Genomic DNA, 115343 nt, shown 5'->3' with positions numbered 1-115343 from the left:
GCGACTGCTTGGACGCGCCCTCAACTCATTCGAACTGCCCGACGAGATCCTGTCTCGGCTCGACTCCGCACTCGCCCACGACACCTCCCTGCACTCGGCGCACCACAGCGCCACGCTGCACCAGGAGACCTACCGCCACTGCTGGTTGCTGCCCGACGGCAGTGATCTCACCCTGTGGGAGATCACACGGCGCGGCGCTCCCGGCGACGAGACGCTCCACGAGGTCTACGCGGACCCCGAGGAAGCCAGGGTGGCCGCTTCGCGCGACCCCTTCGGGCCGACGGAGTGGCACACGTGGTCGTCCGACGACGAGCCGTCCGCCGCCGACCTGATCGCCGAGGAGACCGTCCCGCACCGCGAGTACGTCCCGGACAACTCGGCCGACCACGCCCGCCGGCTGCTGCGCCGGGCCGAGAACGAGGACTGCCCGCGCGAGGACATCGCCGACCTTCTGCGGAACGCCTTCGCGCACGAGATCACCCAGGCGTTCACGCGTCCGGGACTGCGGGCCACCGCCGGTATCGGCTTCGCGCTCTACGAGCACGCCTTCCTCCTCCTGGACGGGACCGAGGGTGTCCCTGTGGGAGGTCGAGCACACGGCGACGCCCGACCGGCGCCACATGTGCGAGGTCTACGAGACGGAAGGGGAGGCGCACGAGGCGATGGAACGCCGCGCTCGCGTGCTCTGAGGCGCGTCCGGAGGGCGGGTTCGGGTCGGTCGTCCATGGCCGGACCCATCCGGACCCGTACCCCCCCCCCCCCCCCCGACGCAGCCCCGCCCTCCAGCCGCCCGGCCCCCACGGTCCCGGACCCACCGGGACGCGTGAAGCAGAGACCAGGACGGCCAGCTGCGACGGGAAGGCCACGCGTCCCCCGCCTGAGCCCTCAGCGCGGGATTGCGCACGAGAGCGCGGGATTGCGCACAAGCGGGACGACCGGCACGGACCACAACCGGGCGGCCGGCACAGGGGACGGAAACGGGTCGGGGGTGGCCTATCGGCACCACCGGCCACGGTTGCCGCCGGCCTCCTCACCCCGCCCGTGAACGCTCACCCCGCCCGTGTACGTCCTCAGCCGCGCTCTTCGAGGCGTCGGACGAGGCCCGCGAAGGCGGCGCGTTCGGCTGGGGTGAGTTCGACGCTCTCCGACGTGGGGACGGACTGGCGCGGTATCCGGGGGCGCCGCGTACCGGCGGAAGCCGGAATCGTGGCGGCACGCGGGACAGCGGGCTCGGCGCCGCGTACCCCACGGACGCCGCGCACCCCGCGGGCGAGCCCAACGGCCCAGGCGACCGCCGCCGTTACCAGGGCGGCCACCCCGACCTGCTGCATGACCGATACGTGCTGAGGCATGGCTTCAGTAGACCTCACTCCACTGGACCAATGAGAGGAAAAAGTAGGATTCTTACTCCCGAAGTGACGCATCTCCTATGCCACTTCTGCCCAGGTTCGCCCCGATGCACGCGTCCGCGCGTCTCCTCGCACGTTCACGTCCACCTGCCCCCGAAGCGCACCGCACACCCCATGGCACGCCGAAGGGCCCGTGCCTCGCGGCTCGGGCCCTTCCGGTACGCCCCGGGGTGTGCGGGGGCGGGGGCTCGCGGCGGTCCCGTCCGTTACGCCGCCGCGTCGAAGCCGGTGTCGTGCGCCAGCTTCTTCAGTTCGAGCAGGGCGTGCTTCTCGATCTGGCGGATGCGCTCCCGGGTGAGGCCGTGCTGCTTGCCGACCTCGGTCAGGGTGCGCTCGCGGCCGTCATCGATGCCGTAACGCATCTTGATGATCGAAGCGGTGCGCTCGTCGAGCCGGCCGATCAGCTCGTCCAGCTCCTCGCTGCGCAGCAGGGTCATGACGGACTGCTCGGGCGAGACGGCGGAGGTGTCCTCCAGGAGGTCACCGAACTGGGTGTCGCCCTCGTCGTCCACGGACATGTTGAGCGAGACGGGGTCGCGCGCCCAGTCGAGGACGTCGGAGACGCGCTCGGGTGTCGAGCCCAGCTCGGCGGCGATCTCGGCGTGCTCCGGGTCGCGGCCGTGCTCGCGGTTGAACTCGCGCTGGACCCGGCGGATGCGGCCCAGCTCCTCCACGAGGTGGACGGGCAGCCGGATGGTGCGCGACTGGTCGGCGATGGACCGGGTGATGGCCTGCCGAATCCACCAGGTCGCGTACGTGGAGAACTTGAAGCCCTTGCGGTAGTCGAACTTCTCGACCGCGCGCACCAGGCCCGCGTTCCCCTCCTGGATCAGGTCGAGGAGCGGCAGTCCGGCGCGCGGGTAGCGCCGGGCCACGGCGACGACGAGTCGCAGGTTGGAACGGATGAAGACGTCCTTGGCGCGCTCGCTCGCTTCCCAGAGCGCTTCGAGTTCCTCGCGGGACGTCTCGTTCTTGGTGTCGGTCTCGCCGTCGAGGATCTGGCGCGCGAAGACACCCGCCTCGATGGTCTGCGAGAGCTCGACCTCCTTGGCGGCGTCCAGCAGCGGCGTACGGGCTATCTCGTCGAGGTACATGCCGACCAGGTCGCGGTCGGCTATCTCTCCGCTCATGGAACGGGCACCCCTGGAACCCCGGGTCTCCCCGGAGCCCGAAGCCTGGGAGGCGCCGCTCCCTGTGGCGGACTGACGACGGGCGACGGCACGGGTTGCCATGCGTGCTCCCTTGCGATGGTGGGTGGACGTGCTCCCTGTCGGATGCCGCACTCGACACGCTCTCGCGCGGGAGTGCTTCACCCTCGCGGGTGCCCGGCATCTGTGGGAAACAACGACCGGAAACAGGACAGAATTCCCCGGGGGCACATCAATCTTCGGGATCATGCAGTACCCTGTCGCGCCACAGGGGGAGGGAACATGCCAGAATCCACCGAAAAGGTGCAGGTCAGGGCGGGGCGTGAGGGAGATCTTCCGCAGCTCACAGAGATCTACAACCACTACGTGACAGAGACGCCGATCACGTTCGACACGGTTCCGTTCACTGCCGATCAGCGCATGGAGTGGTTCCGCGCTCACCCGACCGGCGGTCCGCACCGGCTCCTCGTCGCCCACGCGTCCGGCAGGCCGGCGGGGGCGGACGTGCTCGGTTACGCGACGAGCGGCGCCTTCCGGAGCAAACCGGCGTATGCGACGTCCGTGGAGGTCAGCGTCTACTGCCGGCCCGGGGAAGGTGGTCACGGGCTGGGTACGCTGTTGTACACGGCGTTGTTCGCGAGTCTCGCGGGCGAGGACGTCCACCGCGCCTACGCCGGGATCGCCCTGCCGAACCCGGCCTCGCTCGCGCTGCACGGCCGCTTCGGTTTCCGTCACCTGGGCACGTACGCGGAGGTGGGGAGGAAGTTCGGGCGGTACTGGGACGTGGCGTGGTACGAGAAGGATCTCGCGCCGTAGGACGTGCCGCGGGCGGGGGCGGTGCGCGGTCGGCCGTGGCGGCCGGCGCCTCGCGCCCCCGTCCGGGCGGGGGCGCGGTCAGAGCGAGCCGAGGTCCGCGGAGAACCAGTGCTCGGGGCGCATGCGGTAGGTGACGAGACCGGCGGTCGGGTCGCCGGTGGCGCCGGTGCGCTCGACGTAGGCGTCGACCTTGTCGGGGGCGAGGTAGCGGGCGGCGTCGGTGTAGGACTCGTCCGGGGTCGTGGGCGTCGCGGAGACGACCGGACCCTCGGCGGAGACGTAGCGGTACGTGGGTTCGGTGCGCTGCACGAGCAGGCTGAAACGCCCCGCGGCCTCGACGAGGCGGGACTTCAGCGAGTCGGCCTCGGTGAAGAAGAGCAGGTCGCCGTTGTCCTCCTGCCAGAACCAGACGGGCACGGCGAGCGGCGCGCGCTCGCCCTCCCTGGCGACGGCGAGGGTCGCGACGAGCGGCTCGTCGAGAAAGGCGCGGCGCTCCTCCGGGCTGAGTGTCATGGAGACTCCTTCGGTTGGTCCGGCTGCTGGTTCCCCGTCGGTCTCGGGCTGCTGACCAGGGGTTTCGGTACGGGTCCTGGCGGGCCCCCCGCCTTTGGCCCCAGTCCCTCCGGTCTACCCGAAAAAAGTCACTGAACGTGGGAACTAGGACTACGGTCCGTTACGTTCCTCTACTGAACGGCCTAGCGTGCGGCGTCATGACTCCCGATGACACCCCACGCGGGGCCCTTCGCCCACACCAGCAGGACACCGACGAGCGGCAGATCCGTGAGCGACCGGGGGCGGTACCGGTCGGCGCGCGGACGGAAGGAGGCGTACCGGACACAGCACACGGCCCCCGCGGGGGAGACGGCGGAGGGGTGCTCGACGAGGCCCTGGAGCGCTTGCATTCCACGGGACCGGAGCGGAACGGCTGGCTCAGCAACCACGCGCCGATGGCGGTCGAGGCGCTGGTGCGCGGCGGGCACGGCGGCACGGTGCACCGCTGGGTCGATCGCTACCGGGACAAGCTGGAGCAGGCTCCGTCCTCGTACGCGCGCGTCACCGAGGAGAACTGGCGCGAGGCGATGGGCGATCCGCGCCGGATCGCCGACTGGACGACGTACTTCGGCGTACGGCTCGCCGAGGCGCCGTGGCGCACGGTGCTCGCCACGTGGTGGCCGCGCCTGCTGCCGGGGATCGCGGCCGGTGCGACGCACCCCGTGATCCGGACCGGTCACGCCGTACGGACGTTGCTCGCGACGGAGGCGGATTCCTCGGGTGGGCGCGCGGCGGCCGAGGCGGTACGGGACCCGGCCGGGCCACGGCTCGCGGAGCTGGCGCACGCGCTCGGGTACTGGGCGGCGCGGAGTCAGCCGCTGCCTCCGGTGCGCGCTTTGGCGTCGTACGCGAGCGCGGGCGAGGCGCTGGACGCGGTGCCGGCGGTCGCGAGCCAGAGCGGGGGCATCAGGGAGCGGCTGGCGCGGCTTGACGCCTTCCCAGTGTGGCCGGCCGCCGGGCTCCGTGGTCCCGAGGAGGCGGCGGAGCGGCTCCGCGAGCTGGTCGCGGCTGCCGTACGCCGGTACGCGACGCACGCGCACGGGGAGCCGGTGATGCTCGTGCACGCCGCGACGGCGCCCAACGCGGTGCTGCGCGTGCTGCCCGCACTCCCCTCCGGGCTCTGGGCGCCGAGTGTGTCGGCGGCCTGGGCGGCGAGTGCGGCGGTGACGGCTGCCTACGGCCCGGGGCGGGCCGCGTCCTGGCAGGCGCTGGGGCGGGAGGCCGAAGTCCTCGACAGGGACGAGGTGTTCGCACGGGCGGCGGCCCACGGGGACGAGCACGCGGTGAAGTTCGCCGACACCGCACTCGACCCCGCCCTGCACCTCACCGACCCACAGGCCCGAGCGGCGGCGCTCCGCGCGGTGGAGCTCATCGAGCCGGTGTGGTGAGGGGCGGGGGTAGGGGTAGCTTCGCGAGGCGGGGGCGGCAGTGGGAGGGGGACCGTCCCTGACAGGAGCCGGGTGCAGTGGCGGGCGGGCGGGGGCTGGGCCGGTCCGCGCCCACCGGCTCGTGGGGCTGTGAGGCGTTGACATGGAGTCGGCGCCGCGGGAGGCCAGACGACGGCCCTCCCGGGCGGAACCCGGAACGCGGAACGCGGGCTGGGCCGGTCCGCGCCCGGCACGGCACGGCACGGCACGGCACGGCACGGCACGGCACGGCACGGCACTAACGGCGAACCTCCTGTGCCCGGTCACGTGCTCCGCGATCCCGTACGCCCAAGCCCCGAGTCCGGCTCCCCCGATCCGCCCCCAGTCCACGCCCGCGCCGAGACCGCAAGCCACGCACAGGCCCCGTCCCCCGGGTACAACTCCGGGACCGGCTCCCCGCCCCACCCCGCCCTGTCCCCCGGGTACGACTCCGAGCCCAGCTCCCCCGCCCCGTCCCCCAGGTACGGCCCGGTTCCAGCTCCCCGCCCCGCCCCCGTCCCCTCCCCAGCCGCACCGGGGCACCCGGTCTCCACGCCCCCCGGCTCCGCCCCGGATTCCACCCCACCCCCACCGCCGCTCACCCGCCCCTCTCGCAAGCCCCCGCCCACGGCGGCAGACGTGCGAGATGCGGAGGTCAGCCGAACTGGATGGAGCGTTTGGCGAGGCCGAGCCAGAAGCCGTCGATGACGCTGCGGCGGGTGTCGAGTTCGCCGGTGGCGTCGGCGGCGCCGAGGGTGACGAAGAGGGGGGCGAAGTGCTCGGTCCTGGGGTGGGCGAGCTGTCCGGCGGGGGAGGTGTGGCGGAAGTCGAGGAGGGAGTCGATGTCGCCGCCCTCCAGGGCCCGCCTGCCCCAGTCGTCGAACTCCGTCGACCAGCTCGGCACGCCTCCCGCGTGGCGGAGCGCCGCGAGGTTGTGGGTGAAGAAGCCGCTGCCCACGATGAGGACCCCCTCGTCCCGCAGCGGGGCGAGCTTGCGGCCGAGGTCCATCAGGCGCTCGGGGTCGAGGGTGGGCAGGGAGATCTGGAGCACGGGGATGTCGGCGTCCGGGTACATCTCGACGAGCGGGACGTAGGCGCCGTGGTCGAGGCCACGGTCCTCGACGTCCTGGACCGGGGTGCCGGCGCCGCCGAGGAGCTTGCGGACCGAGTCGGCGAGCCACGGGGCGCCGGGGGCCGCGTACTGGACCGTGTAGTAGTGCTCGGGGAAGCCCCAGAAGTCGTAGACGAGGGGCAGGGTGCGGGTGGCGCCGAGGGCGAGCGGGGCGTCCTCCCAGTGCGCGGAGATCATCAGGATCGCGCGGGGGCGCGGCAGCTCGGCCGACCAGGCGGCGAGCTGGCCGGGCCAGACCGGGTCGTCGGCGAGCGGCGGGGCGCCGTGGCTCAGGTAGAGCGTGGGCATACGGCTTGCGGCGGGGGCCGGAGTCGGCATCCGTGGACCTGCTTCCTTCTCGTGTCCTCGGCCCGGGGTCGGCGCGACCCGCGCGAGGCAACTCATGATGCTTGAAACATCAAGCGCTTCTCACTGGACGAGAGTACGACAACATTGTTTAAGCTTCAATAAGGTTGTCGGGTCGCCAGGGCCCACCGTGAGGAGGAGGCAAGGATGAGCGAGGGGAAGACGCCCGCTCCCGCCCCCGTCCCCGGGCCCGTGTGGCTGGGGGACGCCGAGCAGGAGGTCTGGCAGGCGTTCCGGCAGGCGACGACGTTGCTGGACGACCATCTCGACCGGCAGTTGCAGCGCGACGCCGGGATGCCGCACGTGTACTACGGGCTGCTCGTCACGCTCTCCGAGGCACCCGGCGGGCGCCTGCGGATGACGGAGCTGGCCTGCCGCGCGAAGATCACGCGCTCACGGCTCTCGCACGCGACGGCGCGCCTGGAACGGAGCGGGTGGGTACGGCGCGAGAACTGCCCCGCCGACAAGCGGGGGCAGTTCGCCGTGCTCACCGAGGAGGGGGCGGAGATGCTGCGGCGCAGCGCGCCCGGCCACGTCGCCGCCGTGCGCAGGGCGCTCTTCGACCGGCTCGACGGGGACCAGCAGCGAGCCCTGGGCGAGATCATGCGGACGATCGCCGACGGCCTCCAGCCCACGGCCCCGGACAGCGACCTGCCCTGGCTCCGCTGAGCCGGCCGGGGCGGGGAGCGGTCCGCCGGGCGGCGGAGACGAGCGGGCGGCGGGCGTACGGGCGTACGGGCGTACGGGCGTACGGGCGTACGGGCGTACGGGCGTACGGGCGTACGGGCGTACGGGCGAGCTTTCGCGGCCGGCGCTCGGCCCTGTCCGTAGGCGCCACCCCGCACCCGCAAGCGCGAACTCGTCCCCAGAACGCGAACGGCCCGGCGGCCGAGGGCTCGAAGCCCCCGGCCGCCGGGCCGTTCGTATCGCGTTGTGTCACCTCGGGCGTTCCGGCTCGACAAGCCCGGCCCACCAAAGGCCCCGCCCGGCCGAGCCGTCCCACCACAGGCCCCGCCCGGCCGAGCCGGCCCGCGGCAGGCCCCGTACGGAAACCCCGCACAGGGACTCCGTACCGGAACCCGCCCCGGACCGTGCCCGGCCGCCCGTGGCCCCGCTCAGTGAGCGATGACGGGGATGTCCGCGATCTCGGTGTCCGCCGACTTGGCGTCCGCCGTTTCGCCGTCGCCGCTCGTCGCCGCCGGGCCGGTCTTGCGGTTGCCCGTGGTGACGAGGGTGAAGGCGAGGGTCGCGGCGACCAGGAGGATGCCGACGGCCCACCAGATGGCGTTGCTGTAGCCGTGCACGAGGGCCTGTGCCTGGAGGAGGCGGGCGTCGCCGCCCTTGCCCGCGTGCGAGGTGAGGTACGCGGTCGTGGCCGAGGCCGCGATCGTGTTGAGGAGCGCCGTGCCGATCGCGCCGCCGACCTGCTGCGAGGTGTTGACCATCGCGGAGGCGACACCGGCGTCACGCGGCTGGATGCCGTGCGTGGCGAGCGACATGGCCGGCATGAACGCCGTACCCATGCCGAGGCCCAGCATCAGCTCGGCCGGGAGCACGAGGCTCGCGTAGCCGGAGCCGACCTCCATCTGCGTCAGGAAGAGCATGCCGACCGCGGCGAGCAGGAAGCCGGGGCCCATGAGGAACCGCGCGGGGACCCTCGTCATGAGCCGGGCACCGATCTGCGTCGAGCCGGTGATCATGCCCGCCATCATCGGCAGGAAGGCGAAACCGGTCTTGACCGGTGAGTAACCCTTCACGACCTGGAGGTAGAAGGTCAGGAAGAGGAAGAGACCGAACATCGCGATGATCGCGAGGCCCAGCGAGAGGTAGATCCCGCCCCGGGTGCGGTCGGTGACGACGCGCAGCGGGAGCAGCGGGGCCTTGACGCGCCCCTCGACCAGGAGGAACGAGCCGATGAGCACGACGGCGGCGACGAAGCTGCCGATCGTCACGGAGTCGCTCCAGCCGTCCGACTCGGCGCGCGTGAAGCCGTAGACGAGCGAGACGAGACCGAGGGTCGAGAGCAGGACACCGGGGATGTCGAGGGAGGCGCGGTTGCGCTGCCCCTTCGGCTCGGTGACGACGAAGATGGCGCCGAGCGCGGCGACGACGGCGAACGGCACGTTGACGAAGAAGGTCCAGCGCCAGTTCAGGTACTCGGTGAGGAAGCCGCCGAGGATGAGCCCGACGGCACCGCCGCCACCGGCGATGGCGCCGTAGATGCCGAACGCCTTCGCGCGCTCCTTCGCCTGCGTGAAGGTGACCGCGAGCAGCGAGAGCGCCGCGGGGGCGAGCAGGGCGCCGAAGACGCCCTGGAGGGCGCGGGAGCCGAGCAGCATGGCCTGGCCGTTGGCGGCGCCGCCGAGCGCGGAGGCCGCGGCGAAGCCGATGAGGCCGGTGATGAAGGTGCGCTTGCGGCCCCACATGTCGGCTATGCGACCGCCGAAGAGGAGCAGTCCGCCGAAGGCGAGGGCGTAGGCCGTGATGACCCACTGGCGGTTGCCGTCGGAGATGCCGAGGTCGCGCTGGGCGCTCGGCAGCGCGATGTTCACGATCGTCCCGTCGAGCACGACCATCAGCTGGGCGAGCGCGATGAAGACGAGGGCCCTCCAGCGGCGCGGATCGGGCGCCGCCGGATCGGCGTGCGAAGCGGCCGTGGGGCCGGTACGGAGGGTTTCTGACATGGGGAGATCCACCTCGGGACGCGGGCGCGCGCCGTTCGTCGGGCGCGAGCCGTGGAGGGTGACGGAAAGGACGGAGGAGCCGGTGGGCGACATCGTCGTACGCCGCACCGTGCGGGGGGTTGCGACCGGGTTAAGACGAGAAGTCGGCAGATATCGGCCCGGAGGGGACCGACACCTTGACCGGTCGGGTGTGCAAGGTGTTCAGGGAGCTGGGGGTGGTACGGGTCCTCGGGCCGTGCGGCGCGCGGTCGTACGGGCCCGGCGCGCGAGGTCTCGCGCGGTGGTACGGGCCTCGCGCGCACGCGAGGTCTCGCGCGGTGCGGCGCCGCGCCGTCCGGCCCGTACCGGCGGTACGGGGTGCGGCCGGCGGTCGCCCGCCCTCGCGAGGGGCCGTCAGGAAGGAGCCGTCAGGGGGTGCGGAGAGCCTCCAGGGTGGCGGCGCTGCCCGGCAGGGGTGAGCGGGCCGGGGCCCGCAGTCCCTCCAGGAAGAGCTGAAGATGGCGGTGGACATAGCGGTCGTTGAGGGCCGCGGTGCAGCCCGGGAGTGGCCGGGCGAGCTGGGAGAGGACGAACATCAGGTCGCCCGCGCCGACGTCGGGGCGCAGTTCCCCGGCCTCGCGGGCCCGGTCGAGCAGCGTCGCCACGCCCGCCTCCAGGCGGGTGCGGGCGGCCCGCAGGTCCGGGTGCTCGCGCTCGGCCTCGTCGGCGTTCGCGCTGAGCATCCCGCACATGGCCCCGGCACGGTCCTCGACGGCACCGTGCGCGAAGACGCACAGCGCGTCGAAGGGCCCGGAGAGGGTGAGCGCCTCCTCGGCCCGTTCGGCGGTCCGGTCCATGACGGACCTGATCGCCTCGCGGATGAGGGCGGGGCGGTCGTGGAAGTGCCGGTAGACCGTGGCGTTGCCGACTCCGGCACGGCGGGCGACCTCGTCGATCGAGACCTCCGCGCCGTGCTCCGCGGCCATCTCGCGCGCGGCGTCGATGATCCGCTCGCGATTGCGCACCGCGTCGGCGCGTGGCCGCCCGGCCTTCTTCCCCGCGCACCCCGCATCGCACGAGGCCCCCGCGCCACCGGTACGGGAGCGGGCCGCGCCATCGGCCGTGGCACCGGTCGTGCCCTCGGCCACGCCGCCTGTCGTGCCGTCCGGCACGCCGCCGGGCGCACCATCGGTCCGGCCACCGGTCATGCCGTCGGCCGTTCCGCCGGTCACGCCGCCGGTCCTGCCGTTGGTCACGCCCTCGGTCATGGCGAGCATCGCCACCTCCCTTCCGGCCCCCGCGGGGCCCTCGCGCGCGGGCCGCTGCCCGCTCGTCCGTACGTGTCGTGCGGGGCGTCCGCCGAAGCGGTGCCCCGAGTCCTGCGCGCCCGAAACGGGGACCCACTCCCCGCCTCGCGACGACACCTTCCTAAACGGGGACGGCCTCCCCGGAAATTTCCCTCACGGTGTGTGACCTGAGTCACACAAAAACCTCCGATCGGCCGCACCCGGCGCGCGCGCCGCCCGCCGCGCCCGGAGGCTGGCCGGGAAGGGGGCAGCCTCGCAGGTCAGGACGGTGGCTGCCGCGAACGGAAGGCCGGTACGCATGGAGCAGCCGACCAACGGGGCGCCTTCCCCCTCGGGCCCGATACCCGGCCGGGGCGGCCGGGCGGGCGGAAAGCCCGCACCGGACGGCCGCGCCCACGCACCGGGTACGGCCCGGCCCCGTACCGGCCGACGTGACGCGGCGGGCGCCGCCACACCCCGTACCCCCGCCGACGGCGCCTCCTCCACGTCCGCCCCCGCTCCCGCCGCCCGCCTCCGCCGCGCCGCCCGCCTCCGGCGCGGCATCGCGGTCGCCTCGCTCGCCCCGCTCGCCGTCGCCGTCACGCTCAGCACGACGGGCTCGGGCTCCCCCGACGCCGCCGGGCACTCGGCCGCGGGGCCCGTCGCCGCCGGGGGCGGGGACGGCATCGACGCGTGCCGGATATCCGGGCCGCTCGGCACGCAGATGTCGGAGGGGCTGCCGACCACCGCCGGGTACGCGCGTTCCACCGGGCGCGTGCGCGCGCTCAACCTCCTCGTCGACTTCTCCGACGCGGAGGGCGAGGGCACGGTCGACGACCGGCTCAAGGAGTTCTTCCCGCAGACGACGCGGTGGTTCGAGCGCAGTTCGTACGGGCGCATCGACTACCGGCCCGAGACGCCCGTCAAGCGCTGGCTGCGGATGCCGAAGCCGTTCTCCGCGTACGGGATAGAGCGCGGCGCGCCCTTCGAGCCGGGCTACCGCAAGCTCGTGCGCGACCTCGTGAAGATCTCCGACCCGCTCGTGGACTTCGCCTCGTACGACCTCGTGAACGTGCTCGTCACACCGAACGCCGGGCCGTCCGCGCTCGACACCGTCCTCTCGGTGACCTTCGCGGGCAACCGCGAGGCGCCGGTCGCGGACGGCGTCCCGCTCGCCAACACGAGCTTCCTCTACAGCCGCCAGGACGACGGCTCGGGCTCGTACGCGCGCACGGGCTACCGCGTGCTCCCGCACGAGAACGGCCACGTCTTCGGCCTCCCCGACCTCTACACGCAGGACGGCGGCGGCGCCGTGGGGCACTGGGACATCATGAGCGAGGACTGGGGGGCCGACAACGACCTCCTCGGCTGGCACAAGTGGAAGCTGGGCTGGCTCGACGACGAACAGGTGGGCTGCGTGGCCTCGCCGGGCACCCACGACTTCACCGTGGCGCCGCTCGCGGCGGCGGGCCACGACAGGAAGCTCCTCTTCATCCCCCTCTCGCACACGTCCGGCATCGCCGCCGAGGTCCGCACCCGGGGCGGCAACGACGACAGTGTCTGCAAGCCGGGCCTCCTCGTCTACCGCGTCGACGCGGACGTGGACACGGGCCAGGGCCCGATCACGGTCGCCGACTCGAAGAAGGAGAGCGGAGGCTGCACCCGCAGCCCCAACGTCCACGCGGAACTCTCCGACGCCCCCTTCGGCGTCGGCGAGACCTACCGCGACGACGGCTCCCGGACCCGGGTGGAGGTGCTGGGGAGGACGGAGGACGGGGAGTACCGGGTACGGGTGCACAGGGACTGAGCCGCCGAGCGCCCCCGGGCCGGGAAGCCGCCACCGACCCCGGCGGCCGAGAGGCCGGACCCCGCGACGCCCACGCGGGCCCGTCCCCCGCCCTCGTCGGCGCCCCACCCCCACTCCCCACCCGCTACACTGACGGCGGCCACCGGCACCCCGCCGACGGCCACCGGCGTCCTGGCCCAGTCCGCCTGACCCCAGGACCCCGCCTTCGTAGCTCAGGGGATAGAGCACCGCTCTCCTAAAGCGGGTGTCGCAGGTTCGAATCCTGCCGGGGGCACTAAGTCAGAGGCCCCTCATCTACGGATATCCGTAGATGAGGGGCTTCTGACATCAACGGTCACGGTCACCGACGACCGGGACGCCTCTTGAGCAGTCGATCCGTGTGGCTGATCGCTTCTCGCTGCGTGTCCTGCACGACGTGCGTGTACACCTCCATCGTGATGCTGATCTGATTGTGGCCGAGGATTTACATCACCACCTGCGGCGCCACTCCGGTCGCCGTGAGGAGCGTGGCCACATACCGTGGCGGGCGTCGTGCAGGCGGACCACCCGCAGCCCGGCGGACTGGGCGACGCGGGTGAAAGAGCGGTAGACGTTCCACGGCTCGACCTGATGACCGGTGCGAGTCGTGAAGACGTAGTCCGAGTCCTGCCACCGCTCCCCCGCTTTGGCCCGCGCGACCGCCTGACGCATCCGGTGCAGCGCAGCGGGGCGACACAGAGCGCGGGCAGCGGAACGGTTCGACGACGGCGGCTCTTGGGGTTGTCGTCGTACAGCACCCCGCGACGACACTGGGTCTGCTGACGGAGGTAGAGGACGCGGCCGTCGAGGTCGATGTCCGACCAACGCGGCCCGACCAGTTCACCTCGGCGGAGCCCATCGCGATGGCGAGGACGAACGCCGCGTACAGCGGCGTCGGCGAGCACGTGGTCCGCCGGGCTCAGGAGCTCCTCATCTCCCAGGGCGTGCTGGAAGGCCGCGCCGGTTCGGGCACGTACGTCGCCGAGCCACGTCAGCGCATGCGGATGGTCCGCTCCTCGGCACGGGAGCAGCGCGCCGACTCCCCGTTCCGTGCGGACATGAAGGCCGTCGGCAAGTACGGGGACTGAGAGAGCCGGACCGAGGCCAAGGTGCCGGCCCCGGCAGCCATCGCGGCCCGACTCGGCATCGCCGAAGACGACCTGTGCGTCCGGACGGTGTACGAGTTCCTGGCCGACGGCAGGCCGGTGCAGTTGTCGACGAGCTGGGAACCGTACGACCTCACCGCCGGAACGCTCGTCGTCCTGCCCGAGGGCGGCCCTCATACCGGGGCGGGCGTCGTGAACCGCATGGCCGAGATCGGCATCACCGTCAGCCACGCCGTCGAGCAGCCGGAGCCGCGGCACGCGAGCAACGAGGAGGCATCGCTCCTCGGCATCCAGAAGGCCGCAGTCGTCACCCACATCCGGCGCACGTACTACAGCGACGAGGGGCGACCCGTGGAGACGGCGGACATCATCGTGCCCGCCGCCCACTGCGAGATCGTCTACGAGATCCCGATCAACCACTAAGAGACCTGCCGAGATCACCTGCCTAACGACGCCTTCCACCCAAGGCGCCATCTGGATCATCCAGGGCAGATCGTGCCAGTTCACGGAAAGGCCTCAAGCTCGGCCAATGGGCACGCACGGAGGATGGCGGATCGCTCCGCCTGGCTGACTCCAGCCCGTGCCTCACGAGCGCGCCCCTCAGGACGGACCCGTAAGCCCGTACCACCGACAGAGCCTCTGCGGCCACGGCGCCAGGCCCGGCCAGAGACACGGCACTCTCGGCTTTCGAGAGCGCCGACATGAGTCGGCGCGCCTCGGTGGACCGCTCCAGCAGGTCTGCCGGTGCTGAGCCCTCCGCCGAAGCAAAGGCGGAGAGCACGGGAGCAAGTTCGTCTGCTGCATTCGCGAACCGGGCGTAGGCATCAGCGCGAGCCTGTCGCTGCCAGTGTTCGTGCTGGGAGCGGCGCTGAGAGTTCCCTGTGTTCTTGGCCGCGCGTATGGCTCCGAATGCGCCGAGGCCTGCCCCAATTACCGCTGCAGCGGCGGCGATTGTAGCCGTACCCCCTAGATCCATGGGCCCATTATGCCAAGCAACTAGACGGGATCAGAGATGGTTTTAGGTCCACTCAAGTCGCCCCACAGTTGGCAACTCTTGACATCCAAAGTTGCCATCAACGGGCCCGGACAGCGGCGCACCCAGGCGCCCCAGAGCGAGCGTCGGACCAGCCGACGAAGGCCCCAGGAGCAGACGTAGACCGAACTCCTAAAGCGGGTGTCGCAGGTTCGAATCCTGCCGGGGGCACAGCATCCAGCAGGGGCGCGGCCCTTCCTTCGCAGGTCGGAACAGGTGCGGCGCCTTTTGCCGTTTCCCCCGCCCTTCCTGGCTGCGTTCGTGCCACGCCCTCACTGAGCCCCCGGTTCGGCGCCCCACCGGCTGAATTTCCCCTCAACGATCTTGCTGTTTGTGCAGATCGCCCGTGGACGTGCGCGCGTCTCCCCCTCCGGGGAGGCTCCGCCGTGCCGGGGCTGCCGTCTGAGGGCCACCTACGAATTTTCGGAGGTGGCCCCTTTTTGGTGTGCGCGTCCGGGCCTGGGAGCGACCGTTGTCGGTGTGCGCCCGCGCGCCCCCGGTGTGCCGCGTGAGCGCCTTCCCGAGGGGGCGGTGGGCGGGCCACGGTGGGGGGACGTGACGGTCCGGAGGGGGAGGTCGGCGTGGCGAAGTGTGGTGCTCCCACCAAGGCAGGGGGACGGTGTCAGCGGAAGGTCGTGAGCGGGACCTCCAGGTGTCCGCTGCATCAAGGGCCCTGGTCCGCCTACGGCGTGGCCCAGCGCAAGGAGAAGGAAGCCCGGGAGAAGAAGCGCGGCATCCGCAAGAAGCGGTAGCCCTGGCGGGGCGGTAAGCCCATCCGGGCGGTGGGGCCGGGCCGGGAACCCGTTCTTTCGGGCCCGGCCCTCCGTCGTACGCGTGCGCGCCCCGCACGACCGGACGCCCGCACTTCAGCAGGCCCCGCGCGCCCAGCGCGCCCAGCGCGTCCCGCTCACTCCGCACGCCCGCGCGCCCGTCGCGTCCCGCCTACTCCGCGCGCCCAACCCGCCCTACGCGCTCAGCACACCCCGGACGCCCACGCACCCAACGCCCCCCGCGTCCCGCATCCCCCTCAGTTCGCCGGTTCCGGTTCCGGGGGGCGGAGTTCTTGCGGGCAGGGGGTGCCGCGGGGGATCTGGTAGGGGCCGGCGATGTGGTAGGTGCCGGGGTGGGGGGCGAGGAGTTCGGTCCACTTGTCGCCGGACTTGTCCTCGGGGGTCTCGTAGAGGCAGCCGTAGAGGTTGCGGAAGGTCTTGGGGGTCGAGTCGTCCTCGCGGTTCTTGGACTCCTCGGTCTCCTTGGGGGCGTGGTGGGCCTTGCCGTCCTTGTCCACGACGCTCAGCCACGGCGAGTACGGGATGCGGATCAGGACGCGGCCCGGGGTCGTGACCTTGATGACCAGCTCGGACTGGCCCGTGCTCGTGACCGTCGCCGGGGGTTCGGCGAGCTGGACGGGGTGCTCGACCTCGTACACCTGCCAGTTGGCGTCGGCCCACAGCAGGTCGAGGTAGGGCTGGCCCGCGGAGATGAGGGCGCGTTCGCGGGTCGCGCCGTCGCCGTCGGGCTTGTCGTCGCTCGTGGGGAGGACGACGAAGTGGACGGCCCAGCGCTTGAGCCACTCGTGGTAGTTGGCCGAGTTGAGCGTCGAGTCGTAGAAGAGCGGGTTGCGCTCCATGTCGGCCTGGCGGGTCCAGCCGCGGGCCAGGTTGAAGTACGGGGCGAGCGCCGACGCCTCGCGGTGGCCGCCGGTCGGGACGACCTCGACGCGGCCCTTCTCGGCGTCGTGGTGCTGGAGCTGGTGGATCAGCGGGGCGAGTTCGCGGCCCCAGGAGGCGGCGGGCGTCGTGTGGACGATGTCGTCGGCCGTCTTGAACCCGATCCAGAAGGTGAAGCCGCAGATCCCGATGACCGCCGTCCACCAGCGCCAGCCGCGCGTCCGCAGGTGCGGCAGCGCCGCGACGAGCACGACGCCCACGAAGAGCATCGCGAGCCGCGTGATGTTGCTGCCGATCTGCGAGCTGATGATCCACACGCCGAGCACCACGACGAAGTAGACCGCCGACGTGATCCGTACCGTGTGCCAGCCCTTGGGGACCAGGAAGAAGCAGAAGAGCGCGAAGGCCAGGGGCAGCGAGGACGAGCCGAAGGACATCGGCTGCGTGCCGGAGAAGGGGAAGAGGAGCGTCGAGGCGCCGACGACGAGGATCGGCGTGATGCCGAGGACGTACGCGCCTTTGCGGCGTTTGCACAAGAACATCGCGACGGCCACGAGTCCCACGTACAGCCCCGCGACCGGGGAGCCCGCCGTCGCGAGCGCCGCGCACAGCGCCGCCGTGACCGCGCGTGTCCTGCGCGCCCCGCGCCACGCCTCGGGCCACGTGAAGACGGCGGCCACCGCGGCGATCCCGAACATCAGGCCCAGGCCGAAGGTGACGCGCCCCGAACCGGTGTTGCACAGCAGCGCGTAGACGCCCGCGAGGCCCACCAGGTGCGGGTTGCGGACGGCGCGGATACGGCTCGCGCAGTAGGCGATGAGCCCGGCGGAGACCGTGCTCGCGAGCATCAGCGTGGTCCGGACGCCGAGCACGTGCATCAGGTACGGCGACACGATGCTGTACGAGACGGGGTGCATGCCCCCGTACCAGGCGAGGTTGTACGCCGAGTCGGGGTGGCGCCCGACGAACTCCGCCCAGGCGTCCTGCGCCGCGAGGTCGCCCCCGCTGTTCGCGAACGTGAAGAACCAGACGAGCTGGAGGACGGCGGAGAGCGTCGTGGCGACGGTGACGGGGTGGAAGGCGAAGCGGCGCCAGCGGGAACGGGGTGCGGGAGGCGGGGGCGGAGGGGGTGGCGGTGCCGGAGGGGAGGACGCCGCCTCGGGGGCGCCGCCCTGGCGCGGGACGGCCGCCTTCTCGCGTACCGGCGCCTCCCCCCGCCCGGCGGGCCTCTCCGGCACGGACGCCTTCCTCGGCCCGGCGGCCTTCCCGCGAACGGCCGCCTTCTCGCCTACGGACGCCTCTTCCCGTACCGGCGTCTCCTCCCGCACGGGGGGCTCTTCCCGTGCGGCGGCCTTCTCTCGTACGGGCGCGGGGGAACGCTCCGGGGCAGGCTCCCGCTCCGCTCCCGCGTCCCGGGGTGCGCGCACGCGGCGCGTCCCGTCCACGCCGTCGGCTCGCGTCGGCTCCGCAGTGGCCACCGAAGGCCCTCCCAACCCCGTGCCGGCCGCTCCCGGTCCTGCCGGGTGGACTTCGCGACCGCCTGTCCGTTCTGCCCCGATCCGGTGACGCTAGCACGCGCCCTGTGACCGGGGGCGAGGAGGCCCTCACCCCCGGTCGACCACGCGTCACGCCCGGTCGGTCGACCGGCTGAGGCGCCGCAGGCCGGGATACCGGAGGGGTCCGCCACTCGGCGGGGCGAAGCGACTCCCCCGGTCCCCGCTCACCCCAGCCGGGTGAGCTTCGTACCGAGGCCCGGCTCGCTCAGCGCGGACCGGAGCACGACCGGGACCTCGACGGCGCTGCTCGTGCCGTCCCCGGCCCGCAGCACGCCGACCTTCGTCCCGGCCGCCGCCTCGTGCGGCAGCGCCGTGCCGTCGTCGACGAGCTTGAGCCGCACGGTCAGGCCCGGCCAGCCGACCGCCGTGAGGTCCTTGGCCGCGACGACGGGCGTGGTGCCGCCGAGACCGTCGTCGACACTACCGACGACGTCACCCTTCTTCACGACCTTTTCGGCGACGAGGGTGCCCTGCGCGGCCTCGATGAGCGCCTTGCCCGCGTTGAGCGCGCCGGTGAGGATCGAGTTGTCCTCGGGCGCGGGCGGCTGGGCGAGCACGGCGCCGACGATGGTGCGGGTCGTGCCGCCGACCTCCTTCGTCGCGGCGTAGAGCAGGTTGCCGCCGGCCGCCGTCGTCGTCCCCGTCTTGATGCCGACGGTGTTGTTCATCGGGACGAGGCGGTTCCAGTTCGTCTGCGTCTTGCCGTTGCTGTCCACGTACGCGGGCATCCGCACGACCTCGCGGAAGAGCGGGTCCTTCATCGCGACCTTGCCGAGCTTCACCTGGTCCTCGGCGGTCGAGACCGTCGTCTTGTTGAGGCCCGAGGGGTCGGTGTACGTCGTGTTCTTCATGCCCAGCTCGTCGGCGGCCTTGTTCATCTTCGCGACGAAGTCCTTCTCGGACCCGGCGTCCCAGCGGGCGAGCTGGCGGGCGATGTTGTTCGCCGAGGCGAGCATGATCGCCTCGATCGCCTCCTTCTGCGAGAGCTTCTGGCCCGCGCGCACGTCGACCGTGGACTCGTTCTGCGCGGACAGGCCGGCGTCGTCCTCGGCCTTCTGGTCCATCGTGATGCTCGCCCCGTCGCCACCCTTCTTGACGGGGTGGTCGCGCAGCACGAGGTACGCGGTCATGACCTTCGCGACGCTCGCGATCGGCACCGGCTTCTGCGCGCCCGAACTGCCGAAGCTGCCGAGCCCGTCGACGTCCATCGCGGCCTGCCCGCTCTTCGGCCACGGCATGGGGGCCGCCTTGCCGGAGAACTGGTACGTGGTCGCGGCGGTGAGCGCGAGCGTGGGCTGCGGGAGCGGGCGCACCGCCTGCACGACGCCGAGGACGACGACCAGGAGCAGGACGAGCGGCGTCCAGATCTTGAAGCGCCGCACGACCGTGCGCATCGGGGTCTCGGGCGGGGGCGGCGTGTTGGTCAGCTCGGCGAGCAGGTCGAGCGGTGCCTTGGGCGGCAGCGGCTGCTGCCGGGTCTCCTCGGCTCCGACGGCCGTCCCGGCCGGGATCTCGGCGGTGATCGAGGCGGGGGTCGTGGGGCTCGTGGAGGACGGCGTGGAGCCGGTGGTGGCGTTGTCGGGCTGGGACGCGGTGTAACCGGCACCGAAAGGGGACGAGGACTTGGCGGCGGAGTCGTCCGCGGGCGCGGCGCTCTTCCCGGCGGCGGCCCCGGAGGGCTGGGCGGACTTCCCGGCGGCGGCTCCGGAGGGCTTGGCGGCCGGGGCGTCCGTCCTCGGCTTCTTCTTCGCCTTGGCGGGGGCCGCGTCCGTGGCCTTGCCGGTGGTACGGGGCTCGGCGGGCGTCCCCGCTGCGGCGCGGGGGTCCTTCGGGCGCAGCGCGGCGGGGCGGGCGTCGTCGAGGGGGCGCAGCGGGACGAACGTGCTCGTGCGCTCGGCGGGGGGCTCCTCGTCGGGGAGCGGCCCGGCGGGCTTGAGGCCGGCGGGCTTGGGGGGCTCGGGGGCGTCGGCCGGCTTCGGCTCGGCGGCCTTGGGGGCCTTGGCGGCTTTGGGGGCCTCGGCGGGCTTGGGGGCGGCGGCCTTCGGGGCGTCGCTGAGCTTCGAGCTGGGGGCTTCGGCTTCGGGGAGCTTCAGGACGGTCGTGGTGTGGTCGGCCGCGGGGCGCACGACGCCGAAGACGGAGAGGGACGTGGTGGGGGTGTCGACCTTGTGGAACGAGAGCCCACGGGTCGCGGGGGCGGGCTTCGGCTCGGGGCCCGCCTTCCGCCCGGGAGCGGACTCCGGGGAGGACTTCGGCTCCGCCTCGGGCTCGTGGGGCTCCCCCGGCTCCTCGGCGGGCTCCTTCGCCGCCTCCGGTTCCGGCGACTCCTCCGGTACGCGGGGCTCCTCGGCCTGCGCGGGTACGGCCTCGGCCTCGCGCTCGGGCGCCGCTCCGGTGCCCGTACCGCCCGGCTCCGTACCGTCGTCCTCCGGAGCCTCCCGCGCCTCACGCGCCTCACGCGCCCACGAGGGGCCCGCGGGCTTCGCGGCGGGCTCGTCGGCCCGTGCGGCGGGCTCCTCGGCCCCTGCCGCCGGTTCCCCGGCCCGTGCCCCGGGTTCCGCTGCCCGTGCCTCCGGTTCCTCCGTCTCGTCGGCCGACCGCACCCACTGCGCGACCGCCGCGCGCAGCCGGTCGTCGGGGCGCGAGACGGGGATGCCTCCCCCCGTTCCCGTCGTACGTGTCCGGGCACTCCCCTCCGGTGAGTTGTGCTCCTGTGCCCTGTCGGGGGACTCGCCCGCCACCGATGCCTCCTCCGTAAGCCGTGCGCGCACGCACGCGAACCGGTCGTGCTGCCGAACCTCTACCAGTGTCCTTGGCACGGCCGCGACTCGGGCTCGGGACAAGAACGACATGTGTGCGCATTCCCTTTCATAAAGGTCAGGCACCCTCGACAGACCAATGTGAGAGGGGTCACCCTGTCAGACATCCACGCGGGGAGGCATGGATGGGCAAGAGCCGCAGAACACTTCCGGAGGAGCTTCTGCTGCTCGCTCTGGACCCGGCCACGGGTACCACAGCGCAGCCGCAGTCGCTCGACCTCGGTCTGGCCGGAGCACAGCTAGTGGAGCTGGCGCTGGCCGGACGGATAGCCCCGGACGGGGACCGGATCGCCGTGGTCGTACCGCGGCCGACCGGTGATCCGACCCTGGACCACGCGCTTGAGCTGTTGCGCAGGCGTGGCGCCCCGGTGCGCGCGGTCCACTGGATCGGTGGGCCACGTCTCGGGCTGCGTCAGACGTATCTCTCGCACTTGGAGCGCATCGGCATGGTCACCGCCGTCGCGGGCCAGATGTGCGGGGTGCTGCCGACGACGCGCTACCAGGCCGCGGAGACGTCGACGAGCAGGGAGATCAGGTCCCGGCTCGACACGGCGATCCGCACCGGCGTGCCACCGGACCCGCGTACGGCCGCGCTCGCGGCCCTCGCGCACGCGGTGGGCCTCGGCAAGCACCTCTATCCCGGCAACGAGGGGCGCTCCTCGCGCTCCCGGCTGCGGGACCTGATCCGGCACGACCCGATGGGCGGACTCGTGGCGCACGCCGTCATGGACGTGCAGAACGGGGTCGCCGCGCCCGCCCGGCGTGGGCAGGGGCAGGCACCGGGACGCGTCCCGTCCCAGCCGCAGCGGGCCGCGACGGTGACCACGGCGGTGCGCTGACGCCTTCGGCGGGCCGCCTCGGCGGATCGCTTCGGCGAGCCGGTAGTTCTCGATGTACGTGTACAGCGCGACGTACACGTACGGCTTCACGTGTACGGGGCGACCCGGCCGGGCGGCAGACGGCGCGGGGCGCCCCGTACGCGTACCGGAGAACGTCCCGCACGCGTAACCGGCGAACGCCCCGCACTCGTACGGGAGGTCACCCCGTACCACCCCCAGCGCCCCTTTACACCACCGGGCGCCGCTCCGTCGTGCCGTTCCGCGTATTTGGCTCAACTCGACTGTTTCGCGCCCGGGTACGGCGTGTCGGTGGCACCCTGCTGAGCAGCAGACACGCGCCGCCTCGTGCGGGGCGGTGAAGAACGCGAGCCGGAGGTGCCCGCCCGTGGCGTCCAATGTCAACCCCACCGTCAGGCGTCGGCGACTGGGTCAGGAGCTGCGCAAACTGCGCGAGGCGCGGAACATGACGGCCGAGGAGGTCGCCGAGCGCCTGCTCGTCTCGCAGTCGAAGATCAGCCGCCTGGAGAACGGGCGGCGCAGCATCAGCCAGCGCGATGTCCGCGACCTGTGCGGGGTCTACGAGGTCGAGGACCTGCGCATCGTCGACTCGCTCATGCAGATGGCCAAGGACTCGCGCCAGCAGGGCTGGTGGCACACCTTCGGCGACATCCCCTACTCCATCTACATCGGTCTGGAGACGGACGCGGCGAGTCTGCGGATCTACGACCCGCAGGTGGTGCCGGGGCTGCTCCAGACGCCCGAGTACGCGCACGCGCTCGTCACCGGGGCGCTGCCGGAGACGGCCGCCGCCGACATCGAGAAGCGGGTACGGGTGCGGATGGCCCGCCAGGACCGCGTCAGGGACGTCAACGCCGAGAAGCCGCTGCGACTTTGGGCCGTCATCGACGAGGCGACGCTGCGCCGCAGGGTCGGCGACGAGGACGTCATGCGGGGGCAGTTGGAGCACCTCGTCAAGATGTCCCACCTGCCGCACATCACGGTGCAGGTGATCCCCTTCGAGGTGGGCGCGCACCCGGGGCTCAACGGGCAGTACGCGGTACTGGAGTTCCCCGACACGGCGGACTCCAGCGTCGTCTACATCGAGGGCGTCGTGAGCGACCTGTACCTGGAGAAGGCGGCGGAGGTCGAGCAGTACAGCGTCATGTACGAGCACCTGCGCGCGATGGCGCTCAACCCGGATGTGAGCCGCGACTTCATCACGCGTGTGGCGCAGGAGCTGTACGGGGCGAGCGGGGAATGAGGCGACTCACGAGGTGAGTTGACCGCGTGGCGCGGGACGGTACACCCTTTCCCGCACTCACGGTAGGGACCTCTGGAATATGCCATCCGGTCGGGTGAACGATCGCTTTCGGCGCGGCGGGGGGCGGGTAGCGTCGTTCACGCCACCTGATGCGGCCCGAAGCGGCACGTCAGGGGGCGTATCGGCGCCCGTCGGCCGTTCCGGCGGGGGCGTCGCCACCACCTCGTACAACCGGAGCAATTCTCATGTCTCTTCAGCACGGTCGCACCAACGAATGGGTCAAGTCCTCGTACTCGACGGGCAATGGAGCCTGTGTCGAGGTCAAGTCCCCCGTCTCCGCGTCGATCTCGGTGCGTGACTCGAAGGTCTCCGAGGGGCCCGAGCTGGGTTTCCCGGCCGCCTCGTGGGGCACTTTCGTCACCGCCGTCACCCGCGTCCCCGGCGTCTGATCCGCCCGCGGCGCCCCGCGGCGCCCAGGCGCCCGCACCCCCCGTACAGCCGCTTCCCGCCGCTTCCCAGGGTGGGGCGTGGTGGCACGAGCCCTCTCGACCGGTCCGCCGTCCTGGCCGAGGGGGCTCACGCGTGTCCGCGACCGTCCGGCCCCGCCTCAGAGTTCGCGCGGGTAGCGCTCCAGCCAGGCGAAGGCGGCGCGGTCGGGGCCGTGCAGCGCGGGGCCCTGGGTCATCTCCAGGGCGAAGTCCTCGGCGAGGGCGAGGAGGCTCGCGCGGCCTTCGAGGGCGGGGAGCCAGTCGGGAGGCAGGGCGGTGTCGCCGTGCGCGGCGCCGAGCAGCGCGCCGCACAGGGCACCGCGCGCGGCCGAGTGGGGGCCGTGGCCGACGGCGAGGAGCAGGCCGGTACGGAGGTCGGGGGCGACGGCGGCGGCCCAGACGGCGAGCGCGAGGCCGCGCGCGGGCGAGCCGTCGCCGTGCAGCGCGGCGGCGCGGGGGCGGTCGGGGGCCCCGGCGCGTACGGCGTCGAGCGCGGCGGTGAGGGCCTCGGTGACGGGCTCGTGCCCGGGGTGGCGGCCGAGGAGCGGGAGCGCGGCCCGTACGGCGTCCTCGGGGCCCGCGCCGCGGGTCAGGGCGTGGACGAGGAGGGCGTGGGCGCCGGCGGTGAGCCGCGAGACGGGGTGGCCGTGGGTCTGCACGGCGCATTCCAGGGCGAGTTGGAGGACGAGCGCGGGGTCCCAGCCGCTCAGCAGACCGAGCGGCGTGGAGCGGGTCGCGGGGGCGAGGCTCAGGGCGCGCGGGTTGCGGGGGCGGTCGAGGGTGCCCGCGCTCGCGTCGCCGAGCGCGGTGAGGCAGTCGCGGTCGGGGGAGCGGCGGGCGTAGAGCCACTCCTCGCGGGCGAGCCAGCCATCGGTCGTACGGCGCTCGTCGGGCCCCCACTCGTGCTGCGTCGCGTACCAGCGGCGGTAGGCGGCGTGCAGATCGGTGGGCGGGTGCCAGGCGCCCGTGTCGCGCCGCACCTGCGCGCGGATGAGGCCCTCGGTGGTGAAGAGCGCGAGCTGGGTGTGCGCCGTGACGGTCCCGGCGCGCCCACCGCCCGGCACGGCGAGCAGATCCCCGGGCCCGTTCGCCCAGAACGCCTCACCCCCGGCCACGTCGAGCGGCGCCCCGAGCGCGTCCCCGAGCGCGGCACCGAGCAGCGCCCCGCGAATACGGGCCCGGTAGTCCTGCTGCTCGGGACGGCCCCAGACGGGCTGCGACGCGGAGGGCGCGGGATCGGCCGCGGGCCGGGACCGCGCCCCTGGCGGGGCTTCCGTCGCGGGCGTCGGCGCTCCCGGGGGGATGGCGTGCGCGCGGTCCGCTGTCCCGGGTGTCGCGCTGCCCATTGGCTGCCGCCTCCTTCGCCGCTGTGGGGATCTCGCACGCTAGCGGGTGCGAGGAGGGGGTGTCACGGGGAACGCGGGGACGGGGCGGGGGGCGACAGGTGTACGGGTACGGGGCGCCGACTCGCGCGGGCGGCGCCCCGTACCCGTGGAACCCGGCCGGTGAAGCGCTCCGGCCGGTCAGTCCAGGACCGGGAGGAGGTCGGGGAGGTGGCCGTCGGAGGCGCGGGCGGTGGTCATGCGGTCGGGGGGGACCTCGCCGTAGGTCGTGGTGCGGGGGCGGTGGGGGCGGCCCGCTGACTCGGCGATGGCTTCGAGGTCGCGGAGCGAGCGGTAGGAGCCGTAACGCGAGCCCGCCATGCGGGAGATGGTCTCCTCCATCAGCGTGCCGCCGAGGTCGTTGGCGCCGGAGCGGAGCATCTCCGCCGCGCCCTCCGCGCCGAGCTTCACCCAACTCGTCTGGATGTTGGGGATGTAGGGGTGCAGAAGGATGCGTGCCATCGCGGTGACCGCGCGGTTGTCGCGGGCGGTCGGGCCCGGACGGGCGATGCCCGCGAGATAGACGGGGGCGTTGGTGTGGATGAAGGGGAGGGTCACGAACTCCGTGAAGCCGCCCGTGCGTTGCTGGATCGCGGCGAGGGTGCGGAAGTGGCCGAGCCAGTGACGGGGCTGGTCGACGTGCCCGTACATCATCGTGGAGCTGGAGCGGATGCCGAGTTCGTGCGCCGTCGTGACGACGTCGATCCAGTCCGCCGCCGGGAGTTTGCCCTTGGTGAGGACCCAGCGGACCTCGTCGTCGAGGATCTCGGCGGCCGTGCCGGGGATGGTGTCCAGGCCCGCCTCCTTGGCGGCGGTCAGCCACTCCCGTACCGAAAGCCCGGTGCGCGAGGCGCCGTTGACGACCTCCATCGGCGAGAAGGCGTGCACGTGCATTCCCGGGACGCGCTCCTTGACCGCGCGCGCGATGTCGAAGTACGCCGTACCGGGCAGGTCGGGGTGGATGCCGCCCTGCATGCAGACCTCGACGGCCCCGACGTCCCACGCCTGCTGGGCGCGGTCGGCGACCTGGTCGAGGGAGAGCGTGTAGGCGTCGGCGTCGGTGCGGCGCTGCGCGAAGGCGCAGAAACGGCAGCCGGTGTAGCAGACGTTGGTGAAGTTGATGTTCCGCGTGACGATGTAGGTGACGTCCTCGCCGACGACGCTCTTGCGGATGTCGTCCGCGATCCGGCACACGGCGTCGAGCGCGGGCCCGTCCGCGTGCAGGAGGGCCAGCGCCTCGTCGTCGGTCAGCCGGGTCGGGTCGTCGGCGGCGACGGCGAGCGCCTGCCGTACGTCGGTGTCGATGCGCTGCGGCACCATGCCGGGCGCCGCCTGCTCGCGCAGGGCCGCCCAGTCCCCGTACACCGCGTCGAAGTCGCCGCGCCTGTCGCTCGTACGGCCCTCCGTGTCGATCGCCGTGTGCAGGTCCGTACGGCCGCTCGCCGTGAAGCCCTCGTCGGGCTCCTGCCAGGGAAGGCCCTCGGGTCGCGCGCCGGGGCGTGCGAGGCCGGTCTCCGGGTCGGCGAGGGCGCGGACGTGCGGGAGGAGGCGCGGGTCGAGCCAGGGCTCGCCGCGCTTCAGGAACTCCGGGTAGATCGTGAGGCGTTCGCGCAGCTCGAACCCCGACTCGGCGGTGCGCGTGGCGAGTTCGTCGATGTGCGGCCAGGGGCGCTCGGGGTTGACGTGGTCGGGCGTGAGCGGCGAGACGCCGCCCCAGTCGTCGATGCCCGCGCCGATGATGAGCGCGTACTCCCGGTCGACGAGGTTCGGCGGCGCCTGGATGCGCGCCTCGGGGCCGAGGAGGTGGCGGGCGACCGCGATGCACGCGGCGAGTTCCTCCAGCTCCGCGTCCGGCATCGCGCGCATCGCCGTATCGGGCTTCGCGCGGAAGTTCTGGACGATGACTTCCTGGAGGCCGTGGTGGGCGCGCTGGATACGGCGGAGCTGGAAGAGGGAGTCGGCGCGCTCCTCGTACGACTCGCCGATGCCGATGAGGACCCCGCTCGTGAAGGGCACGTTGCTGCGGCCCGCGTCCTCCAGCACGCGCAGGCGCACGGCCGGTTCCTTGTCCGGGGAGCCGTAGTGGGGACCGCCCTTCTCCGACCACAGCCGCGTCGCCGTCGTCTCCAGCATCATGCCGAGCGAGGGCGCGACGGGCTTGAGCCGCTGGAGGTCGGACCAGGACATGACGCCCGGGTTGAGGTGCGGGAGGAGACCGGTCTCCTCCAGGACGCGGATCGCCATGGCCCGTACGTACGCGAGCGTGTCGTCGTAGCCGTGCGCGTCGAGCCACTCGCGGGCCTCGGGCCAGCGGTCCTCGGGCTTGTCGCCGAGCGTGAAGAGCGCTTCCTTGCAGCCGAGCGCGGCGCCCTCGCGGGCGACGTCGAGGATCTCGTCCGGCGACATGAACATGCCGTGGCCGTCGCGGCGGAGCTTGCCGGGGACGGTGACGAAGGTGCAGTAGTGGCACGTGTCCCGGCACAGGCGGGTGAGCGGGATGAAGACCTTCTTCGAGAACGTGAGCACGCCGGGCCTGCCCGCCGCTTCGAGCCCCGCGTCGCGGACGCGCGCCGCCGAGGCCGAGAGGTCCTTCAGGTCGTCACCACGGGCCTGGAGCAGGACGGCGGCCTCTGTCACATCGAGCGCGACCCCGTCCCTCGCCCGCCGCAGCGCGCGGCGCATGGCTGATTCGGTGGGCCGGGAGGGGTGCGGAGCAGTCATGACGTCGAGCATAGGACGGGGGCGGGGCGGGCGGAGGGGGGCCTGCCGGTGGGGGGCTGCCGGGTGGGGGGCCGCCGGGGAGGGGCTGCTGGTGGCGGGTCTGCCGGTGACGGGTCTGCCGGTGAGGGTGGGGCCGGGGGCGTGCGGGCGGGGAGGGGCGCGGGGGTGCGGCCGGGGAGGAAGGCCCGAGCTGCCGACCCGGGGCCGGTCGGGGTGGGTTTTGCCGGTGAACGGGACGGCGGACCGCAGCCGGGGGGCTGGTCGCCGTTCCCTCGCTGCGGTCCGCCGCCTCGCTCGTACGCGTCACGCCACCGACGCCGCCAGGACCGCCAGAGAGGCGATGAGGACCGCGACCCGCGCGTAGTGGTAGCGGTCCCAGGCGCCCAGCTGGGTACGCCAGTCCTCGGGGACGCCCGTCTCGTCCCACTTCGCCACCCGCGAGTTGATGGGGACGAGGAAGACGATCGACATCACGACGCTCGCCGCGAGCAGCAGCACGCCGACGAGGACGAGCACGCCGCCGCCGAGCCCGGCCCACACGGCGCCGAGCACCGTCGTCCCGATGTACCAGAACGGCATCACCCGGCCGAGCAGCTTCGCGCCGCCCATCCGGCCGCGCAGACCCATGTCGCCGGGGAGGGCGTTGAGGATCGCGTTGACGAAGAACGCCACCGAGAACTCGACCCCGACGAGCATCCCGGCCGCGACGATCGTGACGACGGCGAGCACCTGAGTGGTCATGTCTGTCTCCCCCAAGAGATATAGCAGCGCTAGAGATTGGAGCGACGCTAGTTGACGTCTTTGGGAAGCGTAGGGCTAGCAGCGCTCGGATGTCTAGCGGTGACTGCGGATTGGTGGTGGGGGGCGGTCGTGGGGGTGGGGGTGGGGACGTGGTGGGGCGGGTGGGGGCGGGCGACTGGGGGCCGAGGTGCGCACGTGCGGGGGTGGGGTGGCCGGGGGGAGACGAGGGCGTACGCACCAGGAGGGGCGGCCAGGGTGCTGGTGCGGGGGGGGCGCGCCGGGAGAGGTGGCCGGGGGTGCGGGTGCGGGGGGGGCGAACGTGCTGGGCCGCGCGGGGGCGTTGAGTGTGCCGGTGTGCCAACGCGCCGAGGCGGGCCGCCCGGGGGCGCGGGGGGCCACCGCCCGTGGGGTCTCTGCGGACGACACCGCCCGTGAGGCGCGAGCGCCGGCTGCGCGGGTGTCGCCGCCGGGGCCGTTCGCTCGCCGGGGAGGCGACGCGGCGGGGGCGTGACGGGTCGTCGTCTCGTGGTGCACATGGCTTGGCGCGGGACCGCTCCCTTGTCCACAGGGGCGGGCGATTGTCGGACTTTCAGTCCGGGGGTGCCGACGGTCCTCACTCCAAAGTGTGGGCCGTTGCGCGGGTTTGGGGAGGTTGTCCACAGATGCGGGCGGATGTGGGCCGGGCGGTTGCGGGAGCTGGAAGACTGGTATTGGGGTCGCCCCCCGGGAGGGAGGGGGCTGTCCCGGGGTGCCCGATTGACAGCCCCTCACCCCCCTCCCGAGGCTGACGTTTCCGCCCTCGGCAGGCAAACTGGCCTCTGTGACCGCCGACGGCCGGCCGGGGCGGCCGGCGAAGGGGAGACGAGAATGAACGACGGACCCGGGATACCGGGGCGGGGCGCCCCGGACACGGGACCCGCCACCACCGCAGCGCACCCCGCCACCACCGCAGCGCACCCAGCCACCGCGCCGCACCCCACCCCAGCGGACGCCACGGTCCCCACCGCCACCACACCGGACGCCACCGTGCCCCACGCCACCGCACCGGCCGCCGCCACACCGCACGCCGCCACACCGCACCCCACCACCCCGGCCCCCGCCACATCCGACCCCACCGCACCGCTCGCGCCCACCCCGCACCCCACGGCAACGACCACCCCACCCCCACACCAGCCCCCACCCCCGCAACACCCCCCACCCCACTCCCCACAACACCCCCCTCCCCCACCGCACCTCCCACCACCCCACCCACCCCCCACCCCCACGACACCCCCCTCCGCTTCGCCGTCCTCGGCCCCGTCCGGGCGTGGCGCGGGGCCGAGCAGTTGTCCACCGGGTCCCCGCAGCAGCGCGCCCTTCTCGCCGTGCTCCTTCTCCGCGCGGGCCGGACCGCCACCGCCCCCGAGCTGATCGACGCCGTGTGGGGCGAGGAACCGCCCGCGCAGGCGCTCGCCGCGCTCCGTACGTACGCCTCGCGGTTGCGCAAGGCGTTCGGCGGGAGCGTGCTGCGCAGTGAGGCGGGCGGCTACGCGCTGCACCCCGACGCGCTCGGTGCCGACGCGCTCGACCTCAGCCGTGCCGAGGAGCTGGTCGCCGCCGCCGACGCCGCCCGCGAGGACGGGGACCTGTGCCGGGCAAGAACCCTGAGCGACGAGGCCCTCGCGCTGTGGGAGGGCGAGCCGCTCGCGCAGGTTCCCGGGCCGCACGCCGCCAACCAGCGGGCCCGGCTCACCGAGTGGCGGCTGCAGGTCCTGGAGTCCCGCTTCGCGATGGACCTGGAGCAGGGCTGCCACGCCGAGGCCGTCTCCGAGCTGACCGCGCTCACCACCGCCCACCCGCTCCGCGAGCGCCCCCGCGAGCTGCTCATGCTCGCCCTCTACCGCTCCGGCCGCCAGGCCGAGGCCCTCGCCGTCTACACCGACACCCGGCGCCTGCTCGCCGAGGAGCTGGGCGTCGACCCGGGCCCCGCGCTCGCCCGTCTCCAGCAGCGCGTCCTCGCGGGCGACGAGGAGCTGGCCCGTTCCCCGCAGCCCGCCCCGCGCGGCGGTCCGCCCCCGCTCAAGCCCGCGCAGCTCCCCGCCTCCGTACCGGACTTCACGGGCCGCGAAAGCCTCGTCAAGGAGCTGAGCGACACGCTCGCGGGCGCGGGCTCGCAGGTCATGGCCGTGTCCGCCGTCGCGGGCATCGGCGGTGTCGGCAAGACCACGCTCGCCGTGCACGTCGCGCACAGCTCCCGCACCACGTTCCCCGACGGCCAGCTCTACGCCGACCTGCAGGGCGCCGGCGCACACCCTGTCGACCCCGAGACCGTGCTCGGCGGCTTCCTGCGCGCGCTCGGCGTGCGCGACACCGCGCTGCCCGCCTCGCTCGACGAACGCGCGGCGCTCTACCGCTCCGCGCTCGACGGCCGTCGCGTCCTCATCCTGCTCGACAACGCGAAGGACCCCGCGCAGGTCCGTCCGCTGCTGCCCGGCACGGAGGGCTGCGCGACGCTCGTGACGAGTCGCCAGCGCATGGTCGGCCTCGCCGGGGCGCACCTCGTCGACCTCGACGTCATGTCCCCCGAGGAAGCCCTCACGCTCTTCACGCGCATCGTCGGCGCCGAGCGCGTGCACGCGGAGCGCGAGGCGGCGCTCGACGTCGTCGCCTCCTGCGGCTTCCTGCCGCTCGCGATCCGCGTCGCCGCGTCCCGGCTCGCCGCCCGCCGCACCTGGACCGTCTCCGTGCTCGCCGCGAAGCTCGCCGACGAGCGGCGCAGGCTCGACGAGTTGCAGGCCGGGGACCTCGCCGTCGCCGCGACCTTCGAGCTGGGGTACGGGCAGCTCGAAGCCCATCAGGCGCGCGCCTTCCGGCTGCTCGGGCTCGTGGAGGGCCCGGACATCTCCCTCGCCGCCGCCGCCGCGCTGCTCGGCCTGGACCGGTACGAGGCCGAGGACCTCCTCGAATCCCTCGTCGACACCTCGTTCCTCGAATCCGCCGCGCCGGGCCGCTACCGCTACCACGACCTCGTGCGGCTCTACGCGCGCTCCTGCGCCGAGCGCGACGAGCAGCCCGCGTCGGTGCGCGCCGACGCGCTCGGGCGGCTCCTCGACTTCTACCTCGCGACGGCTGCCCGCGTGTACGCGCTGGAGCGGCCCGGGGACCGGCTCGTCGACCACCTCGTCCCGACCCGTTACCCGGGCCTGGAGCTGACCGCGCCGGAGGAGGCGCAGGACTGGCTCTACGCGGAGGCGCAGAGCCTGCTCGCGACGGCCCGCAGGGCCACCGAGCGGCCCGAGTCGCTGCCCGCCGCCGTGGATCTGCTGTGGGTCGCGAAGGACCTGAGCGAGTCGGGCGCGAACACGCGGCAGTACCGGGAGACCGTGCGGGCGGCGATCGCGCGGGCCGAGGAGAGCGGCGCGGACCAGGTACTCAACCGGGCGCTGCTCGTCCTCACCGACGCGGAGCACGCGGCGGGAAGGCTGGGCGGTGTGCGCGAGAGCGCGGAGCGCATCCTGGCGCGCGCGGGCGACGAGCCGGACGCGCTCGTCGTGGCGTGGGCGCACAACATCCTCGGCGTCGGCGCCCTCTACCGCGAGGAGTACGAGGTCGGCGAGCACCATCTCGCCTCGGCCGTCGAGCACTTCCGCGCGCTCGGCGACCAGGCGGGCGAGGCGGCGGCCCAGTGCAACCTCTCGCGCGTCCACCTCGCGACGGGGCGGCTCGACAGCGCGATCGCGCTCGCCGAGCGCGGCACGGCGCTCTACGAGGCGGCGGGCAACGCGCTGCGCGGGGCCAACGGGCGGTACGCGCTCGGGCTCGCGCTCACCGAGGCGGGCCGCACCGCCGAGGCCGCCGAACGGCTCGGCGAGGCGCTCGGCGTCTTCCGGGCCAACCGGCAGCGGCTGTGGGAGGGCATGACGCTGTGCCGCCTCGCCGAGGCCCGGCTCGCGGAGCCCGACGCGGCGGTGCGCGCCGCGGCCGACGCCGAGAACGCGCTCACCGTGCTCGGCGGCATCGGCGGCGAGTGGCGGCGCGCGCAGATCCTCACCGTGCTCGGCCGCGCGCTCGCCAGGACGGGGCAGGCCGGTCGCGCGCGGGTGTGCTGGAGCGATGCCGAGCGGATCTACGAGGAGCAGTCCGCCGGTGCCGAGGCGGCCCGGGTGCGGGCGCTGCGGGAGGCGCTGCCGGTCGGCTGAACCCGCCACGGGCCCACCACGGCTCTCACCGGTCCTCCCCGGGCCCCTGCTGTCGGTCCTCCCGGGCCCCGGTCGCCGGCCCCTCCGGTCCCGGTCGTCGGCGTTCATCGTTCGTTTATCGCCCCCCGCCATGCTGAGGGCAACCGTTCCGTCGCGTCGGGGGGCAGACGGCACGGGGACCGGTCCGCGTTCACCGTGAGAGGGTGAGCCGCCCGGGTATCGACCGCCCGGCCACCGACCGGGGGAGTGGCCGGGCGGGTCCCGCCCCCGGGCGCGGATCGCTCCGACGTCCCCCATGAAGAGGGAGAGCACACGAGATGGCCGACACGCAGCAGCCCGAGAACGTCGTCCAGCCCAACGGTGACGTGCACGCGACCGGCAGTCCGGCGAACCCGGACGGCGATGTCCACGCCACCGGCGGCACCGTGGACGGCACCGAGGTGGAGACCAAGGACGTGCACGCGACGAGCATCCCGCTCAAGCCGCTGAAGGACGTGCACGCGACGGGCGGCCCGGCCAACCCGGACGACGTCCACGCCACCGGCGAGACCAAGTGACCGCATGACTGATTGACCATTGCCCGGTGCCCTCACGCCCCCGAGGGCGCGGCACCGGGTGACGGGGGCCCCGACCGGCGGAACGCACGGGGGACGCGCACGGGCGTACGGGGGACGTACGGGGAAGTGCGCGCGGACGTTCCGCCGGAAACGGGTCGGCGAGGGCTGGGGGGCCTTCGCCGGCCCGGGGGGACACATGGGGGAAACGCACCGGCCGTGGCGGTCTTCGGGGGAGGACCACCACGGCCGGTGCACTCGCATGCCCTGACATGCCGCCTCAATTGCCGTGTCCTGCCCGCCTGTTGGCCGGAAGCCGGGTCTGCCGTCCGCTCTCGCGGGTAGACGGGGGACAAGACGCGGGACGGTCGACAGGGAGGCGTGCCATGGTCCGCAATGTCCTCGGAGGGGTACTCGCCGTGCTCGGCGCGGCCGGCGCCGTCGCGAGCCCCTTCCGCCCCTGGTACGCCGCGCGGCTCGGCCGCGAGTACCGGCTTCCCGACCTCTTCTCCTCCGGCGGGATCACGGCGGCGCACCCCAATCTGCTGTGGTCGCTCTTCCTGCCGTTCCTCCTCGCCGCCGCGCTGACCCTCCTCGGGCTCCTCACGCGCCTGCGGACGCCGGTCCTGCTCGCGGGGGGCCTCGCGCTCGGCTTCGCGGTGCTGTGGGCGGTACGGGTCGCCCAGGCCAACGGGGACTCGCTCACGCTCGCCGCGGACGGCTCCGGGCTGCGCCTCGGCGTCGCGGGCGCGGCCGGGGGCGGTGTCCTCCTGCTGCTCGCCGCGGGGATCATGGCGGGCCGGGTGCGCCGCGCCCCGGCGCCCCCGCCCGTCCCCGTACCGCCCCCGCCGCCGCCCGCCCCCGCGGACGGCCCCGACGGGGACGACTGGCGCGCGCCCGCCTCGTACGGCCCCACGGGGGCGAACGGTACGTACGGGTCGAGCCGCCCCGGCCCGTACGGGAGCCCCGAGCCCGAGCCGACCACTCCCCTGCCGACGATCCGGCCCCAGGACCGCTGACCGGCCGCCGGGGGGAGCGCGGGCGAGCCCGGGGGCTCAGCCGCGGCCCTGCGCCGACTGCGTGCCCGTGCCCTCCTTCGCGTCGAGCGCGTACACGCACCGGTCGCCGCTGCACGCGTAGACCACGCCGCCGCGCACGACGGGGGAGCCGGTCACGGCGCCGCCCGTGAGGAGCTTCCAGCGGAGCTGGCCGCCCGAGGCGCTCAGCGTGTAGAGGCAGTTGTCCGCCGAGCCGAAGTGCAGCAAATCGCCCGAGGCGACGGGGGCGCCGACGATGTCGCCGCCCGCCTGGAAGCGCCAGGCGGGCGTGCCGTGCACCGCGTTGAGGGTGTACATGCCGTTGCCGGAGGCCACGTGGACGAGGCCGCCCGCGACGAGCACCGGGTCGACGGAGGAGCGGGCCTCGGTCGCGATGCGCCAGCGGTCGCGGCCGTCCTCCGCGTCGAGCGCCCACACCGCGCCGTGGTAGTCCGCGACGTACACGCCGCCGCCCGTGACCGCCGGGCCCGGCGCGAAGGCGGGCGGGCTGAGGAAGACCGCGGGGGCCTCGAACTGCCAGCGCACCCGCCCTCCGTGCGCCTCGATCGCGAGGACGCGGGTGCCCGCGCACACGTACACGCTGCCGTCCGCCGCCGGGGTGACGCGCAGCGGGACGCCGCCGCAGGCGCTGACGTCGCCGACCGGGTACGACCAGCGCTCGGCGCCCGTGCGGGCGTCGACGGCGCGCAGCCTGGCGTCCTGCCACAGGTAGGCGGTGCCCTCGTGCAGGACGGGGGCCGCCTCGGTGGTCTCGAAGTCGGTCTGGAGGCCGCCGGCCTCCCACAGCCGTTCCCCGCTCGCCGCGTCCCAGCCGCGCACGGTGCCGCCCCGGCTCGCGGTGAGCACGGTGCCGCGCCCGGCGGAGAGCGCGTAGACCCAGCCGGGCGCCGCGGCGCGCCAGATCTCGTTGCCCGTGCGCGCGTCGAGCGCGTGCACGCCGGGGCCGTCGGAGGCGTGGATACGGCCCTGGTCGACGGCCATGACGAGGGCGACGTCGCGCGTCTTGAAGCGGCGGCGGCCCGTGGCCACGTCGAGGGCGTGCACCTCGAAGGACGTCACGTACACGAGGTCGTCGGCGAGCACGGGCGTGCCCCACACGTCGTTCGACATGCGGAACCGCCAGGGCCGCCACGGCTGTCCGGGGACGCCGGGGCGCGGCTCCGTGGCCGCCGTCGTGGGCGGCGCGGCGACGGGGGCGCGGCGGTTGGACTCGCGCGTCCAGCGGGAGGCGAGCGCGACGTGCCCGGCCTGCCGCTCCGCCTGGCCCGCCGCGCGCGCCTCGGCGACGCGCAGGCCCTCGCGGACCGGGACGCGCGCCCCGGGCAGCATGACCTCGGGCTCGGCGGCGTGCTTGCCGGGCTGGTTCGGGACGGCGGGCTCGACGGCGGGCCGGGGCGGCACGGGCGGGCTCGGCGGCACGGGCTTGGGCGGCGCGGGCTGGCGGGGGCCCATGCCCGTCCTGCTCTTCGACTCGATGAGCGCGACCGCGCGCGCGGGCAGCCACGCCGAGGCCGTGCCGCTGTCGTCGGCGCCCGCCGCGAAGAGGTGCGGCGACAGGGACGCCTGGAGGTCGGCGGGGCTCGGGCGCATCGCCGCCTCCATGCCCATGCACGACTCGATGAGCGGCTGGAGCTCCTCCGGCATGCCCTCCGTGTCCGGGCCCTCGCGCAGCAGCATGAAGACCGTCTCGACGGGGTTGGCGCCGTGGAAGGGCGCGTGGCCGGTCGCGGCGAAGACGAGCGTGGAGCCGAGCGAGAAGATGTCGCTCGCGCCCGTGACGCTGCGGGAGTCCTTCGCCTGCTCGGGGGACATGTACGCGGGGGTGCCGACGGCGACGTTCGTCATCGTCAGGCGGGTGTTGGAGACGCCGGAGGCGATGCCGAAGTCGATGACGCGGGGGCCGTCGTGCATGACGAGGACGTTCGACGGCTTCAGGTCGCGGTGCACGAGCCCGGCGCCGTGGATCGACTCCAGGGCCTCGGCGACGCCCGCGGCGAGCCAGCGCACCGCGTTCGCGGGCAGCGGCCCGCACTCGTTGACGATCTCCTCCAGCGAGGGCGCGGGGACGTACGCGGTCGCGAGCCAGGGCACGGCGGCGCGCGGGTCGGCGTCGACGACGGCGGCCGTGTAGAAGCCCGAGACGGCGCGGGCCGCCTCCACCTCGCGCGTGAACCGCACGCGGAAGAGCTGGTCCTGCGCGAGTTCGGCCCGTACCGTCTTGATCGCGACCCGCCGCCCCGAGGCGGACCGCGCCATGTACACGAGGCCCATGCCGCCCGCGCCGAGCCTTCCGAGGACCTCGAACTGCCCGATGCGTCGCGGATCGTGCTGTGTGAGCTGGTCCATCTCTTCCTCAGCCGCCTCCCCGTCCGGGACCACGAGCGCGGCACCTGCGCAGCGCCCGCCCCGGTGCACCGCCACACGGTGCCCCCTGATTGTTCCTTCCGAAACCCGCCCTGGCTAACCGGGGTGGCGTCCCGGAGTGTCCTGAGCTATGCGTACGCGGCGGTACGGGCTACTCCGCCACCACCCCGAAGACCGCTCCCTGGTCGTCCGCGAGCTCCGCGAACGTGCCGTACGGCGTCGCGCGCGGCCCGTCCCGCAGCCTGCCCCCGAGCCGGAGCGCCGCCTCGACGGCCTTCCCGCAGTCCCCCACCCGGAACTGCGCGAGCACGTGTGCGGGCAGTTCCACGGGCACGTCGTCCGCCGCCAGCACCGCGCGTCCGAGGACCGCCGTGTCGACGCCGGGCCCGGAGTCCTCGGGCGACCACAGCCGCTCCCCGCTCGCCCCCGGTACGTCGTACCCGACGTACCGGAAGACGTGCTCGTAGAAGGGGTCGACGGCCGCGCTCTCCCGCGTCCGCACCTCGCTCCACGCGTACGCGCCCGGGGCGGTCAGCTCCCGGAAGCCCTTGTCCGTGCCGGGCTGCCACAGCCCGAACACGGCTCCGTCCGGGTCGGCGACGAGCGCCCGCACGCCCCGTTCCCCGATCACGTCGGGGCCGCTGACGGCGGTGCCGCCCGCCGCGACGGCGCGGGCGAGGAGGCGGCCCGCGTCGGGGGTCGCGAAGTGGACGGTCCAGGCGGTGGGGAGGCGGCCGTCCGGCTTGCGGTAGAGGCCCGCGACGGGGTGCGGGCCCACGTACGCGTACGACTCGCCCGCCCCGGGCGGCTCGCGGAACCTCCAGCCGAACAGGGCCCCGTAGAAGCGGCGCCCCGCGTCCGCGTCCGGCAGCGCGCAGTCCACCCAGCAGGGCACGCCCTCGGCGAAATCCGCCATCCCGACCACCTCCCGGCACACGTCGCCTCCACGCTATTCGCCTTTTCCGAATCCCGCATCCCGGGCCGGAGAACCCGATTGGCGGACCCCGCCGAAACGCGTGCCGATTGACCGCCGGAATTTCCGCACCAAGATCTTCGAAAATCGTGTCACTCTCTCTTCTCCCCTTCTCGGCAAGGGAATTGAGGGACCGCAACGGGCTTATTCCGGGTTCCGCTCCCCATTTGCAGTCGGCCGAATAGCGCGACACGCCGGTCTCGGTAAGCTGACGGTATGACAGCACACGTACGCACCGTCGACGGCCGGGTGGCCGGAGAGCGCGGGCAGGCGACGCGTCAGAAGCTGCTCGACTGCCTCAGCGAGATGCTCGGCTCATCGCCCTACCGCGATGTGAAGGTCATCGACGTGGCCCGCAAGGCCGGCACCTCTCCCGCCACCTTCTACCAGTACTTTCCCGACGTGGAAGGCGCTGTCCTGGAACTCGCCGACGAATTGGCGAGCGAGAGTTCCGGACTGTCGGATTCCCTGGCGGGCCGCAGCTGGGCAGGAAAGACGGGCTGGCAGACCGCGCAGGAGCTCGTGGACTCGTTCATGGACCTGTGGCGCAAGAACGAGGCGCTGTTGCGCGTCGTCGACCTCGGCGCGGCGGAGGGCGACAAGCGGTTCAGCAAACTGCGCGTGAAGATCCTCGGTTCCGTGCATTCCTCGCTCACCGCCGCGATCAAGGACCTCCAGTCGAAGGGCCGCGTCGACAAGGACGTGAGCCCGGCGGCGACGGCGGGCGCGCTCGTCACGATGCTCGCGGGCGTCGCCTCGCACCAGAAAGGTTTCTCCTCCTGGGGCGCCAAGCAGGCCGAGATCCGGCCCGCGCTCTCGCAGCTCGTCTTCCTCGGCGTCACGGGCCGCAAGCCGACCCGCTGACGGCCGTACGGGGCGATTCGCCCGGCCGGGCCGCCGAGACGGCCACCCTGACCGGCCGCGCGACCCCGTCCCGTACCCGCACGACCCCCGCTCCCGCTACCTCGCGCGCCCGCAGGCGCCCCCGTACGCGCAGCGCTCGCGGCGCCCCGTACCCCGTGTCCGCGCGCGCGGCGTCCCGTGGCGCACAATCGGGGCCATGTCCGCCAGCGCACACGACGACGCCGTCGACCCAGGACCCGAGGCGTTCCGCGCCCTGCTCCACGAGCAGCGCGTCTGGGACCCCCGCCGCACCACCCTCCCCGCGCTCGATCCGGCGCGCGTCCCCGGGCGCCCGCTGCCGCTCTTCCGCCAGTGGTTCGCGGAGGCGGCCGACGCGGGCCAGCCCGAGCCGCACGCGGTCTCCCTCGCGACGGCCGACGCGGACGGCACCCCCGATGCCCGGATCGTCGTGCTGCACGGCGCCGAGGACCCCGGGGGCTTCTCCTTCGCGACGCACGCCGACAGCCGCAAGGGCCGCCAGCTCGGCGCGCGCCCGTACGCGGCGCTGTGCTTCTACTGGCCCGTGCTGGGCCGCCAGGTACGCGTCCGGGGCCCGGTCGCCGCCGCCCCGCACGCGGAGGCGCTCGCCGACCTCCACACCCACTCCCCCGGCGCCCTCGCCGCCGCCCTCACGGGCCGCCAGAGCGAGCCCGTCGACTCACCGGAGGCCCTGCGCACGGCGGCGGAGGCCGCCTGGACGCGCGCCCAGGAGGAACCGGAGGCGGACGCCCCGGACTGGACGCTCTACCACCTGGCCCCGGAGGAAATCGAGTTCTTCCAGGGCGAGCAGTCCAGGCGGCACGTCCGGGTGCGGTACACGCTCCACGCGGACGGGTGGGCGCGCGAGCTGCTGTGGCCGTAGGGGACCGGCCCGGGGCCCCTCACCCGTCGCCGGTCGGCGGCGTTCGCGGTCGTCACGGGGCGTCGTCCGCACGGCCGTGACCCATTCGCAACCGGTTTCACGGCCGCACCGGCCCCCGCCGCCGCACCGGACACTACTCTCCGGTACATGCCCGAAGCCTCGACCGCCGCCGCGCACGCCCCTGTCTACGTCGTCGGGGCGGGGCCCGGCGGGCTCGCCGTGGCGGCGGCGCTGCGCGGGCGCGGGGTGCCGGCCGTCGTGGTCGAGAAGGCCGACAAGGTCGGCGACTCCTGGCGCGGGCACTACGACCGCCTCCACCTGCACACCACCCGCAGGCTCTCCTCGCTCCCCGGACTGCGGATGCCGCGCCGCTTCGGCCGCTGGGTCCGCAGGGACGACGTCGTCGCCTACCTGGAGAAGTACGCCGAGTTCCACGAGCTGGACGTCCTGACCGGCGTCGCGGTCGAGCGCGTCGAAGCACTCCCCGACGGGGGCGGCTGGCGGGTGCGGGCCGGGGGCGGGCGGGTGCTCGAAGGGCGCGCCGTCGTCGTCGCGACGGGCTTCAACCACACGCCGTACGTGCCCGGTTGGCCCGGCCTCGACGCGCACGGGGGCGAGGTGCTGCACGCCGGTGCCTACCGCGCGGCGGAGCCCTTCCGGGGGAAGGACGTGCTCGTCGTCGGGGTCGGCAACACGGGTGCGGAGATCGCCGTCGATCTCGCGGAGGGCGGGGCGGCGCGCGTGCGGCTCGCGGTGCGCACTCCCCCGTACATCCTGCGGCGTTCCACGCTCGGCTGGCCCGCGCAGCGCACCGGCATCCTGATCCGGCGGCTGCCGGTGCGGCTCGTCGACCTGCTCGCGGACCCGGTGTGCCGCCTCTCGGTGCCCGACCTGGGCGACAAGGGCCTCGCGCGGCCCAGCGGCGGTCTCGCGACGCGGGCGCGGCAGGGCGCGATCCCCGTGCAGGACGTCGGCCTCGTCGCGGCGGTGCGCGCCGGGAGGGTCGAACCGGTCGCCGCCGTGGAGGAGTTCGCGGACGGCGACGTCGTCCTCGCGGACGGGTCACGCGTACGGCCCGACGCGGTCGTCGCGGCCACCGGCTACCGGCGCGGCCTCGAACCGCTCGTCGGCCACCTCGGCGTCCTGGGCCCCGACGGCCGCCCCCGCGTGCGCGGCGCCCGCACGGCGCGGCACGCCCCCGGCCTCTACTTCACCGGCTACACCAACCCGATCAGCGGCATGTTCCGCGAACTGGCCCTGGACGCCGACCGCATCGCGGCGAAAATCGCCAGGTCCCGCTGAGGTCCGGGCCGTCCGCACCACCCCGTACGCCTGCCGGGACCCCGGGGTGGCGCGGTCCCCGTCAGTCCCGCGCCGCCCGCAGCGCCAGCACCATCAGCGCCGCGCCCGCGCACAGGCCGCCCGAGGCCAGCCACACCACGTCGTACGAGCCGAACGCGTCCCGCGCGACCCCGCCGAGCCACGCGACGAGCGCCGCCCCCAGCTGGTGCGCGGCGAGGACCCAGCCGAAGACGATCGCGCTGTCCTCGCCGTAGTGCTCGCGGCACAGGGCGACGGTCGGCGGGACCGTGGCCACCCAGTCGAGGCCGTAGAACACGATGAAGAGCAGCATCGGCGGCTCGTCCCACGCGCGCAGCAGGAGCGGCAGGAAGAGGAGGGACAGGCCGCGCAGCGAGTAGTAGACGGCGAGCAGGCGGCGGGCCGGGAAGCGGTCGCTGAGCCAGCCGGACGCCACCGTGCCGACGACGTCGAAGAGGCCGATCACCGCGAGGAGCGAGGCCGCGCCCGTCACCGGCATCCCGTGGTCGTGCGCGGCCGGTACGAAGTGCGTCTTCACGAGGCCGTTCGTCGAGGCCCCGCAGATCGCGAAGGACCCGGCGAGCAGCCAGAACGGGCCGGTGCGCGCGGCCCGCGCGAGGACCGTCACCGCGCGCCGCGCCGCCCCCACCGCGGGCGGCGGCTTCGGCACGAACGCCTCGGCCCCGTACGGCGCGAGCCCCACGTCCGCCGGGTGGTCGCGCAGCAGCAGCCACACGAGCGGGACGACCGCCGCCGCCGTGAGCGCCACCGTGATCGAGGCCGGACGCCAGCCGTGGTGCTCGATCATCCAGGAGAGGAGCGGCAGGAAGACGAGCTGGCCCGAGGCCCCGGCCGCCGTGAGGATGCCCGTGACGAGACCGCGCCGGGCGACGAACCAGCGGTTGGTGACCGTCGCGGCGAAGGCGAGCGCCATCGAGCCGCTGCCGAGCCCCACCAGCACGCCCCAGTACAGGATCAGTTGCCACGAGGTCGTCATGGTGACGGTGAGCGCCGAGCCGCCCGCGATGACGAGCAGCGCGAGCGCCACGACCCGGCGGATGCCGAAGCGGTCCATGAGCGCGGCGGCGAACGGCGCGGTGAGCCCGTACAGCGCGAGGTTGACCGAGACGGCGAAGCCGATCGTGCCGCGCGACCACCCGAACTCGCCGTGCAGCGGGTCGATGAGCAGCCCCGGCACCGACATGAAGGCGGCGGCGCCGACGATCGTCACGAAGGTGACCACCGCGACCCACCAGGACCGGTGCACGCGCCGCGATGTGGGGGGCGTCCGGAGCGGCGCGAGGTCGTCTGTCTGCGTCATGCGGTCAGCTTCGCGTGCGCGCGCACCCGGAACCATTGGCCCGAAGGACACCCTTCGCTAGGATCGGGCCATGCGCAGTACGCCCGGCACCCCCCGCCCGCACCGCGTCGTCGTCCTCGCCCTCGACGGCGTCCTCCCCTTCGAACTCGGCATCCCGCAGCGGATCTTCGGCCGCGCGAAGGACGCGGGCGGCGCCCCGCTCTACGAGGTCGTGACGTGCTCGGTGCGCCCGCCGGGCGAGGTCCGCGCCGAGGCGGACTTCACGATCCTCGTCGCCCACGGCCCCGAGGCGCTCGCGACCGCCGACACCGTGCTGATCCCCGCGAGCTACGCACTCGGCCCCGTCCACGAGGAGGGCCGCCTCACGCCCGAACTCGCCGCCGCGCTCGGCCGGATACGCCCCGGTACGCGACTCATGTCGATCTGCACGGGCGGTTTCGTGCTCGCCGCCGCCGGGCTCCTCGACGGCCGCCCGGCCGCCACGCACTGGAGTTCGGCGCGCCACTTCCAGCGCCTCTTCCCGCGCGTCGCCGTCGACGCGGACGTCCTCTTCGTCGACGACGGGGACGTGCTCACCTCGGCGGGCGTCGCCGCCGGGATCGACCTGTGCCTCCACGTCGTACGGCGCGACCACGGCGCGGCCGTCGCGGCGGACGTCGCCCGGCACACCGTCGTACCGCCCTACCGCGAGGGCGGGCAGGCGCAGTTCATCGAACGGCCCGTGCCCGCCGAGTACGGCGACTCGACGGCCCCGGCCCGCGCCTGGGCCCTGGAGCGGCTGCACGAGCCGCTGCCGCTGCACCGGCTCGCGGCCGGGGTCGCGATGTCGGTGCGCACCTTCACGCGGCGCTTCCGCGAGGAGACCGGCGAGAGCCCGGGGGCGTGGCTGACCCGCCAGCGCGTCGAGCAGGCCCGCTACCTCCTGGAGACGACCGCGCTGCCGATGGAACGGATCGCCGGGACCTGCGGGTTCGGCAGCGCCCAGTCCCTGCGGCAGCACCTGCGCGCCACACTCGGCGTCACCCCGACCGCGTACCGCCGCACCTTCCGGGGCGGCGGCACGGCGGGCGGCGGGACGCCCGGTGGCGGCACGGGGGCCGAGGGGACCGCCGCCGACGCGGGCCGGGGCGGTACGGGCCCGCGCGCGGCCCGTGACGCTCAGGCCGAGGCGCGTCCACAGCCTGTGGACAGGGCGCGGGCCGCGAGCAGGCAGGCCGCGGGGGCCTGACGGTCCACCTCGCACCAGATGCTCTTCCCGGCGCGCGCCGGGCTCCAGCCCCAGCGGTCCGCGAGGCACTCGACGAGTTCGAGGCCGCGCCCGTTGGTGTCCGCCTCGGCGGCGTGCCGGGGCTGCGGGGCGCGCGTCGACTCGTCGCAGACCTCGACCCGCACCGTGCTGACCGCCGGGCGCGGGATGTCCGGGAGGCACATGCGCAGCAGCGCCGGGCGGCCCGTGTGCACGACGGCGTTCGTGACGAGTTCGGAGACGAGGAGCACGAGGGTCTCGGCGACCGGCTCGTCCGCCCCTATGCCCGAACCGGCGAGCCGGGAGCGCACCCATCTGCGGGCACGGCCCACCTCGGCGGGATCGGGACCGATTTCGAGCTGCACCTCAAGCACCTGCACCGCTCACACCATCCGAACCGGCGGGCGCGGGGTCCGCCGCCGCTGGGCACTGTGGATCAACGACCGTGATCCCGGGGAGAGACAGCATGATTGACGTTCTGTCACCCCAACAAGCGCTTCGGGCATATTCCCGCGCGAAGGAGTACGTCTGAGGCATACTGTGCGACGCGCGGCGCGGGGAGTCGAACAGGCCGCCGCGCCGGTCCGTCCTGCTCGGCCCACCAGGGGACCCCGTACCACTCGCATTGCACCGAAGGTACCGGAGCGGCCACCCGAAGCCACTCCGTGACGACACACGGTGAGCGCGCCCGGTTCATCCCCGCAGGACAAGGCCCCGAAGCGCGCAGGTGTTCACCAGGTGACGGGCGCGCGGGGCGAGCACGGCGGCGCCGTGCGGGACCCCCTCCGGCCGGGGGCGGGAGGGGTGCGAGGGGCCGGGGGCGGGAGGGGTGCGAAGGGCTGGGCCCCGGGGGTCACGCCGTGAGCGGGCTCACGTCCTCCAGAAGCGCCGCCCGCACGTCCGGGTACACCTCGAAGAGCCGGCGGACGCCCAGCGCGGCCAGCACCCGGTTCACGTGCGAGCCCTCCTCGGCACCCCGGGCCGGCAGCACGATCCGCAACCGCCCGTGACAGGACCGCATGAGCCGCCGCGCGGCGATGAGCACGCCGACCCCGCTCGAATCGCAGAAGTGGACCTCGGACAGATCGAGGACGACGCTGTGCCGCCCGCGCGCCACCGCCTCGTGCACCCGCTGCCGCACGGACGGCGAGGAGACGAGATCCATCTCTCCCGCGACGCGCAGCACGGCCCAGCCGTCCCGCTCCTCGTCGGTGACCTGGAATTCCACGTCCTACGCCTTCCGCTCGACTTCTGCCTCCGTACTCCGGAGGCTCCCGTTCCGCTTCTGCTCTTCGGTGAACCCGCCGCTACCCCGGGGACCTTCCCCGAAACCGGCGTGTACGCCGTCACACTTCGGCCGCGCGCTCCCCCGCGCCCCCGCGCCCCTTGTGAAGGACGCGGGGAGCGGGGGCCTGGTTCATCGGACTTCCCCACTTCTGTCACGTGCGGGGGTGAACCGGGCAATTCGTCCGCCCTTTACCACCTCCAGGCTCGCAGAGGGCGCACATTGCCGTAAAGGAGCGCGGGGAAGCACGGGGAACCCTTACATTCTGGGCGCGGAAGGGGATGATGGGCTGAACAGCGGTGCGAAGCCGGTTTCCGGGGATCGCGCCCGGACAGCCAGGGGGTCTTCGGCCGATGGAGGAGGCACGCCGCCGCGACGCGCGCTTGCGGCAGCGGCTCGAACGCGGGGAGGCGGCGGCGCTCGGCGAGCTGTACGACCGTTTCGCGCCGCTCGTGCACGGCCTCGCCCGCCGCGTCCTCGGCGACGACCAGGCCGCCGCGCAGGTCACGCACGACGTCTTCGCCCGGCTGTGGGAGGCGCCCGGGCGCTACGAGCCCGCGCGCGAGCCGCTCCGCTCGCACCTCGCGGCCCTGGCCAGCGTCGAGGCCGTACGCCGCCTGCGGCAGTCCGAGACGGAGGCGCTGCTCGGCGCGGGGGCCGGTACGGAGGAGGGACGGGCCCGCGCCGAGGCGGCCGAGACCCGTATCCACCGGGCCGCCGCCGCAGCCCGCGCCGACTGGATCGCGAGCGCGATGCCGCGCCCGCTGCGCGAGGCGATCGACCAGGCGTACGCGCACCGCAGGGACTACCGCCAGACCGCCGCCGACCTCGGCATCACCGAGGAGGAGGCCCGTCGCCGCCTCCGCCTGGGCCTCCAGCTCCTCTCCACCGCCCACGACCACCCGGTCCCCGGCGCCGGGGAGCCCTCCCCGTGAGCGGGGCCGGACGGACCGGGCGGGACGAGGACGGGGAGGCGGGAGGCGCCACGGGCGCGGAGCGCGGGGCGAGCGGCACCGGCGGCCCGCGCGGGGCCGACAGCACACTCGACGGCACTCCCGACAGCACACCCGAAGGCACTCCCGACGGCCTTCACGAGCCGAGCGACCCTTACGAGCCGGGCGACCCTTACGAGCCGAGCGGCTTTCACGAGCCGGGTGGCTCCCGCCGCCGCGCCCGCGCCGCCCGCTCCGCCGACGGCGCCTCCCGCCCGGCCTCGCGCCGCGCGAGCGGGCGGCGCGCGGAAAGCCCCGGTTCGGGTGGGTCCGGCGTGGGGGGCGGGGTGCGGGGGCAGGCGGAGGGTATGGGTGAGCGCCGGGAAGGGGACGGCACCGCGGGGCCCTCGTGCGTCACGTACACGTCGTTCGGGGTCACGGGGATCGATCCGCTGCTCGGGGACCACCGGCTGTTGCGGTCCCTGCTCGGGGCGTGGGCGCTCGCGGCGTGCTCGCCGAAGGAGGCCCTGGCCGTCGAGACGCATCTCGGGGTGTGCGGGGCGTGCGCGGACGAGGCGTTGCGGCTGCGCGACGCGGTGGGGCTGCTGCACCCGCAGGAACCGCTCGACCTCGATCCCTCGCTCCGCGCCCGCGTGCTCGCGCGCTGCCTGGAGCGGCGGCCCCCGCGCGTGCCCGTACCGGCCTGGGCGGAGCCGTACGACACCGAGACGGCCCGCCTCGACGCGCTCCTCCAGAGCCTCGGTGACTCCGACTGGCACGCCCCGGTGCGCCTGCGCTGGTGGACGCCGGAGGGGCCCACCCGACGCCGCACGACCGTCGCGGGGGTCATCGCGCACCTGCTCGCGGTCGACGGGCTCGTCGCGGCGGCGACCGGCCTGCCCGACCCGCTCGGCGCGCACGCGCCGGGGATGCCGGTGCCGCCGGAGGAACGCACCGAGCGCTACCTGGCGGCGCTCGGCGCCCCGCCGACCCGTGCCGAGCACGCCCCGTGGCGCGAGCAGACGCACGCGCTCGTGCGGACGGCCGGTCTCCCGGACGGCGAGGACGGCGGCTCGGGCGGCACCCCGGTCCCGTACGGCGGTTTCTCGCTCCCGCTGCGGGACGCGCTCCTGGAGCGGGCCTTCGAGACGTGGATACACGCCTGGGACATCGCGACGGCCGTCTCGTACCCGTACGCGGCCCCCGCCGGTCCGCACCTGCGCCTGCTCATCGACCTCGCGACCCGCCTCGTCCCGCAGACCCTCGCGGCGTTCCCGCCGCCGGACGCGGAGCCCCGCTCCGGCGGGCGCGGGACGCTCCGCCTGGAGATAGAGGGGCCCGGCGGCGGGGTCTGGCGGATCGGCGTCGACCCGAAGGCGGAGAGCGAGGAGGGCCCGTACGAGGACGTCGCCGAAGTCCGCCTCGACGGCGTCGAGTTCTGCGAGCTGGCCGCGGGACATCTGGCCCCGGAGGAGGCCGCGCTCGGCCAGGACGGGGACCGGGCGACGATCCTGCGCGTCCTGCGGGCGACGGCGGCGCTGAGCAGGGTGTAGGCGCGCGGGCCCGTACGTCCCGGGTCGTCGGAGTCCGCTCGGGCGAGGACGCCCGTACGTCCGGGTCGCGGGGCTCCGCTCAGGCGAAGACGACCGTCCGGCGGCCGTTGAGCAGGATGCGGTGCTCGGCGTGCCACTTGACCGCGCGGGCGAGCGCCTGGCACTCCACGTCGCGGCCCGTGGCGACGAGCTGGGCGGGGGTCGCCGCGTGCGTGACGCGCTCGACCTCCTGCTCGATGATCGGGCCCTCGTCGAGGTCCGCGGTCACGTAGTGCGCGGTCGCGCCGATGAGCTTCACGCCCCGGGCGTGCGCCTGGTGGTAGGGCTTGGCGCCCTTGAAGCTCGGCAGGAAGGAGTGGTGGATGTTGATGATCCGGCCGCTCAGCTTCTTGCACAGGTCGTCCGAGAGGACCTGCATGTAGCGGGCGAGCACGACGAGTTCGACGTCCTCCTCGGCGACGAGGTCGAGGAAGCGCTGCTCCGCCTGCGCCTTGCCGTCCTTGGGGACGGGGATGTGGTGGAAGGGGACGCCGTAGCTCGCGGTCAGCTCGCGGAAGTCGGTGTGGTTGGAGACGACGGCGGCGATCTCGACGGGGAGCGCACCGCTGCGGGAGCGGAAGAGCAGGTCGTTGAGGCAGTGGCCGAACTTGCTCACCAGGATCGCGACGCGCATCCGCTCCCCGGCCCGGTGGATCTGCCAGTCCATCCGGAACGCCTCGCCGATCGCCGCGAAGCTCGCCCGCAGCTTGTCGAGCCCGGTCGGCTCACCGTCCTGCCCGGTCGACTCGACCGAGAAGCCGACGCGCATGAAGAACAGCCCCGTGTCCGCGTCCCCGAACTGCTGACTGTCCTCGATGTTCCCGCCGGTCATGAAGAGGAAGCTGGAGACGGCGTGCACGATCCCCTGCTTGTCGGGGCAGGACAGCGTCAGCACGTAACTGGAGGTGGGGGCGGCGAGGGCGGCGGAGCCGACAACCGGGGCGGGCTGCTCAGTCATGCGGGCCAGGGTCGCACACCGCGGGGGCGTGCGGGGCGCATGTCCGCGAGGCGGGACCGGGGGCGGGGACGGGTCGAGTGAGGCGCGGGCGGGTGGCGCGGGGCCGGGCGGGTGGCGCGGGACTGGGCGGGTGGCGCGGGGCCGGGCGGGTGGCAGGGGACCTAGGCAGTGGCGCGGGGGCGCCCCGCCCGTCCGCCGTCTCAGGACGTCCGCCGCCTCACGCCCGCCGCCTTGCGCCTCCGCCTCACGCTCGCCGCCCTGCGCCTCCGCCTCAGCCCGTCCGCCGTGTCAGGTCGCCCCCCGCGTCACGCCGTGCGCAGGAGGGTCCGCAGTTCGCCCAGTGTGCGCGGGGGCTGCTCGGGGTCGTCGCCGTCGGCGAGGGCGAGGCGGACGTGGGCGGCGCGGCAGGCGGCGAGGGCCTCGGGCCAGTCCGGGTGCTGGAGGTAGGTGGCCGCCGGGGCGTCGGGGCCGACCTGATGCAGGATGCGCAGCACGCGCAGCACGGCGGCGTCGACGAGCGTCGTCTCCTCGCTGTCGCGGAAGACCGAGCCGAGGTAGCGCTCGGCGGGCCAGTTGTCGAGCCAGGTGTCCTCGACCAGCCGGTACACGGCGTCGGTCACGTCCCCGTACTCCTCGCGGCCCGCGAGCCAGTACTCCTGCTGGAACGCCGGGTCGGAGAGCATGTGCAGCGCGGAACGCACGGTGCTGCGCCAGCGCCACCACGGCATGTCGTTGAGTGGCATGCCCCCCATGGTGGAGGAGCGGCGGCTGCGGCGTGAAGGGTTCTCCGGGCTTTGCACGGTCAGTGATCGTACGTTCCGCCCGGAACGCGCCGTACCGGTCCCCCGCTGTTCACCCGCCCGTCACCGCTCGTTGACCGTGGGTAGTACCCCGGTTGGCGCGCGGCGGCAAGGCTGCGGCGCCATGACCACCGGTCCGCTCCCGCTACGCACCCGCCTCAGGCCCCGCCCCGCGCCCGCCCCGCGGCGCGGGGTCCGCGCCGTCTTCCGCGGCCCGCTCGCCGGGGCGCTCTGCGGGCTGCTGCTCGCGAGCGGCTGCGGGGTGCTGCCGGGCGGCGGGGACGACGAGCCTCCCGTCACCGTCATGACGTGGGCGCCGCTGCGCACCACGGGGACCAACGCGCCGGGGATGACCGCGATGGCCCGCGCCTACGAGCGGTGGGTGAACGCCGGGGGCGGCATCGGGGGCCGCGAGCTGCGGGTCCTCGTGTGCGACGAGGGCAACGAGTCGGTCGCGGCGGCGGAGTGCGCCCGGCGGGCGGTGCGCGAGAAGGCGGTGGCCGTCGTCGGCTCGTACAGCGAGCAGGACGCGGCGATCTTCTCGCCGATCTCGCTCGCGGGCATCCCCTACCTCGGCGGGTACGGGATCACGCACGAGGAGTTCGTCAACCCGGACTCGTACCCGGTCAACGGCGGGCTGCCCGCGCTGATCGCGGCGCAGGGCGCGCAGCTCGCCCCCGACTGCGACCGCGTGGCGCTCGTCCGCCCCGAGGGGGTCACGGGGGACACGTGGCCGGACCTGCTGCGCGCGGGGCTGCGGGGCGCGGGCGGCAAGGGCGAGGTCGTGGACCTGCCCGTGCCCGTCGCGTCCAGCGACTACACGCCGCAGGCCGGACAGGTGCTCGACCGGCTCGCCCCGGCCCCGGCGGCGCGCCGCTGCGTGAGCGTGGCGCTCGGCGACAGCACGGCGGCCTTCGTCGACTCCTTCCGCCGCGTGGCGCCTTCGAGCGGTACGGGAGCGGGCGGTACGGAGGCGGGGACGGGCGGTACGGAGGCGGGAGCGACGCCCGCCGTGCGGGTCGGCTCGGTGCTCGGGAGCGTGAGCCAGCGGCTCGTCGACCGGTCCGGGGGCGCGTCGGGCCCGTACGAGGGCGCCGCGGTGACGGGCTGGTACCCGCCCGCGTCCGACCCGCGCTGGGCGACGATGAAGAAGGTCATCACGCGGCACGCCTTCGGGGACAACGCGATCGACCCGGCGGACGCGGGCGTGCAGACGACGTGGATCGCTTACACCGCGCTGCGCCGGATCGTGGAGTCCCTCGGCGAGGGCCCGGTGACCGCGCGGACCGTGCGCGACGCCCTCGACAAGGGCACGAAAGTCTCGACGGGTGGCCTCACCCCCACCCTGAGCTGGGGCGACGACTACGCCCGCTCGGTCATCGGCTACCCCCGCACGGCCAACACCCGCGTGACCCACCTGGAGGTCCGCGACGGCCAGTTGGTCGCGGCACAGGGCACGGGGGTCGGCCCGGGGGCGACGGGGGACGCGCGCGAGGCGCTGGAGAGCGAGCCGACGGGGAGCGGCGGGCGGGAGTGAGGGGACGGGAAGGGGCGGCCCGGGGGGTGCGGGCGCGGGAGTGAGGGCGCGGGGGAAGCGGGGCGGGCGCTCCCGTCACCGGCGTCCGGGCCGGGGCCGGGCGCCTGGGCGCCGGGCCCGGCCGGGCGGCGCGGGGCGTGGTCTCCCCGCCCCGCCCGGGGCGTGCCTCAGTTGTGCTGTTCGTCGATGGTGACGGCCGTACCGTCGTCGGCGATCTTGACCACGAGGCGCTCTCCCCGCTTGGTCGCGGCGTCGAGCTGCGCGGTGGTGCAGCGCTTGGTCTTCTCCCTCGTGCCGCAGATCCAGCCGTTGCCGTTGATGACGGTCTTGCTGGAGGTGAGGAAGGCGCGCTCCTTCTTGGTCCCGTCGTCGGTGACGGAGTACTTGCCGGGAGCGAGGTAGTGCGACACGCCCTCCCAGTAGACCTTCTTCGGCTGCTCCTCCTGGTCGGTGCCCCCACCCGCCGGGTGGTCCTCGGCGACCTTGGTGGCGACGCCCTTGTGGAGGGTGACGGTCGCGGGGAAGCCCTTCCGGGAGGCGGCTTCGAGCTGCGCGGCGGTGCAGCGCGTGGCGGACTGGCCCCCGTCGCCGCAGATCTTCTGCGCTCCCAGGATGTCGGTCTTGGTGGAGGTGAGGAATGCCTGGTCACCGGCCTTGGCGTCCTTGACCATGTACTTGCCCGGAGCCATGTACGTGACGGTGCCGTGCCAGGTGCCCGTGACCTCGTGGCCGCCGCTGCCGCCGTCGCCCTCGCCGGAACTCCCGGTGGCCCGCGCCGAGGGACTGCCCGTGTCGTCGGGGGTCTCGGCCGGCTGCGAGGCGGAGGGCGACGCCGGGGACGCTGCGGCGGCGTTCTCGGCCTTCCCCCCGCCGGAGTCGTCGTCCTGACAGGACGTGAGCAGTCCGGTCGTCGCCGTCAGAGCGAGGACGGAGAGCAGGATGCGGGGGCTGCGGGACATGGGGCTCCTCGGCGACTCGGAGGGGGACCGGCCCGGTGAAAGGCTCGGTCTCGTCTGCGCTCCGCGTTGCCCTGCGGCCCCGAAATAAACAGCCGATCGCAGGAGTTGAGGAACGGACTCAGCGGTCGAGGCGCCCGCCACGGCACGACGGGCTCAGCGGCCGAGGCGTCCCGCGCCCCAGGAGGCGGCCCCCGGCCCCCTCACGAGCGCCCGCCCCTACAGCTGGCTCTTGTCCCGCTTCGTCAGCTCGTACTTCGACGCGATCGCGTTCCACAGCCCCGAAGCCTGCTCCTTCGCGCTCGTCGCCTGGCCGCTCGCGCGGTCGCCCGCGTTGCGCTGGTTCGTCGAGCGGGCGTGGCCGCCGGGGCAGCCGCCGTGCTTCGCGGTCTGGTCGGCCCAGGCCGCGTAGTGGTTGTCGGCCGTGGCGGAGGCGTGCCAGGCGCGGGTGAGGGCGGTCTTGAGCTGGTCCTGCTGCGGCAGTTTGTCGACCGGCAGCTGACCGAGCCGCTTGACGAGGTCGTTGCGCTGGCGTGCCGCGTCGCGCAGGTCCGCCGCCGCCTTGCCGAGGTCCTTGCAGGAGCCGATGTTGCCGACCGAACGGACCACGGCGTCACGGCTGTTGTTGGAGTCGGCGAGCAGCTTGTCGAGGCCGACGGCCTGGTCCTTGACCGGGTCGGCGGAGGGCGAGGGCTTCGCGCTCTCCTCGCCGCCCTTCGCACCGTCGCCGTCCTGCTGCCCGGCGGACGCGGTCGCCGAGACCGGCGAGGTCTTCGCCTCGTCGTCGCCCCCGCCACCCCCGACGAGCGCGCCGACGCCGAGGCCGAGCGCCACGACGCAGACGCCGCCTATCGCGATGAGCAGCCCCTTGTTGCGGTTGCCGCCCCCGCCCCCGCGCGGCGGCTCCTCGTACCCGTTGCCGTAGCCGTCCGAGCCGTGGCCCTGGCCGCCGTAGCCCTTGCCGTACGCGGCGGGCGGCGGCGTCTGCCCGGGGGCACCCGCCTGCTGCGGGTAGCCGTAGGCGGGCGGCGGCGGCGACTGCGGCGTGATCGCCGGCATCTGCGTCGTCGCGCCCTCGTTGTCGGTACGGAAGAGGCTGTCGAACTCGGCGGGCGGCTGGGTGGGGGCCTCCTCGTACGGGGACGGGGAGGGGGGCTGCGCGGGCTGCCCCGGGAACTGCGGACCGCCGCCGGGCACGGGCGGGATGTACTGCGTGGCCTGCGCGTCGGAGCCCGCGCCGCCCGGAAGGGGCGGCTGGGGCTGCCCGTAGTACGGATCGCCCTGGCCCGCCGCCTCGGGCGGCAGGGGCCCGGCCCCCGGCACGGGCGCGATGTACTGCGTGGCCTGGTTGTCGGCGCCGCCGGGCGCGAGAGGCTGGATGAACTGCGTGGCCTCCGCGTCGCCGCCCTGCGGGCCGTGCGGGGACTCGAAGGGCGGCGGGTAGCCGTAGCCGCCGGTGGGCGCGGGGGTGTGCGGGTAGCCGTAGCCGCCGGAGTGCGCGGGGGACTGCGGGTTCCCGTACGGGTCGTAGCCGGGCTGCGGTCCCCAGGGTGTGCCGTCGGCGGGCGTCCCCGAGGTGCCGGGGTACGGGGCACCTTCGCCCTCGGAGGGATACGGCTGCCCGCCATGACCGCTCTGCGCCACCGGAACTCCTACGAATGGGGGACCCTGGGAATCGTCGGGTCACGCTACCCGGTCTCTCCGTGCCCCGGCCACGCGCGCACCCCGCCCCGGCCTTCGCCGCAGGTCAGGGTGGACGCGGTACGGGAACGGCGGCCCAACGGGGAGTGTCGGGCGGGCGGCGCGGCGCCGTCAACGCGCCGACGACGGCCGTCGACTGCTCAACGACGGTCGTCGACGGTGCGACGGCGACCGTCGACACGCTCTCGGGTACCCGGCAACAGCCCTGCCCTTACGACGAGCTGACGAGCCACCCGGGCCCGGAACCCCGCCCCGGCGCCGACCGGGCCCGGCGGGCGGCCACCCCGCGGTGGGCGGGGGCCCGCTCCGTACCAATGCGACGGACGACCCTGCCGGGCGAGACAGCCGCGCACTCCTCGCCGAGGACCCCTTTCCGGGCGGCCCTTGGCCCCCTTACCGGGCGGCCGTTTCCCCTTCGCGAGCGGGCGGCCTTCCTCCCGTCTCCGGGCGGCCCTTGCCCCTTCGCGGGCGGGGGCCGTCCTCCCGGCTCCGGGCGGCCGTCCTCCCGGCTCCGGGCGGACGGCCGCCTTTGCGCTCAGGCCGCCGCGCGCAGGTCGAGGCGGGCCCCGAACTCCCGCACCACCGACTCCTCCCGGTAGGGGTCGAGCCGCTGCCGGAAGTCCTCCAGGTACTCCGCGCCGCGGTCGGAGCGGAGCGAGGCGAGGAGTTCCGCCGCGTGCAGCGCGGTGCGGCAGCCTTCCTCGATCTCGCGCTGCTGGACCTGCGCCGTCGCGAGCAGTACGTAACCGATCGCGCGGCGCCGGGTCCGGCTCTCCGGGTGGCCCGCGAGAGCCCGCGAGGCCGCGCGCTCCGCCTGCTCCGGCTCGCCCAGATCACGGTGGCAGTGGGCGAGTTCATCGGCGAGGTACGCCTCGTCGAAGTGCGCGATCCACTCCGGATCGCCGTCCCTGTCCCGGTCGCAGCGCGCGAGTTCGTTCTCGGCGCGGTCGATCGCCTCGTGCGCCGCGCGCCGGTCGCCGAGCAGCGCGTGCCCGCGCGCCTCGGCCGCGTGGAACATCGCACGGGCGCGGGGCGTGGCCTGCCCCCGCGTGCCCTCCTGCGCGGCCCGCGCGAGCTGCGCGATCTCGCGCGGGTTGCCGAGCTGCGCCGCGAGATGGCTCATCGACGCGGCGAGCACGTACCCGCCGTAGGCCCGGTCCCCCGCGGCCTGCGCGAGCCGCAGCGCCTGGATGTAGTAGCGCTGCGCGAGCCCCGCCTGCCCCGTGTCGACGGCCATGTACCCGGCCAGCTCGGTCAGGCGCGACACGGCGCCGAACAGCTCCCGCCCCACCGGCTCCCGGTAGGAACCGGAGAGCAGCCCCGAGACGACGCTGTTGAGGTAGTGCACGACGACGGGCCGCACGTGCCCGCTGCCGTAACTGTGGTCGAGCCGGTCGAGCGCCGTCGTCATCGCCCGCACCGCCGCGACGTCCGAGGCGCCGACCCGCGGCCCGCCGCTGCGCGCGACCTGGCTGTCCGGCATCGAGATGAGCCAGTCCCTGCTGGGCTCGACGAGCGCGGACGAGGCGACCGAGGAGCCGGTCAGGAAGTCCCTGCGCCCCACGTCGCTGCGCCACAGCTCGCAGACCTGCTCGATCGCCCCCGGCACGGTCGGCGAGAACTGGAGGCCGACTCCGGAGGAGAGGTTCTTGCCGTTGGCCATGCCGATCTCGTCGATCGTCACCGTGCGCCCGAGCTTGCGCCCGAGGGCCTCGGCGATGACGGCGGGCGCGCGGCCCCTCGGCTGCTGACCCCGCAGCCAACGGGCCACGGACGTCTTGTCGTACCGCAGATCGAGTCCGTGCTCGGCCCCGCAGAGATTGACCCTGCGGGCGAGACCGGCGTTGGAGCAGCCGGCCTCCTGGATGAGCGCCTGGAGCCGTTCGTTCGGCTGGCGTGCGACTAGCGGCCTCGCGGCCATGGTGAAACCCCCAATGGGTACGCGCCCTGTTCCGTCGCCGGTACGCGCCCGCCGCACGGCCCGCGCCGCCTCCCCCGTCGCTCGCGGGCGCGCTCGCGCCCGGGTCACGGGGTCGGTCGGTGGTCGTGGTCGCGGTCGCGGTCCCGGTCACGGAGCCGAAAGGCGTGGTCGTGGACTGGGTGCTGGACTGGCTTGCTGACCTGGGCCCGCCCCGGCGGAGCACCCGCCGGGGCGGGCACCGGGCCGCTGCGGACCGTGTGGCTGACCTGCTGGGCGGCGTGCGCTGCGCCACCTGGCTGATCACTGCCCTGCGGACAAAGCGAAGATGCGCCGCAAAGGGGACCTATCCGGTATTACTTCTCCCCTCCCGGCGTGTCGCGCGGGTCGTCAGGGCCGTGCGAGGCCGCGTGGGCGCCGGGCGGGGTGCCTGGTGAGGCGGGGTGCGGGGCGTCGGGGTCCGGGGCGGGTGGCGCGGGCTGGGTGAGCGGGGCGGCTCCGGGGGTGGTGGGCGGTGTGGGGTGCAAGGGGTGGGCGGGGTGGGTGGTGCGCTTGTGCGGGGTGCGGTGGGGCGGCCGGTACGGGGGCGGTGGTGCGGGTGCGGGGGTGCTGCGCTGCGTACGGGGGCGTGCCGCGTTCTGGTACGGGTCCGTGCTGCGCCTCGCCTCGCCTCGTGTGGTGCGGCGCCGTGCGGAGCCTCGCCTCGTGTGGTGCGGAGCCTCGCCCGGGACGGGGCCGTGCCGGGTGGACCCGTACCTGGGGTCCGTGCCGGGCGGACCCGTACCTGGGGTCCGTGCGGGGTGGGTCCCCTCCTCGTCCGGCCCTGCCCGCCTGGCTGCCGCTCGGCCCGCCTGTCCGCCCGTCCGCTCGCCGGGGCTGGCCGTCTCCGGGCGTGCGGGCGGTGCGTACGACGGCATTCCGTTTCCTTCTCCCCTCCCTTCCGGACTCCCCGCCGGAGTCCGCCTATGCCCGGGGCGGAGTTCGTCCCCCGGGGTTCCGGAAAGCCACTCCCTCCTGGGTACCCTCCCCCGGCTCCGGCGGCTCCCGCGCGCCCCCGGCGATGCCCCCGTGCGCCCCGCACGCCGGGTCGGTGCCCCTCCCCGCGCGCGGCCCGTCGCGCGGGGTCGCTCCCGCCCCGTAACCCCGGCACCCGGCGGGAGTTGTGCTGTGCGTGGAAGAGACCCTCAGTGTGACCGGAGCAGGCAAGATCCCCTCGCAGCAGCGCGGTGAGCCGCTGCCCGATACCGCGGTGCGGTACACCGAGGACCGGCACTGGGACGTCGTCCCCGGCGTCTGGCTGGAGTCGGCCGAGGGCGTGGAGCGCTGCTCGTGCGGCGCGCGCGACTGCCCGGCCCCCGGGGCGCACCCGGCGGACGAGAACTGGGCGACGCAGGCGACCGGCAGCGCGACGGTGGCCCGCAAGCTGTGGACGGAGCGGCCGACCGCGGCGATCCTGCTGCCCACGGGCCGCACCTTCGACGCGATCGAGGTGCCGGAGACGGCCGGCTTCCTCGCGCTGGCCCGGATGGAGCGCATGGGCGTGACGCCGGGCCCGGTCACCCGGGCCCCGGACCGCCGGATGCGCTTCCTCGTCCTGCCGGGGGGCGCGGCGAAGGCGGGCGATCTGGTCCGCAGGCTCGGCTGGTCCCCCCAGGTCCTGGGCCTCACCCCCCTCGCCGAGGGCGCCTGGATCGTCGCCCCACCCACCCGCTTCGGCGGCCAGGGCGCCGCCCAATGGGCCTGCCGCCCCACCCCCGCCAACCGCTGGCTCCCCGACACGGAAGAGCTGATCAGCCCACTGGCATACGCGTGCGGGAGGGAAACGGAAGTGAGTTCCTGAGGGACAGGGCGGGCGATTGTCGGCGGCCGGTTGGGGAACGGCGCGGCTGGTCCGGGCGGCTGCTGTGGGGGGGCGGGCTGGGATGCGGTGGGGCGTTAAGGAGCGGGGCAGGCCCGTACAGCAGATTGGCGGGGGCCTCAGGGGTGGCGCGGGGGGGCTTACGGGCGGAGCGCGGAGGTGGTCGGCGGTGCCGTCGTGCGCCCCCGCACGCCGATTGTGCGCGGGGGCGCGCGGCGGCTCAGCAACGAGGTGGCGGACAGGCGCCCGCGACCGCGCCGGTCTTGCCCCCGCGACGGCCGACACAGTGTCCGCGCCCCGACGTCACGACATCCCCACCCCTGGCGCGGGCCTCAACTCACCTGCCGAAGCCAGAGGTTCGCACCGCCACCGGACCCGCCCTCTGCCAACAGCCCCCACACACGAGCCGCCCAGTACCGGCGACGACGAGCAAGCCCTCCCCCGCCGCACGCGCGAGACCACGACAAGCAGCTACCAAGCCGCTGAACGGCCCGAACTCGCCCGCCGCACAGCCCGGTTCGACCTGAACCCATATCAGCGGACCCCCACCCGAACAGGCCGCCCCGCGCCGCCCCGGCAACTGGCCGTGGTGCACCACGTACAGGCGCTCGCCACGCGCACGACCCCGACGCGGGCCGCGCGCACGACGCCCACTTGGTCCGCATGGGCGACGTCCTCTTGGTCCGCATGGGCCACGCTCGCTCGGTCCGCAGGAACGACGCCCACGCGGACCAAGCGAGCGCCCCGGCGACCGAACTCGGCCTCCCGGCGGCCCGGTTCGGCCACCGTCGGCGTCGTCGCTCAGGAGGTCAGCGCGCCCGCCAGGAAGGGTTCGACCGCTTCTCGCCATGCCTCCTGTCGTTCGTAGTGGGCCAGGTGGCCCGCCCCTCTCAGCTCCGCGTACTGGCCGCGCGGTAGCACGCGGACCATCTCCTGCGCCTCGGCCCGGCCCAGCTCCCCCTCCGTTCCGCGCAGCACGAGCGTCGGGCACGCCACCTGGCCCAGCTCGTCCCAGTGCGAGTCGTGCACCCACGCCTCGCGCGAGGTGATCATGTGCGCCGGTTCGAAGACGGGCCGCCAGCCGTCGCCCGCCCGTTCCATGACCTCCGCGTAGTAGGCCCCCCGCGCCGCGTTGGGCCGCGCGAGCCAGGGGTCACCGGCGGCGAACCACTTCTCCGCCTCGGCGAGCGAGGCGAAGGGGAGCGGCCAGCCGCGCAGCCAGTCCACCCACTCCCGCTGCGCCGCGAACCCCAGCGCCGAGGCCCGCATGTCCGAGATGACGAGCGCCCGGACCGACTCCGGGTACTGCGCCGCGAACTGCCAGGCCGTCAGCGCCCCGAGCCCGTGCCCTATCAGCACGACGGGTCCGAGGCCCAGACTCTCCACCACGGCGTGCACATCCCCCACGTAGGCCGCGCGCGAGTACGACGCGGCCTGCCGCTCGCTCGACCCGTGGCCGCGCTGGTCGAGCGCGATCACGCGGTGCCGCTCCGCGAGCCAGCCCGCGCTCCCCGCCCAGTGCGAGCCCCGCCCCAGGAGCCCGTGCAGGAGGAGGACACCGGGGCGCAACCCTCCGCTCCCCGGCACCGTCCCCTCGTACTCCCACGCCGCGAGCCGCACTCCGCCCGCCCCTGTCACATCGATCCGGCGCACCATCGGTTCCGGCACCCCCAGTCGTTCCTGTCCAACTCCCGCGCGGTGCCCCCGAACCCCGCAAGCCGCACGCTATCGAAACATCATTCGATTTCCGGCGGAAAACAATGGTTTTCCACCCAAGTCCCCTCGTACGAGTGACAGCCGGGGAAGGTTGACGCCCGTGGCGCGGGGGAGATCTCAGCCGAGGGGCGGGTTCCTCGCGGAACGGACCCGCCCGGGGGTGACCCTGAGAGCTCGGGGCTCCGGGTCAGCGCAGGGGGGACCGGGTCCCGGCGCCGCAAGGCGCCGGGACCCGGCGCGCGTGCGGAGCCTCCCCGAGGGGCCACCGCCAACCTCGACCGTCCCCATCGCGTCAGACTGACACGCCTTGCCGGTCGGCGCTGCCCATCCGGCCCAGAAAAAACCAAAACCGGGAACACTCCCCGCACTCCGGACGCCACCGATCCGCTTCCCGTCCACCCAAAACGCTACGAACAGGGAGGAAGTACCCGCACGGCGCCACGACGGACCTGACAGGTTCCGGCCACCCGGCCATCCGCTTGTCCGGCCAGCGATCCTCACCGGCCACGGTCACCCGGAGAAGCGCCGAGCAGCGCTGCCCACCTCGCCCCGTACGCGTCAACGCACCGGTACGCGGCGACGCGCCCCGGCCCGGCCACCGCCCACCCGCCACGGCGCCCCTCCGCCGCGCCGAGAGCTCCGGGCCGCCCCGCACCCCACACCGCCCTGCGTGGCCCCGCCTCGCTCCGCCCCACGCGCCCTCGCCGTCCGGCTCGCGCGGCTCGCGTGCCCGTACCGCTTCGCGCCGCCCTGTACTCGTACTCGTACCGCTGGCGGAGCCGGTCCGCGCCCCGCCATCGCTCACCGCGCGCGACTGCGGGACGGCATGGCGAAGAGGCGCCCGGCGATCGCCGGGCGCGCGGGGGCCGCGCGCCGTGCGGTCGGCGCCCGCTCCCTCGCTGTGCCGCCTCAGCCCTTCGCGACGAAGACGTGCGAGGCGATCTCGGTGTCCAGCTCGGCGGCCTCGCCGCCGCTGCCGACGAGAACGCCGCCCGCCGCGCGCGTCACGCTCACCACGGCGCCCGGCTGGACGCCCGCGCGGCGGAGCGTGTACATGAGCTGCGCGTCGGTCTGGATGGGCTCGCCGATGCGGCGCACGATCACGTTCTTGCCCTCGCCGCCCGGCTCCAGGTCGGCGAGCGAGACCATGCCCGCGTCGAGGAAGGGATCGGCCTCGGACTGCTCGCCCAGCTCCTCCAGGCCCGGGATCGGGTTCCCGTAGGGGGACTCGGTCGGGTGGCGCAGGAGATCGAGGACGCGGCGCTCGACCGCCTCGCTCATGACGTGCTCCCAGCGACACGCCTCGGCGTGGACCTGCTCCCACTCCAGGCCGATGACGTCGACGAGGAGGCATTCGGCGAGCCGGTGCTTGCGCATGACCCGGGTGGCGAGGCGGCGGCCCTCCTCGGTCAGCTCCAGGTGGCGGTCGCTGGCGACGGCGACGAGGCCGTCCCTTTCCATGCGCGCCACCGTCTGGCTGACGGTGGGGCCGCTCTGGTCGAGCCGCTCCGCGATGCGGGCGCGCATGGGCACCACACCTTCCTCCTCCAGTTCGAGGATGGTGCGGAGATACATCTCCGTGGTGTCGATCAGTCCGGACATCCGTGCCCCTTGATGCTGTGACCGCCGAGGGGTCCCGGCGATCGGTGTGCGCTGGCCCTGCCGTCAATTCTGACGCATCCCACCGACAACCGGCCCGGACCGGACGGCGGGGCCCCTCCGGCCGCCCTTCCCACCGCTCCCTCCGCTCCCCCGCACCCCCTCCGGGCCCTGTTGACAGCCCAGGTCCCGGGGCCGCACCGTGAGCGACGGCACGCCGCCGTGCCACCCACCGCGCCGCCCTCGCCCGGGGCACGGGCGCCCGAGCAGGAGGCACGAGGCACGGATGAGCGCCGCCGAGACCACTTCCACCGAGGACGCCCCGCCCGCAGACCCCGGAAACGCCCCCGGAACAGCCGGGAGGGCGCCCGCAGCAGCCGGGAGCATGCCCGGGACAGCCGGGAGCGCGCCCATGAGCCCCGACGCCGTGTTCCCCCCGCCCGTTCCCGACACCGCGCGCCGCTACCTCGACGCCGTGACCGCGCTTCTCGCGCGCGTACGCGACGAGGAGGCCGTGCCGGGCGGTCCCGTCGAGCGGGCGGCGCGACTGCTCGCGGCGACCGTGACGCGAGGCGGCCGGATCTTCGCCTTCGGGGCCGGGCACTCCTCGCTCATCGCGCAGGACCTCGTCTACAAGGCCGGCGGCCTCGCCCTCGTGAACCTGCTCACGGTGCCGGGCACACTCGGTGTGGACGTACGGCCCGCGACGCTCGGCTCCGCGCTGGAGCGCGTCGAGGGTCTCGCGGGGACCGTGCTCGACCAGTCGCCCGCCGCGTCCGGCGACCTGCTCGTGATCATCTCGCTCTCCGGACGCAACGTCCTGCCCGTCGAGATGGCGGTGCGGGCGCGCGAGAAGGGGCTGAAGGTCATCGGCGTCACCTCCGCCGCGTACGCGGGGCACAGCCTCCCGGACAACCCGTGGAACTCCTTCCTCGCCGAGCACTGCGACGTCGTGCTCGACAACAAGATCACCGTGGGCGACGCGGAGCTGAGCGGTGACGGCATCGCCGCCCCCTTCGGCCCGGCCTCCACGGCCGTGACCAGCGCTCTTCTCCAGGCCACGACCGCGACGGCGGCGGCGCTCCTCGCCGCCGAGGGCACCGAACCGCCCCTGCTGCGCTCGGGGAACGTGCCCGGCGGGCGGGAGTGGAACGGGGAGGTCTTCGCGCGCCACAGGGAGCGGATCTACTACCAGCACTGAGGCGCGGGGGCGCGGTGCCCGGGGTGCGACGGATGCGGCGGGTGCGGCGGGTGCCCCCGGGTGCGCGCGGCGTCTCAGGTGTCGGGTGCTCGTCTCACGTACGGGCTGGGGTACCGCCCAGGGCACGACCCGGGCGGCGACCGGGGGCCGCCGGCCGTCCCCGTACCGGCCGGCTCACTCCCCGTACGGCTCGTGGCTCGCGTACGGCTCCTGGTCCGCGCGAGGGCCGGGGGCGAGGAGGCGGGCGAGGTCGACGGCGCCCGCGACGCGCAGCGCGACGGATTCCGCGTACTGGGCGTCGGAGCGGTCGAAGGCATGGCGGCCGGGGCCGCGCAGAAACGTCACGACACCAAGCGTGAGACCGCGACTGCGCAGGACGGCGCAGAGCGCGTGCTCGGTCTCGCGGGGCCAGCGGTGGCGGTGCGACCAGTCCTCGCGCTCCTCGTCGTCGACGCCGCCGTGCCAGCTCGTCCGCACCGCGCCCGAGCGGCGCACCGCCCGTACGGCGGGATGCGCCTCGCCGTAGCCAACCGGCAGCCCGACCCCCGCGAGCGCGGTACGCAGCGGGCCAGGACTGCCACCGGGGGTCATCGCGCCCCGCACGAGACGCGGCGTGCCCCCGTTGCCCTCGGGTTCGTGGTGCGCCGCGGGCGTGTCGAGGAGGTCGACGAGCGCGTGGTCGGCGAAACCGGCGAGGGCGAAGTCGAGATGGACCGTGATCGCCTCGCCCGGGTCCTCGCACTCGGCCGCCGCGCGCGCGGCGCGCTGCGACTGCCCGGAGCGGAAACGCAACTGCGCGCTCTCCTGCTCCGCGAGCCGCGCCTCCGTCACGTCCTGGAAGAACCAGCCGACACCGAGCGGCACGGGCTCCTCGCTGAGCGGCGAGGAGAGCCGTACGAATCCGGAGCGCCAGCAGCGCCGCGCGGGCTCCGCGTCCTCGCGGACCGTCACCCACAACTCGGCGGGGGCGGGCGGGGCCCCTTCGGCGAGTACGTGCGTGAGCGCGCTCTCCAGCTCCTCGACGCCCTGGCCGAGGAGATCGGCGAGCGGGCGGCCGAGCAGCGCGGTGCGACCGGTGCCGAGCGCGCGGGCCGCGTAGGCGTTGACCGCGGCGGGCCGCAGATCGGCGTCCACGAGCACGACGCCCCAGGCGGCGTCGTCGAAGAGCGCCTCCCCGAGGGCTATGGAACGCTCCAGGTCTATCTGGGTGTGGACCTCGCTGAAGGCGCAGTACACCCCCGCCGGACGGCCGTCCGTGTCCCGTACGGCGGCGGACTGGACCCGGACGAGGACGCGACCGCCGTCCTTGGTGAGCAGCGCGAACTCGTGGACCTGACGTCCCGGCGCGCGCATCGCCGCGGCGAGCGAACGCCACATCTCCCCCGCGTCCGCCTCGCGCGCCGCCCAGCCGCCGAAGCCCTGCCGGCCGACCGCCTCGTCCGGGGACCAGCCGAGGATGCGCTCCGCCTCGCGGTTCCAGTGCGTCACGACGCCGTCCGTGTCGAGCGCGCACAGAGCCGCGTCCATGCCGTCGAGAAGGGCGGCGAGAAGCTCCGAGTCATCACGCCCGGGAGCGCCGTGCGCTGGCTCCGCGGCATCCTGCCCGTCCGTGGTCCCACCCCGAGCACCTGGATCGTCCGTGGTCCCACCGCGCCGGGAAACACTCACCCTGGCACCCCCTGCCGTACGTACGTCATTCGTACGTCTGCCTTGCCTGCGCTGAATTGAACTCCACCGTGACACAGCACACAGCGGCTTCGCGTAAATCGTTGCGCGGCAGTGATGCGGGTGAGGGGCGGCGGGGTGCACGTGGGGGGCGTGTTCGGGGGCGCGTTCACGGTCCGGGGTGGGGTCGCCACGGAGGGGGGTCGGGGGGGAGGGGGTGCTTTGGGGGGTGGTGGCGGTCTTGGGGATGCGGCGCTGATGCGGGGGGGGTGGCAAGTAGGACGGATTCATTCCCGATGCGGGGTGCCGAATGAGGGTTTTCGTTTCCGGCGAAAACCCTTTGCCTCTCGCCCGGAGCGTTCTTACAGTGGTGAGCACATGAGAAGGGAGGTGGTTCGGAGAATGTATGACTACCGGACGCGTGAGGTGACTGCGGGCTAGCGGCCCCTGTCCCCGCACTCTTGTGCGGTGGCCGGAAGCGTGTGGAAGAACCGGACCGGGAAACCGGACCAGTTCACGTCGCCGCCGGCCCAATCCCAGCAGTACACCCGACCCGCAAGCCGCCGGTATGTCCGGCCGGCTCTCCCGCAAGGGAGACCACGGCTTGCGGGTCGACTGCGTTTTGGGGACCTGCGGTCAGCCTGAGGTCATCGGCTCGGGGGTCAGTGGCCTGCCTTTGGGGTGCCAGTTTTTCGGGCGCCTGTGTTGGGGCTGTGCTCGGGGCACTGGCTGGAGGGTTGCCGCAGGCGAGGGGGTATGCGGTGCGGGTGCGGGTGGGCTCGGCTGCTGGGGCTGGCTACCCGGGGGCGGGCAGCGGGCTCGCGAGCGTGGGGCGTGAGGCCGTGGCGGGTGATGGGGCGCCTGGCAACCTGGGGATGTGCGCGTCCCTCGTCGCACACGCCCGACACCCGGACAGCCCCCGCCCTCCCAGGGGGCGGCCCCAATACCATCCTTCCGCAACCCCACCCCCGACCCACCCCCTCCAGCCACATCTGTGGATAACTCCGCCGAAGTTTTTCAACGCCTCACTCGTCAGAGTGAGCAGCGTTTCCGGTACACGGGCTGAACAGGGGTTATCCACAACCGTTCGAGGGATTCCGCGCACCCGTCAGGGGCTCAGCCGTTCCAGGGTCCACTCCGGCTCCGCGCCCTGCTCCCCTCCCGTACGGCGATAGCGCAAACGATCATGCAGGCGGTTCTCACGCCCCTGCCAGAACTCGACCGTCTCCGGCGTGACGAGATACCCGCCCCAGTGCGGTGGTACGGGCACCTCGCTGCCCTCCGGATACCGGGCGGCGAGCCGCGCGTACTGCTCGTCGAGCACTTCGCGCGACGCGACGACCCGTGACTGCTCGCTCGCCCAGGCGCCGAGCTGCGAACCGTGCGGACGGCTGTGGAAGTACGCGGCGGTCTCCGCCCGGTCCACGTGCGCCGCCGTACCGGTGACCAGGACCTGGCGGGCCATCGGGTGCCAGGGGAAGAGCAGCGCGACGTGCGGGTTTTCCGCGATCTCGCGGCCCTTGCGGGAAGTGTGGTTGGTGTAGAAGACGAATCCGCGCGCCGCGTACTGCTTCAGCAGCACCGTCCTCGAACTGGGCCGCCCCCGGGTGTCCGCCGTCGAGACGACCATGGCGTTGGGCTCGAAGATCCCCGCCGCCACCGCGTCCGCGAACCAGCGCCCGAACTGGTCCATCGGCTCCGCCGCGAACCCCTCGGCCTCGATCCCCTCGGCCCGGTACTGCTCGCGCATCCCCGCAGGATCGAGTACGTGCGGTACGTGTGCCCGCCGCGCGCTCCCATCCGGCTCCCGCTCCGCGTCCCCGCCTCGCGCCTCCGGCGCGTTCTCCTCGCTCACGGCGCCATCCTGCCGCACCGGCCCACCCCATGTGTCGCGTACGTCACGGCGACGCCCCTCGCCAGGAGGGGTGACCGGCTCCCGTACCGGGCATGACGCAGAAACGCGCCCGGTGGGCGACGGTCGCCCTCGGCGAGTCCGTCCTCGCGGCGCGGCCCTTCCGGCCGGGGCATACGGTCGCGAGGGCCACCAAGAGCGTCGGGGCCGCACGTGCCGGGTCGTCCCGGTCGGGAACGCGGTCGCCGCCAGATCACTGTGAGACGAGGAGCAGCGAGATGTCCGATTTCGTGCCCGGCCTCGAAGGGGTCATCGCCTTCGAGACGGAGATCGCCGAACCCGACAAGGAAGGCGGCGCCCTGCGCTACCGCGGCGTCGACATCGAGGACCTGGTCGGCAAGGTCTCCTTCGGCAATGTGTGGGGACTCCTCGTCGACGGCTCGTTCACGCCCGGCCTGCCGCCGGCCGAACCCTTCCCCTTGCCGGTCCACACGGGTGACATCCGCGTCGACGTCCAGTCCGCGCTCGCCCAGCTCGCCCCCATCTGGGGTCTGCGGCCACTGCTCGACATCGACGCCGCGCAGGCCCGTACCGACCTCGCGCGCTCCGCCGTCACCGCGCTCTCGTACGTCGCCCAGGCGGCGCGCGGCCAGCAGTCGCCGATGGTTCCGCAGAGCGAGATCGACAAGGGTCGCTCCATCGTCGAGCGGTTCATGATCCGGTGGCGCGGCGAACCCGACCCCCGCCACGTGAAGGCCGTGGACGCCTACTGGACCTCGGCGGCCGAGCACGGCATGAACGCGTCGACCTTCACCGCCCGCGTCATCGCCTCCACCGGGGCCGATGTCGCCGCCGCGCTCTCGGGAGCGGTGGGCGCGATGTCGGGGCCGCTCCACGGCGGAGCGCCGTCCCGCGTGCTCGGGATGCTGGAGGAGGTCGAGCGCACGGGCGACGCTGCGGCCTACGTCCGCCGGGTCCTCGACTCCGGCGAACGCCTCATGGGCTTCGGCCACCGCGTGTACCGCGCCGAGGACCCGCGCGCCCGGGTGCTGCGCCGTACGGCCAAGGAACTGGGCGCCCCCCGCTTCGAGGTCGCCGAGGCCCTGGAAAAGGCCGCCCTCGACGAACTGCACTCCCGCCGCCCCGACCGGGTGCTCGCGACCAACGTCGAGTTCTGGGCGGCGATCATGCTCGATTTCGCCGAGGTCCCCGCCCCGCTCTTCACCTCCATGTTCACCTGTGCCCGCACGGCGGGCTGGTCCGCGCACATCCTGGAGCAGAAGCGCACCGGCCGCCTGGTCCGTCCGTCCGCCCGCTACACCGGCCCCGGCAGCCGCACGGCCGAGGACATCGAGGGGTACGGGGACGTGGTGCGCGTCGACGGCTGACCGGCCCTGCGGTCGCGCCGGACCGGCCTGGGGCTCCGCAAGCTCCCGGCTCCGCGGGGCTCGGGCTTCATGAGCCTCTGGACTTCGCAGAGCCCGGGTTTGCGGGCTGCGCAGGCTGCGGGATGCGTCACTCCGCAGCCTGCGGAACCGGGGCCCTCTAGGCTCCGCGTTCCGCCCCTGGCCAGGTCGGTCGCGCCTCACGCCCGTGCACAGGCCCGATCATTGCGGCCGTCCTGGCTTCCGCCCCACTCCGCTCCCCCTCCCGCCCGTGCTCACCGTCCCGCCGTGTGCGGGGGGACGATATGGAAAACCCCGGGCACAACGCCTAGCGTGTACCGCCATGACTGTCGAACACACCGCCGATGACCACCTGGAACTCGTCCGGGACCTCCTCTCCCGGATGACCGTGGCCGAAAAGCTGGGTCAGCTTCAGCAGCTCTCCTGGAACAGCGCCACCGGTCCGGGCGGCGGCGAGACCGAGGAGATCGAGAACGCGGCCCGCGAGGGACGGCTCGGTTCGGTCCTGAACATCACGGGCGCCACGCACACGAACGCCCTCCAGCGGCTCGCCGTCGAGGAGTCGCGACTCGGCATCCCGCTGATCTTCGGCCTCGACGTCATCCACGGCTACTGGACCACCTTCCCGATCCCGCTCGCACAAGCCGCCTCCTGGGACCCGGCGGTCGCGGAGCGCGACGGCGAGATCTCCGCCGAGGAAGCGCGCTCGGCCGGGGTGCACTGGACGTTCAACCCGATGATGGACGTGTGCCACGAGCCGCGCTGGGGCCGTATCGCGGAGAGCGCCGGCGAGGACCCGTACCTCACCGCCGTGCTCACCGCCGCGAAGGTGCGCGGCTACCAGGGTCCGGCGCTGTCGGCCGACCCGCGCAAGGTCGCCGCCTGCGCCAAGCACTTCGCCGCCTACGGGGGCGCCGAGGGCGGGCGCGACTACAACACCGTGGACGTCTCCGAGCAGCGTCTGCGCAACGTCTACCTGCCGCCCTTCAAGGCGGCGCTCGACGCCGGCGTCGCCACGGTGATGGCCTCGTTCAACACCGTTTCGGGCGTCCCCGCGCACGCCAACTCCCACCTGCTCACCGAAGTGCTGCGCGAGGAGTGGAAGTACGACGGGATGGTCGTGAGCGACTGGACCGGCGTGCAGGAACTCATCGCGCACGGTCTCGCGGAGGATGGGGCCGACGCCATCCGGCAGGCCCTCGGCGCGGGCGTGGACATGGAGATGGTGAGCACCCACATCACCGAGCACGGCGAGAAGCTCCTCGCCGCCGGGGCGATCGACCCGGCGCGACTGGACGAGGCGGTCTCCCGCGTCCTGCTCCTCAAGGCACGTCTCGGTCTCTTCACCGCGCCATACGCGGCGGAGTCCGCGGAGATCACCGAGCCCGGGGCGGAGGCGCGGCGCGCCGCGCGGGAGACCGCGGCCCGCACGCTCGTACTCCTCAAGAACGAGACGACCGCGAACGGGGCGTCCGTGCTGCCGCTGCCCGCCACGGCCGCGTCGGTGGCCGTCGTCGGGCCGTTCGCGCTGTCGACGGACCTGCACGGGACGTGGGCCGGTCCGGGCGCCGCCCGCTTCGCCGCCACCACTGTCCTGGAGGGGCTGCGCGAGGCGCTTCCCGCGACCGAGGTGCTGTACGCCGAGGGCGAGGCAGAGGCGATCGCGGCGGTGCGCGAGGCCGATGTGACCGTCGTCGCGGTCGGTGAGCCGAGCGAGATCAGCGGCGAGGCGTCGACGCGCGCCGACATCTCGCTGCCCGAGGGGCAGGCCGAGCTGATCCGCCAGGTGGCCTCCGTGGGGAAGCCTTTCGCCGTCGTGGTCTTCGGCGGCCGGCCGCTCACCATGGAGGAGTGGATCGACGAGGCGCCCGCCGTTCTCTTCGCCTGGCACCCGGGGCTGGAGGGCGGTCACGCCGTCGCGGATGTCCTGACGGGGAAGGTCAATCCGAGCGCCAAGCTCCCTGTCACGTTCCCGCGTTCGGCCGGACAGATCCCGCTCTACTACAACCACGAGAACACCGGCCGTCCCGCCGACCCGGCCGACCCGAAGGTGCCGTTCCGCTCCTTCTACCTCGACGTGGAGCACGGGCCTCGCTTCGCCTTCGGCCACGGGCTGAGCTACACCCGCTTCGAGACCGGCGCGCCCGCCCTGAGCCGGACCGAGATCTCGCTGCGGGAACTCGGTGAGGGGGGATCGGTCGAGGTGACCGTGCCGGTCAGGAACGCGGGGGACGTGGCGGGCACCGAGGTCGTGCAGGTCTACGTGCACGACCGGGCCGCCTCGATCGTGCAGCCGGTACGGCGGCTTCGCGGATTCGCCCGGGTCGAGCTGGCACCGGGGCAGAGCGAGGAGGTCCTGGTGCGTCTGGACTCCGAGGACCTCGGCTTCTGGGACAACGACCCGGCCGGGAACTACCGCGTCGAGACGGGCGCCTTCGACATCTACGCCGGTACCGACTCGACGGCCACCGCGCACACGACACTGCACGTCGTCTGACGAGCGCGGCACTGCCGCCACGCCATCGGCTCCCGTCCGTCGCCGGCTCGGCACGGGCGGGGGCTCGGGCGGGGGTCCGGCACCCACGGTCCCAGCGCTGGATGCGCCGCCCCGCTGGATGACCTCCCGCGCACGGCGCAAGAGGGTGGCGAGACGCCCGCCATATGCCGTCACGTACGAGGACGCCAGCAAATACCCGGACGCGAGAACAGTCACGGAATGTAGCGACCGTACGAACATAAGCACCTCCGTTGGTGACACACAGCCATCGATTTCATGACGGAGCGTGGCCAACAGAACGGGCGTTCACACCCGAACAGCCCTATCTTCACTCCTGCGAGTGAAGATTTCGCCGATTGGGCATTTTGGGCCTCAATCGTGCCGTTCACTCGTCGTACGCACCGCACCCAGGCTGGCGGCGATGACGAGGGCGACGGCCAGCCCTTCGATCCAGCTCAGGTCCTGGTGCAGTACGAGGAAGCCGGCGAGTGCCGCGATGGCCGGTTCCAGGCTCATCAGCACGGCGAAGGCGGCGGCGGGGATACGGCGCAGTGCGATGAGTTCCAGGGTGTAGGGGAGCACGGAGGAAAGGAGAGCGACACCGGCACCGAGAGCGAGCGTGGAAGGCACGACGAGCGTCGCGCCGGCCTGCGCGATGCCGAACGGCAGGATGAGGACAGCGCCCACGGCCATGGCGAGGGCGAGGCCGTCAGCCTGCGGGAAGCGGCGACCGGTCCGGGCACTGAACACGATGTACGCGGCCCACATGACGCCCGCGCCGAGGGCGAAGGCGACACCCACGGGGTCGATGTCGCTCAGCCCGGTGCCACTGAGCAGGAAGACTCCGAGCAGCGCGAGGAGCGCCCACAGGAAGTTCACGAGACGACGTGAGGCGACCACAGACAGGACCAGCGGACCCAGCACCTCGAAGGTCACGGCGAGACCTAGCGGGATACGGTCGGCGGCCTGGTAGAAGAGCGCGTTCATGCCGGACATGGCGACCCCGAAGGCGACCACGGTGCCCCAGTCCGCTCGGGAGTGGCCCCGCAGCCTCGGCCGGCAGAAGAGCAGCAGCACGAGCGCGGCGACGGCGAGCCGGATCGCCACCACGCCGAGGGGCCCGGTGCGCCCCATGATGCTCACGGCGAGCGCCCCGCCGAACTGCACCGACACGCACCCGGCGAGCACCAGGCCGACCGGTCCGAGCGCGCCACGCGGACCGCTGCCCCGGGTGCCGCCGGCAGGGGCGCCCCCCTCGGTCACGGGTACCGAGGAGGCGGAGGGCGAGGGGACCGTCGCGCCGGCGGAACCCTGCTGGACGGGGAGTCCGGTCCCGGCCGACCGCCCCGTACCCGACACCGCTCCCGCTTCGCCCCACTCAGCCACCGTCAGCCCGCTCCTTCTCGTGAATATCCGCCCAGGAGGTCAGTCACCTTTACGGATCGAACGCCGCACCGATCAGCCTGTTGTACCAGGGCGTGCACTGAAATGAACTCTCCGGTCACTGACCATGGCCCGGTGACCGAGGCGCACGTCACTGCGGGCCCCGTGACGAAAACGGGCACTCCGGCCGGGACGCCCCGGCTGGGCGCCGGGGCCACAGCGCGCTGTACCGCTCGCGCACCGATCGCCGCGCGAGCGCGAGAAAGCACGCGTCCGTCCGCCGGGAGGCGCACGGGAGCCGCAGGTGCGGGCCGGTTGTCAGCTGCCCTCTGCCGCGACGCGGGTGCTTGCCGAAGCCTGTCGTCGGTACGTTTCCGTCCACGGTAGGCCCGGTGGTGGCTGCCGTGAAATGCGGCGAGGGCGGGCTTATGCTCGGCGCGCATAAGCGGGAGGGTGCGGATCGCCGCCGCACCCTCCTGGACTTGGCGGAACCGTATTTCGCGGGCCGGGCCGACCTCCTGGGTCGCGGGTTCCGGCAGGCCGGCCGAGCGGGCGACGGTCTTTGCCCCGCGAGCGAGGGGTCAGCTCCTCGCCAGGCCAGGACGAACCTCGCCAGGCTGGCCCTCGGCGGGTCTCGGTCCGGTCGGTGAGAGCACCCGCGCGCCAAGCGAACCGCCGCCGTGTGGCAGAAGGAGGTGCCCATGTCCGTCCGCGACTACGGCTCGGAGGCAGGCTCCGAACCGGTTCCGAGCCCCGGTTCGGACCCCGGTCTCGGGGTGCCCGGGTCGCACTCCGGCCTCGGGGTGCCCGGTTCGGGTTCAGGGACAGTCCGGCCTCCCGTCGCCGGGACAGACCAGTCCCGGGCTGGGACCGCCCAGCCCGGTTCCGGGGAGGCCCAGCCCATCCGGTCCGGCTCCGGGGCCGGCCGCGCCGAGGCACGTCCCGGCTCCCCCGGGCCGAGTCCTGGTTCCACCGAGGCGGGTCCCGGCTCCGCCGGGCCGGGTCCGGGCTTGCCCGAGCCGGGGAACGGTTCCGCGCATCCGCGAGGTGGCTGGGGTGGCGGCAGCGGGGGGCGTGGTGGTGTAGAGGTGCGGCACCTGCGGTGTTTCCTCGCTGTGGCCGAGGAGGGATCGGTGACGGCCGCTGCGGCGCGGTTGCGGAGGGGGCAGCCGGCGGTTTCGCGGACGCTGGCGGCGCTGGAGCGGGGGCTCGGGGTCCGGCTCGTGGACCGGTCCACGCATCACCTCGCGTTGACCGCCGAGGGGGCGGCGTTCCGCGTGCGGGCGCGGGCGGCTGTCGCGGCCTTCGACGAAGCAGTGTCCCTTGTCGGGGCGCCGAGGGCCTTGCGGATCGGGCACGCGTGGTCGGCGGCGGGGCGGTTCACGACGCCGTTGTTGCGGAGCTGGCGCGAGCGGCGTCCGGATGTGCCGCTGGAGCTGCTGCGGGTGGACGACCGGACGGCGGGGTTGCTGCGCGGGGTGGTGGATCTCGCCTTGTTGCGCGGGCCGGTCACGGAGCCGGGGCTTGTGGCGGTCGAGTTGTACGCGGAGCCGAGAGTGGCGGCCGTGCCGGTGGACAGTGTGTGGGCGGAGCGGGCGCGGATCGGGTTGGGGGAACTGGCCGGGGGGACGCTCGCGCTCAACACCGTCTCGGGGTCGACGACTCCGGAGCTGTGGCCCTCCGGGGCGCGGCCGGTGTCGACGTTGACCGTGGGCAATACCGACGACTGGCTCGCGGCGATCGCCGCGGGGCTCGCCTTCGGGGTGACGGCCCGCGCCACGGCGGCGATGCACGCCTATCCGGGCGTCACCTTCGTCCCGTTGAGCGATGCGCCGCCGCTCTCGGTGTCGCTCGTCCGGCGGGCGGGGCGGGAGCGGGAGGAGGTGCGGGAGTTCGTCGCGCTCGCGCGGGAGGTGACTGCGGCGGCAAGGGGCGGGGAGGCCGGCTGAGGGGGTGCGGCGCTACAGGGTGCGGACGACGCGGGCCGGATTGCCGACGGCGACGGCGTTCGGGGGGATGTCCTTGGTGACGACGCTGCCGGCGCCGATCACGGAGTTCTCGCCGATGGTGATACCCGGCAGGACGAGGACGCCGCCGCCGAGCCAGACGTTGTCGCCGAGGGTGATGGGGCGCGCGGACTCCCACTTCTCCCGGCGGAAACCGGGTTCCAGGGGGTGGGTCGGAGTGAGGAGCTGGACGTGGGGGCCGAGTTGGCAGTCGGCGCCGATGGTGATGTCGGCGACGTCCAGGGCGGTGAGGCCGTAGTTGACGAAGGTGCGGGCGCCGATGCGGAGGTGGGAGCCGTAGTCGAGGTGGAGGGGAGGGCGTAGTTCGGCGCCCTCGCCGAGAGAGCCGAGGAGTTCGGAGAGGAGGGGACGGGCGGCGTCGGGGTCCTCGGTGTAGGCCGTGGCCCAGCGGGCGGCGAGGCGACGGGCCGCGCGCTGGCGGCGTTCGATCTCGGGGTCGTCGGCGCGGTACAGCTCACCGGCGCGCATGCGGTCGAAGACGTCGGTGCCGCTCGCGGGGGTGTCGGAGGGGTGCGTCATGGGCGCGAGGGTACGGATTCGGGGGCGCCCGTCCCCGCACCGACGCCCCGGCCTGTACGGCCACCCGGGCCACGTTCCGCCGCCCCGTCACGTACCGCTGCCTCAGAGCCCGGGATGCCCCGGGCCCGTACCCGCGCCCCGGTCCCGTACCGCCGCCCCGATCCCGTACCGCCGCCCCGATCCCGTACCGGCGCCCCGGGCCGTCTGCCGCCGGTGCCTGCCGCTCGCCCGGCTCAGAGGAAGCGGCCGAGGGGGCGCATCAGGGATTCGCGGGTGCGCTGGGTGAGGGAGCGGTGGGACCAGCGGGTGGGGTTCATGCGGGTGCTGCGGGCCAGGTCGCGGTCGTAGTCGGCGTCGAGACCGGCGACGAAGGAGGGGTCGAGGACGGCGAGCATGACCTCTTCGTCGTGCTCCAGCGAGCGGCGGTTGAAGTTGGTGGAGCCGACGAGGGCGAGGGTGCGGTCCACGGTGAGGATCTTGGTGTGGAGCATCGTGGGCTGGTACTGCCAGACGTGGACTCCGCTGTCGAGCAGACGGGAGTAGTGGCGCTGGCCGGCGAGCTGGCAGACGCGTTTGTCGGTGTGGGGGCCGGGCTGGAGGAGTTCGACGCGGACGCCGCGCGCGGCGGCGGCGCACAGGAGGTCGATGAAGTAGTCGTCGGGGGCGAAGTAGGCGGTGGAGATGCGGACGCGTTCGCGGGCGGACTCCAGGGTGACCCGGAAGAGGGTCTGCATGTCCTGCCAGCCGAAGCTCGCGGAGCCCCGTACGACCTGGACGACGGCGTCGCCGGCCGGCTCCTGCGGGGTGAAGAGGTCCTGGTCGTCGAAGAGTTCGGGCTTACACTCGGCCCAGTTCTGGGCGAAGGCGGCGGCGATGCCGTCCACGGCGGGACCGCGCACCTCGACGTGCGTGTCGCGCCACTCGGAGGGGTCGCGGGCGTCGCCGCACCACTCCTCAGCTATGCCGACCCCTCCGGTGAAGGCGATCGACTCGTCGATCACGAGGGCCTTGCGGTGGCAGCGGTGGTTCTGCTTGAAGGGGGAGATGAGGAGGGGCTTGCGGAACCACGCGAGGACGACGCCCGCGTTCTCCATGAGGTCGAGGAGGTCGCGTTCTATCGTGCGGGCCCCGAAGCCGTCGAGGAGCAGGCGCACGCGGACGCCCGCCTCGGCGCGTTCGGCGAGGGCTCGGGCGAAGTCGCGGGCGATCTCGCCGCGCCAGTAGACGAAGGTCATCATGTCCACGGTGCGGCGGGCGGAGGAGATGGCCCGGAGCATGGCGGGGAAGATCTCGTCGCCGTTGCGCAGCGCGTGCAGCCCGTTGCCCTCGGACATCGCGATGCCGAGGAGCCGTTCGAGCCGTCTCCGCAGCTCGACCCCGCGCGCCGCGAGGTCCGTGGAGCCAGCGGGGTCCGGCGAGGCCGCGAGGTCCGTGGAGCCAGCGGGGTCCGGGGAGCCGACAAGGTCCGTGGAGCCCGCGTGTTCCACGGAGTCCGCGAGGTCCGTCGAGCCCACCTGGTCCGTGGAACCCGTGAGGTCCGCTGCGTCGTGGGCCTCGCTCGCTTCCTCGGCCCCGCTCGCCCCGTCCCGTTCGGTCGTGCTCGTCGTCATCCTCGTCCCCTCCCAGGTGTCCGCCGGGGCGGGTGGAGCAGCCCCGGCTCCCCTCGTCTGCCCCGTCCGCCGGACGACAGCCGTGGTCTACGGCGTACGGGCCGGGAGAGCGTCCGCCAGGACTTCGGCGAGGTGGCGGCCCGTGCGCGGGGAGAGGTGGGAGAGCTGGGTGCGGCAGGAGTAGCCGTCGGCGAGGACGACGGCCTCGGGCTCCGCCGCGCGGACGGCGGGCAGCAACTGGTCCTCCGCACAGGCCACGGAGGTCGCGTAGTGGCCGCGTTCGAAGCCGAAGTTGCCCGCGAGTCCGCAGCAACCGCCGCTGAGTTCGCCGCTGAGGCCGGCTCGCGCGCGCAGGCGGCGTTCGGCGGCGTCGCCGAGCACGGCGTGCTGATGGCAGTGCGTCTGGCCGACGACGGAGGCCGCGATGCGGGGCGGCTCCCAGCCGGGCGCCGCTTCCTCCTCCAGGACCTGGGCGAAGGTGCGGACGCGCGCGGCGAGCCGGGCGGCGCGCGGGTCGTCGGGGAGCAGTTCGGGCAGGTCGGTACGGAGGGCGGCGGCGCAGCTGGGTTCGAGGACGAGGATCGGGGTGGAGGCGGACGCCTCGCCCGGTGCCGTACCCGTCCCGGCACGGGGGCCGCCACCCGCACCCGTACCCTCACGGCCGCTCGCACCACTGCCCCCACCCGCTCTCACGCCCGCATCCGCATCCGCACCCGCGCCCCCCACGGCATCCACCGCATCCACCGCATCCACCGCATCCACCGCATCCAGCGTCCGCCGCATCACGCGGCGTGCCGCGTCGAGCTGGCCGGTGGAGACGTATGTGAGGCCGCAGCAGACGCCCGCTCCGTCGAGCCAGGGGGGCGGGGTCGTGGCGTGGAGTCCCGCGTCGGCGAGGACGCGGCGGGCGGCGCGCGGGATGTGCGGGTCGAGGTGGCGGCCGAAGGTGTCGGGCCAGAGGAGCACGGGGCGGGTGCCGGGCGGCGGCGCGCCTTCTTCGCCGACGCGCAGAGGGCGCGCGGCGAGGGCGGGAAGGGGGCGCTCGGGGGTGAGGCCCGCGAGGCGGAGGGCGAGTGAGGTGAGGGGGCGCAGGCGGGCGACGGCGTTGAGGGGGCGGGCGAGGGGCGCGGCGGCGCGGAGCCAGGCGGGCAGCCGCCCGAGGGCGTAGTGGCTCGCGGGGCGGAGGCGCCCGGCGTAGTGGTGGTGGAGGAACTCGGCCTTGTACGTGGCCATGTCGACGCCGACGGGGCAGTCGCTGCGGCAGCCCTTGCACGAAAGGCACAGGTCAAGGGCGTCGCGGACCTCGGGCGCGCGCCAGCCGCCGGTGACGACCTCGCCCGCGAGCATTTCGTGGAGCAGGCGGGCGCGGCCTCGCGTGGAGTGTTCCTCGGCGCCGGTGGCGCGGAAGGAGGGGCACATGACGGAGGTGCCGTGGGTGCCGCCGGGTTCGCGGCACTTGGCGACGCCGACGCAGCGGCGTACGGCGGCGGAGAAGTCGCCGCCGTCCTGCGGGTAGCCGAAGGCGACATCGACGGGCTCGCGGGGCAGGACGGCGAAGCGGAGGTTCTCGTCGAGTTTCGCGGGGCGGACGAGGATGCCCGGGTTGAGGAGGTCGTCGGGGTCCCACACGGCTTTGACCTGGGCGAACAGTCCGGTCAGTTCGGGCCCGTACATGACGGGGAGGAGTTCGGCGCGCGCCTGGCCGTCGCCGTGCTCGCCGGAGAGGGAGCCGCCGTGGGCGACGACGAGGTGGGCGAGTTCCTCGGAGAAGCGCCGGAAGACGGCGATGCCGGGCGCGCTGAGGAGGTCGAAGTCGATACGGGCGTGGACGCAGCCCTCGCCGAAGTGCCCGTAGGGCGTGCCGTGCAGGCCGTGGTCGGCGAGGAGCGCGCGGAAGTCGCGGAGGTAGGGGCCGAGTCGGGCGGGCGGGACGGCGACGTCCTCCCAGCCCGGCCATGCCTCGGCGCCGTCCGGGCCGCGCGTCGCGGTGCCCGCCGCGTCCTCGCGTACGCGCCACAGGGCGCGTTGGGCGGCGGGGTCGGTGACGACGCGCGCGTCGAGTGCGCCTGCCGCGCCCGCGAGGAGCCGGGCGCGGTGGGCGGCCTCGGCCGGGTCGGCGCCGCCGGTCTCGGCGAAGAGCCACGCGCCGCCGCGCGGCAGGGACGCGCTGTCCGGTACGAGGTCGGCGGCCATGCCCTCGACGGTGAGCGGGGCGAAGCGGAGGAGACCGGCGGCGGCCTCGGCGGCCTCGCTCTCGTCCGCGCAGCCGAGGACGGCGAGGGCGCGCGCCGGGGGCGCTTCGACGAGCCGTACGCGCGCCTCGGTGAGCACCCCGAGGGTGCCCTCGCTGCCGCACCACGCGCGGGCGAGGTCGGTGCCGTGCTCGGGGAGGAGGGCGTCGAGCGCGTATCCCGAGATGCGGCGCGGGAGCGTGGGGTAGCCGGTGCGGAGGAGGGCGAGGTGGGTGTCGACGAGGGCGCGGAGGGCGTCGGGGACGGGGGGCGTTCCGGCCGGTCCGGAGGGCGTACGGGCCGGTCCGGGCGGGGTGCGGCCGTGACCGGCCGGTGCGGCCGTGTTCCAGCCGCGCGCGAGGTGGTGGGGGGTGCCGTCGGCGGCGAGGACGTCGAGGGTTTCGGTGTTGTCGGCGGTCGTGCCCCAGGCGACGGAGTGGGCGCCGCAGGAGTTGTTGCCGATCATGCCGCCGAGGGTGCAGCGGGCGTGGGTGGAGGGGTCGGGGCCGAAGGTGAGGCCGTACGGGACCGCTGCGGCGCGGAGTGTGTCGAGGACGAGACCGGGCTGGACGCGGGCGGTGCGGGTCTCCGGGTCGAGGTCGAGCAGCCGGTTCATGTGGCGCGTGAAGTCGAGGACGATGCCGGTGCCGGTGGCCTGTCCGGCGATCGAGGTGCCGCCGCCGCGCGGGACGAGCGGGACGCCGTGCTCGCGGCAGGCGGCGAGGGTCGCCGCGACGTCGTCGCTGTCGTACGGGGCGACGACGCCGAGCGGGACGCGGCGGTAGTTGGAGGCGTCCATCGTGGTGAGCGCGCGGGCCCCGGGCGAGAAGTCGACGGTGCCGCGCACGGTGCGGGTCAGGGCGCGGTGGAGGGCGGCGAGGGTGTCGGGGGCGGGGCGGGGGTGCGGGCTCATGGGGTGTCATCTTTCCCGGGCGAGGTGGGGAGTACGCGAGGGGGAAGGGGTGATCGTTGTCCACCGGAAGGGGGTGAGTTCACCGGGACGAGTGAGCGGTTTTTTATTTTCGGGAGTTGTCCCCCTCACCCCCGTCTCACCCAACGAACCCCCGCCCCGTCCCCCGCCCCCGCGGGTTACGCTCGGCCCGTGGCCGATATCCAGATTCCCGCTGACATCAAGCCCGCCGACGGCCGGTTCGGCGCGGGTCCCTCCAAGGTGCGGAAGGAGGCGCTGGACGCGCTGGCCGCGACCGGCACCTCTCTCCTCGGGACCTCTCACCGCCAGGCTCCCGTGAAGAACCTCGTGGGCGGGGTCCGTGAGGGCCTCTCCTCGCTCTTCTCCCTCCCCGAGGGGTACGAGGTCGTCCTCGGCAACGGCGGCTCCACCGCCTTCTGGGACGTCGCGACCCACGGGCTCATCGAGAACAAGTCCCAGCACCTCAGCTTCGGCGAGTTCTCCTCCAAGTTCGCGAAGGCGGCGAAGCTCGCGCCGTGGCTCGCCGAGCCGACCGTGATCTCCTCCGAGCCCGGTACGCACCCGGAGCCGAAGGGCGAGCCCGGCGTCGACGTCTACGCCCTCACCCACAACGAGACCTCCACCGGTGTCGCCGCCCCCGTGCGCCGCGTCGACGGTGCCGACGAGGGCGCGCTCGTCCTCGTGGACGCCACTTCCGGCGCGGGCGGGCTCCCCGTCGACGTCGCCGAGACGGACGTCTACTACTTCGCGCCGCAGAAGAACTTCGGTTCGGACGGCGGGCTGTGGATCGGTCTCTTCTCCCCGGCCGCGCTGGAGCGCGCCGAACGCGTGCACGCTTCCGGCCGGCACGTGCCCGAGTTCTTCAGCCTTCCGACCGCGATCGACAACTCGCGCAAGAACCAGACGTACAACACGCCGTCGCTCGCGACGCTGTTCCTCCTCGCCGAGCAGCTCGACTGGTTCAACGGCCAGGGCGGCCTCGCATGGACCACGGGCCGTACGGCCGCCTCCGCGCAGGCGCTCTACGGCTGGGCGGAGAAGGTCTCGTACGCGAGCCCCTTCGTCGTGGACCCGGCGCAGCGCTCCGCGGTGATCGGCACGATCGACTTCGACGACGCGATCGACGCGGCGGCCGTGGCGAAGGTGCTGCGCGCCAACGGCATCGTCGACACCGAGCCGTACCGCAAGCTCGGCCGCAACCAGCTCCGCGTCGCGATGTTCCCGGCCGTCGACCCGGCGGACGTCGAGGCGCTGACGACCTGCGTCGACTACGTCATCGACCACCTCTGAGCGAACGACCGCGGCATCGACCGCGGTTCCCGTCCGTACGGTTCGTTCCGTACGGGCCCTGCTCCGCCCGAAGGGGCGCCCCGCTCGCCGGGGCGCCCCTTCGTCGGACGCGGAGAGCGCGCGCCGAGCCCGCCAATCCCCGCGCGTGTCGCGACGGTCCCGGCTCCCGCGCAGCCGCTTCCGGCGGCCGGTCCAACCCCGACGGACCCAGACCGCCGCCCCCGCGCGAGGGGGATTGTCAGTGGCGTCGACTACGTTTCGCGACCATGAAGACACAAGCAGTCAGCACCTCATTTCCCCGCCCGCTTCCCGCGCGCGCGCCGCAGCCCGTACAGGACGGCCGCCGCGAGCACCACGACGAGGACGGTCTTGCCCGTCGTGCCGCCGGTGTCCTTGCCCGCGCCGTCCTTGTCGCCGTTCTCCTGGCCCGCGCCGGACCGCCCGGAGTCCGCGCCGTCGCCCTGCTGCTGCCCCCCTTCGCCCGCCCCCTTGCCGCCGCCCGGTGCGGACTTCGAGGCGCCGGGGCTCGGCGAGGGCTGTACGGGGGCCTCCTCGGGGCGCACCTCGCTGCGGGAGCCCTCGGAGCCGTACATGAGCGTCGTGCCGTCCGTGGTCCACGTGAGCGATTCGCCCTGGCGCTGGAGCGGCACCGCGAGGCGCCCGGCCGCCTTGGGGTGCCCGTCGTTCCAGTCGTAGTACGTGCCGGAGAAGTAGCCGCGCAGGGCCAGCGTGCGGCCGTCCGGCGAGAAGGCGCCGTCCGTGACCCACAGGTCGACGGGGGCGACCTTGCGGAAGACGTTGGTGCCCGTCGCGGAGAGCTTCGCGGGGCCCTCGTAGAGGTTGCCGCCGCTCTCCCGCTTCGACGCGATGTACACCCGCCCGGTCTTCGGGTGCACCATGAGCGCCTCCGCGTTGCGCGGGCCTCCCTCGTACTGGACGGTGTACTGCGTCGCGCGCACGGTCTGGTCCCGCAACTGCTTCGGCTCCGGCAACGCGTAGATCCACACGTGCGGCCAGGTGCCGTCGAGGTTGTCGCCGATGTCGCCGACGTAGAGACGCCCGTCGGGCCCGAGCGAGATCGCCTCGACGTCGCGGGGCGAGCCGATACCGCTCAGCGTGATCCGGGCCAGAGTGCGGCCCGAGCGGCCGTCGATCGCGTACAGGTACGGGCCGTCGTCGCTGTCGTTGTGCGTCCAGTAGACGCCGGGGTGCAGTCGGCTCGCCGCGAGGCCGGAGGACTCGGTGACGCGCGCGTCCCGGATCGTGAACGCCGGGTGGTCGTCGGCGGCGTACGCGGGCGCCCCCGGCCCGAGGAGCAGCCCGCCGCACAAGGCGGTGACCGCGCCGAGCGATGCGAGGGAACGCGCGCGGGGGCGCCGGGCGGGCGGGAGCGGGCGACGGCGCCGGGGACCTGTCATGGGGCCAGTCTCGCAAGAGCCGCGCCGGGTGCGGAGCGGGCCGCCCCGCGTCCCCCGGCACGTGGCGCGTCTCACGCGGCCTCGGGGACGCGAGGCGGCCACCGCCGGGCACGGCCGGTGCGCGGCTCCCCGATGATGGGGGCCATGCGTGCCTCGGTTCCCCCGCGTTTCCTCCTCGTCGGCGACAGCCAGACCATCGGCAAGGCCGGTGACCACACCTGGCGGTACCGCTTGTGGCGGCACCTGCGGCGCTGCCTCGGGGAGGACGGCTTCGCCTTCGTCGGCCCGCGCGAGGCGCTGTACGACGTGGAGGCCGACGCGGCCGTCTCGTACGCGTACCCGGACGAGGACTTCCCGCCGCACGCCCGGCGGCATCTCGCCGGCTGGGGCGAGGGCTGGCAGCACATGGCGCCGCTCGTCGGGCCCGCGGTGCGCGAGAGCGGGGCGGACGTGCTGCTCGTCGCGCTCGGCCTCATCGACCTCGGCTTCTACACCAACCCGGAGCAGACGGCGGAGAACGCCCGCCGCTTCCTGACGGCCGCGCGCGAGGCAAGACCGGGGGTGCGGGCCGTGGTGCTGCCCGTGGTGGCGAACGTACGGGCCCGGCGGGAGCCGGAGTTCGGGGCACAGGTGGAGCGGTTCAACGAGTTGCTCGCCAAGCTCGTCGCGGATCTCGGCTCGTCCGCCTCGCCGCTGCTCCTCGCGACGGCTCCGGCGGACTGGGACCTGGAGCGCGACACGTACGACGGGACGCACCCGGGACCGGCCGGGGAGCACAAACTCGCCGCCGCCTTCGCCACGGCGCTCCATCAGGGGTGGGGGATCGGGGGGCCGTACACGGGGGTGTGAGAGAGGCGTTGACTCGCGTTGGCGGGCGGGGCCGGACGAAACGTTGCGTGGCGGGGGCGGCCGAGCCGGTGGACGGTCGCGGCGGCAGGCCGGCGCTCGGCCGGTAGTCGATGGTCGGCCGGTGATCAGGTGGCCGGCCGTGGTCAGGTGACCGGCCGTGGTCAGGTGCTTGCCGGTGAGCGGTGCAGCCGGTCGAGGGCCAGGGCGAGTTGGAGGCGCAGGCGGCCCGCGGGCTCGCGGACGTTCCAGCCGAGGAGGCGTTCGGCGTGGGCGAGGCGCTCCTGGAGCGTCGAGTGGTGCACGTTGAGCGCTGCCGCTGCCGTGCGCAGGCTCGCGTGCGACGCGACGGCGTGCAGGGTCAGGAGCGCCCAGGGCGCGGCGGCGTGGGCGCGGCGCAGCGCGAGCACGTCGGGGACGGGGGCGGTACGGGGGCCCACGGCGGCGGCGAGGACGCTCAGGCCTCCCAGTTCCTCGGCCCGTACCCAGCGGTGGCCGGGGTCGGCGGCAGTGCCCTCGGCCGTGAACCGCAGCGCGATGCGGGCCTGCGCGTAGGAGTGCGGGAGGTCGAGCGGAGGGACGGCGGGGCCGATCCCGGTCCTCGGGGCGCCCTCGGAGGCGGCTCCGTACGGCGCGCCCTCACGGTCCGCGCCCTCGCGGACCCCGCCCTCACGGCCCGCGCCCTCGCGGACCGCGCCCTCGTGCGCCGCGCGCTCGTGGGTGGCGTCGGCCACGTCGGCGGTGCCGTCCGCGCGGGCGAGCGCGCGGGTCAGGGGGCCGAGCCCCAGGCGGCGGGCGGCGAGTTCGCGGGCGCGGGGCGGGGCATCGGCGTCGAGCAGCACCTCGACCGAGGCGGCGTCGGGCGCGGGCGGCCCGGGGACGGCGGGGGCGCGGCCCCGGGTGCGGTCGAGCGCGGCGCGTACGGCGGTCGCGGCGCGTTCCAGGACCATCGCGCCGACCGGGCCGGGCTCCCCGGACTGCTCCAGCCACAGGATGCGCGGCCCGCCGGGGCTGACGGGTACGCCGGGCCAGTCGGCGCCGGGCGGTACGGGGGTCCGGGCCGGGCCGTCGACGCGGCGGCCGTCGGGCTCGACCCGTATCCGCACGCCGTGCACAGGGTCGGCGAGCCGCGCCGGGCTGCCCGCGAGCACGGCGGCGCCGCGCACGAGCGCCTCAAGACCGGCGCGCTCGGCGGTGAGCCGGTCGAAATAGGCGATGACCCGGACGGCTTCACCGGCGTCCGGATCGAGAGCGGCGAGCCGCCCGGCGAGTTCTCTCATGCGGCCATCGTCCCCGTTTGGCCGGTCTTGGGGAAGCCCTGGTCCCGGGGTGGGGTTGCCGGAGGGGAGGGCGGGCCAGGTCGTACGTTGCGGGCTTGGCCGGTCGCGCGCAGGCCGTACGCGGCGGGCTCGGCCGGTCGTACGCGGCGGGCTCGGCCGGTCGCGCGCAGGCCGAGGCGGCGGCCGGGCCGGGCTGCCGCCGGAAAGTCCGGCCCCGCCGAAGCGTGGCCTCCGTCCGGCGGTGCCCCGGCCGTCGTCGGCTCCTCACTCCCCCAGCAGGCGGCGCAGCCACTCCGTGCGGGTCGTGCGGGCCGTCTGGGAGAGGGCGGCCTGGGGGGCGATGCCGTCGAAGCCGTGGAAGCCGCCCGGCCAGACATGGAGTTCGGTCTGGACGCCGCAGGCCCACAGGCGGCTCGCGTAGGCGACGTCCTCGTCGCGGAAGGTCTCGGCCGAGCCGACGTCCACGAACGCGGGCGGGAGGCCCGCCAAGTCGACGGCGCGGGCCGGGGCCGCGTACGGGGAGACGTCCGGGCCGCCGCGCCGCTCGCCGAGCAGGGCCGTCCAGCCCATGTGGTTCGCCTCGCGGTCCCACAGTCCCGTTCCCGCCATCTGCACGGCGGAAGGGGTGTCGTTGCGGTCGTCGAGCATCGGGCACATGAGGAGTTGCCCGAGCAGCGCCGGGCCGCCCCGGTCCCGGGCGGCGAGGGCGACCCCGGCCGCGAGGCCGCCGCCCGCGCTGCCGCCGCCGATGATGATCCGCTCCGGGTCGAAGCCCAGTTCCGCCGCGTGCTCCGCGGTCCACACGAGACCCGCGTAGCAGTCCTCCACCGGGGCGGGGTCGGGGTGCTCGGGCGCGAGACGGTACTCCACCGAGACGATCCCGATGCCGAGGTCGCGCGTCCACTCGTCGAGCATTTGCGGCAGCCCGGTGAGCGCGTCGCCGAGGATCATGCCGCCGCCGTGCGTGTGGTAGAGCACGGGGATCGCGCCGGTCGCGTCGGCGGGGCGGCAGAGGTAGAGCGTGATGTCGGGGTCTCCGGCGGGTCCGGGCACCTCGCGCTTCTCGATCTCGAACTCGCCTCCGGCGCGCAGCTCGTCGAGCGTGGGCACGGGGAAGTTGCCGAGCACGGTGCCGCGCATGGCCGGGATCTCCTCCAGTGAGGGGACCTCGACACCCGGGAAGGTGTCCAGCACGGCGGCGAGTTCGGGATCGAAGGGGGGCGGCGGGCCGAGCGGCGCGGGAGCGGTGCGGGGGGAGGCGGCGACCTGGCCAGCGGGGGTGGGGGCCTCGGAGTGGGCGGTCATGTGAACGGCTCTCCTGACGACGGCGTGAGGATCGGACGGACGCGCGGCACGTGTGCGCGGACCGGGGCGAGGTCCGACCTCCGTGTGTCCCACGGCGGCGGCCGGAACCTCCCCGGCCCGAGCCAGATTGCCGGGCTCCGGAAGCGGAACGGAGGCGCCGTCCGGCGGGAATGCCCCGCCAAGCGGCGGGGTGGCGCGGCGGGCGGGCGCCGCACGGGCTCCGGCGCCGAGCCGGTCCGAAGCGCGTGACGCTGCCGTCACGAGCGCCGCCCGTGGTCGGTGTCCTTGGCACTGCCGCCACGCGCGCCGCAGGGCCGGAGTCCTCGGCGCTCCCCGCCGCACCCGCCGCCCCTGCCCGCCGCCCCGCAGCGCGCTCCGGAAGCGGCCCGTCACCTCGCCATCGGGCCGTTCCCGGCCGCGTTCACCAGCGGTCGGCCACCTGCGGCGCGATCTCCCGCGTGTACAGCTCGCGGATCGCCGTGAGCTTCTGCTCGTCCAGCGGCGGCAGTTCGCCCGCCGCCGAGTTGGCGCGCGCCTGCGCGGGGGTGCGGGCGCCGGGGATGACGGTGGTGACGCCGGGCTGCTGGACGATCCAGCGCAGCGCGGTCTGCGCCGGGGTCGCGCCCTCGGGGGCGAGCGCCGCGAACTCACGCGCGGCGGCGACACCGGTCGCGAAGTCGACCCCGGCGAAGGTCTCGCCCTGGTCGAACGCCTCGCCGTGGCGGTTGAACGTGCGGTGGTCGTTGGCCGCGAAGGTCGTGTCCTCGGTGTACTTGCCGCTCAGCAGGCCCGAGGCGAGCGGCACGCGCGCGATGATCCCGACCCCGGCGGCGAGCGCGGCGGGCAGCACCTCGTCGAGCGGCTTCATGCGGAAGGGGTTGAGGATGATCTGCACGCTCGCGATCCCGGGCCTGGCGATCGCGGTGAGCGCCTCCGCGCACGTCTCGACGCTCACGCCGTATCCGGCGACGCGGTCCTCGGCGACGAGCGTGTCGAGCGCGTCGTAGACCTCGTCGGAGGAGTAGACGGGCGTCGGCGGGCAGTGGAGCTGGACGAGGTCGAGGCGGTCGACGCCGAGGTTGCGGCGCGAACGGTCGTTCCACGCGCGGAAGTTTTCGAGGACGTAGTTCTCGGGGAGCTGGTCGACGCGGCGGCCCATCTTCGTCGCGACCGTGATCCCGGAGCCCGGGTGGGCCTTGAGGAAGGCGGCGATGGTCTGCTCGCTGCGGCCGTCCCCGTACACGTCGGCGGTGTCGAAGAAGGTGACGCCGGAGTCCGCGGCGGCCTCCAGGACGGCATGGGCGTCCTTCTCGTCCACGTCGCCCCAGTCGGCGCCGAGCTGCCAGGTGCCGAGGCCGACGACGGAGACGGAACGGCCGAGCTTGCTGAATTCACGCGATTCCATGGGGCCAGTGTGGCACTCGGCGTGGACGGCCACGCCGTTGAACTGGGGCGATCGCGGGCCCTTGGCGCGCCCCGCTGACGTCGTTAGGGTGCCTGGATGCCCCACGCTCTTGTTGTCGGTTACGACCCGGAGGGGATTCCCGGCGCGGACGGTCCCGCTCTGCGTGCGCTCCTCGACGCCGAACTCGCCCGTTTCGCCACGTACGGCGTCGGCGCCGACATGGTCCTCGTGGAGTACGACGAGCACGCCGAGCCCGCCCTCGCGAAGGCACTCGCGAGCCGCGCGTGGGACGTCGTCGTCATCGGCGGCGGGCTGCGCAAGGCGGAGCCGCTGCTGCCCCTCTTCGAGGCGGCCGTCAACCTCGTACGCCGTCACGCCCCGCAGGCGGCGATCGCCTTCAACACGAGTGGCGGCGACAGCGTGGAGGCGGCGCTGCGGCACCTGCCGGACGCCCCCGCGCGCGAGGAGTCCCCGCGATGAGGGGCGCCGAGCTCGTTGTCGACCTGCGCGGGCAGGCGCTCACGACGCTCGACGACTTCTGGGAGGCGGTACGGGAACCCTGCGGCCTGCCCGACTGGTTCGGCCGCAACCTCGACGCCTGGGCGGACGCGATCGACGCACGCGGCGTCTCCGAGGTGATCGACCGCCACGACACGCTGACCGTGCACGCCGACCGCCAGGGCCTCTTCGCCGACACCGGCAACGGCACGGACAACCCCGAGGCGCGCGCACTGGCCGCGACGTTCGACGGCACACGGAACCGCCTCGTCCTCCACCCCTGAACCATCCGGCACCGACCGGCTCTCTGTCGGCCGAAGGGGCTCCGCCGCATCACGGGCTGAGCCGAGCCCCGGGCACAGGTGCCTTGGCGGCGGGCGGGAATCCGGCGTGTGTGGCGAACCGAAGTGCTGATCGGGGGGTTGGCCGCATCCTCGGGTTCGCCACCGTTCCCCGGACGGCCGATGCCACGAAGCCCGCCGCCCGCCGGCCCGGGGAGTCTTGTCACGGGCGCGGCACCGACATCCACGGTCCGGTCCACGCCGCCCGCCTCCACTCACCCCACGAAGTTCACCCACCTTCCCCCCCGGAGCGCGCACGCCTCACCCCCGATCTCCGGCGTCTCCACGGATCACCGGACACGAGACGCGCGGCGCGCTGTGCCGCGAGCCCGCCGTCACGCTCGCGTCCCACCTCGGCCTGGCCCCCCTCGCGCTGCCGGGCGGGCACGGGGGCTGGCTCGCGGCGGCGGAGGAATCAGTCCCGACTCGCCCAAGGGCATCCGCGCCCACGCCACCCCCCGCGCGGACCGCACCCGCCTAGGCGGTCAGCGCCTCATGCCCTCGCGTGCCGCAGGAGCGCGGCCCCGAGACTCCCCCTGATGACCCCGGGCCCTGGCCCCCGGCCCACGGCCCACGGCCCACGGCCTCGGCCCCGGCCCCGGCCTCGCCCCGGAACACTCGTAACGCCCCCCAGCCCGTCCCGAGTGCCGCCGCGCCCTCGGCAGCCGGACCCGAGGACACCCACCCCACTCCACCCCAGCTCCCGCTACCCCCGCTCCCCCGCCGGTCTCCCGTCCCAGCGCCAGCCGTTCGCGCGGTCCGGCAGGCCGGGAAGCGAGGTCCGGCCTGTCGCCCAGCGGAGGGTGGGCCACGCGGGTGCGAGGTCGCGGGGGACGTCGGGGAAGAGGCGGTCGAGCGCGCGGGCGACGAGCCCCTCCGGCGGGGTCCACTCCAGGCCGAGGCCCTGCGCGAGGTCATCGGTGTGCACCAGGGTCTCCACGATGCCCATCGCGGCGAACCCGGCCGCGTCCGCCCGGCCGAAGGTGTGGTGGGCGCGGACGTCGGGCGGCGTGACCCGTACGACCGCCGCGAGCAGTCCGCCGCACGCGTCGATGACGCGCAGCAGTCCGGCGGGGCCGTGCGCGGGGTCGGCGCGGATCGTGTTCGCCGGGCCGCCCGGCGTCGTGCTCTCCCAGCGGAAGGGCACGTCGTCGTCCGACGGCGGAACGGCGGGGGTGAGTTGGGCCGCGTAGGCGAAGAGGTCGTCGGCGAGGTGCTCGCCCGTTTCCCAGCAGCTCCAGGTCAGCGGCCCGGCGGGGGCCGACCACGACGCGGCGCCTGCGGTGGTGGCGGCCGGCGCGAGCGCCGCGACGGCGCTTGCGACCGACGCGCGTACGTCATCGGCCCAACGGGCGCCGTCGTCCTCGCTGGTGTTCCCGCTCACTTCATCGCCTCCCTGACGAGAACCGCTGATTCCTCCGCCGCCGCGAGCCAGCCCCCGTGCCCGCCCGGCAGCGCGAGGGGGGCCAGGCCGAGGTGGGACGCGAGCGTGACGGCGGGCTCGCGGCAGAGCGCGCCGCGCGTCTCGCGTCCGACCGCGAGCACGAGCCGGCCCTCGGCGGCCGGTCCGCGCAGCGCCCCGATGTCGGGCAGCCACGAGGTGAAGGAGCGCAGCTCGTGCTCCAGGAAGCGCGGCCCGTTCGCGAACAGGCGCGCCGCCAGCTCCGGCGCGGGCTCCCACCGGTCACCGCCCGCCCCGGCCCACGCGGCGAACCGTGCCCCGGCGGGACCCATCCCCTCTCGTACGAACGTCTCGTGCACCGAGGCGATGAACGCGCTGTGCTCCTCGGCACCCGGCAACAGGCCGAAGGCCGGGGGCTCATGGGCGAGGACGCGGCGCACGAGGGCCGGGTACCTGGCGAGCAGGTCCAGCCCGACGAGCGCCCCGTCACTGCCCCCGATCACGTCGGCGGGGCCGCCCCCGAGGTGCGCGACGAGCGCCGCCACGTCGTCCGCCTGCCGCTCCACGGTCTGCGTGCCGGGCGGCCCGTCGAGCACGCTGCGCGAGTACCCGCGCGGGTCGAGCGCGACCACCGTGTACGCGTCGGCCAGCAGCGGCGCGAACGCGTCGTACACCCCGGCGTCTCCCCCGCCCCCGGGGAGCAGCACCAACAAGGGCCCCCTGCCCCGTACTTCGTAGTGCAGCCGCGCACCCGGCACGGGCAGCACCCCGGCCTGCGGACACGCGGGATCACCCACCCCGCCGTCCTGGCCGTTCCCTCCGGCTTCGTACTCCCTCGTCTCCATGAGCCGCGAGGCTACGGACCCCCGCCCCGCGCCCGCGAACCCTTTTCACCCCGACCAGCACCCGCATGCGCACCTCGCGCCTCCCCTCCGACCGGCCGCCCCCGGCCTCTCGCCGGACGTCATGCCCGCTCCCGCACCACCAAACCCACAAACCGCACACAAGCCCCCGATCAGGTGAAATAACCGACGAGCGGGAACTTCGCCGTCCGCGACGTAACGCCCGGCCCGACGACCCGGCCGATGTCCCGACCGGCATCCGGGCCCGCCCACCGGTCCCTGCCCCGGCCGACTCCGACCCTTCTCCTCCAGCACTGCGACCCCGCCCAGCTCCCCTCCACCCCCGCGCAATTCGGTGGCACCTGACTGCCCACCGTGGTCCCCTCCCCTCATGGCATCTCTCCTCAGGCACCTGACCGTCGACTGCGCCGACCCCCACGCGCTCGCCACCTTCTGGGCCGCCGTCCTCGACGGCTCGCTCGCCCGGGACGACTTCCCCGGCGATCCCGAGGCATCGGTGACCTCGGCGGGCACGGCGCTGCTCTTCGTACGCGTCGACGAGCCCAAGACCACCAAGAACCGCTGGCACGTCGATCTCCGGCCGCGGGACCGCACACGCGACGCCGAGGTGAGGCGGCTGCTCGCCCTCGGCGCCACGCTCCACGAGGACCACCGGCGCACGGACGGCAGCGGCTGGGTCACGCTGCGGGACCCCGAGGGGAACGAGGTGTGCGTGGAACGGAGCGCGGGCGAACGGTGAGCGGGCGCGGCGCGCGCGTGAAGGCGATCGGTGGCGCGCGGGTGACACAGCGGTCGGCGGCGCGGTCGAGGTGGGTCGCGGTGGAGATCCGCCGCAGGGGGCGGGAGCGCGGGGGCCGGTCGGCGGACGGGTCCCTCTTCGGTGGTAGGCCGCGAGGACGACGCGGTAGACGTGAGGAGGACAGCGCAGCCGAGACACAAGGACGTACGAGATGAGCCAGGAGCAGCGCACGCACCGCGCGATGCGGGTCGAGGCGGCCGGTGGGGCCTTCACCGAGGCGCGGGTCGAGACCGGGGAGCCGGGGCCCGGGCAGGTGCGGATCGCCGTCGAGGCGTGCGGGGTGTGCCACTCGGACACGGCTGTCGTGAGCGGCGCGATGGGCAACCCCTTCCCGGTCACGACCGGGCACGAGATCGCGGGCCGGATCGACGCGCTCGGCGCGGGGGTCGACGGCTGGGCGGTCGGGGACCGGGTCGCCGTCGGGTGGTACGGCGGGAGCTGTGGGCACTGCGATGCGTGTCGTACCGGGGACGGAGTGCTCTGCCCCGAGGCGGAGATCCCCGGCATCGCCTATCCGGGCGGGTACGCGGAGTCCGTGATCGTGCCCGCCGTCGCGCTCGCCGCCGTGCCCGACGGGCTGAGCGCGGTCGACGCGGCACCGCTCGCCTGCGCCGGGGTCACCGTGTACAACGCCTTGCGGCGCAGTGCGGCGCGGGCCGGGGACACCGTCGCGATCCTGGGGCTCGGCGGACTCGGGCACCTCGGCGTGCAGTTCGCCGCGAAGATGGGTTTCCGCACGGTGGCCATCGCCCGTGGGGCGGAGAAGGGCCCTCTCGCGACGGAGTTGGGCGCCGCGCACTACATCGACAGCACTACGCAGGATGTCGCGGCCGAACTCCAGGCACTCGGCGGCGCGAAGGTCGTCCTCGCGACGGTCACCCAGGCCCAGGCCATGGCCGATGCCTTCGAGGGACTCGGCCGCCGGGGCGAACTCGTCATCGTGGGCGTCGCCCTCGAGCACCTCGACCTCACCGCCGCGCAGTTCGTGGACAGGGCCCGCCGCGTCTACGGCCACGCCTCCGGGATCGCCGTCGACACGCAGGACACGCTCCGCTTCGCGGCGGACACCGGTGTCCGCCCCTGGACGGAGGAACTGCCGCTCGCGGAGGCGGACGAAGCCTTCGCCCGCATGCGGCGCGGCGAGGCACGGTTCCGGATGGTGCTGACGGTGTGAGGGCGGGGCGCGGGCTCAGCCTAGGGGGCGCGGTACGGCGCGGCGGCAGTACGGGCACGGGTGCGGCGGTACGCGGAGGACGCCCCGGGCCGGGAGTGCGCCCGGGGCCCGGGTCGCGTGACGTCACGCCCGTACCGGACGCCGCGCGGTACACCGCACCGCAGGACGCGCCGCCGTACCGCGGAACGTGCGTGCGCCGCGCACCGCACGGACGTGCGTGCGCCCCGCACCGCAGGACGCGCCCTCCCGGGTCTCGCGGCCCCGCCGTCACCCGCCCCGCCGTCGCGCGGCCCCGTACCGAACCCGTTCGTTACAGTGAGCTGGCCCGGGGTGTGTCCGGGCCCGTGACGGCGAGGCGAGACGAGCGAGGGACATGGACGGCGACGAGACCACGGACCCCGCGCCGCCCGGAGGCCGGGCCGCCGCGTCCGCGCGCCGCGCCGCCGCGCCCCGTACCGACGCCCCGCGCAGCCGCCGCGACCGCCCCGCGAAACCGGCGCTGAGCCGCTCCGGAATCGTCGCTGCGGCGATCCGCGTGATGGCCGCCGAGGGCCTCGACAAGGTCACGATGCGGCGCCTCGCGAAGGAACTCGACACCGGTCCCGCCTCGCTCTACGTGTACGTCGCGGGGACGACGGAGCTGCACGCGGCGATCCTCGACGAACTCCTCGGCGAGGTGGAGGTGCCCGAGCCCGCCGACGTCCCCCTTGAGGAGGACGGAGCAGGCTGGGAGCCTCGGCTGATCGGCCTCCTCAACTCGTACACGCTGCTCCTCTTCCGTTACCCGGGCCTCGCGCGCTCCGCGCTCGTCGCCCGCCCCAGCGGCCCGCACTACCTCGACCTCGTCGAGCGCATGCTCGCCCTCCTCGCCGAGGGCGGCGTGGCGGCCGACCGGGCCGCCTGGGGCGTGGACCTGCTCCTCCAGCACGCCACCGCCACGGCCGCCGAGCAGACCGACCGCGAAGCCTCGCCGGTCGCCGAGGAGGAGTGGCAGGCGGTCCGGCACGCCGTCCACGGCGTCGACCCCGCCCGCCACCCGCACATCCGCGCGGCCTCCTCGCGCCTCCTGTCCGGCACCCCGGAGGCCCGTTTCACGTGGTCCTTCCGGGCGCTGCTCCACGGCATCAGGCACACCCCGGTGCCCCCGGACGGTCCGTCTCAGGACTGACCACGGGCAGCTTCCGGGCGACGCCGTCCGCCCTCCGTCGGGTCCCGGTCGGCTTCTGCGCTACCAAAGTCGTAGCCCCGTAGACCCACGCCTCTCGCGCGGGCGCGCGGGGAGGCGGGAAGCTCGGGGCATGACGAAGGACGTGGGGGAACCGGGGGAGACGGCACGGCCGGGTGACGGGCCGGAGGCGCGGGCGGCCGGGTCGCCGGGAGCGCGGGCGGCCGGCCCGGCGGAGAGGCGCGGGGACGCCACGCCCTCGGACGAACTGATCCTCGCGCTGCTCCTCGGGGCAGCGGTCGTAGGGACGGCTGTCGGGGCGTGGGGGCTCGGGCCCCTGGCACGGTGGTTGCTCGACGTGCTGCCCGTGGTGCCGTTCCGTATCGCGCTGCGGTTCCTGGGGGCGATCGACGTGTGGTGGGAGATGCTGCTCGCGGGGGCGGGCGGCGCCGTGGTCCTGCTCGTCGCGACGCTCGGGGCCTTGGAGAAGCGCGGGGTCGGCTGAACGGCGTGCGGAGCGGGCAGGAGGCGGCGGCACGCCGGGCAGGTAGGGGCAGCGACACCACGCGGGAAGGGCGGTGGCACGGCGCCAGGAGGGGCGACGGCAGCGACCGGCACGATGCCGTGCGCACTCATGGGGCAGCGGCCGTCGGCCGGGAGGCAGCGCCCTTCAGCCGCACCCCCGGCCGACGCGGCGCCCCCTCACTCCCCCACGCGCCCGTCCGTCAACTCCCTGACGACATCCAGGTGTCCCGCGTGCCGCGCGTACTCCTGGAGTACGTGGAAGAGAATCCACGACAGCGCGGGCGGCTCGGCCGGGGGCGGGAAACGGCCCGTGCTCGCCGCGCGGTCCTGGAGTCCCGCCGCCGCGACGATCCGCCGCGAGTGCGCGCACTCCCGCGCGAAGAGCTCCCGGATCCGCGCCGGGGACTCGTCCTCGCGCACACACCAGCGGCCCGACTCCGGGTCGTTGTCGCCCCACGCCGTGGGCTCGTCCATCTCCTCGCCGAGGAAACCCCAGCGCAGCCAGCGCCGTTCGACGTACGCGAGGTGCTTGAGCAGTTCGAGCGGCGACCACCCGGAGGGCAGCCTGCTCCCGCGCAACTCCGCCTCCGAGAGGCCGTCGAGCTTGGCGAGCACGGTGGCGCGGTAGTAGTCGAGATAGGCGGGAAGCAGCGCGGCGGGATCGGTGAGCGACCGCGAGGGCTCGGCGGGCGGGGCGGCGAGGGGCCCTTGGGGGCTCGGGTTCGGAGGCACGTTGTCACTCATACGAGAAACGCTAGCCCGCCGCGTACGCTCCACCCTCAGCCGTGCGCCCCCGCCACTCCCGTACGCGCCCGGCACCGCGCCCCCTGCCCCGCGACCTCACCCCGGCGCGCCCCCCACGCCCCCGCACGCCCGTTCCCGTACCATGTCGGGCCCGCTCCTCCTACCGTTGGGTGACACGGCGGGGTCTCCAGCGCTCCGCCGGGGAGGAGCGCCACGATGACCCTCGTACACACCGAGGACAGGATCACGATGGCAGACCACGACGGCGAACACGCTGACGATCACACCAGTGACCTCGACGGACTTTTCGAGTGCGTGGAGCGCGCCACCCCTGACGGATTCCGGGTAGAGATCGTCGAGGGGTACATCTTCATGTCACCGCAGCGCCAGACGCATTGGGAGATCATCCTCAAGCTCGTGATGCAGCTGACGGCCCACTACCCGCCGTCACGTATCGCCTCGGACGTTCGGATCGACTTCCCCGGTCATCTCAATGGCTTCGCTTGCGACATCGCCGCCATGAAGGAAGGTGCCGAGACGGAGAACGGCCGCTGGCACCACCAGGACGTCGAGTTCGTCGCCGAAGTCATCTCGCGCGGCACGGGGCAGAACGACTACGGCCCCAAGAAGGCGGCGTACGCGACCGCCGAGGTGCCCGTCTACCTCGTCGCCGACCCGTACCAGCGCCGCTGCCACGTCTACACGGAGCCGCGTGACGGCGAGTACCGAGCCGAGACGATCGTGGAGTTCGGCCTCGACCTGGACCTGAGCAAGACACCGGCCGCGCTCGTACTGACGACGAAGGACTTCCCGGAGCAGCCTTGAGCAGGAGGCGGGGCCGGACGCGGGCGGCGGATAGAGGCCGGGGACGCCGCGACGCTTCGCCCTCCCCCACACTCACCGCCCCCACCCCCACCGCTCCCCCACACTCACCGCCCCCCCCACTCCACCGTTCCCCACCCCGCCGCGCCCTCCCTGACCGTCCTCCACCCCGTCCCCTCCCCCCACTTGCCTGGAGTCCACTCCAAGGCGTTGGCTGGTTGGCATGAGGTACACGCAACTCGGACGTACGGGACTTGAGGTCAGCAGGCTCGTCCTGGGGACGATGAACTTCGGGCCGCAGACCAACGAGGCCGACAGTCACGCCATCATGGATGCCGCGCTCGACGCGGGAGTCAACTTCTTCGACACGGCCAATGTCTACGGCTGGGGCGAGAACAAGGGCCGGACCGAGGAGATCCTCGGAACCTGGTTCGCGCAGGGCGGCGGCCGGCGCGAGAAGGTCGTGCTCGCCACGAAGGTGAACGGCTACATGGGTGCCGGTGACCCGTGGCCCAACCACCACAAGCTCTCCGCCGCCAATATCCGCCGCGCGGTCGACGCGAGCCTCAAGCGGCTCCAAACCGACCACATCGACCTGTACCAGTTCCACCACGTGGACCGGAACACTCCCTTCGAGGAGATCTGGCAGGCGATCGACGTCCTGATCCAGCAGGGCAAGATCCTCTACGCCGGTTCCTCGAACTTCCCCGGCTACAAGATCGCCCAGGCCAACGAGCTGGCGTCGCGGCGCGGCATGGTCGGCCTCGTGAGCGAGCAGTGCCTGTACAACCTGGCCGAGCGCCGCGCCGAGATGGAGGTCATCCCGGCCGCGCGCGAGTACGGGCTCGGGGTCATCCCCTGGTCGCCGCTGCACGGCGGGCTGCTCGGTGGCGCGCTCAAGCGCGAGCGCGAGGGCACGGCGAACGGCCGCAGCGCGAGCGGTCGCAGCGCCGACGCGCTCAAGAACTCGGCCGTGCGGGACCAGATCGAGCGGTACGAGACGCTGGTCGACAAGCACGGGCTGCTGCCCGGTGACACCGCCCTCGCGTGGCTCCTCACCCGCCCCGGCGTGACGGGACCGATCGTCGGGCCGCGCACGCAGGAACAGCTCGACTCGGCGCTGCGCGCCGTGGACGTCGAGCTCTCGGAAGAGGTCCTGAACGGCCTCGACGAGATCTTCCCCGGCCCCGGGCCCTCCCCGGAGGCGTTCGCCTGGTGACGGCGGGCCTTCGGCAGAAGGCGCGCGTGGTGGCGGCGGTACGGGGCTACTGGCCCACGGCCGCCGCCACCGCCACGACGACGAACATCATTACGAGCACACCGGCCATGATCCGGTTCCGGGTCTTCGGGTCCACACTTCGAGCCTAGCCGTCCCGCCCGGCGGGTCCTGCCAAGGGGTACGTCGCCTCCGTCACGTACTGGTTCGCGATCCCGTGCCCGCCCGGCACGCTCCGCAGGAGACGCACGCGGTCGGCCGTCCAGGTCCGGCCGGAGAACGCTCCCAGCAGGTCTTCGTACGAAGTGAGCAGTTCTTCGTACACGCGGGGGGACATCCTCCGCGAGACCCTCGCCAGCGACAGGTGCGGCCGGTAGGCGTGCTCCGCCGCACCGCCCAGGGCCCGCGCGGCCCCGGCGAGCGCGTGCAGGGCGGTGAGGTCGCCCCGTACCCCCGTCCACAGCGTGCCGCCGCGGAAGCCGCTCCCTCCGGCGAGGGACAGGCGCAGGGGCGCGTGGGCGGCGGCCAGGGCGGTCAAACCCTGTGCCAGCGGCTCCTGTTCGGCATCTCCGTAGAACGCCAGGGTCACGTGCCGGCCCTCGGGGCGGGTCCACCGCGCGTCGTCCGCGCCCGGCAGGCGGCGCAGCGGGCGGACGGCGGCGGCGAGTTCGTCCAAGGCCTCGGGCGGGGGCAGGAGCGCGGCGAAGAGTCTCATCGTGCCGCGAACGATTCCACAGGCCCCGGCGGAGTGCCCGCACGCCTGTGGACAACCGGGCAGGCAAGCCGATGATGCGACAAGCGGTCCGGGGACGGGCCTCGGCGGGCGGGAAAAGTCTCGTGATTCACAGTCTTGGCGCGCGGCCCGCGTCCGGCGCCCCGCTCCCCTAACCTCGCGGGCATGGACACCTCCCGAGCGCTGACGCTCAGACCCGGCAAGGCAAGCGATCTCCCTGCCGTCCTCGCGCTCCTGGACGGGGCGGTGGACTGGCTGACCGCGCAGGGACGGCCGGGGCAGTGGGGCACCAGGCACTTCACCGACCGCCCGCGCACCGTCGAGCAGGTCGAGGGGTACTTCGCGAAGGGCGAGCCCTGGGTCGCGGAGCTGGACGGGAGCATCGTCGGCTCGATGACGCTGACGGACGGTCCGGGCCCGTACCTCGACCCCGCGCCCGAACCGGAGCGCTACCTGCACTTCCTCGTGAGCGACCGGCGCCTCGCCGGGCACGGCATCGGCGCCGCGCTCGTGGCCCACGCCGTCGCCGAGGCACGGCGCGCGGGCGTCGGACTGCTCCGCGTCGACTGCTACGCGGGCGACGACGGACGCCTCGTCGACTACTACGTGTCGTGCGGATTCCGCCGTACGGAGCGCTTCGACCAGAACGGCTGGCCGGGCCAGGTCCTCGCGATCCGCCCCGACGACGCCGGGCGCGCCTGAGCCACCACCCGTCCCGTTACGGAGCCGGATCGGGAGGGGGTGACAGACGGGGTGACAACAGAGCCGTGCCCGACCCGCCTCAGCGCCAACACCGGCCCGCGCCCGGCCCCGCCGACCGCGAGCACGGGGCCGACTCGGCCACGCCCGCGCGCGCAGCGGCCCGCGCCCGGCCCCGCTCCCGCTCCCGCTCCCGCCCGCACCGTGGTCCGCGCCGGCCGCCCCCCGTAAGCCGTCCCACCGCCCGTAAGCCGTCCCCCGTCCCGGAGGTCGCTTCCGTAGCCTGGTCCGCGTGACCGACCGTCGTACCCGCCGTCTCCGCCGCGTCGCCGTCCTCGTGCTCGAAGGCGCCAAGCCGCTCGACGTCGGCATCCCCGCGCAGGTCTTCTCGACCCGCGCGAGCATGCCCTACGAGGTACGCGTGTGCGGTGCCGCGCCCGGGCTCGTGACCGGCGGGGACGGACTTTCCTACGGCGTCGCGCACGGCCTTGAGGCGCTGGAGTGGGCCGAGACCGTCTTCCTGCCCGGCTACCGCTATCCCGACCGCGAGGACCCGCCCGCCGAGGTCGTCGACGCCTTGCGCGCCGCGCACGCGCGCGGCGCCCGGCTCGCCGCGATCTCCACGGGCGCCTTCGCGCTCGCCGCGACCGGCCTGCTCGAAGGGCGCCGCGCCACGACGCACTGGCACTACACGCGCGCCCTCGCCGAACGCCACCCGGGCGTGCGCGTCGACGAGAACGTCCTCTTCGTCGACGAGGGCACCGTGCTCACGTCGGCGGGCGCCGCCTCCGGCATCGACCTGTGCCTGCACATCCTGCGCCGGGATCTCGGCGTCGCCGCCTCGCACCACACCGCGCGCCGCCTCGTCGCGGCGCCGTACCGCAGCGGCGGGCAGGCGCAGTACGTGCCGCGCGCCGTCCCCGAACCGCTCGGCGAACGCTTCGCCGCGACCCGCGAGTGGGCCCTGCGCCACCTCGGCGAACCGCTGGGCCTCGACGTCCTCGCGCGGCACGCCGCCGTCTCGGCCCGCACCTTCTCGCGCCGCTTCGCCGACGACACCGGATACACGCCCATGGAGTGGGTGACGCGCGCGCGGATCGACGCGGCGCGCGAACTCCTGGAGCGCTCGGAGCGGGGCGTCGAACAGATCGCCGTCGAGGTCGGGCTCGGCACGGGCGCGAATCTGCGCCTGCACTTCCAGCGGGTCCTCGGCACGAGTCCGAGCGAGTACCGGCGCACGTTCTCACGAGGGGAACGAGGCGAACACGGCGAACAGGCCGGACACGGCGGGCTCAGCGAACAGGCCGGACACGGCGGACCGGGCGGACACGGCGGACCGGGCGAACACGGCGAACCGCGCGGCTGAATCGCCCCGCGCGCCAAGCCCTCCTGCCGGACCCCCGTGCCAAGCCACCCGCGCCGGTCCTCCCCGCGCGGAGCCCCGCGCCCCCGGCGTCCCGAGCCGCCTGGCGTGATCCTTGCGGACCCTGGCGCTTCCGCCTCGGCCACCGTCCGGCGTGCGGCGCGAGTCTGGTGGTGAAGGCAAGAGCCGCAGCGCACCACGCCAGGAAGGGCCCCCACCATGACCCGTATCGCCATCAACGGATTCGGCCGCATCGGCCGCAACGTCCTCCGCGCCCTCGTCGAGCGCGACAGCAAGCTGGAGGTCGTCGCGATCAACGACCTCGGCGGCCCCGAGACACTCGGGCGGCTGCTGCGGTACGACACGACGGCGGGGCGTTTCGGGCGGCCCGTGAGCGTCGACGGGGACACCCTCGTCGTGGACGGGCGCCGGATCAAGGTGCTCGCCGAGCGCGAGCCCGCCCGGCTGCCGTGGGGGGAGCTCGGCGTGGAACTCGTCCTGGAGGCGACCGGTCGGTTCACCTCCGCCGACGCCGCGCGCGCCCACCTCGACGCGGGGGCGCGCAAGGTGCTCGTGGGCGCGCCGTCCGCCGGAGCGGACGTGACGCTCGCGTACGGCGTCAACACCGAGGCGTACGACTCCGAGAACCACCACATCGTCTCGAACGCCTCCTGCACGACGAACGCCCTCGCCCCGCTCGCCTCCGTCCTGCACGGACTCGCGGGCATCGAGCACGGCTTCATGACGACCGTGCACGCCTACACGCAGGAGCAGAACCTCCAGGACGGCCCGCACCGCGACCCCCGCCGCGCCCGCGCCGCCGCCGTCAACATCGTGCCGACCACGACCGGGGCGGCGAAGGCCATCGGCCTCGTGCTCCCGGAGCTGGACGGCAAGCTCTCGGGCGACTCGATCCGCGTGCCCGTCCCGGTCGGCTCGATCGTCGAGCTGAACACGACCGTGGCGCGCGAGGTGACCCGCGACGAGGTACTCGCCGCGTACCGCGAGGCCGCCGCCGGACGGCTCGCGGGCGTCCTTGAGTACTCCGATGACCCGCTCGTCTCCGCCGACATCGTCGGCGACCCCGCCTCCTCGGTCTTCGACGCCGCCCTCACCCGCGTCGACGGCAAGCACGTCAAGGTCGTGGCCTGGTACGACAACGAGTGGGGCTTCTCGAACCGCGTCGTGGACACGCTGGGGCTGCTGGCCGGCTGAGGGCGCGGCCGAGGGCCAGTACGGCCGTCTAAAACGCCCGTATGGATCTGTACATACGTCTGTACAGATCCATACGGGCGTTCATCCGTGTCTGTGCGGTCGTCCAGGAAGGCCGGGAAGGTCAGGACGATCCGTACGGCCGTACACATACGGCGGCGCGGAGCAGGAGCACGCCACCGCCGTCCACCGGCCGGGCCGTCCTCACGCCACCGCCGCCAGCTCCTTCGCGCGCTCGCCCTCGCGGGGCACGAAGCGCAGGCGCGGGTGGCCGCGGTTCCAGCCGAACTCCATGCGCAGGCCGCCGATACGGGCCAGGACGAGGCCGACCGCGACGGCGGCGAGCGCCGTGATCGCGCCACCGGTCGCGAAGCCGACGCGGGCGCCGTAGGTGTCCGTGAGCCAGCCGAAGAGCGGCCCGCCCACGGGCGTACCGCCGGTGAAGACCATCATGTAGAGGCTCATCACCCGGCCGCGCATCTCCGGTTCGGCGGCCATCTGGACGGTCTGGTTGGCGGTCGTGTTGGACGTCAGGCCGCACATGCCGATCGGCACGAGCAGCGCGGCGAAGACCCAGTACGAGGGCACTGCGGAGGCGACGATCTCCAGGACACCGAAGGCGATCGCGGCCCCGACGAGGAGCCGCAGCCTGGTGCGCGCGCGGCGCGCGGCGAGCAGCGCCCCGGCGAGCGAGCCGACCGCCATGAGGATGTTGAAGACCGCGTACGTGCCCGCGCCCGCGTCGAAGACGTCGTCGGCGAAGGCCGAGAGCCAGACGGGGAAGTTGAAGCCGAAGGTGCCGACGAAGAAGACGAGGACGATCGGCCAGATCAGCTCGGGTCGCTTCGCGACGTAGTGCAGTCCCTCGCGGAGCTGGCCCTTGCCGCGCGGGGTGCGGTGGCTCTCGTGCAGCTCGCCCGAGCGCATGAGGAGCAGGCCGACGATCGGCGCGATGAAGGAGAGGCCGTTGAGGAGGAAGGCGTACCCGCTGCCGACCGCGGTGATGAGCGCGCCGCCGACGGCGGGGCCCACGAGGCGGGCGGACTGGAAGTTCGCGGCGTTGAGCGAGACCGCGTTGCGCATCATCCCCGGGCCGACCATCTCGGAGACGAAGGTCTGCCGGGCCGGGTTGTCGACGACCGTGACGAGGCCGAGGACGAAGGCGGTGAGGTAGACGTGCCAGACCTGGACGTTGTCGCTGAGCGTCAGCACGGCGAGCGCGAGCCCGGTGAGGCCCATGACGGCCTGCGTGACGAGCAGCGTCTGCCGCTTCGGCAGCCGGTCGACGAGCACGCCGCCGTACAGGCCGAAGAGCAGCATCGGGAGGAACTGGAGCGCGGTCGTGATGCCCACGGCGGCCGAGGAGCCGGTGAGGCTGAGGACCAGCCAGTCCTGGGCGATGCGCTGCATCCAGGTGCCGATGTTGGAGACGACCTGGCCGGTGAAGAAGAGCCGGTAGTTGCGGATGCGCAGCGAGCTGAACATCGACGTGCGGCGCGGGGGCTCGGGATCGGCCGGGGACTGGGGAGTGGCGGCGTGCGCGTGCGCGTTCGTGGGAGGCTTTCCGAGCGTGGGGTGCGTGGGAGTGCGCGCGTCGGACGCGGTACCGGCCCCGGACGCGGCGGTGGCGTCGGAGGTCGTACGGGCGTCGGTCGCGGTACGGGCGTCGGGGCGCCCGGTGGCGGGCTCTTCGGCGGGGACCGGGATCTCGTCCGGGTCCTCCTGGGCGGCGTCCGCTTCGAGTGCCTGGCGCTCCGCCGTGCGGCGGGCGGGGTCCTCGGCGGAGCCGGGAGCGGGGCGGGCGGTGGAGTCGTGGTGGTCAGGTGCGGGGGCGGAGTCTGCTCCGGGTCCCGTACTCAAAGGGTTTCGCCTTCCTTTCGCTCACGGGTGCGCGAGCCTCTCGCTCACAGGTGTGCGAGCTTCTCCAGCACCGGGGCGGCTGCCCGGAGCTTCTCCCACTCGTCCTCGTCGAGTTCGGCGGCGAGCTGGGCCAGCCACACGTTCCGCTTGCGCCGGCTCTCGGCGAGCATCGTCTCGGCCCGCTCGGTGGGGCTGACGACCTTCTGCCGCCGGTCCTCCGGGTGCGGTTCGAGCCGGACGAGGCCCTTCGCCTCCAGGAGTGCCACGATCCGCGTCATCGACGGCGGCTGCACGTGCTCCTTGCGCGCCAGCTCGCCGGGGGTCGCGGAACCGCACCGGGCGAGGGTGCCGAGCACCGACATCTCCGTGGGGCTCAGCGACTCGTCGACACGCTGGTGCTTGATGCGGCGGGAGAGCCGCATCACGGAGGAACGGAGTGCGCTGACGGCAGCGGCGTCCTCACCCTGACTGAGGTCAAGCATGGTAGTTAGCGTAACTCATTACTCTGACTAAAGACACTGCACGGAGCCTGCCCCGGCATGACCTGCCCCACACCCGCCCGCCACCTCCCGGACACTCGCACGCAAGACCGCACTCACCCGTACGATTGAGTCGCGGCCGGAAAATATCGATCCGCCCCCCGGTGCGGTGATTCTGAGCGTATGGGGACCGATGTGCTCAGCCTGCGGATCGACGGCGAACTGCTCGACCGGATGCGCGCGCATGCCGCGCGCCGCGGCATGACCGTGCAGGACTACGTGATCAGGACACTCGTGCGGGAGGACTTCGACGAGCGCTTCAAGGTCGCGGTGGAGAAGACGGAGAAGTTCTACGGGTGAGGGGCGGCGGCGCGCGGACCGGGGAAGTGCGCGGAGCGGGCTGAGCCCCGGAGAACGAGCGACCCCCCGGCGCGCGAACCGTGCGCCGGGGGGTCGGTCTCCTCACCGGTTTCCTACGTGAGCTGGAGCGCCGGCATCAGGTAGTAGAAGGCGAACACCGCCGACACGATGTACATCGCGACCGGCACCTCGCGCCACCGGCCGACGACGATCCGCAGCACGGTGAAGGTGATGAAGCCGATCCCGATGCCGTTCGTGATCGAGTAGGTGAACGGCATCATCACCATGGTGAGGAACGCCGGGATGGCGATCGTGAAATCGGTCCAGTCGATCTTCGTGATCGATCCCGACAGGATCAGGAAGCCGACCGCGACGAGCGCCGGTGTCGCCGCCTGCGAGGGCACCATCGTGGCGACCGGGGTCAGGAAGAGCGCGAGGACGAAGAGCCCGCCGGTCACGAGGTTCGAGAAGCCGGTCCGCGCGCCCTCGCCGACACCCGCCGTGGACTCGACGAAGCACGTCGTCGCCGAGGAGGACGAGGCGCCACCGGCGGCGACGGCGATGCCGTCGACGAAGAGGATCTTGTTCATGCCCGGCATGGAGCCGTCGGCGCGGGTGAGGTGCGCCTCGTCGCCGACGCCCATGATCGTGCCCATCGCGTCGAAGAAGCACGAGAGCAGCACGGTGAAGACGAACAGGACGCCGGTGAGGATGCCGACGTGCTGGAAGCCGCCGAAGAGGCTCACGTTGCCGATCAGCCCGAAGTCCGGCGTCGAGACGGGGTTGCCCGGCCACTTCGGCTCGGTCAGGCCCCAGGCGCCCGGCTTGATGTCGGCGACCGCGTTGATGAGCACGGCGACGACGGTCATGGCGACGATGCTGATGAGGATCGCGCCCGAGACCTTGCGGACGAGCAGGGCCACGGTGAGCAGCACACCGAGGACGAAGACGAGCACGGGCCAGCCGTTGAGGTGGCCGTCACCGCCGAGCTGGAGCGGGACCGTGGTCTGGGCGACGTCCGGGATGCGGGAGACGAAGCCCGAGTCGACGAGCCCGACCAGGAGCACGAAGAGACCGATACCGATCGAGATGCCCTTGCGCAGCCCGTTGGGGACCGCGCTCATGACGCGTTCGCGCAAGCCGGTCGCGACGAGCAGCATCACGACGAGACCGGCGAGGACCACCATGCCCATGGCGTCCGGCCACGTCATACGGGGCGCGAGCTGGAGCGCGACGACCGTGTTGACGCCGAGGCCCGCCGCGAGCGCGATCGGGACGTTGCCGATGACGCCCATGAGGAGCGTCGTGAAGGCGGCGGTGACGGCCGTCGCGGTGACGAGCTGGCCGTTGTCGAGGTGGTGACCGTTCATGTCCTTGGCACTGCCGAGGATGATCGGGTTCAGCACGACGATGTACGCCATCGCGAAGAAGGTGGCGAAGCCACCCCGGATCTCACGACCGAAGTTCGAGCCGCGCTCGGAGATCTTGAAGAAACGGTCCACGGCGTTCCGGGGCGGGGCCCCGGACGGTCCTCCGGGCGCGGAGTCCTGGGCGATTGCCGAGGTGGGCATGGGGAAACCTCTGGTCAGGAGAGCGAAAGCAACGGGGACGACGGGTGGGACGCGTGAGCTTCCGGTCGCTCTCCGTCGAGCAATTCGGTCGCTTTGTCGATTCTTACGAAAGAACTCAGCCACACCCGAGCGGGTTCAGTATGAAGACATGAACGCGAAATAGCTATCTCCGCGCGTAGAACGCAAGTCGGACTGAGACGGCGTGTCGCGTGGATCAAGAGGTGACCTCGGGATATGGACGCGCCGGAGTCGCCCGGGGACCGCCCGCGTCCGCCGCGTAAGCTGGGCCCCATGGAGAAGTGGACGCCGCGGCACGAGGCACCGGAACCGCTCGAAGGCCCGGTCGTGGCCACGATCGCGATCGGTACGGGGATCTGGTTCCTGCTCTTCCTCGTCCAGCTCCCGTTCTACGGCTGGTTCGACGACCACGGTCACCTGTGGTGGCTGTGGACGTGCGCGGCCGGGGCGGGTCTCGGCCTCTTCGGCACGTGGTACGTACGCCGCCGCGACGAGGCGATCAAGCGCCACGCGGCGGAGCGACAGGGGGCCTGACGGGCACGGCACGGACGCCTCCCCACCACCCCACCAGCGCTCGCCGCCACCGGTCCGCCGCACCCGCGACGTGGGGCCCTCACGCGCGGGCGGCCCTCACGGCTCGCGGGTGAAGTGCTTCCGCGCGACCGCCGCGTTGTACTTGCGGAACATCTCGCCGAGCAGGCGCAGATCCTCCTCGTCCCAGCCCGCGAGGAGGTCGGCGAAGCCTTCCTGGCGGCGCAGGCGTTCCTCCGCGGCCAGGCGGCGGCCCGTTTCGGTGGGGGTGATGAGGCTGCGGCGGCGGTCGGCGGGGTCGGGGGTCGTGGTCGCGAAGCCCTTGCGGCGCAGGGCGGCGACCTGGCGGCCGGCCGTCGAGGGGTTGAGGCCGAGCATCGTGGCGAGGGCGTTGATGTCGGGGGGTTCGGGCGCGGCGCCGAGCGTGCGGAGCATGAGGTATTCGGCGCGGTCCATCTCGCTGTGCGTCCGCGACCTGCGGTGGAGCAGTTCGAAGTTGCGGTTGAGGAAGGCGGTCTGCCGCTCGATCCGGTCGATGAGGTCCTCGCGGGGCGGCTCGGCCCCGTCCGGCTGGCGCTCGACGGTCATCCTGCTGGCACTCCCCGTAAGGAATATCGGTACGATACTTGTTATTATATGTAACGTACAGGCTCTGGGTTCTCGTCACCGCGACCCGCCCGGGGCCCTCCTTCCCCGAGCGACAAGGACCAGATGGCAGAGGGCATACGCTCCGAAGCACCGCACGCCGCCCCCGCGGCCCCGCACCCCACGACCTCCCCCGCGGCACCGCCTCCCGCCGCGCCGCGGACCCCGGCCCCCGGCACCCCCGCGGGTCGCGCCCCCGCACCGCGCACCTCCGCGCTCCGCACCGCCGCCCACGGCATCCGCGACTTCCACCTCGGCTCCGACCCCGGCCTCGGACGGCTCAGGTCGGCCCTCGTCGCGGGCCTCGCGATGGCCGGGGCGCTCGGCATCGAGTACCTCTACGCGAGGCTCGGCGGCGCCGCTCCCCAGGACATGATCGTCTACATGATCATCGGCACGGTGGTCGCGATGCTGGGCTCGAACGCCCTCGCCGGGCCCTCGCCCGCGGCGAACCTGCGGATCGCCGTGTTCTTCCCCGTCGCGCTCTTCGCCGGGCTCCTGCCCGGCATCGCCGTCGCCGAGCACGAAGTGCCGATGCTGGCGGGTTTCGTCGTCGTGATGTTCGCCGCCGTGTACGTGCGCCGCTTCGGTCTCGCCTACTTCTTCTACGGCTTCATGGGCTGGATGGGCTACTTCTTCGCGGCCTTCCTCCACCCCCGGCTGTCCCAGCTTCCCGGACTGCTCGTCGCCGTACTCCTCGCCACCGCCTGGGTCACGGCCCTGTGCCTCGCCCTCCTGCGCAACCGCGCGGGCAACGCGCTGCGCCACGCGCGCGCCGCCTTCGGCGCCCGTGCCCGCGCCGTCGCCCGCACCGCCGCGGCGCTCCTCGCCGCCGAGTCGCCGCGCCGCCGCGAGCGCCTGCGCCGCGAGCTCCACGCCCGCCAGCTCGGCCTCGCCGAGACCGCGCTCCTCATCGAGGGCTGGTCCACCGAGCCGGGCGCGCTGCCCGAGGGCTGGTCGGCGCGCGCGCTGCGCCGCCGCCTCCTGGAGGCACAGCTCGCCGTCGAGGCGCTCGCGCACGCCGCCGACACGCTCGCGCGGCAGCCGTACGAGCCCGAGGGGCCGCGCGCCGCCGCGCACGCCATCGCGCAGGCCCTCGGCCGCCAGCGCTACACCCAGGCGAGCCGCCTCGCCCGTGCGCTCCTGGAGTCGCGCCGCTCCGACGCGCCGGGCGCCGTACGGGGCGCGCTGCCCGCCGCGCGACAGCTCGCCGCCGCGGCGGCGACGTACACCGGGCTCGCCGGCCGCGTGCCCGCGCCGGGTGCGCCGGCGCCCGCCGACACCGGCTTCGAACCGGCCGTCGCGCTGAGCCTCGGCAACCTGCCGGGCTCGCCGTCCGTCGCCAAGGACGTGCACGCGCGCGGACGTGGCTGGAATCCGCTGCGCGGGGTGCCGCTCTCGACGCGGCAGGCGTTCCAGGCCGCGTGCGCGGGCGGACTCGCCATCGTCGTCGGCAAGGCGATCTCCGAGCAGCGGTACTACTGGGCCGTCATCGCCGCGTTCGTCGCCTTCACCGGGACGGCGACGCGCTCCGAGACCGTCATCAAGGCCGGTCACCGCGTCCTCGGCACGCTCCTCGGCATCATCGCGGGCATCGGGCTCGCGCACCTCACCACCGGGCACAGCCTGCTCGCGCTGACGCTCATCGTCGTGAGCATGAGCGTGGGCTTCTACCTGGTGAAGGTCTCGTACGCCTACATGATCTTCTTCGTGACGATCATGGTGGCGCAGATGTACACGCTGCTCCACGAGTTCTCGGCGGAGCTTCTGCTGCTGCGCCTGGAGGAGACGGCGGCGGGGGCGCTCGTCGGCATCCTCGTCAGCCTCTTGTTCCTTCCGACCAGCACGCGCGACACCGTGAACTCGGCGCGGGCGGAGCTGTTCGGGGCGCTCACCGAGCTGCTCGAAGGGGTGGCGCTGCGCTTCGAGGGCGCGGCGGTGGAGGACGCCGACCCGGACGCGCTCGCCCGCGAGGTGGACCACCGGCTGCGCGCGCTCGCGCTCGTCGCGCGCCCGCTGACGCGGCCCCTGGTGTGGCGCAACAACCCCTCGTACCTGCGCGAGCGGCTGCGCGTCTACGCGGCGGCGGCGCGCAGGGCGCGCGTCCTCGTGCCCCTCGCGAGCGCCGCGACGTCCACGGCGACGCCTACGCCGCTGCGCGCCCACCTCGCCGCGGCGGCCCGCGCCCTGGCGGCGGCGACCCGCGACCTGACGAGCCACCCGGACCGCGCCCTCGTCGCGACGGACGAGGTCCGCACCTCGCTCGCCGCGGCCCGCACGTCCCTCCGGGCGGCGGAGGAGGCGGCCCGCGCCGAGAGCGCGAGGGCCCCGCGCGCCCTCCTCCCCCTGCACCACCTGTGCGACCTCCTCGACGACCTGGCCACGGCCCCGCTGCTCCAGCGCGGCGGGCCGGGGCCCGTGGTGACGGTGCGGGGGACGGTGAACGGCGCGCCGACCGCGGAAGCGGCGGTGACGGGTGACCCGAGGGCGAGCACGCCGGTGGTGAGCGTCGAGGCGCCCGGCCTGACGGAGCGGCAGGGCTGAGCGGGTCCGCGGACCGCACCGGGTCCGCGGTCCGCGTCTCCCCCTCAAGCCCTACTGCGGAGGATGGACCCGCGTCCCCGGGGTCTCCCCCCACAGACGGAAATCTTGCGCGTCACGCAGGTTTTCACCCTTCCCGACAGGTGGCGGGCCTGATCAGCGCATACGGTCGGTTCCATGACGGATGGGGTGAAGGCCGACGAAGGGCCTGGGGGCGGGGTGGGGGCCGGTGACGGGGCCGCCGCCGGGCTGAGTGCTGCCGAGGTCGCGGAGCGGGTGCGGCGGGGGGAGGTCAACGACGTCCCCGTGCGCAGTTCGCGGTCGCTCAGGGAGATCGTGCGGGCGAACGTCTTCACGCGCTTCAACGCGATCATCGGGGTGCTGTGGCTGGTCATGCTCGCCGTGGCGCCCTTCCAGGACAGCCTCTTCGGGTACGTGATCGTCGCCAACACCGCGATCGGCATCTTCCAGGAGTGGCGTGCCAAGCGGACGCTCGACTCGCTCGCCGTGATCAGCGAGGCGAAGCCGACCGTGCGCAGGGACGGGCGCTCGCGCGAGGTCTCCGCGAGTGAGCTGGTGCTCGGGGACCTCGTCGAGATCGGGCCCGGGGACAAGATCCCGGTCGACGGCGAGGTCGCCGAGGCCGAGAGCCTGGAGATCGACGAATCGCTGCTCACGGGCGAGGCCGACCCCGTCGTCAAGCGGCCCGGGGACCAGGTGATGTCGGGGAGCTTCGTCGTCGCGGGCGGCGGGGCCTTCACCGCGACGAAGGTGGGGCGCGAGGCGTACGCGGCGCGGCTCGCCGAGGAGGCTTCGCGGTTCACGCTCGTCAGTTCCGAGCTGCGCTCCGGCATCTCCACGATCCTCAAGTACGTCACCTGGGCGATGGTGCCGACGGCGATCGGGCTCGTCATCAGTCAGCTCGTCGTCAAGGAGAACAGCTTCAAGGACGCCGTGGCCCGCACGGTCGGCGGCATCGTGCCGATGGTCCCCGAGGGGCTCGTGCTGCTCACGTCCGTCGCCTTCGCGATCGGCGTGATCCGGCTCGGGCGCAAGCAGTGCCTCGTGCAGGAGCTGCCCGCGATCGAGGGGCTCGCGCGGGTCGACACGGTGTGCCTCGACAAGACGGGGACGCTCACCGAGGGCGGCATGGACGTCTCCCGGCTCACCCCGCTCGGGCACTGCGACGAGAAGCGGGCCGCGACGGTGCTCGGCGCCCTCGGCGCCTCCGACCCGCGCCCCAACGCGAGCCTCCAGGCCGTCATCGACGCGTACCCGGACACGAGCGGCTGGCGGGTCGAGCAGGCGCAGCCGTTCTCCTCGGCGCGCAAGTACTCGGGCGCCTCGTTCGCCGGGCAGGGCGGCTGGCTGCTCGGCGCCCCCGACATCCTGCTGCCCGCCGGGCATCCGGCGCTCGCGGAGACCGAGGAGCTGAACCGGCAGGGCCTGCGGGTGCTGCTCCTCGCGAAGGCCCGCGAGGGCGCGGCGCTCGACGCGCCCGACGCCGCCGAGGGCGCCGATCCCGCCGCGCTCGTCGTCCTCGAACAGCGGCTGCGCCCGGACGCGGCCGAGACGCTGAAGTACTTCGAGGAGCAGCACGTCGCGGCGAAGGTCATCTCGGGCGACAACGCGGTCGCGGTCGGCGCCGTCGCGGCGAAGCTGGGGCTGCCGGGGGCGGACAGCGCGGTGGACGCGCGCGAGCTGCCGAAGGACCGGGCGGAGCTGGCCTCGGCGATCGAGGAGCACACCGTCTTCGGGCGCGTGACGCCGCAGCAGAAGCGCGAGATGGTCGCCGCGCTCCAGTCGCGCGGGCACACGGTCGCGATGACGGGCGACGGCGTCAACGACGTCCTCGCGCTCAAGGACGCGGAGATCGGCGTCTCGATGGGCTCGGGCTCGGAGGCGACGCGCGCGGTCGCGCAGATCGTGCTGCTCAACAACAGCTTCGCGACGCTCCCCTCGGTCGTCGCCGAGGGCCGCCGTGTCATCGGCAACATCACGCGGGTCGCGACGCTCTTCCTCATCAAGACGGTCTACTCGGTGCTGCTCGCGGTCCTCGTGGTCTGCTCGCAGGTCGAGTACCCGTTCCTGCCCCGGCACCTGACGCTGCTCTCGACGCTCACGATCGGGGTCCCCGCCTTCTTCCTGGCGCTCGCGCCGAACAAGGAACGCGCCCGGCCCCACTTCGTGCGCCGCGTCATGCGGTACGCGATCCCCTGCGGCGTCGTCGCGGGCGCGGCGACGTTCGTCGCGTACCTCATCGCCCGCGCGCACTACTCGGGGCACGGGGCGCTCGACGCGGAGACGAGCGTCGCGACGCTGACGCTGTTCCTCATCTCGCTGTGGGTCCTCGCGATCGTCGCCCGCCCGTACACGTGGTGGCGGGTCCTGCTCGTCGCGGTGATGGGCCTCGCGTTCCTGCTCGTCCTCACGGTGCCGTGGTTGCAGGACTTCTTCGCGCTCAAGCTCGTCGGGACGACGATGCCGTGGACGGGGGTGCTGATCGCGGTGATCGCCTCGGTGGTCCTGGAGTTCGTGTGGCGCTGGGCGGGGCGCCGCTTCCCGAGCGAGCCGGCGGCGCAGACCCCGGCGCGGGCGCGGAGGCTCGCGCGCAGGGGCGGGGCGACACGGGCGGACGAGGAGGAGTAGCGGGTACGGGGGCCGGGGGCCGGGTCGGCACGTCCCCGCGTACCCGGACGGGAAAGGCCCCCGAAGCCGGTACGGGAGAGGGCCCCGTACGCCGGTACGGGGCCCTCCCTGGGCGCGGTGCCGCGCTTACTTCACGTCGACGTAGTCGCCCGCCGCCGAGACGGCCGGGGTCGTGGAGGTGCCGGCGAAGGAGTAGCGGAAGTAGCCGTCCGCCGTGGCCTTCGTGGTCGTCCTGAGGTTGCCCTTGCTGTCCGTCGTGACGGTCTTGAGGGTCTTGTAGGTGCTCGTGCCCTTCTTCTTGAACTGGAGCCTGACGGACTGCTTGGTGTAGCCCGCGTACTTGTCGGTGTCCCAGTTGGCGCGGGTCAGGGCGCCCGTGACGGTGATCGTCTTGTTCTTCCTCACCGGCTCGGGGGCGACGTTGACGGTGAGCTTGGAGGCGCGCTGGAGGGTGGCGGTGGCGGCCTTCTGCTGCTCGACGGTGCTGATCTTCGCGTCGTCGGCCTTGTCCGGGTTCTGGCCGTTCCAGGCGATGCCGCCGAGGAAGAGCTTCCAGCCGGTGCTCGCGTCCGCGTTGGACAGCTTCGATGCGGGGACGGTGATCTTCGTCGTGCAGGAGAGCGAGGTCGAGCTCGGCTCGGCGCAGGAGATGCCGCCGCTCCAGAGGTTCCGCGCGGCGTTGTCGACGTCGGTGCCCCGGTAGAGGCCGACGACCATGTCGACGCTGCCGTCGAAGACGTCCACGTTCTTGCCGTGCTTGGCGGTGAAGGTGACCTTCACGGTGGTCTTGGCCGAGCCCGTGGACACGACGACGGGCTTGCCGCCGTTGACGGTCGCCTTGCCGAAGCTGAGGTCGAGCGCCGGGGGCTTCGTCGCCGCCTGGGCGGCGGGGGCGGCGAGGGCGCCGAGGGCGAGGGAGCCCGCGAGCGCGGCGACGGCCGCGGTGGCACGCATACGCATGTGTTCCCCAGAGGGAGAAGGGTGCCCGCGCCGCGCCGGGTCCGGGGGCGCGCGTACGGGACGCGGCGCGCCGGACGCACGGGGGCGCGGGGCACAAGTGAGCGAGGAGCCTCGTGGCTCGTACGAGGAGACCGCGCACCCCGTGCGGAAGTTGCACCGCCAGGCAGACTTTCCGATCACATTAACTCCACAGGAAGGTCATATGACCTGTGGTCGCCCGCCGTTCAGGCCGCGTGCCGACGCACCTTCAGCGCGTTGTCCCTGCGGTGGTGGGCCTCGCCGTCCGGGGCGTGCTGCACCCGGTCGTGCTCGGCGGCGGTCAGGACGTCCCACTCTCCCTCGGGAAGCCGCAGGCTCTCCAGGACCTCCTGGGGCGAGGGCAGGTGGAGCGCGAGGTGCGGATCGCCCTCCTCGTAGGTCTCCCAGGGCGCGAGGCCCGCGTGCCCGATGACGAGGAGCGTGCCGCCGGGGGCGACGGCCTCGGCGGCACGGCGCAGGATCGCCTCGCGCGGGAAGGAGACGTCGGGCGAGTGCAGGAAGGACGCGGTGACGAGGTCGTACGCGCCCTCGGGGAAGCTCGCGCCGAGGACGTGCTGCTCGAAGCGCGTGCGGTCGGCGACGCCCGCCTCGGCGGCGTGCGCGCGGGCGCGGACGAGGGCGGTCTCGGCGATGTCGGTGCCCGTGACGGTCCAGCCCTGCCGGGCGAGCCACACGACGTCGGCGCCCTCGCCGCAGCCGAGGTCGAGCGCGCGGCCCGGGGGCAGCTCGGCGACCTCGCGGACGAGCGCCGTGTTGGGCTCGCCGCTCCAGATGCGGTCGCTCTCCGCGTACCGCCCCTCCCAGAAGGCGCGCCCGTCGCCGAAGTCCTCGTCGACCGTGTGCTGGGGGTGCCCGCTCATGCCCGTACCTGCCTCTCGCCGTGGGTTCGCGGCCATCGTGCGGGCGGCGGAGGGCGCGCGCCAAACAGTGTTGCCGTTCCGGCAACGGGACGCGCGCCCCGTACGGTCTCAGTCGAACCAGCGGTCCCGGGCCAGCTCCGCCGTCCGCGAGTCGTCCTCCAGGAGCGCCGCGACCTCGAAGCGGCGCGGCCACTGCCCCGCCGCCCAGGCGAGCCCGGCCGCGACGCCCTCCACCGTCGCGGCGTGCACGGTGCCGTCCGGCGTGTGCCGCCAGTCGACCTCGACGCCCCCGGCGGTCAGCTCCTCGTACTCGGTGTACGTGGCGGGCGTGCGGGGCCCGAGGAGCGTGCGGACGGCGGCGGGCACGTCGTGCACGGTGCCTTCGCCCCCGACGGCCGCGGGGACGGCCTCGCTGAGCCTGCCGACCTGGAGGAGTTCGGCGAGCGCGGCGGCGAGGTGCGGCCGGACGGGCAGGAGCGGGCGGTCCCCGGCGAGCGGCAGCAGGTCGGGGGCGTCGGCCACGAACGCCTCGGTGGCGTCCACGACGTACGGGGCGCCGCCGGGCGCGGCGGGGACGGCGCGCAGGTCCTCGGGGAGCGTGACCTCCTCCGGGTCGAGCGTCGCGAGCGCGGAATAGAGGCCGTGGAGCTGGGCCGCGGAGACCTCGCGGGAGGGGTCGGCGAGGCGGTCGAGGAGTTCGGCGGCGCCGCCGGGCTCGTCGAGGAGCGCCGTCGTGGTGGTCCGGACCCCGAGGGCGCGCAGGACCTCGGCGTCCTCGAAGCCGCTCGCGTCGGCCTCCTCGTACAGCCCGGCGAGGAGCGGGTCGCCGCCCGCGGCGAGGAGCCCGGCGGGGCGGCGCCCGTCGAGGACGGGGTGGCCGCGCAGCCACCAGGCGGTGTAGGAGCGGACGGACTCGGTCGTGCCGTCGGGGAGCAGGACGCGGACGGGGGCGGTGAGGGCCTCGCGGAAGGGGGGCCGGGCGAGGAGCGCGAGGGCCTGGGGCCAGCGGTCGTCGGCGACGAGGTCGAGGTCGCGGACGGCGAGGAGTTCCGTGGCGACGGGTGGCACGGGTGTGTCGGGGAAGCGGTCGAGGACGTCCTCGGACCAGACGTCGACGGCGTCGAGGAGTCCGGCGTCGTCGGGCTCGGGCCAGTCGCCCTCGCGGGGCTCCAGCTCGTCGGGGTCGAGGACGGTGTCGTGGGCGCGGACGAGCGCGAAGGAGCCGAGCACGCCGCAGGCGGCGAGGGGCTTCTCGCCCCAGCGCGCGGCGACGTCGGCGTCCACGGCCGCGAGGGCGTCCTCGCGCATGACGGAGGCGAAGGCGCCGCCGGGGAGGACGAGTTCGCAGGCGGGGGCGAGTTCGCCGTCCTCGTCGGGGAGCGCGAGCGCGCCGAGCCACGGCTCGTCACCGGCTTCGAGACCCGCGTCCCGCACGAGCCCGAGGACGAGGTCGGCCAGCTCCTCGGGGTCCGGCAGGCCCTCGGTCTCCAGGCCGCCGTCCCAGGGCTCCTCGTCGAGCGAGGCGGCGACGGCGGCGCGGACCTGCGGCGTCGTGAGGACGGCGCGCGGGGTCGCGGGGAGCGCGCCGAGCTTTTCGAGGAGCGGGTGCGCGGCCTCGGGGTGGGCGACCTTGAGGCCGAGCCGGGCGAGGGCCCCGGCGGCGGGACCGCCGTCCGGGAGCGGCAGGAGGATGTGGCGGGGGCCGAGCGCGGTACGTCCCGAGGCGAGCGGGACGGGGAGCCCGGTGAGGCGGTCGGGGTCGACGCCCGCGAGGGACTCGTACAGGCGGTACCACCAGCCGGGGGCGCGCTCCAGCCCCGCGAGGCGGTCGACGGCCTCGGTGAGCGGGACGCGCGCGATGTCGAGCGTGCGCAGCGCGGGGCTGCTCTCCAGTCCGGCGGGGAGCAGGCTCGGCAGGACCTCGGCGAGCACCTCGACGGTCTCGCGGCCCGCGCCGGAGACGACCTCGGCCTCGACGGGCCGCAGCGCGGTGTAGCTGCCGGGCTCCTCGCCCTCGTGGGGCACGGCGGGCGCGAGGAAGGCGGTACGGGGCAGGAGGGCGAGGATCGCCGCGCGCACGGCGCCGTCGACCTCGGCGCGGCCGAGCGGGCCCGGCACGAGGTCGAGGAGGGCCGGGGTGACGGGCCGCCAGTCCGCGAGGAGTTCCGCGTACGCCTCGGCGGCGCGCGCGACGAGGAAGTCGGTGAGCGGCCCCGGCGCGACGTGGCGGCGGCTCGTGTCGAGCGGGAGCGTCGCGATGAGCAGCGCGGGCACCCCGAGCGGTTCCTCGCTGGGCGTCGGGGCGTGCACGACGGGCACGGTGCGGGGCGCTTCGGGGGCGCCCTCGGCGTCGACGGGGACCGCCCAGGTCACGGCCCACCAGGGGCGCAGGCGCTCCTCGACGGGGCGGCCCGCGAGGAGCGCGGTGTCGAGGGCGCCGCCGTGGCTGACGGTGCGCCAGCGGCGTACGGCGCCGTCGTCCTCGATGACGGTGTACGGGTCCTCGACGCGGCGGCGCAGGAGGCGGGTGCCCTCGGGGGTCTCGACGACGATCTCGGCGAGCCCCGGCAGGGAGAGGAGGAGCGCGTCGTCGATGCCGGTGAGGAGGCGCTCGACGAGGTCCTCGGCGACGGCGTCGCGCAGCGGGAGGACGACGACGGTGTCGTAGCCCTCGGGCGCGGAGCCCTCGGCGGGGAAGGGCAGGCGGAGCAGCGGGACGTGGCCCTCGCGGCGCCGCACCTCCTCGTCGAGCGCGGGCACGCCGAGCGCGGCGACGGCCTCGCGGGCCTCGGTGAGCGACCAGCGCACCCCGCCGGTGCGGCCGAGCACGGCGGGCTCGTCGCTCACCGCGAGGACGGCGGCGAAGCCGACGCCGAAACGGCCGACCGTGCCCGTGCCGTCCTCGCGCTTCGCGGAGGCGCGCAGGGTCGCGAGCGAGGCGACGCCGCTCGCGTCGAGGGGGGCGCCGGAGTTCGCGACGGCGAGGACGGGCGGGTTGTCCCCGGCGCGGTCGCGCAGGGCGATACGGAGCCGGCCGGGCACTCCGGCGCGGGCGGCGGCGTCGGCGGCGTTCTGCGCCAGCTCGACGACGACGCGGTCGCGGTAGCCGCCGAGGGCGAGGTCCTCCTCGGCGTTGGCGTCCTCGCGCAGGCGCGCGGGGGACGCGGACCAGGTGGCGAGGACGGTGTCGCGGAGACGGGCGGTGCCGAAGACATCGTCCGCGGTGGGGGAAGGGCGGGGGGATTCTTCGGCTGTGTGGGTCACGGGCTCACTCCTTGGCGTACGTGTGCCCATGAAGGTAGCCGGGAATCGGGGTGGGCCCGGATGGGGTGGGTGACCTGTGCGGGGGTGCGGCTTTTATCCCCAAACGCCGGACGGGCCGGGTGGGGGTGCGGGCGGTTTCCGAGGTGCGGGCTCGGTGGGGTGGCATGGCCTTCGGCCCCGTGTTCCCGGACGCCGGACGGGCCGACCGGGGGTGCGGCCGGTTCGTGAGTGCCGCCCGGGTGGCCCCGCCCCGGTGGCTCACTCCACCAGGGGTTCCGCGACCTCGTCCAGGCGGAGCGGGGGTGCCTCCGGGGTCTTCGGCATGATCGCCGCCTCCGAGTGGCCGCCGCAGCCGTACGAGAGGGAGACGACGTGGCCGTCCGCCGGGCCGAACTCGTTGGCGCACAGGCCGAAGGACTGGCGCAGGGAGCCCGCGAGCGGGATCAGGAAGGCGCACGTGTGGCAGGGGGCGGGGGCCGCCTGGGCCATCTGGGTGCCCGGACCGTACTGCTCCTCCCAGCGCTCGGCGGCCGTCTCCAGGCCGTAGCGGGAGAGGACGCGGGGGCGGCCGAGGCCCAGCTCGCGGCCGACCTCGGCGATCGAGCCGCGCGAGGGCGCGGCGGGCAGGTCGGCGGGCGGGCCGTCGGTGACCTGGGCGTCCTCGGCGTCGGCGCGCTCGGCCAGCTCGGGGCTCAGGGCGGAGTCCGGCGGCGGGGTGTCGTCGTCGCCGTCGTACAGGCCCGGCTCCAGGCGCGGGTCCCCGGCCTCGGTCGGCAGGAGGTCGCCCGGACCCATGTCGCCCGGCCGCAGGCGCTCGCTCCACGGCAGCCACTCGGGCGCGAGGACCGACTCGGGGCCCGGCAGGAGCACCGTCTCGTCGAGCGTGACGACCTTGGCGCGCGAGGCGCGGGCCACCGTCACGGCCCAGCGCCAGCCCCGGTAGCCGAGGTCCTCGCAGGCGAAGTAGTGGGTGACGACCCGCTCGCCCTCGGCGACGGCGCCGACGTACGCGCCGACGACACCCGGCGCGGCGGTCTCCTCCGCCGCGGCGCGCGCCAGGTCGACCGCCTCGACACACAGGCGGTCAGGGGTGCGGCTTCGCGTTGTCGCTGCGCTCACAGGTATCGCTTCTCTCCTACGCCGTCTCACGAGTGCGCCCGCTCCGGCGGGGCCCGGACACGGTCGGGGGTGCGGACGGAGCGGACCAGGGGACCGCGTCGACGTCCGTACCCGGTCGGTTCGGGTCCCGGGTGCGCCTCCGCCATCCATTCTGAAGGATCGCGAAAGGGCGCGCGGCCAGGAGTAACCGCCGTGG

General features: G+C 74.1%; 84 protein-coding genes, 1 tRNA gene and 3 pseudogenes (1 of these 88 only partly in view). 42 read left to right on the top strand and 46 right to left on the bottom strand.

All coding sequences use genetic code 11. The features are described 5' to 3' along the window. Window positions 1-689 (top strand): annotated as a pseudogene (locus tag STTU_RS18645) (DUF6227 family protein); it begins 47 nt to the left of the window's first position. A gap of 381 nt (window positions 690-1070) precedes the next feature. Here STTU_RS18645 and STTU_RS18640 read toward each other — a convergent pair. Then, on the bottom strand, window positions 1071-1352 hold the full coding sequence (locus STTU_RS18640; RefSeq protein ID WP_043255659.1) for a hypothetical protein: 282 nt from the start codon (window positions 1350-1352) through the stop codon (window positions 1071-1073). Window positions 1353-1615: 263 nt separating this feature from the next. Then, on the bottom strand, window positions 1616-2641 hold the full coding sequence (locus tag STTU_RS18635) for a sigma-70 family RNA polymerase sigma factor (protein ID WP_009066565.1): 1026 nt from the start codon (window positions 2639-2641) through the stop codon (window positions 1616-1618). Window positions 2642-2839: 198 nt separating this feature from the next. On the opposite strand from STTU_RS18635, the gene STTU_RS18630 reads away from it, so the two are divergent. After that, window positions 2840-3373, top strand: coding sequence for a GNAT family N-acetyltransferase (locus STTU_RS18630; RefSeq protein WP_043255656.1), 534 nt, complete (start codon window positions 2840-2842; stop codon window positions 3371-3373). A 78-nt stretch (window positions 3374-3451) separates the two neighbouring features. Here STTU_RS18630 and STTU_RS18625 read toward each other — a convergent pair whose 3' ends face one another. Next, on the bottom strand, window positions 3452-3886 hold the full coding sequence (locus STTU_RS18625; RefSeq protein ID WP_007825661.1) for a pyridoxamine 5'-phosphate oxidase family protein: 435 nt from the start codon (window positions 3884-3886) through the stop codon (window positions 3452-3454). Between the two features lie 359 nt (window positions 3887-4245). Between STTU_RS18625 and STTU_RS18615 the strand changes: the two genes are divergently transcribed. Continuing rightward, window positions 4246-5313 carry a questin oxidase family protein gene (locus STTU_RS18615; protein ID WP_043255652.1) on the top strand — a complete coding sequence of 356 codons (1068 nt, stop codon included), beginning with the start codon at window positions 4246-4248 and terminating at the stop codon, window positions 5311-5313. 673 nt (window positions 5314-5986) lie between these two features. Here STTU_RS18615 and STTU_RS18605 read toward each other — a convergent pair. Then, window positions 5987-6751: a dioxygenase gene (locus tag STTU_RS18605; protein WP_007825657.1), complete on the bottom strand. Its 765-nt coding sequence runs from the start codon at window positions 6749-6751 to the stop codon at window positions 5987-5989. Between the two features lie 204 nt (window positions 6752-6955). Between STTU_RS18605 and STTU_RS18600 the strand changes: the two genes are divergently transcribed. Next, complete coding sequence (locus STTU_RS18600) at window positions 6956-7477, top strand: MarR family winged helix-turn-helix transcriptional regulator (protein ID WP_007825655.1); 522 nt, start codon at window positions 6956-6958, stop codon at window positions 7475-7477. Window positions 7478-7923: 446 nt separating this feature from the next. On the opposite strand, the gene STTU_RS18595 is transcribed toward STTU_RS18600, so the two are convergent. Continuing rightward, window positions 7924-9492, bottom strand: a complete 1569-nt coding sequence (locus STTU_RS18595) for an MFS transporter (protein ID WP_052862523.1) — start codon at window positions 9490-9492, stop codon at window positions 7924-7926. Between the two features lie 407 nt (window positions 9493-9899). Beyond that, complete coding sequence (locus tag STTU_RS18590; RefSeq protein ID WP_043257535.1) at window positions 9900-10748, bottom strand: TetR/AcrR family transcriptional regulator; 849 nt, start codon at window positions 10746-10748, stop codon at window positions 9900-9902. A 328-nt stretch (window positions 10749-11076) separates the two neighbouring features. On the opposite strand from STTU_RS18590, the gene STTU_RS18585 reads away from it, so the two are divergent. Together STTU_RS18585 and STTU_RS18580 are read left to right on the top strand one after the other, a co-directional pair. After that, window positions 11077-12564, top strand: coding sequence for a M6 family metalloprotease domain-containing protein (locus STTU_RS18585; protein ID WP_007825649.1), 1488 nt, complete (start codon window positions 11077-11079; stop codon window positions 12562-12564). Between the two features lie 201 nt (window positions 12565-12765). Beyond that, window positions 12766-12838, top strand: a tRNA-Arg gene (locus STTU_RS18580). Window positions 12839-12904: 66 nt separating this feature from the next. Here STTU_RS18580 and STTU_RS35550 read toward each other — a convergent pair. Continuing rightward, a pseudogene (locus STTU_RS35550) lies at window positions 12905-13474 on the bottom strand (tyrosine-type recombinase/integrase); the annotation flags it as partial. On the opposite strand from STTU_RS35550, the pseudogene STTU_RS18575 reads away from it, so the two are divergent. Beyond that, window positions 13446-14111: pseudogene (locus tag STTU_RS18575) on the top strand (GntR family transcriptional regulator). The pseudogenes STTU_RS35550 and STTU_RS18575 sit on opposite strands and share 29 nt — an antisense overlap. Before the next feature lie 1637 nt (window positions 14112-15748). On the opposite strand, the gene STTU_RS18565 reads toward STTU_RS18575, so the two are convergent. Next, window positions 15749-17836 carry a hypothetical protein gene (locus STTU_RS18565; protein WP_007825643.1) on the bottom strand — a complete coding sequence of 696 codons (2088 nt, stop codon included), beginning with the start codon at window positions 17834-17836 and terminating at the stop codon, window positions 15749-15751. Window positions 17837-18111: 275 nt separating this feature from the next. Continuing rightward, window positions 18112-20688 (bottom strand): D-alanyl-D-alanine carboxypeptidase, encoded by a 2577-nt coding sequence (locus tag STTU_RS35915; protein ID WP_007825642.1) that lies wholly within the window; start codon window positions 20686-20688, stop codon window positions 18112-18114. A 203-nt stretch (window positions 20689-20891) separates the two neighbouring features. Here STTU_RS35915 and STTU_RS18555 point away from each other — a divergent pair, with 203 nt between their 5' ends. The 3 genes from STTU_RS18555 (at window position 20892) to STTU_RS18545 (ending at window position 23315) form a co-directional block, all read left to right on the top strand. Further along, window positions 20892-21605, top strand: coding sequence for a GOLPH3/VPS74 family protein (locus STTU_RS18555; protein WP_043255641.1), 714 nt, complete (start codon window positions 20892-20894; stop codon window positions 21603-21605). 385 nt (window positions 21606-21990) lie between these two features. Then, on the top strand, window positions 21991-22866 hold the full coding sequence (locus STTU_RS18550) for a helix-turn-helix domain-containing protein (protein ID WP_007825640.1): 876 nt from the start codon (window positions 21991-21993) through the stop codon (window positions 22864-22866). A gap of 245 nt (window positions 22867-23111) precedes the next feature. Then, entirely contained in the window at window positions 23112-23315 is a 204-nt protein-coding gene (locus STTU_RS18545) for a DUF397 domain-containing protein (RefSeq protein ID WP_007825638.1), read from the top strand. Between the two features lie 158 nt (window positions 23316-23473). On the opposite strand, the gene STTU_RS18540 is transcribed toward STTU_RS18545, so the two are convergent. The 3 genes from STTU_RS18540 to STTU_RS18530 all read right to left on the bottom strand — a co-directional run bounded on the left by STTU_RS18540 (window position 23474) and on the right by STTU_RS18530 (window position 28198). After that, a complete protein-coding gene (locus STTU_RS18540; protein ID WP_007825637.1) occupies window positions 23474-24700 on the bottom strand; it encodes an ADP-ribosylglycohydrolase family protein in 1227 nt (408 codons plus the stop codon). A 177-nt stretch (window positions 24701-24877) separates the two neighbouring features. Next, window positions 24878-27457: a bifunctional FO biosynthesis protein CofGH gene (locus tag STTU_RS18535; RefSeq protein WP_086021196.1), complete on the bottom strand. Its 2580-nt coding sequence runs from the start codon at window positions 27455-27457 to the stop codon at window positions 24878-24880. Window positions 27458-27760: 303 nt separating this feature from the next. Further along, window positions 27761-28198: an anthrone oxygenase family protein gene (locus tag STTU_RS18530; RefSeq protein WP_043255637.1), complete on the bottom strand. Its 438-nt coding sequence runs from the start codon at window positions 28196-28198 to the stop codon at window positions 27761-27763. A 1325-nt stretch (window positions 28199-29523) separates the two neighbouring features. Here STTU_RS18530 and STTU_RS18525 point away from each other — a divergent pair. The 3 genes from STTU_RS18525 to STTU_RS18515 all read left to right on the top strand — a co-directional run bounded on the left by STTU_RS18525 (window position 29524) and on the right by STTU_RS18515 (window position 33949). Then, on the top strand, window positions 29524-32376 hold the full coding sequence (locus STTU_RS18525; protein ID WP_007825631.1) for an AfsR/SARP family transcriptional regulator: 2853 nt from the start codon (window positions 29524-29526) through the stop codon (window positions 32374-32376). A gap of 317 nt (window positions 32377-32693) precedes the next feature. Next, a complete protein-coding gene (locus tag STTU_RS18520; RefSeq protein WP_007825629.1) occupies window positions 32694-32933 on the top strand; it encodes a hypothetical protein in 240 nt (79 codons plus the stop codon). Window positions 32934-33316: 383 nt separating this feature from the next. Then, the gene (locus tag STTU_RS18515) at window positions 33317-33949 is read left to right on the top strand and encodes a hypothetical protein (protein ID WP_007825627.1); all 633 of its coding nucleotides are present in this window, start codon (window positions 33317-33319) and stop codon (window positions 33947-33949) included. A gap of 36 nt (window positions 33950-33985) precedes the next feature. Here the strand turns inward: STTU_RS18515 and STTU_RS18510 are convergent, their stop codons facing one another. Together STTU_RS18510 and STTU_RS18505 are read right to left on the bottom strand one after the other, a co-directional pair. Then, complete coding sequence (locus STTU_RS18510) at window positions 33986-36334, bottom strand: PQQ-binding-like beta-propeller repeat protein (protein ID WP_043257530.1); 2349 nt, start codon at window positions 36332-36334, stop codon at window positions 33986-33988. Window positions 36335-36503: 169 nt separating this feature from the next. Further along, window positions 36504-37268 (bottom strand): VOC family protein, encoded by a 765-nt coding sequence (locus STTU_RS18505; protein ID WP_175417588.1) that lies wholly within the window; start codon window positions 37266-37268, stop codon window positions 36504-36506. A 273-nt stretch (window positions 37269-37541) separates the two neighbouring features. Between STTU_RS18505 and STTU_RS18500 the strand changes: the two genes are divergently transcribed. From STTU_RS18500 to STTU_RS18490, 3 genes are all read left to right on the top strand, one after another. Continuing rightward, window positions 37542-38189 carry a TetR family transcriptional regulator gene (locus STTU_RS18500; RefSeq protein ID WP_007825622.1) on the top strand — a complete coding sequence of 216 codons (648 nt, stop codon included), beginning with the start codon at window positions 37542-37544 and terminating at the stop codon, window positions 38187-38189. A 196-nt stretch (window positions 38190-38385) separates the two neighbouring features. Beyond that, window positions 38386-39090 (top strand): pyridoxine/pyridoxamine 5'-phosphate oxidase, encoded by a 705-nt coding sequence (locus STTU_RS18495; RefSeq protein ID WP_007825619.1) that lies wholly within the window; start codon window positions 38386-38388, stop codon window positions 39088-39090. Window positions 39091-39237: 147 nt separating this feature from the next. Next, window positions 39238-40392: a flavin-containing monooxygenase gene (locus tag STTU_RS18490; protein WP_007825618.1), complete on the top strand. Its 1155-nt coding sequence runs from the start codon at window positions 39238-39240 to the stop codon at window positions 40390-40392. A 61-nt stretch (window positions 40393-40453) separates the two neighbouring features. On the opposite strand, the gene STTU_RS18485 is transcribed toward STTU_RS18490, so the two are convergent. After that, window positions 40454-41731: an MFS transporter gene (locus STTU_RS18485; protein WP_007825616.1), complete on the bottom strand. Its 1278-nt coding sequence runs from the start codon at window positions 41729-41731 to the stop codon at window positions 40454-40456. Window positions 41732-41801: 70 nt separating this feature from the next. Between STTU_RS18485 and STTU_RS18480 the strand changes: the two genes are divergently transcribed. Beyond that, window positions 41802-42959 carry a GlxA family transcriptional regulator gene (locus STTU_RS18480; protein WP_043255635.1) on the top strand — a complete coding sequence of 386 codons (1158 nt, stop codon included), beginning with the start codon at window positions 41802-41804 and terminating at the stop codon, window positions 42957-42959. On the opposite strand, the gene STTU_RS18475 is transcribed toward STTU_RS18480, so the two are convergent. Next, entirely contained in the window at window positions 42890-43357 is a 468-nt protein-coding gene (locus tag STTU_RS18475; protein WP_010263138.1) for an ATP-binding protein, read from the bottom strand. The genes STTU_RS18480 and STTU_RS18475 overlap by 70 nt on opposite strands. Before the next feature lie 473 nt (window positions 43358-43830). Beyond that, on the bottom strand, window positions 43831-44205 hold the full coding sequence (locus tag STTU_RS18470) for an STAS domain-containing protein (RefSeq protein ID WP_007825609.1): 375 nt from the start codon (window positions 44203-44205) through the stop codon (window positions 43831-43833). Between the two features lie 410 nt (window positions 44206-44615). Here STTU_RS18470 and STTU_RS18465 point away from each other — a divergent pair, with 410 nt between their 5' ends. Both STTU_RS18465 and STTU_RS18460 read left to right on the top strand, forming a co-directional pair. Further along, entirely contained in the window at window positions 44616-45197 is a 582-nt protein-coding gene (locus STTU_RS18465; protein ID WP_007825608.1) for a sigma-70 family RNA polymerase sigma factor, read from the top strand. After that, window positions 45194-46747 carry a maleylpyruvate isomerase N-terminal domain-containing protein gene (locus STTU_RS18460; protein ID WP_234019263.1) on the top strand — a complete coding sequence of 518 codons (1554 nt, stop codon included), beginning with the start codon at window positions 45194-45196 and terminating at the stop codon, window positions 46745-46747. The genes STTU_RS18465 and STTU_RS18460 overlap by 4 nt, the downstream gene beginning before the upstream one ends. A gap of 79 nt (window positions 46748-46826) precedes the next feature. Here STTU_RS18460 and purU read toward each other — a convergent pair whose 3' ends face one another. Both purU and STTU_RS18450 read right to left on the bottom strand, forming a co-directional pair. Then, window positions 46827-47744 carry a formyltetrahydrofolate deformylase gene (gene purU, locus STTU_RS18455; RefSeq protein WP_007825606.1) on the bottom strand — a complete coding sequence of 306 codons (918 nt, stop codon included), beginning with the start codon at window positions 47742-47744 and terminating at the stop codon, window positions 46827-46829. 305 nt (window positions 47745-48049) lie between these two features. Continuing rightward, the gene (locus STTU_RS18450; protein ID WP_029396525.1) at window positions 48050-48550 is read right to left on the bottom strand and encodes an SCO4402 family protein; all 501 of its coding nucleotides are present in this window, start codon (window positions 48548-48550) and stop codon (window positions 48050-48052) included. Window positions 48551-48668: 118 nt separating this feature from the next. Between STTU_RS18450 and STTU_RS18445 the strand changes: the two genes are divergently transcribed. Beyond that, window positions 48669-50081, top strand: coding sequence for an ABC transporter substrate-binding protein (locus STTU_RS18445; RefSeq protein WP_007825603.1), 1413 nt, complete (start codon window positions 48669-48671; stop codon window positions 50079-50081). Between the two features lie 167 nt (window positions 50082-50248). Here STTU_RS18445 and STTU_RS18440 read toward each other — a convergent pair whose 3' ends face one another. The 3 genes from STTU_RS18440 to STTU_RS18430 form a co-directional block, all read right to left on the bottom strand. Beyond that, window positions 50249-51040: a hypothetical protein gene (locus STTU_RS18440; protein ID WP_007825601.1), complete on the bottom strand. Its 792-nt coding sequence runs from the start codon at window positions 51038-51040 to the stop codon at window positions 50249-50251. Between the two features lie 216 nt (window positions 51041-51256). Continuing rightward, window positions 51257-52681, bottom strand: a complete 1425-nt coding sequence (locus tag STTU_RS18435; protein WP_043255632.1) for a hypothetical protein — start codon at window positions 52679-52681, stop codon at window positions 51257-51259. Window positions 52682-53273: 592 nt separating this feature from the next. Further along, window positions 53274-54659, bottom strand: a complete 1386-nt coding sequence (locus STTU_RS18430; RefSeq protein WP_007825597.1) for a hypothetical protein — start codon at window positions 54657-54659, stop codon at window positions 53274-53276. A gap of 1168 nt (window positions 54660-55827) precedes the next feature. Between STTU_RS18430 and STTU_RS18425 the strand changes: the two genes are divergently transcribed. Beyond that, a complete protein-coding gene (locus STTU_RS18425) occupies window positions 55828-56496 on the top strand; it encodes a bifunctional DNA primase/polymerase (RefSeq protein ID WP_043255630.1) in 669 nt (222 codons plus the stop codon). An 819-nt stretch (window positions 56497-57315) separates the two neighbouring features. Here the strand turns inward: STTU_RS18425 and STTU_RS18415 are convergent. Then, entirely contained in the window at window positions 57316-58170 is an 855-nt protein-coding gene (locus tag STTU_RS18415) for an alpha/beta fold hydrolase (RefSeq protein WP_007825593.1), read from the bottom strand. Window positions 58171-59139: 969 nt separating this feature from the next. Further along, window positions 59140-59832, bottom strand: a complete 693-nt coding sequence (locus STTU_RS18410; RefSeq protein WP_007825591.1) for a metal-dependent transcriptional regulator — start codon at window positions 59830-59832, stop codon at window positions 59140-59142. 409 nt (window positions 59833-60241) lie between these two features. Here STTU_RS18410 and STTU_RS18400 point away from each other — a divergent pair, with 409 nt between their 5' ends. Then, entirely contained in the window at window positions 60242-61030 is a 789-nt protein-coding gene (locus tag STTU_RS18400) for an SIS domain-containing protein (protein WP_007825589.1), read from the top strand. Window positions 61031-61204: 174 nt separating this feature from the next. Here STTU_RS18400 and STTU_RS18395 read toward each other — a convergent pair whose 3' ends face one another. Both STTU_RS18395 and pdxH read right to left on the bottom strand, forming a co-directional pair. Continuing rightward, window positions 61205-62557 carry a PAS domain-containing protein gene (locus STTU_RS18395; protein ID WP_010263184.1) on the bottom strand — a complete coding sequence of 451 codons (1353 nt, stop codon included), beginning with the start codon at window positions 62555-62557 and terminating at the stop codon, window positions 61205-61207. Window positions 62558-63803: 1246 nt separating this feature from the next. Further along, on the bottom strand, window positions 63804-64550 hold the full coding sequence (gene pdxH, locus STTU_RS18390) for a pyridoxamine 5'-phosphate oxidase (RefSeq protein WP_043255624.1): 747 nt from the start codon (window positions 64548-64550) through the stop codon (window positions 63804-63806). A 275-nt stretch (window positions 64551-64825) separates the two neighbouring features. Here pdxH and STTU_RS18385 point away from each other — a divergent pair, with 275 nt between their 5' ends. Both STTU_RS18385 and STTU_RS18380 read left to right on the top strand, forming a co-directional pair. Further along, window positions 64826-65935 (top strand): citrate synthase 2, encoded by a 1110-nt coding sequence (locus STTU_RS18385; RefSeq protein WP_043255621.1) that lies wholly within the window; start codon window positions 64826-64828, stop codon window positions 65933-65935. Window positions 65936-66275: 340 nt separating this feature from the next. Further along, window positions 66276-68450, top strand: coding sequence for a glycoside hydrolase family 3 N-terminal domain-containing protein (locus STTU_RS18380; RefSeq protein WP_007825583.1), 2175 nt, complete (start codon window positions 66276-66278; stop codon window positions 68448-68450). A gap of 372 nt (window positions 68451-68822) precedes the next feature. Here STTU_RS18380 and STTU_RS18375 read toward each other — a convergent pair whose 3' ends face one another. After that, entirely contained in the window at window positions 68823-69809 is a 987-nt protein-coding gene (locus STTU_RS18375) for an EamA family transporter (protein ID WP_383882572.1), read from the bottom strand. Between the two features lie 1112 nt (window positions 69810-70921). Between STTU_RS18375 and STTU_RS18365 the strand changes: the two genes are divergently transcribed. After that, window positions 70922-71782: a LysR family transcriptional regulator gene (locus tag STTU_RS18365; RefSeq protein WP_043255617.1), complete on the top strand. Its 861-nt coding sequence runs from the start codon at window positions 70922-70924 to the stop codon at window positions 71780-71782. A 12-nt stretch (window positions 71783-71794) separates the two neighbouring features. On the opposite strand, the gene STTU_RS18360 is transcribed toward STTU_RS18365, so the two are convergent. From STTU_RS18360 to STTU_RS18350, 3 genes are all read right to left on the bottom strand, one after another. Then, window positions 71795-72379 carry a maltose acetyltransferase domain-containing protein gene (locus STTU_RS18360; protein ID WP_007825577.1) on the bottom strand — a complete coding sequence of 195 codons (585 nt, stop codon included), beginning with the start codon at window positions 72377-72379 and terminating at the stop codon, window positions 71795-71797. A 233-nt stretch (window positions 72380-72612) separates the two neighbouring features. Further along, window positions 72613-73989, bottom strand: coding sequence for a phospholipase D-like domain-containing protein (locus tag STTU_RS18355; protein WP_007825576.1), 1377 nt, complete (start codon window positions 73987-73989; stop codon window positions 72613-72615). An 87-nt stretch (window positions 73990-74076) separates the two neighbouring features. Further along, window positions 74077-77133: an FAD-binding and (Fe-S)-binding domain-containing protein gene (locus STTU_RS18350; protein ID WP_007825574.1), complete on the bottom strand. Its 3057-nt coding sequence runs from the start codon at window positions 77131-77133 to the stop codon at window positions 74077-74079. 189 nt (window positions 77134-77322) lie between these two features. On the opposite strand from STTU_RS18350, the gene serC reads away from it, so the two are divergent. Further along, entirely contained in the window at window positions 77323-78441 is a 1119-nt protein-coding gene (serC, locus tag STTU_RS18345) for a phosphoserine transaminase (RefSeq protein WP_007825572.1), read from the top strand. A gap of 290 nt (window positions 78442-78731) precedes the next feature. Here the strand turns inward: serC and STTU_RS18340 are convergent, their stop codons facing one another. Next, entirely contained in the window at window positions 78732-79859 is a 1128-nt protein-coding gene (locus STTU_RS18340; RefSeq protein ID WP_007825567.1) for a hypothetical protein, read from the bottom strand. 144 nt (window positions 79860-80003) lie between these two features. Here STTU_RS18340 and STTU_RS18335 point away from each other — a divergent pair, with 144 nt between their 5' ends. Continuing rightward, on the top strand, window positions 80004-80708 hold the full coding sequence (locus tag STTU_RS18335) for a GDSL-type esterase/lipase family protein (RefSeq protein ID WP_007825566.1): 705 nt from the start codon (window positions 80004-80006) through the stop codon (window positions 80706-80708). Window positions 80709-80869: 161 nt separating this feature from the next. Here STTU_RS18335 and STTU_RS18330 read toward each other — a convergent pair whose 3' ends face one another. From STTU_RS18330 to STTU_RS18320, 3 genes are all read right to left on the bottom strand, one after another. Continuing rightward, on the bottom strand, window positions 80870-81985 hold the full coding sequence (locus tag STTU_RS18330; protein ID WP_007825565.1) for a helix-turn-helix domain-containing protein: 1116 nt from the start codon (window positions 81983-81985) through the stop codon (window positions 80870-80872). A 264-nt stretch (window positions 81986-82249) separates the two neighbouring features. Next, window positions 82250-83290, bottom strand: a complete 1041-nt coding sequence (locus STTU_RS18325; RefSeq protein WP_007825564.1) for an alpha/beta hydrolase — start codon at window positions 83288-83290, stop codon at window positions 82250-82252. 421 nt (window positions 83291-83711) lie between these two features. Further along, window positions 83712-84695, bottom strand: a complete 984-nt coding sequence (locus STTU_RS18320) for an aldo/keto reductase (protein WP_043255613.1) — start codon at window positions 84693-84695, stop codon at window positions 83712-83714. 96 nt (window positions 84696-84791) lie between these two features. Here STTU_RS18320 and STTU_RS18315 point away from each other — a divergent pair, with 96 nt between their 5' ends. After that, window positions 84792-85175: a hypothetical protein gene (locus STTU_RS18315; RefSeq protein ID WP_043255610.1), complete on the top strand. Its 384-nt coding sequence runs from the start codon at window positions 84792-84794 to the stop codon at window positions 85173-85175. Further along, entirely contained in the window at window positions 85172-85477 is a 306-nt protein-coding gene (locus STTU_RS18310; RefSeq protein WP_007825562.1) for a barstar family protein, read from the top strand. Before STTU_RS18315 ends, STTU_RS18310 begins: the two co-directional genes overlap by 4 nt. Before the next feature lie 763 nt (window positions 85478-86240). On the opposite strand, the gene STTU_RS18305 is transcribed toward STTU_RS18310, so the two are convergent. Both STTU_RS18305 and STTU_RS33250 read right to left on the bottom strand, forming a co-directional pair. Beyond that, on the bottom strand, window positions 86241-86918 hold the full coding sequence (locus STTU_RS18305) for a maleylpyruvate isomerase N-terminal domain-containing protein (RefSeq protein WP_043255608.1): 678 nt from the start codon (window positions 86916-86918) through the stop codon (window positions 86241-86243). Then, window positions 86915-87781 carry an alpha/beta fold hydrolase gene (locus STTU_RS33250; protein WP_007825560.1) on the bottom strand — a complete coding sequence of 289 codons (867 nt, stop codon included), beginning with the start codon at window positions 87779-87781 and terminating at the stop codon, window positions 86915-86917. The genes STTU_RS18305 and STTU_RS33250 overlap by 4 nt, the downstream gene beginning before the upstream one ends. Window positions 87782-88169: 388 nt before the next feature. Here STTU_RS33250 and STTU_RS18295 point away from each other — a divergent pair, with 388 nt between their 5' ends. The 4 genes from STTU_RS18295 (at window position 88170) to STTU_RS18280 (ending at window position 91442) form a co-directional block, all read left to right on the top strand. Then, the gene (locus tag STTU_RS18295) at window positions 88170-88538 is read left to right on the top strand and encodes a VOC family protein (protein WP_007825558.1); all 369 of its coding nucleotides are present in this window, start codon (window positions 88170-88172) and stop codon (window positions 88536-88538) included. A gap of 211 nt (window positions 88539-88749) precedes the next feature. Then, the gene (locus STTU_RS18290) at window positions 88750-89772 is read left to right on the top strand and encodes an alcohol dehydrogenase catalytic domain-containing protein (protein WP_007825557.1); all 1023 of its coding nucleotides are present in this window, start codon (window positions 88750-88752) and stop codon (window positions 89770-89772) included. 373 nt (window positions 89773-90145) lie between these two features. After that, on the top strand, window positions 90146-90940 hold the full coding sequence (locus STTU_RS18285) for a TetR/AcrR family transcriptional regulator (RefSeq protein WP_007825556.1): 795 nt from the start codon (window positions 90146-90148) through the stop codon (window positions 90938-90940). Window positions 90941-91070: 130 nt separating this feature from the next. Then, complete coding sequence (locus STTU_RS18280) at window positions 91071-91442, top strand: hypothetical protein (protein ID WP_007825555.1); 372 nt, start codon at window positions 91071-91073, stop codon at window positions 91440-91442. Between the two features lie 197 nt (window positions 91443-91639). Here the strand turns inward: STTU_RS18280 and STTU_RS18275 are convergent, their stop codons facing one another. Continuing rightward, window positions 91640-92206, bottom strand: a complete 567-nt coding sequence (locus STTU_RS18275; protein WP_052862383.1) for a DinB family protein — start codon at window positions 92204-92206, stop codon at window positions 91640-91642. Between the two features lie 216 nt (window positions 92207-92422). On the opposite strand from STTU_RS18275, the gene STTU_RS18270 reads away from it, so the two are divergent. Both STTU_RS18270 and STTU_RS18265 read left to right on the top strand, forming a co-directional pair. Next, the gene (locus tag STTU_RS18270) at window positions 92423-93031 is read left to right on the top strand and encodes a Uma2 family endonuclease (protein WP_007825552.1); all 609 of its coding nucleotides are present in this window, start codon (window positions 92423-92425) and stop codon (window positions 93029-93031) included. A gap of 220 nt (window positions 93032-93251) precedes the next feature. Next, window positions 93252-94247, top strand: coding sequence for an aldo/keto reductase (locus STTU_RS18265; protein ID WP_007825550.1), 996 nt, complete (start codon window positions 93252-93254; stop codon window positions 94245-94247). A gap of 145 nt (window positions 94248-94392) precedes the next feature. Here STTU_RS18265 and thpR read toward each other — a convergent pair whose 3' ends face one another. Beyond that, window positions 94393-94959, bottom strand: coding sequence for an RNA 2',3'-cyclic phosphodiesterase (gene thpR, locus STTU_RS18260; RefSeq protein WP_007825549.1), 567 nt, complete (start codon window positions 94957-94959; stop codon window positions 94393-94395). 183 nt (window positions 94960-95142) lie between these two features. Here thpR and STTU_RS18255 point away from each other — a divergent pair, with 183 nt between their 5' ends. The 3 genes from STTU_RS18255 (at window position 95143) to gap (ending at window position 98254) form a co-directional block, all read left to right on the top strand. Then, window positions 95143-95679 carry a GNAT family N-acetyltransferase gene (locus STTU_RS18255; RefSeq protein WP_007825541.1) on the top strand — a complete coding sequence of 179 codons (537 nt, stop codon included), beginning with the start codon at window positions 95143-95145 and terminating at the stop codon, window positions 95677-95679. A gap of 289 nt (window positions 95680-95968) precedes the next feature. Beyond that, window positions 95969-97042, top strand: coding sequence for a GlxA family transcriptional regulator (locus tag STTU_RS18250; protein ID WP_007825538.1), 1074 nt, complete (start codon window positions 95969-95971; stop codon window positions 97040-97042). Between the two features lie 216 nt (window positions 97043-97258). Next, window positions 97259-98254, top strand: a complete 996-nt coding sequence (gene gap, locus STTU_RS18245; RefSeq protein WP_007825536.1) for a type I glyceraldehyde-3-phosphate dehydrogenase — start codon at window positions 97259-97261, stop codon at window positions 98252-98254. Between the two features lie 201 nt (window positions 98255-98455). Here gap and STTU_RS18240 read toward each other — a convergent pair whose 3' ends face one another. Then, window positions 98456-100111, bottom strand: coding sequence for an MFS transporter (locus STTU_RS18240; RefSeq protein ID WP_007825534.1), 1656 nt, complete (start codon window positions 100109-100111; stop codon window positions 98456-98458). A gap of 44 nt (window positions 100112-100155) precedes the next feature. Continuing rightward, complete coding sequence (locus STTU_RS18235) at window positions 100156-100593, bottom strand: MarR family winged helix-turn-helix transcriptional regulator (protein WP_007825532.1); 438 nt, start codon at window positions 100591-100593, stop codon at window positions 100156-100158. A 180-nt stretch (window positions 100594-100773) separates the two neighbouring features. Between STTU_RS18235 and STTU_RS33245 the strand changes: the two genes are divergently transcribed. Beyond that, window positions 100774-100950, top strand: a complete 177-nt coding sequence (locus STTU_RS33245) for a ribbon-helix-helix protein, CopG family (protein WP_078519003.1) — start codon at window positions 100774-100776, stop codon at window positions 100948-100950. A gap of 113 nt (window positions 100951-101063) precedes the next feature. Here the strand turns inward: STTU_RS33245 and STTU_RS18230 are convergent, their stop codons facing one another. Beyond that, entirely contained in the window at window positions 101064-102521 is a 1458-nt protein-coding gene (locus tag STTU_RS18230) for an NCS2 family permease (protein ID WP_043255605.1), read from the bottom strand. 291 nt (window positions 102522-102812) lie between these two features. Between STTU_RS18230 and STTU_RS18225 the strand changes: the two genes are divergently transcribed. After that, window positions 102813-103073: a DUF2530 domain-containing protein gene (locus STTU_RS18225; protein ID WP_007825529.1), complete on the top strand. Its 261-nt coding sequence runs from the start codon at window positions 102813-102815 to the stop codon at window positions 103071-103073. 96 nt (window positions 103074-103169) lie between these two features. Here the strand turns inward: STTU_RS18225 and STTU_RS18220 are convergent, their stop codons facing one another. Further along, window positions 103170-103658 carry a MarR family winged helix-turn-helix transcriptional regulator gene (locus tag STTU_RS18220; protein WP_010263286.1) on the bottom strand — a complete coding sequence of 163 codons (489 nt, stop codon included), beginning with the start codon at window positions 103656-103658 and terminating at the stop codon, window positions 103170-103172. Window positions 103659-103781: 123 nt separating this feature from the next. On the opposite strand from STTU_RS18220, the gene STTU_RS18215 reads away from it, so the two are divergent. Together STTU_RS18215 and STTU_RS18210 are read left to right on the top strand one after the other, a co-directional pair. Further along, window positions 103782-106259 (top strand): FUSC family protein, encoded by a 2478-nt coding sequence (locus STTU_RS18215; RefSeq protein WP_007825525.1) that lies wholly within the window; start codon window positions 103782-103784, stop codon window positions 106257-106259. Between the two features lie 174 nt (window positions 106260-106433). Continuing rightward, window positions 106434-108905 (top strand): cation-translocating P-type ATPase, encoded by a 2472-nt coding sequence (locus STTU_RS18210; protein ID WP_106432154.1) that lies wholly within the window; start codon window positions 106434-106436, stop codon window positions 108903-108905. Window positions 108906-109031: 126 nt separating this feature from the next. Here the strand turns inward: STTU_RS18210 and STTU_RS18205 are convergent, their stop codons facing one another. The 4 genes from STTU_RS18205 to STTU_RS18190 all read right to left on the bottom strand — a co-directional run bounded on the left by STTU_RS18205 (window position 109032) and on the right by STTU_RS18190 (window position 115147). After that, a complete protein-coding gene (locus tag STTU_RS18205; protein ID WP_007825523.1) occupies window positions 109032-109859 on the bottom strand; it encodes a hypothetical protein in 828 nt (275 codons plus the stop codon). Window positions 109860-110089: 230 nt separating this feature from the next. Continuing rightward, a complete protein-coding gene (locus tag STTU_RS18200) occupies window positions 110090-110764 on the bottom strand; it encodes a class I SAM-dependent methyltransferase (RefSeq protein ID WP_043255601.1) in 675 nt (224 codons plus the stop codon). 108 nt (window positions 110765-110872) lie between these two features. Then, entirely contained in the window at window positions 110873-114058 is a 3186-nt protein-coding gene (locus STTU_RS18195) for a sacsin N-terminal ATP-binding-like domain-containing protein (protein WP_420713556.1), read from the bottom strand. A 228-nt stretch (window positions 114059-114286) separates the two neighbouring features. Then, window positions 114287-115147 carry a DUF3027 domain-containing protein gene (locus STTU_RS18190; RefSeq protein ID WP_007825512.1) on the bottom strand — a complete coding sequence of 287 codons (861 nt, stop codon included), beginning with the start codon at window positions 115145-115147 and terminating at the stop codon, window positions 114287-114289. Between the last annotated feature and the right edge of the window lie 196 nt (window positions 115148-115343).

Source organism: Streptomyces sp. Tu6071 (assembly GCF_000213055.1).
GTDB classification, from domain to species: Bacteria; Actinomycetota; Actinomycetes; order Streptomycetales; family Streptomycetaceae; genus Streptomyces; species Streptomyces evansiae.
The sequence above is the reverse complement of the archived record's forward strand: the minus strand, read 5'-3'. Positions and strand labels throughout refer to the sequence as shown.

Bases quoted from the DNA above. Each gene is read 5' to 3' on its own strand.
- STTU_RS18535 (WP_086021196.1), bottom strand. From the start codon at position 27,457: ATGACTGCTCCGCACCCCTCCCGGCCCACCGAATCAGCCATGCGCCGC.
- STTU_RS18265 (WP_007825550.1), top strand. From the start codon at position 93,252: ATGAGGTACACGCAACTCGGACGTACGGGACTTGAGGTCAGCAGGCTC.
- STTU_RS18410 (WP_007825591.1), bottom strand. From the start codon at position 59,832: ATGTCCGGACTGATCGACACCACGGAGATGTATCTCCGCACCATCCTC.
- STTU_RS18540 (WP_007825637.1), bottom strand. From the start codon at position 24,700: ATGGGCAGCGCGACACCCGGGACAGCGGACCGCGCGCACGCCATCCCC.
- STTU_RS18520 (WP_007825629.1), top strand. From the start codon at position 32,694: ATGGCCGACACGCAGCAGCCCGAGAACGTCGTCCAGCCCAACGGTGAC.
- STTU_RS18210 (WP_106432154.1), top strand. From the start codon at position 106,434: ATGACGGATGGGGTGAAGGCCGACGAAGGGCCTGGGGGCGGGGTGGGG.
- STTU_RS18205 (WP_007825523.1), bottom strand. From the start codon at position 109,859: ATGCGTGCCACCGCGGCCGTCGCCGCGCTCGCGGGCTCCCTCGCCCTC.
- STTU_RS18320 (WP_043255613.1), bottom strand. From the start codon at position 84,695: ATGGAATCGCGTGAATTCAGCAAGCTCGGCCGTTCCGTCTCCGTCGTC.
- STTU_RS18225 (WP_007825529.1), top strand. From the start codon at position 102,813: ATGGAGAAGTGGACGCCGCGGCACGAGGCACCGGAACCGCTCGAAGGC.
- STTU_RS18595 (WP_052862523.1), bottom strand. From the start codon at position 9,492: ATGTCAGAAACCCTCCGTACCGGCCCCACGGCCGCTTCGCACGCCGAT.
- STTU_RS18490 (WP_007825618.1), top strand. From the start codon at position 39,238: ATGCCCGAAGCCTCGACCGCCGCCGCGCACGCCCCTGTCTACGTCGTC.
- STTU_RS18195 (WP_420713556.1), bottom strand. From the start codon at position 114,058: ATGGGCACACGTACGCCAAGGAGTGAGCCCGTGACCCACACAGCCGAA.
- STTU_RS18625 (WP_007825661.1), bottom strand. From the start codon at position 3,886: ATGACACTCAGCCCGGAGGAGCGCCGCGCCTTTCTCGACGAGCCGCTC.
- STTU_RS18290 (WP_007825557.1), top strand. From the start codon at position 88,750: ATGAGCCAGGAGCAGCGCACGCACCGCGCGATGCGGGTCGAGGCGGCC.
- STTU_RS18515 (WP_007825627.1), top strand. From the start codon at position 33,317: ATGGTCCGCAATGTCCTCGGAGGGGTACTCGCCGTGCTCGGCGCGGCC.
- STTU_RS18480 (WP_043255635.1), top strand. From the start codon at position 41,802: ATGCGCAGTACGCCCGGCACCCCCCGCCCGCACCGCGTCGTCGTCCTC.
- STTU_RS18555 (WP_043255641.1), top strand. From the start codon at position 20,892: ATGGGCAAGAGCCGCAGAACACTTCCGGAGGAGCTTCTGCTGCTCGCT.
- STTU_RS18230 (WP_043255605.1), bottom strand. From the start codon at position 102,521: ATGCCCACCTCGGCAATCGCCCAGGACTCCGCGCCCGGAGGACCGTCC.
- STTU_RS33250 (WP_007825560.1), bottom strand. From the start codon at position 87,781: ATGGAGACGAGGGAGTACGAAGCCGGAGGGAACGGCCAGGACGGCGGG.
- STTU_RS18415 (WP_007825593.1), bottom strand. From the start codon at position 58,170: ATGGTGCGCCGGATCGATGTGACAGGGGCGGGCGGAGTGCGGCTCGCG.
- STTU_RS18275 (WP_052862383.1), bottom strand. From the start codon at position 92,206: ATGAGTGACAACGTGCCTCCGAACCCGAGCCCCCAAGGGCCCCTCGCC.
- STTU_RS18235 (WP_007825532.1), bottom strand. From the start codon at position 100,593: ATGCTTGACCTCAGTCAGGGTGAGGACGCCGCTGCCGTCAGCGCACTC.
- STTU_RS18500 (WP_007825622.1), top strand. From the start codon at position 37,542: ATGACAGCACACGTACGCACCGTCGACGGCCGGGTGGCCGGAGAGCGC.
- STTU_RS18545 (WP_007825638.1), top strand. From the start codon at position 23,112: ATGTCTCTTCAGCACGGTCGCACCAACGAATGGGTCAAGTCCTCGTAC.
- STTU_RS18255 (WP_007825541.1), top strand. From the start codon at position 95,143: ATGGACACCTCCCGAGCGCTGACGCTCAGACCCGGCAAGGCAAGCGAT.
- STTU_RS18355 (WP_007825576.1), bottom strand. From the start codon at position 73,989: ATGACGACGAGCACGACCGAACGGGACGGGGCGAGCGGGGCCGAGGAA.
- STTU_RS18215 (WP_007825525.1), top strand. From the start codon at position 103,782: ATGGCAGAGGGCATACGCTCCGAAGCACCGCACGCCGCCCCCGCGGCC.
- STTU_RS18635 (WP_009066565.1), bottom strand. From the start codon at position 2,641: ATGGCAACCCGTGCCGTCGCCCGTCGTCAGTCCGCCACAGGGAGCGGC.
- STTU_RS18430 (WP_007825597.1), bottom strand. From the start codon at position 54,659: ATGGCCGCGAGGCCGCTAGTCGCACGCCAGCCGAACGAACGGCTCCAG.
- STTU_RS18200 (WP_043255601.1), bottom strand. From the start codon at position 110,764: ATGAGCGGGCACCCCCAGCACACGGTCGACGAGGACTTCGGCGACGGG.
- STTU_RS18340 (WP_007825567.1), bottom strand. From the start codon at position 79,859: ATGACAGGTCCCCGGCGCCGTCGCCCGCTCCCGCCCGCCCGGCGCCCC.
- STTU_RS18640 (WP_043255659.1), bottom strand. From the start codon at position 1,352: ATGCCTCAGCACGTATCGGTCATGCAGCAGGTCGGGGTGGCCGCCCTG.
- STTU_RS18270 (WP_007825552.1), top strand. From the start codon at position 92,423: ATGACCCTCGTACACACCGAGGACAGGATCACGATGGCAGACCACGAC.
- STTU_RS18445 (WP_007825603.1), top strand. From the start codon at position 48,669: ATGACCACCGGTCCGCTCCCGCTACGCACCCGCCTCAGGCCCCGCCCC.
- STTU_RS18510 (WP_043257530.1), bottom strand. From the start codon at position 36,334: ATGGACCAGCTCACACAGCACGATCCGCGACGCATCGGGCAGTTCGAG.
- STTU_RS18280 (WP_007825555.1), top strand. From the start codon at position 91,071: ATGACGAAGGACGTGGGGGAACCGGGGGAGACGGCACGGCCGGGTGAC.
- STTU_RS18330 (WP_007825565.1), bottom strand. From the start codon at position 81,985: ATGAGAGAACTCGCCGGGCGGCTCGCCGCTCTCGATCCGGACGCCGGT.
- STTU_RS18600 (WP_007825655.1), top strand. From the start codon at position 6,956: ATGAGCGAGGGGAAGACGCCCGCTCCCGCCCCCGTCCCCGGGCCCGTG.
- STTU_RS33245 (WP_078519003.1), top strand. From the start codon at position 100,774: ATGGGGACCGATGTGCTCAGCCTGCGGATCGACGGCGAACTGCTCGAC.
- STTU_RS18505 (WP_175417588.1), bottom strand. From the start codon at position 37,268: ATGGCGGATTTCGCCGAGGGCGTGCCCTGCTGGGTGGACTGCGCGCTG.
- STTU_RS18285 (WP_007825556.1), top strand. From the start codon at position 90,146: ATGGACGGCGACGAGACCACGGACCCCGCGCCGCCCGGAGGCCGGGCC.
- STTU_RS18350 (WP_007825574.1), bottom strand. From the start codon at position 77,133: ATGAGCCCGCACCCCCGCCCCGCCCCCGACACCCTCGCCGCCCTCCAC.
- STTU_RS18335 (WP_007825566.1), top strand. From the start codon at position 80,004: ATGCGTGCCTCGGTTCCCCCGCGTTTCCTCCTCGTCGGCGACAGCCAG.
- STTU_RS18395 (WP_010263184.1), bottom strand. From the start codon at position 62,557: ATGGACGCGGCTCTGTGCGCGCTCGACACGGACGGCGTCGTGACGCAC.
- STTU_RS18325 (WP_007825564.1), bottom strand. From the start codon at position 83,290: ATGACCGCCCACTCCGAGGCCCCCACCCCCGCTGGCCAGGTCGCCGCC.
- STTU_RS18310 (WP_007825562.1), top strand. From the start codon at position 85,172: ATGAGGGGCGCCGAGCTCGTTGTCGACCTGCGCGGGCAGGCGCTCACG.
- STTU_RS18530 (WP_043255637.1), bottom strand. From the start codon at position 28,198: ATGACCACTCAGGTGCTCGCCGTCGTCACGATCGTCGCGGCCGGGATG.
- STTU_RS18385 (WP_043255621.1), top strand. From the start codon at position 64,826: ATGTCCGATTTCGTGCCCGGCCTCGAAGGGGTCATCGCCTTCGAGACG.
- STTU_RS18465 (WP_007825608.1), top strand. From the start codon at position 44,616: ATGGAGGAGGCACGCCGCCGCGACGCGCGCTTGCGGCAGCGGCTCGAA.
- STTU_RS18485 (WP_007825616.1), bottom strand. From the start codon at position 41,731: ATGACGCAGACAGACGACCTCGCGCCGCTCCGGACGCCCCCCACATCG.
- STTU_RS18360 (WP_007825577.1), bottom strand. From the start codon at position 72,379: ATGACGCACCCCTCCGACACCCCCGCGAGCGGCACCGACGTCTTCGAC.
- STTU_RS18295 (WP_007825558.1), top strand. From the start codon at position 88,170: ATGGCATCTCTCCTCAGGCACCTGACCGTCGACTGCGCCGACCCCCAC.
- gap (WP_007825536.1), top strand. From the start codon at position 97,259: ATGACCCGTATCGCCATCAACGGATTCGGCCGCATCGGCCGCAACGTC.
- STTU_RS18380 (WP_007825583.1), top strand. From the start codon at position 66,276: ATGACTGTCGAACACACCGCCGATGACCACCTGGAACTCGTCCGGGAC.
- STTU_RS18495 (WP_007825619.1), top strand. From the start codon at position 38,386: ATGTCCGCCAGCGCACACGACGACGCCGTCGACCCAGGACCCGAGGCG.
- STTU_RS18630 (WP_043255656.1), top strand. From the start codon at position 2,840: ATGCCAGAATCCACCGAAAAGGTGCAGGTCAGGGCGGGGCGTGAGGGA.
- STTU_RS18440 (WP_007825601.1), bottom strand. From the start codon at position 51,040: ATGTCCCGCAGCCCCCGCATCCTGCTCTCCGTCCTCGCTCTGACGGCG.
- STTU_RS18400 (WP_007825589.1), top strand. From the start codon at position 60,242: ATGAGCCCCGACGCCGTGTTCCCCCCGCCCGTTCCCGACACCGCGCGC.
- STTU_RS18585 (WP_007825649.1), top strand. From the start codon at position 11,077: ATGGAGCAGCCGACCAACGGGGCGCCTTCCCCCTCGGGCCCGATACCC.
- STTU_RS18590 (WP_043257535.1), bottom strand. From the start codon at position 10,748: ATGCTCGCCATGACCGAGGGCGTGACCAACGGCAGGACCGGCGGCGTG.
- STTU_RS18220 (WP_010263286.1), bottom strand. From the start codon at position 103,658: ATGACCGTCGAGCGCCAGCCGGACGGGGCCGAGCCGCCCCGCGAGGAC.
- thpR (WP_007825549.1), bottom strand. From the start codon at position 94,959: ATGAGACTCTTCGCCGCGCTCCTGCCCCCGCCCGAGGCCTTGGACGAA.
- STTU_RS18605 (WP_007825657.1), bottom strand. From the start codon at position 6,751: ATGCCCACGCTCTACCTGAGCCACGGCGCCCCGCCGCTCGCCGACGAC.
- purU (WP_007825606.1), bottom strand. From the start codon at position 47,744: ATGACTGAGCAGCCCGCCCCGGTTGTCGGCTCCGCCGCCCTCGCCGCC.
- STTU_RS18315 (WP_043255610.1), top strand. From the start codon at position 84,792: ATGCCCCACGCTCTTGTTGTCGGTTACGACCCGGAGGGGATTCCCGGC.